This window comes from Flavobacterium sp., assembly GCF_036405015.1.
Classification (GTDB): domain Bacteria; phylum Bacteroidota; class Bacteroidia; order Flavobacteriales; family Flavobacteriaceae; genus Flavobacterium.
In genome coordinates this window covers 1-87,588 of record NZ_DASWYK010000235.1, presented here as the reverse complement: position 1 = coordinate 87,588, position 87,588 = coordinate 1, and the positions used below count along the sequence as shown (strand labels likewise).

At 34.9% G+C, this 87,588-nt stretch carries 83 protein-coding genes; 54 read left to right on the top strand and 29 right to left on the bottom strand.

Features of this window, described 5'->3' with window-relative positions; translation table 11 throughout:
• A partial coding sequence (locus VGE71_RS20640) for an FAD-dependent oxidoreductase (protein ID WP_331139996.1) occupies positions 1 to 460 on the top strand: 460 nt, incomplete at its 5' end.
• Positions 461 to 626: 166 nt separating this feature from the next.
• On the opposite strand, the gene VGE71_RS20635 is transcribed toward VGE71_RS20640, so the two are convergent.
• A complete protein-coding gene (locus tag VGE71_RS20635; RefSeq protein ID WP_331139995.1) occupies positions 627 to 1,094 on the bottom strand; it encodes a GNAT family N-acetyltransferase in 468 nt (155 codons plus the stop codon).
• Positions 1,095 to 1,108: 14 nt separating this feature from the next.
• Positions 1,109 to 1,747, bottom strand: a complete 639-nt coding sequence (locus VGE71_RS20630) for an HAD-IA family hydrolase (RefSeq protein ID WP_331139994.1) — start codon at positions 1,745 to 1,747, stop codon at positions 1,109 to 1,111.
• 331 nt (positions 1,748 to 2,078) lie between these two features.
• Between VGE71_RS20630 and VGE71_RS20625 the strand changes: the two genes are divergently transcribed.
• Positions 2,079 to 3,503, top strand: a complete 1,425-nt coding sequence (locus VGE71_RS20625) for an amino acid permease (protein WP_331139993.1) — start codon at positions 2,079 to 2,081, stop codon at positions 3,501 to 3,503.
• Positions 3,504 to 3,515: 12 nt separating this feature from the next.
• Complete coding sequence (locus tag VGE71_RS20620; protein WP_331139992.1) at positions 3,516 to 4,046, top strand: contact-dependent growth inhibition system immunity protein; 531 nt, start codon at positions 3,516 to 3,518, stop codon at positions 4,044 to 4,046.
• Positions 4,047 to 4,348: 302 nt separating this feature from the next.
• Here the strand turns inward: VGE71_RS20620 and VGE71_RS20615 are convergent, their stop codons facing one another.
• Positions 4,349 to 5,467 carry a DUF4238 domain-containing protein gene (locus tag VGE71_RS20615; RefSeq protein ID WP_331139991.1) on the bottom strand — a complete coding sequence of 373 codons (1,119 nt, stop codon included), beginning with the start codon at positions 5,465 to 5,467 and terminating at the stop codon, positions 4,349 to 4,351.
• Between the two features lie 184 nt (positions 5,468 to 5,651).
• On the opposite strand from VGE71_RS20615, the gene VGE71_RS20610 reads away from it, so the two are divergent.
• Positions 5,652 to 6,368: a hypothetical protein gene (locus VGE71_RS20610; RefSeq protein WP_331139990.1), complete on the top strand. Its 717-nt coding sequence runs from the start codon at positions 5,652 to 5,654 to the stop codon at positions 6,366 to 6,368.
• Positions 6,369 to 6,445: 77 nt separating this feature from the next.
• On the opposite strand, the gene VGE71_RS20605 is transcribed toward VGE71_RS20610, so the two are convergent.
• On the bottom strand, positions 6,446 to 6,850 hold the full coding sequence (locus VGE71_RS20605; protein ID WP_331139989.1) for a helix-turn-helix transcriptional regulator: 405 nt from the start codon (positions 6,848 to 6,850) through the stop codon (positions 6,446 to 6,448).
• 184 nt (positions 6,851 to 7,034) lie between these two features.
• Here VGE71_RS20605 and VGE71_RS20600 point away from each other — a divergent pair, with 184 nt between their 5' ends.
• From VGE71_RS20600 to VGE71_RS20585, 4 genes are all read left to right on the top strand, one after another.
• Positions 7,035 to 7,595 carry a hypothetical protein gene (locus tag VGE71_RS20600; protein ID WP_331139988.1) on the top strand — a complete coding sequence of 187 codons (561 nt, stop codon included), beginning with the start codon at positions 7,035 to 7,037 and terminating at the stop codon, positions 7,593 to 7,595.
• 135 nt (positions 7,596 to 7,730) lie between these two features.
• A complete protein-coding gene (locus VGE71_RS20595; RefSeq protein ID WP_331139987.1) occupies positions 7,731 to 8,111 on the top strand; it encodes an antibiotic biosynthesis monooxygenase family protein in 381 nt (126 codons plus the stop codon).
• Positions 8,112 to 8,456: 345 nt separating this feature from the next.
• Positions 8,457 to 9,977 (top strand): carbohydrate-binding domain-containing protein, encoded by a 1,521-nt coding sequence (locus VGE71_RS20590; RefSeq protein ID WP_331139986.1) that lies wholly within the window; start codon positions 8,457 to 8,459, stop codon positions 9,975 to 9,977.
• 184 nt (positions 9,978 to 10,161) lie between these two features.
• Complete coding sequence (locus tag VGE71_RS20585) at positions 10,162 to 10,596, top strand: hypothetical protein (protein WP_331139985.1); 435 nt, start codon at positions 10,162 to 10,164, stop codon at positions 10,594 to 10,596.
• 741 nt (positions 10,597 to 11,337) lie between these two features.
• On the opposite strand, the gene VGE71_RS20580 is transcribed toward VGE71_RS20585, so the two are convergent.
• Positions 11,338 to 12,840 carry a S41 family peptidase gene (locus VGE71_RS20580; protein ID WP_331139984.1) on the bottom strand — a complete coding sequence of 501 codons (1,503 nt, stop codon included), beginning with the start codon at positions 12,838 to 12,840 and terminating at the stop codon, positions 11,338 to 11,340.
• A 57-nt stretch (positions 12,841 to 12,897) separates the two neighbouring features.
• Between VGE71_RS20580 and VGE71_RS20575 the strand changes: the two genes are divergently transcribed.
• Complete coding sequence (locus tag VGE71_RS20575; RefSeq protein WP_331139983.1) at positions 12,898 to 13,272, top strand: hypothetical protein; 375 nt, start codon at positions 12,898 to 12,900, stop codon at positions 13,270 to 13,272.
• Between the two features lie 326 nt (positions 13,273 to 13,598).
• Here the strand turns inward: VGE71_RS20575 and VGE71_RS20570 are convergent, their stop codons facing one another.
• Both VGE71_RS20570 and VGE71_RS20565 read right to left on the bottom strand, forming a co-directional pair.
• Positions 13,599 to 14,471: an AraC family transcriptional regulator gene (locus tag VGE71_RS20570; RefSeq protein WP_331139982.1), complete on the bottom strand. Its 873-nt coding sequence runs from the start codon at positions 14,469 to 14,471 to the stop codon at positions 13,599 to 13,601.
• A 117-nt stretch (positions 14,472 to 14,588) separates the two neighbouring features.
• Positions 14,589 to 15,134 (bottom strand): cysteine hydrolase family protein, encoded by a 546-nt coding sequence (locus VGE71_RS20565; RefSeq protein WP_331139981.1) that lies wholly within the window; start codon positions 15,132 to 15,134, stop codon positions 14,589 to 14,591.
• A 280-nt stretch (positions 15,135 to 15,414) separates the two neighbouring features.
• On the opposite strand from VGE71_RS20565, the gene VGE71_RS20560 reads away from it, so the two are divergent.
• On the top strand, positions 15,415 to 16,257 hold the full coding sequence (locus tag VGE71_RS20560; RefSeq protein ID WP_331139980.1) for an MBL fold metallo-hydrolase: 843 nt from the start codon (positions 15,415 to 15,417) through the stop codon (positions 16,255 to 16,257).
• 150 nt (positions 16,258 to 16,407) lie between these two features.
• On the opposite strand, the gene VGE71_RS20555 is transcribed toward VGE71_RS20560, so the two are convergent.
• From VGE71_RS20555 to VGE71_RS20545, 3 genes are read right to left on the bottom strand one after another with little or no spacing between them, the layout of a single operon-like run.
• Positions 16,408 to 16,554: a hypothetical protein gene (locus VGE71_RS20555; protein WP_331139979.1), complete on the bottom strand. Its 147-nt coding sequence runs from the start codon at positions 16,552 to 16,554 to the stop codon at positions 16,408 to 16,410.
• A gap of 24 nt (positions 16,555 to 16,578) precedes the next feature.
• A complete protein-coding gene (locus VGE71_RS20550; protein ID WP_331139978.1) occupies positions 16,579 to 16,731 on the bottom strand; it encodes a hypothetical protein in 153 nt (50 codons plus the stop codon).
• A gap of 22 nt (positions 16,732 to 16,753) precedes the next feature.
• Positions 16,754 to 17,536: an SDR family oxidoreductase gene (locus tag VGE71_RS20545; protein ID WP_331139977.1), complete on the bottom strand. Its 783-nt coding sequence runs from the start codon at positions 17,534 to 17,536 to the stop codon at positions 16,754 to 16,756.
• A 135-nt stretch (positions 17,537 to 17,671) separates the two neighbouring features.
• Between VGE71_RS20545 and VGE71_RS20540 the strand changes: the two genes are divergently transcribed.
• Positions 17,672 to 18,043 (top strand): winged helix-turn-helix transcriptional regulator, encoded by a 372-nt coding sequence (locus VGE71_RS20540; protein ID WP_331139976.1) that lies wholly within the window; start codon positions 17,672 to 17,674, stop codon positions 18,041 to 18,043.
• Positions 18,044 to 18,292: 249 nt separating this feature from the next.
• Here VGE71_RS20540 and VGE71_RS20535 read toward each other — a convergent pair whose 3' ends face one another.
• Entirely contained in the window at positions 18,293 to 19,015 is a 723-nt protein-coding gene (locus tag VGE71_RS20535; protein ID WP_331139975.1) for a nitroreductase family protein, read from the bottom strand.
• A 175-nt stretch (positions 19,016 to 19,190) separates the two neighbouring features.
• Here VGE71_RS20535 and VGE71_RS20530 point away from each other — a divergent pair, with 175 nt between their 5' ends.
• The 4 genes from VGE71_RS20530 (at position 19,191) to VGE71_RS20515 (ending at position 23,032) form a co-directional block, all read left to right on the top strand.
• Positions 19,191 to 20,243 carry a DUF1852 domain-containing protein gene (locus tag VGE71_RS20530; RefSeq protein ID WP_331139974.1) on the top strand — a complete coding sequence of 351 codons (1,053 nt, stop codon included), beginning with the start codon at positions 19,191 to 19,193 and terminating at the stop codon, positions 20,241 to 20,243.
• A 30-nt stretch (positions 20,244 to 20,273) separates the two neighbouring features.
• Complete coding sequence (locus VGE71_RS20525) at positions 20,274 to 21,305, top strand: methionine synthase (RefSeq protein WP_331139973.1); 1,032 nt, start codon at positions 20,274 to 20,276, stop codon at positions 21,303 to 21,305.
• 57 nt (positions 21,306 to 21,362) lie between these two features.
• A complete protein-coding gene (locus VGE71_RS20520) occupies positions 21,363 to 22,361 on the top strand; it encodes a bile acid:sodium symporter family protein (RefSeq protein ID WP_331139972.1) in 999 nt (332 codons plus the stop codon).
• A gap of 218 nt (positions 22,362 to 22,579) precedes the next feature.
• On the top strand, positions 22,580 to 23,032 hold the full coding sequence (locus VGE71_RS20515; protein WP_331139971.1) for an Lrp/AsnC family transcriptional regulator: 453 nt from the start codon (positions 22,580 to 22,582) through the stop codon (positions 23,030 to 23,032).
• A gap of 427 nt (positions 23,033 to 23,459) precedes the next feature.
• Here the strand turns inward: VGE71_RS20515 and VGE71_RS20510 are convergent, their stop codons facing one another.
• Positions 23,460 to 24,365 carry a helix-turn-helix transcriptional regulator gene (locus VGE71_RS20510; protein ID WP_331139970.1) on the bottom strand — a complete coding sequence of 302 codons (906 nt, stop codon included), beginning with the start codon at positions 24,363 to 24,365 and terminating at the stop codon, positions 23,460 to 23,462.
• A 209-nt stretch (positions 24,366 to 24,574) separates the two neighbouring features.
• On the opposite strand from VGE71_RS20510, the gene VGE71_RS20505 reads away from it, so the two are divergent.
• The 12 genes from VGE71_RS20505 (at position 24,575) to VGE71_RS20450 (ending at position 35,872) form a co-directional block, all read left to right on the top strand.
• The gene (locus tag VGE71_RS20505; RefSeq protein ID WP_331139969.1) at positions 24,575 to 25,768 is read left to right on the top strand and encodes an NAD(P)-dependent alcohol dehydrogenase; all 1,194 of its coding nucleotides are present in this window, start codon (positions 24,575 to 24,577) and stop codon (positions 25,766 to 25,768) included.
• A gap of 11 nt (positions 25,769 to 25,779) precedes the next feature.
• Positions 25,780 to 26,535 carry a glucose 1-dehydrogenase gene (locus VGE71_RS20500; protein ID WP_331139968.1) on the top strand — a complete coding sequence of 252 codons (756 nt, stop codon included), beginning with the start codon at positions 25,780 to 25,782 and terminating at the stop codon, positions 26,533 to 26,535.
• Between the two features lie 65 nt (positions 26,536 to 26,600).
• Positions 26,601 to 26,948, top strand: a complete 348-nt coding sequence (locus tag VGE71_RS20495) for a cyclophilin-like fold protein (protein ID WP_331139967.1) — start codon at positions 26,601 to 26,603, stop codon at positions 26,946 to 26,948.
• A gap of 8 nt (positions 26,949 to 26,956) precedes the next feature.
• Positions 26,957 to 27,451, top strand: coding sequence for a (R)-mandelonitrile lyase (locus VGE71_RS20490; RefSeq protein ID WP_331139966.1), 495 nt, complete (start codon positions 26,957 to 26,959; stop codon positions 27,449 to 27,451).
• 72 nt (positions 27,452 to 27,523) lie between these two features.
• Positions 27,524 to 28,192, top strand: a complete 669-nt coding sequence (locus VGE71_RS20485; protein WP_331139965.1) for a carboxymuconolactone decarboxylase family protein — start codon at positions 27,524 to 27,526, stop codon at positions 28,190 to 28,192.
• A 7-nt stretch (positions 28,193 to 28,199) separates the two neighbouring features.
• On the top strand, positions 28,200 to 28,616 hold the full coding sequence (locus VGE71_RS20480) for an antibiotic biosynthesis monooxygenase family protein (RefSeq protein WP_331139964.1): 417 nt from the start codon (positions 28,200 to 28,202) through the stop codon (positions 28,614 to 28,616).
• A gap of 721 nt (positions 28,617 to 29,337) precedes the next feature.
• On the top strand, positions 29,338 to 30,240 hold the full coding sequence (locus tag VGE71_RS20475; protein WP_331139963.1) for a phage exclusion protein Lit family protein: 903 nt from the start codon (positions 29,338 to 29,340) through the stop codon (positions 30,238 to 30,240).
• Between the two features lie 88 nt (positions 30,241 to 30,328).
• Positions 30,329 to 31,390, top strand: a complete 1,062-nt coding sequence (locus VGE71_RS20470) for a PIN domain-containing protein (protein ID WP_331139962.1) — start codon at positions 30,329 to 30,331, stop codon at positions 31,388 to 31,390.
• 23 nt (positions 31,391 to 31,413) lie between these two features.
• Positions 31,414 to 32,109, top strand: coding sequence for a hypothetical protein (locus VGE71_RS20465; protein ID WP_331139961.1), 696 nt, complete (start codon positions 31,414 to 31,416; stop codon positions 32,107 to 32,109).
• Positions 32,110 to 32,151: 42 nt separating this feature from the next.
• Positions 32,152 to 33,222, top strand: coding sequence for a PD-(D/E)XK nuclease family protein (locus VGE71_RS20460; protein ID WP_331139960.1), 1,071 nt, complete (start codon positions 32,152 to 32,154; stop codon positions 33,220 to 33,222).
• Between the two features lie 139 nt (positions 33,223 to 33,361).
• On the top strand, positions 33,362 to 34,558 hold the full coding sequence (locus VGE71_RS20455; RefSeq protein ID WP_331139959.1) for a hypothetical protein: 1,197 nt from the start codon (positions 33,362 to 33,364) through the stop codon (positions 34,556 to 34,558).
• Between the two features lie 27 nt (positions 34,559 to 34,585).
• Positions 34,586 to 35,872: a DUF6602 domain-containing protein gene (locus VGE71_RS20450; protein WP_331139958.1), complete on the top strand. Its 1,287-nt coding sequence runs from the start codon at positions 34,586 to 34,588 to the stop codon at positions 35,870 to 35,872.
• Positions 35,873 to 36,180: 308 nt separating this feature from the next.
• Here VGE71_RS20450 and VGE71_RS20445 read toward each other — a convergent pair whose 3' ends face one another.
• The 7 genes from VGE71_RS20445 to VGE71_RS20415 all read right to left on the bottom strand — a co-directional run bounded on the left by VGE71_RS20445 (position 36,181) and on the right by VGE71_RS20415 (position 41,694).
• Entirely contained in the window at positions 36,181 to 37,029 is an 849-nt protein-coding gene (locus tag VGE71_RS20445) for an AraC family transcriptional regulator (protein ID WP_331139957.1), read from the bottom strand.
• A gap of 86 nt (positions 37,030 to 37,115) precedes the next feature.
• Positions 37,116 to 37,526 carry a putative quinol monooxygenase gene (locus tag VGE71_RS20440; protein WP_331139956.1) on the bottom strand — a complete coding sequence of 137 codons (411 nt, stop codon included), beginning with the start codon at positions 37,524 to 37,526 and terminating at the stop codon, positions 37,116 to 37,118.
• 62 nt (positions 37,527 to 37,588) lie between these two features.
• Positions 37,589 to 38,611: a sugar phosphate isomerase/epimerase family protein gene (locus VGE71_RS20435; RefSeq protein ID WP_331139955.1), complete on the bottom strand. Its 1,023-nt coding sequence runs from the start codon at positions 38,609 to 38,611 to the stop codon at positions 37,589 to 37,591.
• 207 nt (positions 38,612 to 38,818) lie between these two features.
• Positions 38,819 to 39,217, bottom strand: coding sequence for an ACT domain-containing protein (locus tag VGE71_RS20430; RefSeq protein WP_331139954.1), 399 nt, complete (start codon positions 39,215 to 39,217; stop codon positions 38,819 to 38,821).
• A 79-nt stretch (positions 39,218 to 39,296) separates the two neighbouring features.
• Positions 39,297 to 40,244, bottom strand: coding sequence for an aldo/keto reductase (locus VGE71_RS20425; RefSeq protein ID WP_331139953.1), 948 nt, complete (start codon positions 40,242 to 40,244; stop codon positions 39,297 to 39,299).
• Positions 40,245 to 40,288: 44 nt separating this feature from the next.
• On the bottom strand, positions 40,289 to 40,693 hold the full coding sequence (locus tag VGE71_RS20420) for a DoxX family protein (RefSeq protein ID WP_331139952.1): 405 nt from the start codon (positions 40,691 to 40,693) through the stop codon (positions 40,289 to 40,291).
• Positions 40,694 to 40,839: 146 nt separating this feature from the next.
• Positions 40,840 to 41,694: a SphA family protein gene (locus VGE71_RS20415; protein WP_331139951.1), complete on the bottom strand. Its 855-nt coding sequence runs from the start codon at positions 41,692 to 41,694 to the stop codon at positions 40,840 to 40,842.
• Between the two features lie 673 nt (positions 41,695 to 42,367).
• Between VGE71_RS20415 and VGE71_RS20410 the strand changes: the two genes are divergently transcribed.
• From VGE71_RS20410 to VGE71_RS20345, 14 genes are all read left to right on the top strand, one after another.
• The gene (locus VGE71_RS20410; protein WP_331139950.1) at positions 42,368 to 44,728 is read left to right on the top strand and encodes an arylsulfatase; all 2,361 of its coding nucleotides are present in this window, start codon (positions 42,368 to 42,370) and stop codon (positions 44,726 to 44,728) included.
• 919 nt (positions 44,729 to 45,647) lie between these two features.
• Positions 45,648 to 47,225 carry a T9SS type A sorting domain-containing protein gene (locus tag VGE71_RS20405; protein ID WP_331139949.1) on the top strand — a complete coding sequence of 526 codons (1,578 nt, stop codon included), beginning with the start codon at positions 45,648 to 45,650 and terminating at the stop codon, positions 47,223 to 47,225.
• Between the two features lie 289 nt (positions 47,226 to 47,514).
• The gene (locus tag VGE71_RS20400; RefSeq protein WP_331139948.1) at positions 47,515 to 50,523 is read left to right on the top strand and encodes a hypothetical protein; all 3,009 of its coding nucleotides are present in this window, start codon (positions 47,515 to 47,517) and stop codon (positions 50,521 to 50,523) included.
• A gap of 15 nt (positions 50,524 to 50,538) precedes the next feature.
• The gene (locus tag VGE71_RS20395; RefSeq protein WP_331139947.1) at positions 50,539 to 53,055 is read left to right on the top strand and encodes a DUF5977 domain-containing protein; all 2,517 of its coding nucleotides are present in this window, start codon (positions 50,539 to 50,541) and stop codon (positions 53,053 to 53,055) included.
• Positions 53,056 to 53,081: 26 nt separating this feature from the next.
• A complete protein-coding gene (locus VGE71_RS20390; RefSeq protein WP_331139946.1) occupies positions 53,082 to 56,588 on the top strand; it encodes a DUF6443 domain-containing protein in 3,507 nt (1,168 codons plus the stop codon).
• Positions 56,589 to 56,591: 3 nt separating this feature from the next.
• Positions 56,592 to 57,056, top strand: a complete 465-nt coding sequence (locus tag VGE71_RS20385; RefSeq protein WP_331139945.1) for a hypothetical protein — start codon at positions 56,592 to 56,594, stop codon at positions 57,054 to 57,056.
• Between the two features lie 69 nt (positions 57,057 to 57,125).
• A complete protein-coding gene (locus tag VGE71_RS20380) occupies positions 57,126 to 57,665 on the top strand; it encodes a hypothetical protein (protein WP_331139944.1) in 540 nt (179 codons plus the stop codon).
• 97 nt (positions 57,666 to 57,762) lie between these two features.
• Positions 57,763 to 58,200, top strand: coding sequence for a DUF4265 domain-containing protein (locus VGE71_RS20375; protein ID WP_331139943.1), 438 nt, complete (start codon positions 57,763 to 57,765; stop codon positions 58,198 to 58,200).
• A gap of 41 nt (positions 58,201 to 58,241) precedes the next feature.
• On the top strand, positions 58,242 to 58,949 hold the full coding sequence (locus VGE71_RS20370; protein ID WP_331139942.1) for a DUF4262 domain-containing protein: 708 nt from the start codon (positions 58,242 to 58,244) through the stop codon (positions 58,947 to 58,949).
• A gap of 516 nt (positions 58,950 to 59,465) precedes the next feature.
• Complete coding sequence (locus tag VGE71_RS20365; RefSeq protein ID WP_331139941.1) at positions 59,466 to 60,017, top strand: hypothetical protein; 552 nt, start codon at positions 59,466 to 59,468, stop codon at positions 60,015 to 60,017.
• Between the two features lie 289 nt (positions 60,018 to 60,306).
• On the top strand, positions 60,307 to 62,016 hold the full coding sequence (gene rmuC / locus VGE71_RS20360) for a DNA recombination protein RmuC (RefSeq protein WP_331139940.1): 1,710 nt from the start codon (positions 60,307 to 60,309) through the stop codon (positions 62,014 to 62,016).
• Positions 62,017 to 62,131: 115 nt separating this feature from the next.
• Positions 62,132 to 64,177 (top strand): ATP-dependent endonuclease, encoded by a 2,046-nt coding sequence (locus VGE71_RS20355; protein ID WP_331139939.1) that lies wholly within the window; start codon positions 62,132 to 62,134, stop codon positions 64,175 to 64,177.
• A gap of 4 nt (positions 64,178 to 64,181) precedes the next feature.
• A complete protein-coding gene (locus VGE71_RS20350) occupies positions 64,182 to 65,948 on the top strand; it encodes a UvrD-helicase domain-containing protein (protein ID WP_331139938.1) in 1,767 nt (588 codons plus the stop codon).
• A 46-nt stretch (positions 65,949 to 65,994) separates the two neighbouring features.
• Positions 65,995 to 66,324, top strand: coding sequence for a DUF3892 domain-containing protein (locus VGE71_RS20345; protein WP_331139937.1), 330 nt, complete (start codon positions 65,995 to 65,997; stop codon positions 66,322 to 66,324).
• 66 nt (positions 66,325 to 66,390) lie between these two features.
• On the opposite strand, the gene VGE71_RS20340 is transcribed toward VGE71_RS20345, so the two are convergent.
• Positions 66,391 to 66,810, bottom strand: a complete 420-nt coding sequence (locus tag VGE71_RS20340) for a hypothetical protein (protein ID WP_331139936.1) — start codon at positions 66,808 to 66,810, stop codon at positions 66,391 to 66,393.
• Between the two features lie 355 nt (positions 66,811 to 67,165).
• Positions 67,166 to 67,438 (bottom strand): helix-turn-helix transcriptional regulator, encoded by a 273-nt coding sequence (locus tag VGE71_RS20335; protein WP_331139935.1) that lies wholly within the window; start codon positions 67,436 to 67,438, stop codon positions 67,166 to 67,168.
• A 160-nt stretch (positions 67,439 to 67,598) separates the two neighbouring features.
• On the opposite strand from VGE71_RS20335, the gene VGE71_RS20330 reads away from it, so the two are divergent.
• Both VGE71_RS20330 and VGE71_RS20325 read left to right on the top strand, forming a co-directional pair.
• Complete coding sequence (locus tag VGE71_RS20330; RefSeq protein ID WP_331139934.1) at positions 67,599 to 68,285, top strand: hypothetical protein; 687 nt, start codon at positions 67,599 to 67,601, stop codon at positions 68,283 to 68,285.
• An 11-nt stretch (positions 68,286 to 68,296) separates the two neighbouring features.
• Entirely contained in the window at positions 68,297 to 68,962 is a 666-nt protein-coding gene (locus VGE71_RS20325; protein ID WP_331139933.1) for a hypothetical protein, read from the top strand.
• Between the two features lie 50 nt (positions 68,963 to 69,012).
• Here VGE71_RS20325 and VGE71_RS20320 read toward each other — a convergent pair whose 3' ends face one another.
• Both VGE71_RS20320 and VGE71_RS20315 read right to left on the bottom strand, forming a co-directional pair.
• Positions 69,013 to 69,540: a tyrosine-type recombinase/integrase gene (locus tag VGE71_RS20320; protein ID WP_331139932.1), complete on the bottom strand. Its 528-nt coding sequence runs from the start codon at positions 69,538 to 69,540 to the stop codon at positions 69,013 to 69,015.
• A 161-nt stretch (positions 69,541 to 69,701) separates the two neighbouring features.
• Positions 69,702 to 71,045, bottom strand: coding sequence for a BT4734/BF3469 family protein (locus tag VGE71_RS20315; protein WP_331139931.1), 1,344 nt, complete (start codon positions 71,043 to 71,045; stop codon positions 69,702 to 69,704).
• A gap of 420 nt (positions 71,046 to 71,465) precedes the next feature.
• Between VGE71_RS20315 and VGE71_RS20310 the strand changes: the two genes are divergently transcribed.
• The 9 genes from VGE71_RS20310 to VGE71_RS20270 all read left to right on the top strand — a co-directional run bounded on the left by VGE71_RS20310 (position 71,466) and on the right by VGE71_RS20270 (position 79,721).
• Positions 71,466 to 72,278, top strand: coding sequence for a hypothetical protein (locus tag VGE71_RS20310; RefSeq protein ID WP_331139930.1), 813 nt, complete (start codon positions 71,466 to 71,468; stop codon positions 72,276 to 72,278).
• A gap of 11 nt (positions 72,279 to 72,289) precedes the next feature.
• Positions 72,290 to 72,859, top strand: coding sequence for a hypothetical protein (locus VGE71_RS20305; protein ID WP_331139929.1), 570 nt, complete (start codon positions 72,290 to 72,292; stop codon positions 72,857 to 72,859).
• A 527-nt stretch (positions 72,860 to 73,386) separates the two neighbouring features.
• On the top strand, positions 73,387 to 73,950 hold the full coding sequence (locus VGE71_RS20300; protein WP_331139928.1) for a hypothetical protein: 564 nt from the start codon (positions 73,387 to 73,389) through the stop codon (positions 73,948 to 73,950).
• A gap of 3 nt (positions 73,951 to 73,953) precedes the next feature.
• Complete coding sequence (locus VGE71_RS20295) at positions 73,954 to 74,406, top strand: hypothetical protein (protein WP_331139927.1); 453 nt, start codon at positions 73,954 to 73,956, stop codon at positions 74,404 to 74,406.
• Between the two features lie 98 nt (positions 74,407 to 74,504).
• Positions 74,505 to 75,626: a hypothetical protein gene (locus tag VGE71_RS20290; RefSeq protein WP_331139926.1), complete on the top strand. Its 1,122-nt coding sequence runs from the start codon at positions 74,505 to 74,507 to the stop codon at positions 75,624 to 75,626.
• 108 nt (positions 75,627 to 75,734) lie between these two features.
• A complete protein-coding gene (locus VGE71_RS20285; protein ID WP_331139925.1) occupies positions 75,735 to 76,655 on the top strand; it encodes a tyrosine-type recombinase/integrase in 921 nt (306 codons plus the stop codon).
• A gap of 6 nt (positions 76,656 to 76,661) precedes the next feature.
• Positions 76,662 to 77,528 (top strand): tyrosine-type recombinase/integrase, encoded by an 867-nt coding sequence (locus tag VGE71_RS20280; protein WP_331139924.1) that lies wholly within the window; start codon positions 76,662 to 76,664, stop codon positions 77,526 to 77,528.
• Between the two features lie 718 nt (positions 77,529 to 78,246).
• Complete coding sequence (locus VGE71_RS20275; RefSeq protein WP_331139997.1) at positions 78,247 to 79,080, top strand: RHS repeat-associated core domain-containing protein; 834 nt, start codon at positions 78,247 to 78,249, stop codon at positions 79,078 to 79,080.
• A 2-nt stretch (positions 79,081 to 79,082) separates the two neighbouring features.
• Positions 79,083 to 79,721: a hypothetical protein gene (locus VGE71_RS20270; protein WP_331139923.1), complete on the top strand. Its 639-nt coding sequence runs from the start codon at positions 79,083 to 79,085 to the stop codon at positions 79,719 to 79,721.
• A gap of 114 nt (positions 79,722 to 79,835) precedes the next feature.
• On the opposite strand, the gene VGE71_RS20265 is transcribed toward VGE71_RS20270, so the two are convergent.
• The gene (locus VGE71_RS20265) at positions 79,836 to 80,048 is read right to left on the bottom strand and encodes a hypothetical protein (protein WP_331139922.1); all 213 of its coding nucleotides are present in this window, start codon (positions 80,046 to 80,048) and stop codon (positions 79,836 to 79,838) included.
• A 1,261-nt stretch (positions 80,049 to 81,309) separates the two neighbouring features.
• Here VGE71_RS20265 and VGE71_RS20260 point away from each other — a divergent pair.
• Both VGE71_RS20260 and VGE71_RS20255 read left to right on the top strand, forming a co-directional pair.
• Entirely contained in the window at positions 81,310 to 82,878 is a 1,569-nt protein-coding gene (locus VGE71_RS20260) for a recombinase family protein (RefSeq protein WP_331139921.1), read from the top strand.
• Between the two features lie 327 nt (positions 82,879 to 83,205).
• Positions 83,206 to 83,658 (top strand): response regulator, encoded by a 453-nt coding sequence (locus tag VGE71_RS20255; protein WP_331139920.1) that lies wholly within the window; start codon positions 83,206 to 83,208, stop codon positions 83,656 to 83,658.
• A 354-nt stretch (positions 83,659 to 84,012) separates the two neighbouring features.
• On the opposite strand, the gene VGE71_RS20250 is transcribed toward VGE71_RS20255, so the two are convergent.
• The 5 genes from VGE71_RS20250 to VGE71_RS20235 form a co-directional block, all read right to left on the bottom strand.
• On the bottom strand, positions 84,013 to 84,462 hold the full coding sequence (locus VGE71_RS20250; protein WP_331139919.1) for a response regulator: 450 nt from the start codon (positions 84,460 to 84,462) through the stop codon (positions 84,013 to 84,015).
• Positions 84,463 to 84,882: 420 nt separating this feature from the next.
• On the bottom strand, positions 84,883 to 85,107 hold the full coding sequence (locus tag VGE71_RS23310) for a DUF1214 domain-containing protein (RefSeq protein WP_414656184.1): 225 nt from the start codon (positions 85,105 to 85,107) through the stop codon (positions 84,883 to 84,885).
• A 50-nt stretch (positions 85,108 to 85,157) separates the two neighbouring features.
• A complete protein-coding gene (locus VGE71_RS20245) occupies positions 85,158 to 85,406 on the bottom strand; it encodes a hypothetical protein (RefSeq protein WP_331139918.1) in 249 nt (82 codons plus the stop codon).
• A 19-nt stretch (positions 85,407 to 85,425) separates the two neighbouring features.
• A complete protein-coding gene (lpxD, locus tag VGE71_RS20240; protein WP_331139917.1) occupies positions 85,426 to 86,424 on the bottom strand; it encodes a UDP-3-O-(3-hydroxymyristoyl)glucosamine N-acyltransferase in 999 nt (332 codons plus the stop codon).
• A gap of 453 nt (positions 86,425 to 86,877) precedes the next feature.
• On the bottom strand, positions 86,878 to 87,183 hold the full coding sequence (locus VGE71_RS20235) for an RNA-binding protein (RefSeq protein WP_331139916.1): 306 nt from the start codon (positions 87,181 to 87,183) through the stop codon (positions 86,878 to 86,880).
• Positions 87,184 to 87,588 lie beyond the last annotated feature (405 nt).

Below are 87,588 nucleotides of genomic sequence, written 5' to 3'. Positions count from 1 at the left end.
TTGTGAAGAAGCACATTACTTGTCTAAACTTTGTAAAAAAGTAACGATGTTGGTAAGAAGCGAAAAATTCAGAGCTTCTAAAATTATGGAAGAAAGAGTTCGTAAAACAGAAAATATCGAGATTTTAATGAACCACGATACTGTTGAAGTTCTTGGAGATAATAATGTAGTACATGCTATTAAAGCCTTAAACAAAACTAGTGGAGAAGTTATCGAAATTCCAGCAACAGGTTTCTTCGTAGCAATTGGTCATAAACCAAATACCGATATTTTTAAAGATTACATCAAATTGGATGAAACTGGATATATTGTAAACACTCCTGGAACATCTAGAACAAATGTTGAAGGTGTATTCGTAGCGGGTGATGCTGCTGATAATGTATACCGTCAGGCCATTACTGCTGCAGGTACAGGATGTATGGCTGCATTGGATGCTGAAAGATACTTGGCTTCTAAATAATTCTGGAATAGAATTTTTTTGGTAAAAAGATGCTACACAAAACTTGGAACGGTAAATTCTGTTCCAAGTTTTTCATTTTCTTATAGAATTTAATTTAATAAGTTAGCTAGTGATAATAATCTTTTTTTGATCTGTTAAAGTGAAAAAAAGACGAAGATGGTTTTTGTTATCTTTTATTTTTTAATTCCATATCGATTCTATGCATTCCAGGTGCATAATAATTCTCAGTCTCTTTTTTTGTGACAAATCCATATTTTTCAAAAAAACCAGCAGAATGTTGAGTAGTATCAATGATCACTGAAGATTGAGAATCAAATTGCCTGATCTTCTCTAATCGATATGATAAAAGTTGCTCTCCAAATCCTTTATTATGAAAATCCTTGTGAATGAGTCCCCACGCCAAGGCATAAATCTTATTGCTTTTGTCTTTTTCATATCCTCCGCAACCAATTATCTTTTGATTATAAGCAAGCACAAAATATGGTATATCATCTATACCATTCTCAATTCTTTCTAAAAAAAATGTAAAGTCATGAACCTCTTGTTCTGAAAAATAAATAGGTACGTTACTTTTAAATGCTTCTATGCATTCAAGCTTATCTTCATTTGCATATTCTCTGATTTTGATTTCCATTTTTTAACACGTGTTTACCAGTAATTGTTGGTAGAATAACGATGAAGTATATGATCTGCTATATCAAAAGTTAAGTTTTCATCGCCATTTGTGAATGCAACAACGGTCATTCCTGCATTTTTTCCAGCTTGCATTCCATGATAAGAATCTTCTATAACGATACACTTTTCGGGTGAAACCTCTAGTTTTTTTGCTGTTGTCAGGTACACAGCTGGATTAGGTTTTCCTTCTTTTTCGTGTTCGGATGATGAAATTGCATCAAACAAATCAATAATTCCAGCTCTTTCCAAACTGATAGAAATAAAGGACTCAGGTGCGTTTGTTGCAAGGCCTATTTTTAATCCGAGTTTTTTTAAATGTTCAATAAAAGGTCTAACGTTTTCTATAAAACAATCTTCAGTACGTATTAAGTCAACAACTCTTTTGATGACCATTTGTTCAACTTCTTCTAAAGAAAAACTATTCCAAGGATATTTTGTAAACCAGAATTTTGTTACCTCTTTAGTTGTCATGGCCTTGGTCAAAAGGCAATCCGAATGGGAAAGTTTTACTCCTAACGAACTGAATATCTCATTTTCTGCCTGCAACCAGAAATGTTCGCTATTTATGACTACGCCATCCATATCGAATATTACAGCTTCTTTATTTTTCATATTATAAGAGATTATCTTTTGTCTTTTTGGTGGAGATCAAATAAATGAATTTTAATGAAATTTCAAATATACAAAAGCTCTCGCAAAGCCAGATTTTATTAGTATTAAGAATTCAATCTGATAGTAATTTGTAAAAAAAGATAAAAATTGACTTTCAAGTAACTCGATAAGACAAACTGGCTGTAGAATTGGCAGATTTACTTTTAAGGTTAAATTTTTATATTTGATTTTGATTGATGAGAACGAACGAAGCTTTGTATGATTCCTTTTTTAACTTATCTTCGCTGTTTATACATTTTTGAAAACATTTAATTCCTTTAAAATCTAATCTGTGAAAAATAATCATGATGCTGCAGAAGAGACTCAGCTTAAGCGTGGACTCACTAACCGACACATTCAGTTAATTGCCTTAGGCGGATCTATAGGAACTGGTCTTTTTCTTGGTATTGGTCCCGCGGCCGTATTAGCAGGACCATCTGTTATTTTAGGATATGCTATTGCCGGAATTATCGCTTTTTTTATAATGAGACAACTGGGCGAAATGGTCGTTGAAGAACCTGTATCAGGAAGTTTTAGTTATTTTGCTTATAAATATTGCGGTTCGTTTGCAGGATTTGCATCAGGTTGGAATTATTGGATTTTGTATATTCTGGTAAGTATGGCCGAACTTACAGCTATTGGAGTTTATGTTCAGTTTTGGTGGCCTGAAATTCCGCTTTGGGCATCGAGTTTGTTTTTCTTTCTGGTTATTAATGCTTTGAATTTTGCTTCTGTAAAAGTATATGGAGAAACCGAATTTTGGTTTTCTATCATAAAAGTAGTTGCTATTATCGCCATGATTCTTTTTGGAACTTATTTGCTAATAAGCGGAACAGGAGGAGAACACGCTACAATTCATAATTTATATAATGATGGAGGTTTCTTTCCAAAAGGTCTCTTTGAGAAAACTTCAAGTGGAGATTTTCAAGGATTATTGTCTGCAATGGCTTTGATTATGTTCTCTTTTGGCGGTTTAGAATTAATTGGAATTACCGCTGCCGAAGCAGAAAATCCAGAAAAAAACATTCCGAAAGCAACCAATCAGGTTATTTATAGAATTCTTATATTTTATGTGGGTGCATTGGTCATTTTATTTGCTTTGTCACCTTGGAGGCAAATTACAACAGACAGTAGTCCGTTTGTGATGGTTTTTCAAAACTTAAACGGAATGGAATTTACGTTGTTTGGTCAGAAAATCTTTTTTACAAAACTTATTGCTAATGCGCTAAATTTAATTGTGTTAACTGCTGCTTTATCCGTTTATAATAGTAGTGTTTACAGTAACTCACGAATGTTATTTGGTTTAGCAGATCAAGGCAGCGCGCCTAGTTTTTTAAAGAAATTAAACAAACACTCTGTACCAGTAAATGCCATTTTAATTTCTTCATGTTTTGCCGCTATTTGTATTTTAATCAATAAAATAATGCCAGAAGAAGCTTTTAGTATTTTAATGTCTTTAGTAGTGTCTTGTTTGGTTATTAACTGGGTTATGATTTCATATACGCATTTAAAATTTAGACAAACTAAAGACAAGGAAAATACTAAAACAAAGTTTGCTTCTATATTTTATCCTGTGAGCAATTACATTTGTTTTGCCTTTTTATTAGGTATTTTGGCCATCATGTGGATGACAAATATGAAGTTGTCTGTAGAATTAATTCCGGTTTGGTTGGGTATTCTTTTTGTGTTTTATAAGGTTTTTAAGAAGAAAGGATAGATAAGTTTTTCTATGGTTGTTCATTTGTATAAATTTATAGACCAGCTTTGGACAAGGATTATCAATCGTCGAAAACAGAATAAGCTGCCATTTACTCAAGGAATTAGTGTAATACAATATCCTGATAGAATTTTCTTTGAAACCTATGATAGAATAATTAACTCATATTCGATACGATCAAAAGAAATTACAATATTAGAAATCAATTCATCAGATTTTGAAATTGGTAAAGCAATTATCAAACATCTTGATTTATCTAAAACTATAAGGAAATTTACTGATAAGGAAAGAAAAGAGAATTACGAATATTACAAAAAAATCACCGGATTAAAATCTATAAAAGCTCAGATGAAAGATTCACTTTATGTATCTATTAAGCGTCAGAATAATCAAATTACATTCTCACCAACAATTAATGGAGGAACTGCCGGTGATCGAAAAGGATATCAATTTTTAAACGGACAAGAAATTGTAATTGAAGATAATGAAGATTTCGAACCAATTGGAAAAGTATTGAAAGCTGCTCTGAAAAAATGCAGTTAAGTGTGCTGAAATTTATGCTTCGCTTCCATAAAGTTTAACTGAAAAGCTGCGCAAATGTCTTTAGACTTTGCGCATTTTTTTTATTTTGTTTTGAATAAAAAACTTCTCAAAAGTCTCTGACTTTTAATGTGATAGGGTTACGGTATTAATGTCTTATAAATCATTAAAAGGTTTAGTTAAAAGTCAGAGACTTTTAGAAGTACTCGTTTTTAGAATATTCTTGTTTGAAAAGCGCAAAGTCGGAGACATTTGCGTAGTTTTTCATAAGAACACTTCGTAGAGCGGGGAGATTAGAATTATTATCATTTCTCAATAATTGGTACCAATTTATAAACTACATGGACGTGACCTTTGTATTTGACATTCTTTCTATATTGATTATCAATCGACTTTAGTTTGACAGCCGATGATTTAGATATGAAATTTAATTTTTGAATCTTTAACTTGATATTTAAATCTGAAACTCCCATTTCAATCATCTGGGCAGTGTGGTTATCATATCCTTTAGGGAAATTCATTTTGTGTACGTTAATAGATGTATCGTTTGCTTTTTTAAATTTTTTAGATTTTTGATAAAGTGTTTCTATATAATATTGAGATGCCTTATGGTTGAAATTAATCGTAGTTTCAGAATTAAGAAATTGCAAAAGATTAAGCTGATCAATACTGTTTTTATCATCGATGGCTACGATTTTCTGTTTTTTAGTTCCAAGTTTATAAATATTAGAATCATATACAGCTAGCATATATGAATCGTTTAGAGGTAAGAACATCTGAAATCCTTTTAATCCAAAATCTCTTTGACTACAGAACTTCCAATTTCTTTTTTCGAAAAATTGATTGTAAAGGATTATTGGATTATCAGAAATAATGAAAGGATTTGAAGTTGTATTTTTAATGAGTTTATACTCCAAGTTTAAAAGATCAGAAACAATTTGTTCAGCAGATTTTAGTGAGTTAAGTTTTCCTTGATCAGTTTGATGTTCCTTTAATCCGGAAACCATATTGCCGGAAACATTGCCTTCACTGATTTTGGATTTCGTTTTGGGAAGTTTTTTTTCAAAATTATTTAGAATTTTAAAGTGAATAGGATTTCGTAGATCTAAAACTACCATGAAATGTAGCATTTTAAAATGATCTGGACTTTGATTAATTGGCAGTTTTTCTTTTTCCCACATTTCTCTAAATATTGGGGCAGAATCTGATTCGTGTTTTGAAAGCCAGTTTTCCAGATTTCCATCTCTTCCATAAAAGTAATCACTGCTGAGCTGTGAGGAGATAGGTACCTGGTTTATGAAACGATCTAGTTGGGTATTAAACATACCAATTGTTTTTCCGTCGTTTTCATAAGAGAAGAAACGTTGGAAAAATTGTGGTACAAAATGCTGATTTTTTGGAATATGTTTTTTCTTCTCCGCCATTTTCTATTCTTAAAGGGTTTCCCCGCTCGTATAGCGTTTAATGAAAATTATTGATTTAATTTCATACATTAAAGATAAAGTTTTTTCCTATTTCACAATTATAATTATTCAGTAATCAAGTATTTTTACTTTATCAATATTTTTTGTTGTTTAGTATTTTCGCGATTTAAATTTAACCATAACAATGAAAAGTAAAATTATTCTCTTTAGAAGTTTCCTAGAACGAAACAAAATATTTCTAGAAGTTTTAACAGCTGTTGTATTAACTTGTACAAGTATTTTTGTTTCTTTCCAAGCAAACAATATTGCTAATCAAGCAAATAATATTGCTAACCAAGCAAACATTATATCTAATACTCAAACTGGTATTATGAAAATGGAAAATACGCCAAGTTTAGAGATTAGAAAAACACAAACATCAAATGAATCGTCGGGACAAGATAATGTTAGTAAATGGACTGTACTAAATAATAACAGTACTATATCAAATTTTGAAATTGAAAAACAGTATGCATATTTGAATATTGTTAGAAGAGAAAATAGTACTGAAATTAATATTCCATTAATGGAATATATTGATATTGAAGGAAGATCAACAGGACGAAATGAAGGTTTAATATATGAGTTTGATAATAAGAATTGTAGTAAAAATGAATTATTGACGAGACAAGCAATTTGGGATTATGGTTATACACAAATAAAAAGTTATATTGAAATAACATATACAAATGTGTTGACAAAAAAGGAGACAAAATATTATCAAATTACGCCTTTAATTCAAGAAATTTCAGAAAAAGAATGGGCTTCGATCAAGAACGATTGGAGTGGCAAAAGTAAAAATGTAATGCATTTGCAGGACGTAGAAGCAAATGTCAAAAAAATAAAAAATTATATTGAGTAGAAAAAATGAGTTTGATTCCAATAAAAAAAGAGACGCTAGAGTCTCTTTTTTTTGTTTTAATATATCTTTATGAATAACTACTTCCCAATCAACTTCTCAAGCCTAACCATCATTTCCTCTTTCTCCTTCAACATTCTTTCATACAAAGCAATCTTTTCTTCATGAAGTTTAATGAATTGATCAATTTGATTAATTGTTGAATTGTAAAATACAGATGCAGGTTGTTGGCAATTATCAAAAGTATTAGAAATAATATTTATCGCTTGTTCTTCATCAAAATTCTGAAAAGCTTCTACAGGAATTTTCAATACAGCTGAGATTTGTTTCAGTAGATTTTCTTCAATCACGTCTTTTTGTTCTAGCATCGAAATTTTCTTTTGGTTCCAGTCTTCGCCCAGATCATAAGCCAATGCTTCCTGTTTTATGTTAAGCATTTCTCTAAAACGTTTTACGTTTCTTCCCTGATGTATTTTCTGTTCCATAATGAATATCAATTTTCTAAAAGCTCAAAGATAAAGCCGTGTAGTTAAAAATCCTGAGTTTCAAAGATAGAAAAATATACTATAAAAACGCATCTTTTTTTGTAGGATAATATATCTATTTTATCGAATAGATTATCTTTTAGAAAGCATGCAATTTCGCTTGAATATTTTAAATCCATGTAGTATGAAAAAGAATAAAATATCTTTCGAAATGAGCTTTTGGGCAGGATATAAGGCAGGAAATCCGTTTAAAGCCATTCAAGCCTTTTTTGCTTTTGCAAATCTTGATTATTATAAACAGCATTTAAGCGAAGTTGTAATGCACTGCTATAAAACAAAAGTCTATAAACAAGACAATCCTTCAGATGTTTTTGTTTTATATACTATTTTGAGTTCTTTTCTCAAAGTGTGTTATTGCCTGAAAAAGAAAAGCAAAAAATGTAAAGTGGCTGCGTCTTTGAGGTCTGAAACGGTTTTTCTTCTTTCTTCTTTAACAAAAGAAGAATGTGAGAATCCTTTTATGGTATTTCAAAAAGCTTTCGAAGAAAAAACGCTCGAAGAATTTGAGTTATTTCTCTATCAAATCGTTGAGTTTTCCTTGTCTCCACATACCGCAGATCCTGATCCAGATTTAACGACGCCTTATGTTCATTTAATTAGAATGCTCGACGCGGTAGAACTCATAAGAGAACGAGGCGTTGAGAAAATAAAGAAAACGGTTCTTGTTAATGTTGTAACGGAATAAAATATTCTTTAGCCAAACGATTATGCTTTTTTCAAACTCTTGATCTATATCAAGTTTTTACTTATTCCGAATCAATTTACAGTTTAGGCATTAAGCGGAAATTTGTAAAATAATTTAATCATTAAAAATAACAAAATGGAAAATAGTATAAAAAAGGGCACTTCGAATAGCCATGACAAAACCGAAAAAACAGAAATTACAGTAAGCGCTTATTATAAAGTTCATCCAGAAGACAGACAGCTTTTTATAGACGCAGTTATTCCAGAAATGATTGCAGCTAATAAATTGGAAGGATGTATTTACTATGCTTTTTCGCAAGATTTGACAGATGAAAACACTTTTCATCTTTTGGAAGGTTGGAGAGATCAGGAAGCCTATGAACGCCATGAAAATTCAGAAACATTTTTAACTGCTTTAAGCACTGTCGTAAAAAATGTTAGAATAGTAGATAGAGAAGGAATGCGCTACGATGTTTCAAAAATGCATATTGACGACCCGCGAGAGAAAGTTTCATAATTAAAGTCACCACTAAAAGCCCATTCAAATGAATGGGCTTTTTACATAATGAAAGATGGTGTGATTGTAACTTTTGAAATTATTGGGAATAAAAAGTAACAGTTTCAAAACTTTAAATTGATTTAAAGTCGACACAAATCTAAAATCCGTCTAGGAAATAAGACCATCGATATATTTTATTTCGTCCTGCTTGTAATTTGATCTAATTTAGATTTTTGCTGCTGATAACTAAGAAAGCAGATTAGATTTTATTATTGATTCAGTTTCTAAAATACATGAAAGTATTGGCGATAATTCGCGTCTAGAATTTCATTTCACCATTATTAATTTAAAATACCCAATAACATGAAAGCTAAAACCTATTTCTATTGTTGTCTATTTTTAGGCGTTTTTACAATATCCTGTTCAAAAGATAACGATGCAGATGAAGATGATAATACTGTTACAACAGATAATCCTGTAACAATTAGTGCGACTGCTGCAAAAGGAACATCTGAGGGATCTTCTGAGACTGGCGCAAATGCCGATGATCTTTTGGCTAATTCAACCTTTAGTTCTACAGTTAAAATCACATACAATGGTACAACTGCCACTGTAGAAAATGCAGTAACAGGAGTAACAGTTGCCAGTTCTGGCGCAGATGTTACAATTACTTCTACCGTAGCCGAAGTTGCTTATGAAGTAACCGGAACTACGACTGATGGAATGCTGAAAATCTATAGTGATAAAAAATATAAACTGACATTAAATGGTGTTTCTATCAAAAATAATGATGGACCAGCAATCAATATTCAGTCTGGTAAACGCGCTTTTATTGTATTAAGCGGAACCAATACTTTGGAAGATGGAACGACTTATGCTACCTCAACCGAAGATCAAAAAGGAACTTTTTTTAGCGAGGGTCAGCTTATTTTTTCAGGCAGCGGAATTCTTAATGTTGCAGGAAATAATAAACATGGTATTGTATCCGATGACTACGTTCGTGTACAAAGCGGAACGATTAATATAACGAAAGCTTCTTCAGATGGTATTCATACAAATGATGCGGTTTATATTGACGGAGGTACTTTAAATATTAAAGCGTCTAGTGATGGAATAGAAGCTGAAGAAGGACATATTATCATCAATAGTGGAAACATAACGATCAATGTTGCCGATGATGGAATAGTAGCTTCGTATGATACTGATAATACAATTGATCCTTATGTGGTAATTAATGGCGGAACTATAAATATCACAACAACAGGCACAGGAGGCGAAGGAATAGAAAGTAAAAGTATCTTGACAATCAATGATGGAGAAATCTATATCAAAGCTGTAGATGATGGAATAAATGCTGGAGATGCTATTTACATCAATGGAGGAACTATTGTAGCCTACAGTACAACAAATGATGGTATTGATTCTAATGGGACGCTTACTGTAACGGGCGGAAAAATCTTTGCGATTGGAGCCAAAAGTCCAGAAGAAGGTTTTGATTGTGATAATAATACATTCAAGATTACAGGAGGTTTGTTGATTGGTGCGGGAGGAGCAACGAGTTCGCCAACTGCAAGTGTATCTACACAGGCATCTGCTATTCTGGGAAGTGGAAATTCTGGGACTGTATATAGCGTATTAGATAGTGATAATGCAGAAGTTATGACTTTTAAATCACCTGCGAGTTTTACGACTTTATTATTGTCTGGTAGTAAATTCAGTTCGGGTAAAACCTACAGAGTGGTTACGGTTTCTAGTGTTAGTAACGCATCTGAATTTAACGGATTGTATTTAGGAGGAACTTTTAGTAATCCGACATTATCTTCGAGTTTTACTCTGACTTCTATGGTAACTAAAATAGGAGGTAGTACAGGGCCTGGGAGATAAACAAAATATCTTATTTGGTTTATTTTTTAAGTTTAATAAATTTCTAAAAAGGTCCATTCGTTCGCGGATGGACTTTTTGTTTGAAAATTCTAATTATAAAATATTTGCATTTGAATAATCCAATTAAATTACGGGTTTATGATTTTATAATTAAATTAGCAGACTTCACTACTATTGAAAATATATGTGCAAATCTGGAAAAGAAATTAAATTGTGTACTTGTGTTCCGAACGGAATAAATACTGTTATTCACCATAAAAATTCTCGTAAGAATAGAAAAAAAAGACGTACCGAATTTACCTGGACTTTAGAAAAATGCATGGGTTTCAGTAAAACTACTATGGATGGAATGGGGTATATGCCTGAAAAAATGCTAACGGTAGATTTAACAAATGAAAAAATGGTTGCTGATCTGAATAGTAAAAATTGTTTTGATTTTGATTACGAACCTAATGAAGGGGATAGTCTTAGAATTTTTACTCCTGGAGGTTCTTATGAAAAACATTTGTCTTTTATTTATAAAAATAAACAGTGGATAGCCGGTTCTCACATGCCTTTTATGTATGAAATGCAGAAAATAAATTTTGGGAACGTAACTTTTGATGGTAAAACGGAGTAAGGAGTCCGTGTAAAAAAATAACAAACTATAAAAATATTATCTTCGAGTTTTACTCTGACTTCTTTGGTAACTAAAATAGGAGGGAGCACAGGGCCGGGGAGATAAACAAAATATCTTATTTGGTTTAGTTTTTAGAAATAATTAGTTTAACTTATTAATTTGAAAATCCGTTTTCTTTTTAAAAAGATTATTAAACGACTTAGAATATTTAAATCCTAAAATAAAGCCCGTCAGCAGCTGTTAAGCAGAGACGGGCTGTCCATAAACATAATCTTCCAAAAAATGTTTATTTTACTGTTTGGGATAAATAGTTGCCGCGCTAAAATACACTAAATAAACGCAGTAATACTGTAAATTCATTTTTTATTTGATTCAGCATCACGCTTTAATGCTTATGGATAGGAATATACTCCAAAAAGTTCTAGCTTTTCATTGTAAAATACTGAAGAATTTGAATAACAGTAGCTGGAAATTGTTTGAGTTTAATAATTCGCAGATTCGCTTGCGAAACGTTGGCAATACAACAGATTATCTTTATCTTATGAAAAAGTAAGTTCGACTATTAATAAAATAGTGTAAATAAAAAAATGGCGCCAATTGGCGCCATTTGTCTGTAGTGACCCTTTCTGGACATTTTTACAAACTGTTTCTTTGATAACATAAAATTAAACCATTATCATTAAACTATTCAAATCAAAATTTAGCGATGATTTTAGTTTTTAGATTTAATTTCGTTGTTATTTATTGTTTTCCCAAACTTTTAAAATCCTGTATATATAAACCTTTTGCAGTATTTGTAGGGTTGAATGCAGCAAGATTGTCAAATTTTAATGAAAAAGAAGAATCAACGTTTTTTGCTGTAGTTCGCATACTTTGACCTGTAATTAATTCAAGAGCTTTATTCAAATAAGGATCTTTTACGTTTCCAAATTCAACCAGATTTAAGAAAGTGCTATATGGATTAATTTCGTGATCAGGTGTAATTTTAGTTGGATTTGGGTCTTTGTCTTTGTTATAATATGAAAATGTAATGGGTTGTAATTGCCATTTGTGTTTAGTGTTTCGATTGGCATAGGAGATATAATTAGAAGCGGGAGAATCGTATAGTGTGTTCGATCCTACAAATTTGCCAACCGTTTCTTCGCCTATTGTGACTACGTTAATATATTTTTTTAGACATTGTATGGTGAGTTCGCTGGCAGAAGCGGTTTGAAAACTCACCAGCACATATATATTGGTCAAAGTAAGGCTGTTTATAGTTTCTTCTCTCTGAAAAGTTGGCTCGTTATCAACCAGATTAAAAATTTTTACTTTTTCGGAAAGATTTTCATAGCCGTCTTCATTATTGTGTTTATTATTGAAGTCTAAGTAAGCATATGGTTTGTTGGTAAAACTTCCGTTAATCATTTGTGCCAGAGCAACTGCAGTTTCTAATGAACCTCCTCCATTGTATCTTAAATCTAAAACCAATTCGTTAATTCCATCTGATTTCATTTTAGCGAAAGATGCATTTAGCTCGTCATTATAATCTGATTTGAAACCATTAAACACCAGATAACCAATGTTCTTTGATCCATATACTTTCTTTTCGTAATAAGCAACCGGATTTTCATCAATATCAGCTTTTGTTACAGTTACAGTTCCTGCTTTGTCTGTGGTTACCATACTACTGCTTGTAAATTGCACGCTTGCTGCCAAAGTAACGGTGATTTGTGTATTTTCTAGTTGGCCATAATTACTTGAAGTAAGCTGGCTTCCATTTATTTTTGTAATAACGTCTCCTCTTTTCAATCCCGCTAAAGCTGCTGGCGAGCCAGGTACAATGTAGTTAATTAAGGCTACCATATTTGTATTGGATGCATCTTTCGGATAAATTGCATAACTAAAACCGCCTTTTTTTTCAACTTCTGCAACTTTTGAAGCCTGTACTACCTCATTACTGTTTTCAATCCAAGAGAATCTATCAACAGTTCCTCTTTGATATAGAAGTGAATAGAAAAGCGCATCGGGAGTTTTTCCGTTGATAAAATTGTTATATGCAGTGGTAGAATTGATTTTGCTGTCAGACAGATCAGCAACGTCGGATTGCCAGTAATACCAAGAATTCATAGCTTTCCAAACAAAGTTGTTGATCTCGTCAGGCGTGGTAGTTGTGGCTTCTTTAGAGTCAGAATCAGAATCCTTGCTGCAAGCTGTAAAAACCAATCCTACAAGTAATGTTTTAACAATATATTTTAGTTTCATTATTTTTTGAATCGTTTAATTTAAGTTAAATTTGTTGCGTATAAAAACGCTAAAAGTATGAAAAATAGTATTCCTAAAGCCGTCTTTTTATTATTTTCTTTTGGACTTTTTTTTCTTTTTTCCTGTTCCAGACAACTTTTAAAAAATCAAACGTATAAAAGCTATAACAGTAATAGTGAAAGAGGATATATTGTTAGTTTTAAATTAAATGACACTGCTGCTGTTCCTAAATCGGTTGTCATTAATGGTATTATTCAGGATATATCTGAGGCAAATAAAACTGGAGATGCTTACCAAGTAAATGTTATTGCACAAACTACCTTAATTCATAATTACAAAGTAAAATTAGATAAAAAAGAAAACGGAATTTATTTTGAGAAAAATTCAAATGTGTTTTTTCAACCTGTAAAATTCAAATTAATTACAGATTAAAACTTAGTACTATTGTTCAGTGCTGGTTAAATCTGCAATGACACTACTTTAAGATTTTTTATTTTAAACAGACTAAAAGTTTCTTCTTAAAAAAATCGAACCTTAAAATATCAGTTTTTAAGGCTTGAAAAATTTACATCTTAGTGTATAAAAAAAGAGACAACTATTTGCTAGTTATCTCTTTTAGTGACCTTATTGCACAATTTACAAACCATCTTATGAATGACTATAATTTAGTTTTGATAAACTCAAAATCTTTTATATCGGCAAATGGCCGAAGAAATTTCTCTGCATCGAACTCCTCAAATTTTTTGTTATTTTATAAATTAACCAAATGTATCATTTTGATAATAAGCTAAAAATTCGGTAGTCGTCATTCCGGTCTGCATTTTAAAAAAACGCATTAAATGGCTGGGTTCAGAAAAGTGCAGTTCATCTGCGATTTCTGAAACATTTTTTCCTGAATGGATAAGGTAATTTTTTATCTCAAAGAGAAGTCTTTGCTTTAGAAGATGTGTTGCGGTAACGTTAAACTGCTTTTTAACAGCCGAATTAATAGTTATACGGCTTATGCCTAATAAAGAGACATAGTCATCGATTCGCTGTTTTTGTGTAATATGGAGTTCGAGCAATTGTTTAAACTGATAGGCGTAATTATTTTCTGCTTTCTCTAGAGAAAGATTAAATCTATTAGCATATTCACGGTTGAATTTCTGCAATAAATAGTATAAAAGCGAACGTATAATGTGCACGCTGTCAGGTTTTGGGTCCAAAAGTTCTCCTTTTATTTCGGTAAGGATATTGCATGCTTTTTCAAGATCAGATTTATCAATATTGATACTCAGCGGATAGTTTAACTGATAAAAGTACAATAGGCGATAGGTGAAAAATTTATCTGAGAAAAAATCATTAAGAAAATCTTCCTGAAAAACAAGAATGGTAAAATCTAAACCGTCAGGTTCTAAATTCCATTGTCTCTTCTGAAAAGGAGAAATAAATACAATGGTATCGTCGCTTATAGTTATTTTTCGCTGATTTAAAATAAGAGTGCCTTTTGCTTTTTTAAAAAGAAGAATCTCAAAAAAATCAGCATTATAGATTTCTGTTTTCAGGTAGTTGACTTTTACATCACTACCTCTCAAAACATTTAGTAGAATATCAACGCCGCATTCCGACTTATGAAATTTAATTGTTCTCAACCGTTTTTATTTATTGTATTAATAAAACAGAGAAGCACCTGCCTTCTATAAACAGATGCATTTCAAATTTAGTGAAAATTTAAATAATTTATGTTACTGCTTTTACTATTGATCGTTTTAAACTGCCAGATAATCACTTGTGTTTATTACAGAAGCATAGAAAAAACTTAATCCTGCCAGAAACGCTGTCTGCACATCTGCAGCATTTACCTTTTGGCCGTTAACTTCCAAATCCCTTGTAGCGCAGGCATCGCCTATCACAGTGCATTCAAATTCAAAATCTTTTGCCGCTCTTACAGTAGCATCCACACACATATGAGTCATCATTCCTGTAAAAATAAGTTTTGTGATGTTATTTGATTTTAGATATTCCAACAGATCAGTATCCCTAAAACTGTTAGGATAATATTTAGTTATTACCTTTTCAGATTCCAGCGGTTTTACATTCTGGTGGATTTTGACGCCTTCTGTTTCAGGCAGAAAGAAAAATGATCCTGGAGCTACGGACAAATGCTGGACATGTACAACTGGCTGTCCTTCAGACCTGAATTTTTCAATAATTTTAGCCGCGTTCTCACTTGCCTTTAGAGCGCCTGAAAGTTCCATTGCTCCATTTTCAAAGTAATCATTCTGTATGTCTATAACAATTAATGCCTTGCTCATAATTCACTGTTTTAAGTTTATCAAATACAAAGTTATATGGCAGCAGTAGCCCGATTGCTACCAAATCGGATGGTAAAACTGCCATTTTGATAAATCAACCAAGAAGAGTGATGAAAATTATTTTGACATAATTTCAATTAGCTTATCAGAATGGCATTTATTGATTATTATTTGGTAGCCTGTTCTGTAAATCACCAATTTACCTTTGCATCAAAATTTATTTCTGCCTGTATCTTTATTTATAATGCTGGCGTATGATGATAATCTAATAATAAAAAACATGAAAAAATTAGTTTCGGCAATTGCTTTAATTGCATTTATGACTTTGTCTTATGGGCAGAAGCAGACAAGTATCCAATTAATCAGAAATGCTACTGTGGTGTTTCATTATGCAGGCAGTGAATTTCTTATTGATCCTATGCTAGCGAAAAAAGGAGCTTATCCAGGTTTTCCGGGAACGGCAAATTCAAATCTGCGTAATCCTCTGGTTGAACTTCCAGTTGAAGCCGAAAGTCTTCTTGCACCAGATGCAGTGCTTCTAACTCATCTGCATCCTGACCATTGGGATGAAGCAGCTATAAAAATGCTTCCAAAAGACAAGCCTGTTTTGACCCAGAACAAGGAGGATGCTGAAATTGTACGAAATGAAGGATTCAAAGATGTGCGAATTTTATCGGATAAATCGAAATTTAAGAATATCCAAATTCAGAAAATTCATGCCCAACATGGATCGGACGAGGCATATGCGAATCCTCAATTGGCAGAAAGATTAGGTGAAGTCTCAGGTTATTTCTTTAATGAAGCAGGCCAAAAGTCAGTATATTTTGTTGGCGATGCGATTTGGACAGATTCTTTTGAAGCTGTTTTGAAAAGTTTGAAACCCGATGTTATTGTTTTAAATACAGGTTTCGCTCAGGTGGATGGTTTTGGAGCCATTATTATGGGGAAAGAAGATGTTTTAAAAGTACACAAAGTTTTACCGAATGCCACAATTGTTGCAATACATATGGAAGCTATCAATCATTGTGTTCTGAGCAGAAAAGAACTTGCAGATTATGTAAAAAGCAATGGCATTTCTAATAAAGTAATCATTGCTGCGGATGGTGAGAGAATTAAACTTTAAATTGAAGTTTTCAAATAGTACGAGTAAATATTTTATTCAGTAAAGTTAAATCTGCATTTTTATTAAATTTGGCAAAAAAAGAACTGCATTGCTCCAAAAAAGTTTCTAACTTTTTTGGAGCAATGCAGAAAATCAATCATTCTCTTTTCTTTATCCCGTCACTTTTAAATGCTGAATTTGCCCATCAGCAATATCAAAATGAAATTGTAGTGTAATGGGACTTCCCGGAAACGTTCCAGAGCATTCTGCAGTTAAGACACTTGCTGTGCCATTCTCAGCATATTCAAGAGGTTTCATTACTGATTTGTATTTTTTATTTGATTAGTCTATCCACTGCTGGATATCCAGTCTTCCGTTATGCGTTCTGCCTTCGTCGAATACCACGGCATTTTCTGAAAAACAATCGGCATAAGCACTGCTGTCGAAGCTGTTCTGTGCATTGACTAAATCTGTTAGTACTTTAGGTAAGTTCATATTTTTAATTTTTTAAAGATTATTAAATAGTTGGCACTGTACCGCCGTCTATTACGAATTCAGTTCCTGTTAAATATTTAGCTCTAGGTGAAACAAGAAAACCAATCAGTTCTGCGACTTCTTCTGGCTCGGCTGGCCTGCCAAAAGGTATTCCGCCCAATGCATCCATAACACCTTGCTGTGCTTCTTCTACGGTACTGTTTGCGTTTCTTGCAATTTCTCCCAGAAAGGCTTTCGATGCTCCTGTATTAATCCATCCTGGAGAAACAGTCAGCACACGTACTCCCTTTGGAGATACTTCTTTAGACAAACCTTTGCTGTAATTGATAAGTCCCGCTTTTGCTGCAGCATAGGGTAGAGTAGAATCATACAAAGGTAATTTGCCCTGAATTGAGGCTATGTGAATGATAACACCGTTTTTCTTGTCTATCATTTGTGGCAAAAAGCCTCTGTCAAGCCGAACAGGAGCAAGCAGATTAGCCTGTAGGGTAGATACCCAGTCTTCATCAGTCAGTGCGTTGAAGCCGCCTGCAGGTGTAGTTGAAGAACCTAGATTATTCACAAGGATATCCAGTCTTCCGTAAGTCGACAGTATTTCGCTGACAACTTTTTGTGTTCCTTCTGCCTTACTTAAATCTGAAGCAATGAAATGTAGTTTGGTGTTTTCTTCTTCTGGTGCATTTCGCGCAGTAATAATAACTGTTGCGCCAGCTTGTAGCAGTCTTTCTGCAATTGCTTTTCCAGTTCCTTTTGTGCCTCCTGTTACAAGGGCAATTTTACCTGATAATTCATTTTGATAATCCATCTTATATTCGATTTAAATTTCTTTTGTACAAATTTCAGAAGTATGCAACTTTCTCACAAGTACGGAGTTACGATTCATATAGGGATAAATTTTTCCCCTATTGTATAAATCGGAACATAGGTTTACTTTTGTTATATGTATGAAAGAAAAATAATCCCGAACCTGAACTGCGGACTTGACCTGATAGGGGAAGTGTTGTATGGCAAATGGAAAATACGCCTGCTTTGGTTTATTGATCAAGGTCATAAAAGGCCAAGTGAGTTGCAGCGTAAAATCCCTGATGCTTCGCGTAGAGTTTTAAATATACAGCTGAAAGAATTAGAGGATCATGAATTGGTATCAAAGGTCATTTATCCTGTTGTACCTCCTAAAGTCGAATACAGCCTGACCGATTTTGGAAAAACATTAATTCCAGTAATTGCTACAATCGGAAATTGGGGAGATGAACATCAGACACGTTTACGAAGCTTGATTTTGAAACGTTTAGATTTAGACTCAAATCCATAATATGCGAGAAATTACCACTATTTTTTAACATAATTTTTGTGGTCAATTTTTTTACCTGTATTGGGTACTAACTTTTGTAGTCTATTTGTTTGAATAATAGATAATTGTACTAAAAAAAAAGGAACAAAAGATTGTTTTTTATCTTTTGTTCCCTTGTTGTGACCTTACTGCACAATTTACAAACCAATTTATGTATGATTTAAAGAAATTGGCTTATTTTCAGGTGAATTTATAAGATAAGTGATAATATTAGTAAATTTTAGTTATCATTTCATCTATAGGTAAACGAACTTTTTTGGTAGCTGCCATATAGTCTTTTTCCGAATCCCGATATCCTAAAGCGAGGATAACAGTAGAATGCAACCCTTTTTCTTTCAAACCCAAAACCTCATCAATAGTGGCAGCATTGAATCCTTCAATAGGAGTGGCGTCCACTTTTAATTCTGCCGCAGCAATAAGTGCAGTTCCTAGCGCAATATATGCCTGTTTGGCCGCCCAAAGAGCTTTTTGTTCTACGTTAATAGCGCTGAAATAGGAATGAAGTCCATTTTTAAATCTGGATAAGGCACCAGTATCAAGACCTCTTTGTTTTTCTGTCATTGCTATGTAATCGTCAATGTAACTCGAAGTCATATCAGTGAATGCAGCAAAAACTAACAAATGAGAGCAAGAGCTAATCTGTCCATTATACGAATCAGCACCTAATTTCTTTTGGATTTCTGGATTGCTAACAACAAAAACTCGGTAAGATTGCAGACCACAAGAAGATGCTGAAAGATTTATAGCTTCTAAGATCTGATCGACCTTTTCTTCTGTTACTTTAATGTTATTATAAGCTTTTGTGGCGTAACGCCATTTTAAATTTTCTATCAAATTCATTGCTATGTCTATCTTAAATTTTGACAAATATAAATTATATTGTTTTCTTTTTCGAGTTTTTGGATTGCTCCAAGGAACCCCCAAACCAATCATCTTAGCTCACTACAGAATAATTATCTGTTTTTCTTCATTATCATATTTGTTTAAAGATTAATAATCTTTATAAATGCATGTAAAAAGAATAATTATCTGATTTTAAGTGTTTGTAAAAATATTTAATCTTTTATTTTCAAATTTGCAGGGTAAAAAAACTAAATATTGTCATCAGATGAAAGCGAACATACAAGAAGATAGGGGAATAAACGAAAAGCAGGATATTGAAAACATCCAGATTACAAGCAAGAATGATTTTCAATTCACACTAAAGAGTACTTGTTTAGATGAAAACTATAATCCCTCAAGTCAAACGCGTCTGACAACCAATTTTGCAAACTTGGCTAGAGGAGCTAATCGTCAACAAAACTTAAGTAATGCCTTAAATATGATTAACAATCGATTTAATGCATTGGCTCATTTAGATAATCCAAAAGCTGATCGTTACCTTGTAGAACTTGAAATCATCACAGTGACAATGAGTATTGATGATAAAAATGGTATTAACAATCTGCCGTTGATTGAAGTTTTAAAAACGAATATTTTTGACCGTAAAACAAGTCAGCGTATCGAAGGTATTGCTGGGAATAATTTTTCTTCTTATGTACGTGATTATGATTTCAGTATTTTATTGATCGAGCACAATAAAAATAAATCTGATTTTTGTATTCCTGAAAATTTTGGTGATTTGCACGGAAAACTTTATAAGTGTTTTGTAAATTCAGCTACTTATAAAGAACACTTTAAGATGTCACCGATCATTTGTCTAAGTGTATCGAGCAACAAAACGTATACTCGCACTGAGTATCAGCATCCGGTTCTGGGCTTTGAGTATCTGCAGGATCAGTATTCTATCACTGATGAATATTTCTCTAAAATGGGCTTAAAAGTTCGTTTTTTCATGCCTCCGAACAGTGTAGCACCGATGGCTTTTTATCATTCTGGAGATTTACTTGCGGATTATACTGATCTTGGACTAATCAGCTCAATCAGTACGATGGAGACTTTCCAGAAGATTTATCGCCCTGAAATTTACAATGCAAATTCAGTGGCTGGGAAAATCTATCAACCTAGTCTTAAACACGAAGATTATTCACTGACTCGCGTAGTTTATGACCGCGAAGAGCGCAGCCGACTGGCGGTAGAACAAGGTAAATATGCAGAAAAGCATTTCATTAAGCCTTACAAAAGTCTTCTAGAAGAATGGTCTGCTAATTTTATCCTTTAATTGATTACAACGCATTAAAATTATACTATTATGAAGAAATTATTATTACCCACCTCTATTGTTGGAAGTTTACCTAAACCTGCTTGGCTTGCACCACCCGAAAAACTTTGGTCACCATGGAAATTAGAAGGTGATCAGCTACTTGAAGGGAAACAAGATGCATTGCGTATTTCTCTGCAGGAACAACAATTGGCAGATTTAGATATTATATGTGACGGCGAACAGACACGCCAGCATTTTGTAACGACTTTTATCGAGCATTTAAGCGGTGTAGATTTTGAAAATCGTAAAACAGTAAAAATTCGTAACCGTTATGATGCGAGTGTTCCAGTGGTTGTAGGTGAGGTTGCACGTCAAAAAGCAGTTTTTGTTGAAGATGCTAAATTTTTACGTAAACAGACTAATAAACCTATAAAATGGGCATTGCCAGGCCCGCTGACAATGGTAGATACCTTGTACGACGACCATTATAAAAGCAGAGAAAAATTGGCGTGGGAGTTTGCGAAAGCACTCAATGAAGAAGCAAGAGAACTTCAAGACGCAGGGGTAGATATTATCCAGTTTGATGAACCTGCATTTAATGTATTCTTTGATGAAGTAAACGATTGGGGAATGGAAGCATTAGAAAGAGCCATTGAAGGTTTACACTGTCAAACTGCAGTTCATATTTGCTATGGTTATGGAATACAGGCGAATACTGATTGGAAAAAGACATTAGGTTCTGAGTGGCGACAATACGAAGAAATTTTTCCGAAAATTCAAAAATCTAAAATTGATGTGGTGTCTTTAGAATGTCACAATTCCAATGTGCCTTTAAATTTAATGGAACTTGTTCGCGGTAAAAAAGTAATGGTCGGTGCTATCGATGTGGCAACGAACACTATCGAAACACCAGAAGAAGTCGCTGATACGCTGCGTAAAGCTCTTGAGTTTGTAGATGCCGAAAATCTTTACCCTTCTACAAACTGCGGTATGGCTCCGCTATCTCGTAACGTAGCTAGAGGCAAGTTAAGTGCTTTAAGTGCAGGAGCAGAAATTATACGCAAAGAACTAGGGATTTAGTCTCAATATATTAAAATGAAGTTCGTGACTCTACGGAGAAATAATATTTAAAACACTTTGAAGAAATTATTAGAATTATTGAAAAAAGCAGGTTTCGACGGTTTCCTGTTAATGATAGCCACCATGATTATGATGGCTTATTTTTTACCAAAGCCAGGCATGGTCAAAGAACCGGTTTCGCTAGAGGAAATTGCCAATGCTGGCGTTTCCTTGATTTTCTTGTTTTATGGCATGCGATTAAGTGTTGAGAAACTAAAAGCTGGACTTTCCAACTGGAAAATGCACATTGTCGTCCAGTTGACAACCTTTTTGTTTTTTCCGCTCATTGTTTTAGCGTTTCGCCCGTTATTTGTCAATAACGGCTTCGAGCTGCTTTGGCTAGGTGTATTTTTTCTGGCAGCTTTACCGTCTACAGTATCCTCTTCCGTGGTCATGGTTTCCATCGCCAAGGGAAATATACCCGCAGCTATTTTCAATGCGAGTATTTCCAGTTTGATTGGAGTAGTGGTTACGCCGCTCTGGGTTGGGCTGTTCATAGCTTCTGCGACAGGTGATTTTGATGTCACTCAAATCGGCTTAAAGTTGATTTTGCAAGTCTTGCTGCCTGTTATCATTGGCATAAGCCTCAATCCGCGTTTCGGCGCCATTGCCGAAAAATACAAGAAACAGCTCAAATATTTCGATCAAGCAGTTATTCTAACGATTATTTACACGTCGTTTTGCAAGTCATTTTCTGAACATCTTTTCGAAGGTTTCACAGCCCTTGAACTTGCTGGACTCGCTGCGGGGATGATGGCACTGTTTTTTGCCGTATTTTTTTGTGTGGGAGTTCTCAGCCGCCTACTTGGTTTTTCAGATGAAGACCGTATTACGGTCTTATTCTGCGGGTCTAAAAAGTCATTGGTACACGGAACCGTTATGTCAAAAGTACTTTTTCAGTACAGTACTATCACTGGCATCGTATTGCTGCCGCTCATGCTTTATCATGCCTTGCAATTGATTGCCGCAAGCATCATTGCTCAGGGTATGGCTCGACGTAAAGAAGTACAGTTTTAAAAGTCAATTTGGCGGATAATCGAAGTTTGCTTGTAATTTATTATGTGTCATTCTATAAAACATGGTCTTTAGAATTTTTATACTGTAAAAGAAAATTTTACAGATGATTATATTTCTGATTTGTTTGAAATAAGTTTTTTGTGTTGTTTTTAATTGTGTTTGAAGAATTTTATTCTAATTTAGAAATAAATTAAACTAACATTCTAAGTAAAAAAAATATGGAGCAGATAGATGATATTGATCTTCAGTTACTAAATATACTGCATGATAATTCTAAGTATACAGTAAAAGAGCTTGCAAAGATGGTAAATCTTTCGCCATCGCCAGTTTTTGAGCGAATTAAAAGATTAGAAAACAATGGTTATATTAAGAAGTATATAGCACTACTTGATGCAGAAAAATTAAACAGGGGATTTATTGTTTTCTGTAATATCAAACTTAAACAGCACGATCGTAATATTGGGAATCAGTTTGTTAGTGATATTATGAAAATAGACGAAGTTGTAGAATGTTATAATATCTCAGGTGATTACGATTTTTTAATGAAAGTTTCTGCCAAAGACATGAAGCATTATCAAGATTTTGTGTTTAATAAATTGGGATCAGTTGAAAGTATAGGGAGTACCCAAAGCACCTTTGTTATGTCGGAGATAAAAAATTTGTATGGATAGTTCTGCGATAGCTTATTTATTTGAAATTCGCCTTAGCTTTTGCGAAAGAATATGTTTAAGTCCATTTTGGAATTATTTTATATTTAGTATCAAAAAATTACGATAAACCAAGAAGAGAAAAAAAAGTATCCTTAACGGGATTTCGAACCATTGGACAGCCCCTTATGGAAAAATTCGAACCACAAATATTAGGCTGTGAAGGCTTGAAAAAATCTATATGGTTATATGAAAAAAGAGACAAATATTTACTATTTGTCTCCTTAAGTGACTCTACGAAACAATTTACAAACCATTTTATAAATGATTTAAAGAAATTAGCCTATTTTTAAGTGAATTTGTAAGATAATTATTTTTGTTTTTCAATAGAAAGGGGTTTGTATGTATCGTAGGGGTTAAATGTTAAAAGGAGAAAAGAGTGATACTTTTTTTAATTCAATTTATTTAAGCCTTTAAATTCAACAGGCGCCATTCCAACTTTTTGTTTAAACAGTCTTGTAAAGTGCTGCTGATATTTAAAACCAAGTTCGTCAGACACTTCTGTGATGGTCTTATTCTGTTCTAATATTTTTTCTTTAGCAAGTTCAATTAATTTTGACTGGATATAGTCCAGTGCAGTGCTTCCTGTTTCCTTCTTAATCAAATCGCCGAAGTAATTAGCAGACAAGTTTAACTGATCGGCAAAATACCCCACAGACGGCAGACCGATTAAAGCAGGTTTGTCTGATAAGAAATATTCATTCAGCTGATTTTCAAAACGGGTTAAAATATCGTTGTTGGCATGTGTTCGGGTAATAAACTGGCGGTCATAAAAACGCATGCAGTATTTAAGAAAAAGTTCGATATTCGATACTATCAAGCTTTTACTGTGCTTGTCAATATTCAATTCAATTTCCGTTGCAATTTTATCAAAACAGTCATTAATAACCGCATTTTCTTTTTTAGAAAGATGCAGCGCTTCATTAACCTGATAAGAAAAGAAAGAGTACTCTTTAATTGTTTTTCCAAGATTGGTTCCCGCAATTAAATCAGGATGAAAAACCAGTGCTTTCCCTTTTGGAGTAATCTTTTCTCCTTTTGTATCTATGCCGTAAACCTGTCCCGGCGCAATAAAAACTAATGTTCCGTCTTCGTAATCGTAAGGTTGGCAACCGTATCTTATATCACCGCACTTAACCTCTTTTAAAAATACGGCATAAACCCCCATGTAACGACGGAAATAGCTAAATGGCGGAATGTTCTCGAAATCTACCACAGTTACAAGCGGATGAAGTGTATCTGCACCCACCGAATCATTGTATTGTTTTACGGTGTCAAATCTTTCTACAGAACTCATAATAGTAATTTTTACACAAAGGTATTGAATCTAAAGTCCTTTTGTATGTCGGTTTTAGCGAATCAGTAAAAGTGGTAGGTATAACAGTAGAATATATAAATGCCATCTTTCCGCTTATGCTGAATTTTGTAAAAGTTAAATGAACATTGAATTACAGCTGTCTTCTTTAGAAAAAGATAGATATGCATAACAGAAATATAAAAAAGTATATGGAAAAATCAAGAAGAAAGTTTCTGCAGCAGGCAGCATTGGCCGGAACGGGTTTAGCACTGGCGGATGTTTCAGGTCTGCTTGCCAGCGAAAGAAATAATAAAAATAACGAAATTAAAAATGTAACTATGGACAAATTGATAAAATCAAAAGGGTATGCAGGAACAGATAAAAAATCACCTCTTAAATTTTGGGAGTTCGAACGCAGAGCAATAGGCGATTATGATATTCTTATAGATATCAAATTCTCAGGGATTTGCCATTCGGATATTCATGTTATCAGGGAACATTGGGGAGCACAGAAATATCCGCAGGTTCCTGGGCATGAAATTGCGGGAGTTGTTTCTGCAGTGGGTAAAAAAGTAACCAAATTTAAAGTAGGCGATAAGGCAGGTGTAGGTTGTATGGTAGACAGCTGTATGGAATGTACAAGCTGTAAAAATGGGGAAGAGCATCATTGTGAAACTACAGGTATGGTAGGAACTTACGGCGCGCCAGATGCTACATCTCCAAGCGGCATTACGCAAGGAGGATATTCAAATAATATTGTGGTTACGGAACATTTTGCTATAAAGATTCCTCAAAACATAGACTTGCAGTATGCTGCACCATTATTATGCGCAGGTATCACTACGTATTCGCCTATGATGAAAACAGGAATAAAAAAAGGAGATAAAGTTGGTGTTATCGGCATTGGAGGACTTGGACATCTTGCTGTGAAAATAGCAGCAGCAAAAGGTGCTGATGTATATGCTTTTACAACTTCAGCAGATAAGGTAAACGATATCAAATCATTCGGAGCTAAAGAAGTCATTATTGTAGATGAAAAGCAGGAACAGCTTAAACCGCTTTTTGGAAAATTGGATTATATGATTTCGACAGTGCCTTACGCTTATGAGATGTCAAACTATATTTCTTGCGTTAAACCAAACGGATTTTTTACACAGGTTGGCCAACCTATAAATGGCGAACTGACAATCAATAATTTCAATATGATATTCAATCGCGTCAATTTCAACGGTTCACTTATTGGAGGAATTCCAGAAACTCAAGAAGTAATGGACTATTGTGCGCTTAATAAAATCTATCCGCAGATCGAGATTATCAAGGCAGATGAAATTAATGAAGCTTGGGACAAAGTAGTAAATAAAAAAGCACGTTACCGTTATGTAATTGATGCTTCAACGTTTTAAAAATAAAAGTAATGAAAGAAGATTTTAAAGATAGAGTAGCGGTTATTACGGGAGCTTCTATGGGTATGGGACTTGCTGCAGCTAAAGCATTTGCGGAAGCAGGAGCATGCGTGGCTTTGGTGGATATATTGGATGCCAGCGCACAAGCAGAAGAACTTAAAGTCGCAGGATATAAAGCTCAAGCATTCATCTGTGATGTTGCAGACGAAGAACAGGTTAAAAGCACAATTGAAAAAATAGTAAATCAGTTTGGAAGCATAGATTTTGCATTTAACAACGCAGGGATACAGGCACCGCCTCAAGAACTTGCGGATGTCAGCAATGAAATATACGACCGTACACTGAATGTAAATCTAAAAGGAGTGTGGAATTTTATGAAATATGAATTGCAGCAGATGCGCAAACAGGGAAGCGGAGCTATTGTAAACAATTCTTCATTAGGAGGATTGGTTGGGGTTCCAGGACGTGCAGCTTATCATGCCTCTAAACATGGTATTTTAGGGATGACAAAAAGCGCGGCTTTAGAGTATGCACCTCAGAATATCAGAATTAATGCAGTTTGTCCAGGAATTATCATTACGCCAATGGTAGAGGATATGCTGGTTAATCAAGCAGATGAAATGGATATATTAGTACAGCAACTTCCTATTAAACGTCTCGGCAGAGCCGAGGAAATTGCCGATGTAGTGCTTTGGCTTTGCAGCAGTAAATCTACTTATGTAATCGGACAGGCTATTTCTGTTGATGGAGGTTATACAGTGCAGTAATTTGAAACTATTGATTGTTCATTTTATTGGCTGTCAAATATTTAGTAAATTTAATCAATTAAGTAATGAAATTAAGAATACAGGTAGGAGATAAACTGGCAGAAGCAGTTTTGTATAATAATCCCACGAGTCAGGACTTTGCAGCTTTATTGCCTTTAACATTGACTTTGAGAGATTATAATAATACAGAAAAAGTAAGTGATTTAAATAAAAGGCTAACCATTCAGAGTGCGCCAAACGGCTATGCCGCATTTGTTGGGGATCTTACTTACTATGCACCTTGGGGAAACCTTGCATTGTTTTATAAAAATTTCACTTATGCAACGGGTTTAATTTCTTTAGGCAAGATTACAAGCGGCATGGAATCTTTTAATACGAAAGAAACTGTAATAGTAAAAATAGAATTGGAATAGAATCAACGATGAAAAAAACAATTTTCGCATGCCTGATTATAAGCGGAACTTTACTATCATCAGGCTGCAGTATTAATAAAAATAAAAAAGAGATGACAGAGCAAAACAACAATTCGATTTTTCCAAAAGGAGATAAATTATCAAATGACTGGTTTACAGGAAATGCTTTCTTAACGCCATTATTGGCAAAAGATAAAAACAACGAGTTTGCAATGGGAAGCGTAACATTTGAGGAAGGAGCAAGAACCAACTGGCACACGCATCCGAAAGGACAGGTCTTAATTGTGACAGAAGGAGAAGGTTTTTATCAGGAAAAAGGAAAAACAGCCAGAAATATTAAAAAAGGAGATGTAGTAAACATTCCAGAAAACGTGGAGCACTGGCACGGTGCATCGGCTAAAAGCAAATTGGTTCATATTGCCATTACGAATTATTCGGGAGACATCAATGTGGTCTGGCTTGAAGCAGTTTCGGAAGAGGATTATAAAAATGTAAATAAATAACAGTAAACCATGACAAACAAAAGAAAATTTCTGCTGATACTATTTTTTGTTTTCATGTTAATTGCAAATACAATGAGCGCACAAATCTCTATAAATAAAACCTTAAATACTCAGGAACAAAGTATCATAACAATTTCAGCACTTACCTCAATTGGCGATATTGATCATTTAAAAGTTGAACTAAACAACGGACTGGATTCTGGTCTTACCACAAATGAAATCAAAGAGATATTGGTTCAGCTTTATGCGTATTGCGGTTTTCCGAGAAGTTTAAATGGCATCAATGCTTTTATGGCTGTTGTTGAAGAAAGAAAAGCAAAAGGCATTCAGGATAAAGAAGGTAAAGAAGCTTCTAAAATTGATAATACATTAGACAAGTATCAATCGGGAAAACAAAACCTACAGAAACTTACAGGAATTGAAGAGAAGGAATTGAAAGGTGCGAACGCATTTGCACCAGCAATTGATACTTTTTTAAAGGAACACTTGTTTGCCGACATTTTCAATCGTGATGTTCTAACTTTTAAGCAGCGTGAATTGATAACCATTTCTGCTCTTGCCTCAATGTCTGGTGTAGCTCCTCAATTGCAGGCTCATATCGGCATGGGAATGAACACCGGAATTACTGAAACGCAATTATTAGAAGCTTTCGATTTAATCGAAAAAAATATTGGAAAACAGCAGGCCGATACAGCTAAAAAAGTTTTGACAAAAGTGATTGCGGCAAAACAAAACAAATAATTTATTTATGAAAAACTCATTGATAACTCCAACTGGATTATTTCTTCTTATATTTTTTTCATTGTTAAACAGCAATATCGTTTCTGCACAAAAAAAAGATCAAATGGTTCGCATGTCTGAAATTGAAATAGTGCCAGAATATCTGGAACAGTACAAAGCAATTCTTAAAGAAGAAGCAGAAACATATGTTCGATTGGAGCCTGGAGTAATTGCAATTTTTCCGATGTTTCAAAAGGAAAATCCAAATCAGGTTAGAGTTTTAGAGATTTATGCTGATAAAGAATCGTATCAATCTCATTTGAAAACACCCCATTTTCTGGTTTATAAGACATCTACGCTTAAAATGGTTAAAGCATTAAAACTTGTAGATATGGATGTTTTGGATGTTGAGACAATGTTAGAGATGTTTAAAAAATATGATTAAGAATTGATTACAGAATTTTAGTATTTGCTTATGGATTGTTAATAATCAAGCATTTAAATATAAGTAATTCCCAAAGCTATTTAGGTTTTGGGATTTTTTTATTATACATATTTATGCATAAAAAAAGAGACAACTATTTGCTTGTTGTCTCTTTTTGTGACCTTAATGAACAATTTACAAACCATTTTATGAATGATTTAAAGAAATTAGCCTATTTTCAAGTGAATTTGTAAGATAATTATTTTAAATGTTTATTCAAGAGTGGTTTGTATGTATCGTGGGGGTTAAATGTTAAAAAACGTTAAAACTTATTTTTTTATTAATCAAAGTATCACTCAAAGGTATCTTAATGAGTTTACTTTGATGAATTAAAATTAAACTATTATCATTGAAATATTCAGATCATAATTTGATGATGATTTTTGATTTTTTTTGGTTCTTAATAGTGTTCTTTTTTTTGTAAAACGGGTATTTTTACTGTAAACATTCCATCTGAAAAACGATTAATTTACGACTTTTTAAATGAGATTATGGAAAACCGCAAAATGATGAAAAATTAGTTTTGTAGGTTTGCCAGTAACGGATTGTTTTATGGTTAGTGTAAATTTTAGAATTTGATATGGATTGGATATTTAAAAGTAAAGGAGTGATAAACTTATATCGACCTGACATGCATGCTGGAACTCAGCCTGTACGGCCGCACCATCCAATGTTAATTTACATGTTCCAACAAACCAATCCTCAGTTTTTTGAAGAATTATCGGCTGATATCAAAGGGAGAAAAGTCAATCAGATTGTGGATCTGATATATGGTGAAGTACCTTTGAGAAAAGAGGATGGCAGTTTCTGGACTCCGAGAATTATTGGCTCGTCCAAACAAATTGAAGTACATGAAACATTTCTGTCATTTGTATGGTGTGCAATCTACTCAACATTTGTTAAGTACCTTGAGACTGTTGATTTTCCACAAACCAATAACCGTCAAGGTAAAGCAGCATATACGGCTAATCAGGACCACCTCGAAACAGCCACTCAAATGTTTGATTATGCTAGGTCATTAATTGTAGATTTCCAAAAGTGGAATATTGATGTATCACCTAATCCGGAAAAATATCTGGCGGAAAATAGGGACTTTATAGAGCAAACAACCTTATATTACAATTCAGCGGTTAAGTTTATTCTGTGCCACGAATATGCACATCTTAAATTTGAGCATCTCAAAAATATTGATAAAAATACGGACAAATCGAGGTTCTGTGAAATGGAATATGAAGCTGACAATTTTGCCATAGACTCCATAATGAAAGGTTATTTCGAACCGGCGCATTTTGCGGCAGAAGCCCAAAGACTAGCTAATGAAATCGGAGTTATATTTGGCATCGTTGTAATGTTTTATTTTAAGGCTTCCACCGAAGGAGCAAAGCATCCTAATGCAGAAGATAGATTGACAAATGCATTGGAAAGACTTAAGCTTGAAGATAATCATCCTGGATGGGGGATTGCATGCACGGGTTTTAAATTCTGGGATTCACAATTTGGAAAAAACCTAGTGTGGGATATTGAAAATAAGTCCTTCAAAGAACTTTATTATCAGCTTTTGGATCAAATTAAAAAAGAAAATTAACTGAATTTTGGTAGAAAATTCACATTCTAAGATATAAAATCAATAACAGATGTACTGTTAGAAGATAAAATTGATAAACTCATAAAGCATGGAACACATAATTCTGGATACCAATATTTTTATAAAGGAAAATTTTCTCGATGGAAAAAGAATACGAGAGCTCCTTAAATTATCAGAAGAAGAAAAGATAAAGATTGTTATGACAGTGATCACTATAGGGGAGGTCAAAAACAGGTTTAGGATTTTTAGCAGAATAGCTGTTCAGAACCTAAATGAATATAAAAATCAATTTGAATCACGTGTTTTGAGACACAGCTCCGTCGGAAAAAAAAATTACGATAGAATTGTAAATAAGGATATTGAAAAAGAATTCAATGACGAGTTTGATGACATTCTTTTAAAATCAAAAGTTATAATTATTGACTATCGGGATTTAAATATTGGAAATGTATTTGGAAAATACTTTAAAAACGAATTTCCGTTTGGCGGCGGAGATAAAAAATATGAATTTCCGGATGCTTTTGCTTTGGACCTAATTGAAAAGTGGAGTGCTGAACAGAACATAAAATGTAGAATCTTCTCTTCTGACAAAGATTTTTTAAACTATAAAAGCGATCATCTTGAAATTGCAAAAAATTATGAATCGTATCTAGACCAGAAACTTCAATTTTATCTAACGGAGGAAGATCGTATTTCCGTGCTCAGCAAAGTTTTTGAAAACAGTTCTGAGAAAATTGATGACGAAATTGAAACCTGGTACAGATATATATTAGACGACAACAGCCTCTATTATTCCTTTGTCTGGGTTGAGATACATCATGTAGATGTAACGGAAGTAAAAGTAAATGATAAAAAATACAAAATTGTAGCCACTAATGAGCACTCAATAGAAATCGAAATAGAAGCGGATCTAACTTTTACTGTTGATCTGACAATCGATGATGAAAATTATTCCTACTATGATAGTGAGGATAAGGAAACCTACTATTACGAAACTACTACTGAGGAAGTAAAAAGAAATGTAACCGCAAAAGTGTCCGCGATAGCTTATATAACCAGCAAGGAGGAATATGAGGACGAGTTAGAAATTATTGACGTTAATAAAGACAAGGTGCTTGTAATAAAGGAAGAGTATGAGGATTACCGTTAGTATCTATTTGGAAACTCACTGAAATGTTATACGCTTGGATTGACGGTGTTAAGAGAGCCCCTTTGGTGAAAGGGGAGAAAACAATATGCCCTGATTGCGGAGGGATCTTAACTTCCGTATTTCCCTCCCAAAATATTAAGCATTGGCGCCATAAAGCCGGCGACTGCGATAGCTGGAGTGAACCTGAGGGTGAATGGCATTTATCGTGGAAAGAACATTTTCCAATCGAAACGAGGGAAATCTCTATGATTGATGAGTTATCAGGCGAAAGACACAGGGCAGATATCTTCTGCAGTTCGACAACAGCGAGAGGAAAAATCCTTGAGCTTCAGCATTCAAATATATCCGATCAGGAAAGAATATCAAGGGAATTGTTCTATGGCAGAAATCATGAAATGTTCTGGCTGGTCCATATTCACAGTGACACATCGTTCAATGAGTTTGCATTTGAATCTGCACTAAGTACCTCAAAAGAACAAGAGTATGCAGGAAGAAAGTTTATGATTGCCACTTGGGTAGGACGTAGCAATCAATTCATTGAAAAGTGGAAGAATTCCGATGCCAATGTTTTCTTCGACTGGAAGGGATATGTCTTTTATCTCGCCGGCAGTAAAGTGGCACAGCACTTATATGACTGCACGGGAAGAGGCAGATTTGCGGTCTGTGCATTAACCAAAAGAGAATTTATTGATGCAGTAAGTGGCAAAAACCAAAAATAAAAAAAATACGCTGTTCAGCAATATTTTAAGATTTAACCAGAAATGAAACAATTACCAATGAATAAAACTTTTTTTGAATATATAGGGATTGCAGATATGGAGCGCATCCATTCGCAGATTCTGGCATGGATTTTTTCTACGGACTGCAATGCCCTGGATGAAATTCAGAAACGAGAACTGCTGATGACGATTTTTACGCTGGAAGATGTATCTGAAATTAAGAGCATCCTCACGGAAAGCCAGCGAATTGATATACTAATAGAAACGGACAGCAATCTAATAGTCATTGAAAACAAACTGAAATCATCACTGCATTCAAATCAGCTTGAACGCTACGTTGCCCTCTTTAAGAAGACACACAAAATAAAGCCAAAGTTTTACTTCCTAAGTCTTATAGATGAAACAGTTAAAGATCCCAATTGGACAAGAATTTCCTATTCCAAAATATATGAAAAATTACTTGAACTAAAATTAGGTGCAAGTCCCCATTCGGTAATACTTACAGAATACATTACATATCTGGGTAAATTGTCGGGACTACTTAGAGACTTTCAGAGCGACAGTAAAAAGTACGATATGGTCTTTCTGGATGGTAAGAAAAAGAAAGCTGACAAGGCAAATTTTCTGTACAAAACGGAGTATGAAAAATTTATCGCAGAAAACCAGCTTGAAACTATACTGCAGAAAAGCTTCTTAAATTCACTATCGCAACGCATATACAAGGTAAGCACTTCTGTTACCGATACAAGAGGTGATGCTTTGATAGATTTTCATTTGAAACATAATATCCTATTTGGAGGCAAAAGATACATGACAATGATTCAGCTGCAGAACGATGTTATAAAGTTTGCTTTTGTGATAGCTGAAAAATATGGGACTTCAAGGAAGGACTGGATTCAGGGCGTCATACCAAAAATGATTGAATTAGGTTCGGAAAATAGATTTGGCTATGTAAAATGCAACCGTCCCAAGACGAAGGCTTACATCTCAATATCAAAAAAACTGACCCAAAACTACTGGCATATGAGTATGGAAGACCTGGTAGCCTTTATTGATAGTGAGATTGAAAATGGAATTCAATTAACGGAATTGCTGGAATCAAAACTGAATTAGTGGAAGAGTTTTAACTCTTGGAAAATACTGGTTACGTCCTTTCATTCCCGTAAATAGTGTAGCTAAACAACTTTAACAATTTAACCAAACCCAAGGTTTTAAAGCGAACGTGAGCTTTCGGACCTGCCAATCATATAGAATGGAAAAAGCCCAAAAAACATTTGATTATCTGCTGAGAGATTTTCAACCAAATATGGATTATCAGGATACTTGGCTTACAAACGAAGATACCGGAACAAAAACATTGGAGAGATATGATGTAGAGCTGCCGAATGAGCTGAAGATCGGCTATCCTTTTATAGTTTTTTTTATGTTCCAGACTATAAAAGGGTATGCGAATCTTGGAATGTTTGAAAAAGTCTTATGGGAAATTCCTATATTTTATAAAGGAACGCAATTCGTCCTGGCGCATAAAAAGTTTGGCTTCAGCATATCAGCGAATGAAAAGAACGATAATTTTCAGAGCTTGGGGTTGGAAGCGATGGCATTGATCCATAAGGCAATACCTCACGCCGAAAGCTTGGTGGATCCCATTATGCATGAAAAGGTAAATCAAGGTAATGTGACAATTGATAGCAAGTATACCAAAATGCGCAACCGTTATCTTTTTTTCAGGGAAAAAGCACTTAACGGAGATATAGGGGACGAAAAAACTTTTATTGAACTTAGACAAAATTCTGGTATTTCCAATTTCGCTGATGGAGATTCATTTGCCGCCCATATCAATTTAATGTCCCGTTACCGCTCGTCCAAGACCTATTATTTATTAGCGATGATAGATGCCTATTTTAGCCTGCTGGAACACATTTCCATCTTATTGCTGTTTGTAAAGGAAGTAAACTTAAAAGAAGTAAAACTTGAGAACTTTATGGGTATGACATGGAAAGCAAAGCTTAGGATTATCCTTCAATATAAAACAAACAGATCTGCATCTAGGTATTTAGAGGTTCTTGATGAAATAAAAGAGCAGATACGAAATCCAGCAGCCCACGGAGATTATTTCAAAAACGGTGGATCATTGTATGTGCACATCGAGGGTATTGGTGCAATTCCATTTACATTAACAAAAGCTAAGCAAAATTTCAAGTTCAGCGATACTAGCAGCAGTTTTATGACGGGGGAAAATATAGTCAAGCATTTTGATGATTTTGATTCCTATCTAGAAACCTCAAATACCGGTTTTGGAATGATGTACATAAAAAGAGATCTGCCGGTCGCATTTGACAAAGAGTCTGTAGCTGCATGCAGAAGAAGAACAAAGACAGAAAAATCTACAAAAAAATATATTGACGATACACTGCAGGAAATAAACAGGTCAATGGATATGGATTGGTAGTATAGCATTAGATCAAGTGAGAATAATATGATACAAAATATAGCTGAATTTTTAGAAGAACTGAAAAAGAATGGAATTGAAATTATTAAAGCCTCAGAGTATGTAAAGCATCCGGGACTAATCGGGGAAATGTATGAAGGGCTGACAACTGAGTTATTGAATAAATCAATATTTAAAGGTTTTGATTTGCGAGTTTGCTCGGGCAAAGTAAAAAATAATACAGGTGGAATAAGTGCTCAAATCGACTGCATGCTTGTTGTGGGCGAAGGAGAAGATATTCCTTTCACAGATAAGAAAGTCTATCACTACAGCAAGGTAATTGCGGTGTTTGAAGTCAAAAAGACGCTGAATAAAACTGAAATCATTGATTCGTTCGCCAAGATGAGAACTATAACGGAGGTCAGCAGCAATCCCGACTTTGATGGCGAAAAATCTACGATGCAGATGCTGCGAACAGCGTGGCAAATACTTACCAATACTGAACTTCCTGCAAGGAATGTAGTTGATGCGCTTCCCGAGCACTTACAGTACATCTACCATGTTCTTTTTATGGAGGCATTTCTTCCTTTGCGGATTTCAATCGGCTATTATGGTTACAAGACCGAATATGCCTTGAGAAACGCATTTTGGAAACTTTTGGAAGAAAAAACTAATCTAGGAGAACGAAAGGGATTGGGAATCGGCAGTTTTCCGTCCATGATAATATGCGGCAACAATTCCCTTATAAAAGGCAATGGAATGCCCAATGCAATACCATTTCATGACAGCCATTGCTATTGGAGCATCTACATATCATCAGATAAAAATCCACTATTGAACCTTTTGGACCTGATTTGGACAAGACTCTCTTTTAAATTTGGAATATCTTCCACCAGTATTTTTGATGACGGTCTGACTTATGAAATGTTTCATCGATTTATTGACTGCAGATTTGATAAAACAGAAAATATGATGGGATGGAGCTACAATTACATAGAAATGTCCGATTCGGATTTAAATTTAGAGGCTCATGAGCAAAAATGGGTACCTGTAGAATTAGATAAATTTGAATTTATTTTAATCAATACTCTGATCAAAAAGGAAAAAATTGACAGGACAGAATGGGACTTTAACGAGTTTGTTAAAGAAAAAGGCGTAGAATTAGATAAGATTTTGGAAAGACTGCATAAGGAAAGGCTTATTTTTTACAATGATACAGAAATAAAATTATCAACCCAGCAATGCCATGTCACTCGCATGAAAGGAAAATTTTATGCGGGTGAGGACGGAAATGGACTAATGTCTAAGTGGATTGAACAAGTTAGAGGCAGTTAAAAGCCTCTTTCTTCCTTCCTTAATTCCTCGATAAAATATTTAGGAGTTATGCCCGTAAAGTTTACAAAAGCTTTCACGAAGCGTCGGATAGTGGAGTATCTGGTTTCCAAGGCAAACGATTCATGGTTTGCAGTAGAATTATGCTTGGAGCCTACAAGGATTATACGGGATTTGTAATCCTTGCAAAACTCAGTGAGGCCTTTGGTGCGGTTCTTTATCTGATTCTGGAGAAATAATTGGTTCAATTTTTCCGAAAATTTCACATTTCAAAATAATAAAATCCAAATCGCTAGGACTAATTTTGCTTACTATGATTTTGTACCTAATGAATCACGGAATTCAGTAGGAGAGATACCAGTCTGCTTCTTAAACGATTTTGCCATATGGCTTACGTCCGTAAATCCGAACTCATCTGCAATCTGTTTGAATTTAAGGCCGCCTGTCTCTATTCTTTTTTCCACCAGTTTTATTCTGTAGCTGTCCAGATAATTCTGGTAGGAGATGCCGAAGATTCTTTTAAAGAAATTGCTGAAATAAGTTGGAGATATATTAAAATGTTCTGCTATAGTCTTTATTGTTACCTTTTCTCTTTCGTAGATATGCTCATGTATATAAGAACTGATCTGCTCAGTGTTCGGATCATTGTCATTCAGACGGATTGTTCGTGTTTGCATGGCTTCTTTTATCATACCGAAAATGGTTAGGATCAGATAAAAGACAGTCTGCGAATTATCAGCTTTTTTAAGGCTTCCGTAATAGACAATATTAGTGATTGTTGAGCGGATTATTGATCTATAGGGTTCTTCGAATTCAATTTTAATTTCTTTCAGAGATCTCAGCTTCATAATCGATTCGGGAGTGCTGGAATAAAACTCGTCTGGGGAAAGATGCTGTTTTGAATTGAAATACGCTTCTGTGAATTTTATATAGGTAAAATGCGTGGGGTTTTCTATAGTGAAATCGTGATGGTCTCCGGGAGAAACAAGAAACAGGTCTCCTGCAATGTACGGTATGTGGCTTTCGTTAAAATAGTGCATTCCCTCGCCGCTGTGTATGTATACAATCTCATAGTACGTATGGGAGTGGTGCGCACAGCTGAATGCAACTTCCTTTACATCTTCAATAAGCAGGGAATCGAATTGGTTTAAAAGTTTCATAGTACGAATTTACTAAAAATTAGCCGTTATATAAAATATAGATATCCTGGCCTTTACCTTTAAAGCCAGGATAAATCAATTTGCAATTACAAGGGTTTGTATAGATGCGCTTCACGCGAAATGCCTAAATCCTCCAATGCCTTTACAAATGGCTCGAAATATGGTTTTCCGGAAGGCCCTTTACCAAATGTTTTCAGATCTGTATTCCAGTTCTCGTATAAGAGAATAGTTCCTGGATTCTGGAGATCTTCGCTAATCTGATAGCTTCCAAATGCCTTTTCCTCTTTTTTTATGATATTGAAGAGTCTGGTAAGCTCTGCTTTGAATCGTTGTATATTTTCCTGAGGCACTTTAAATGTGACGGCGATTATAAGTTTTTTCTCTTTCGGAGTGTCGGCTTTAGAAGACTGTGCAGATGCACTTGTGATGCTTATCAAAAGTCCACATAATAGCAGGATTTGAAATAGGTTTCCAAATGTTTTATATATATGTTTCATCGTTTATTAAATATTGATTTAAAGACCTGCCGCGGGATAAGACAGCAGGTCATATAACTTAATTATGAAAATTGCTCAATAGTGGCATTGAATGTTTTTTGCGCCATGTCTTCAAGCGACATTTTTCTCAGTTTAGATGAAAGTACTTCAACTCCCCAATGTCCTTTATATCCTGTAGCTTTAACTGCTTTGATAAATCCTTTCACATCAAATACACCCTCTCCTGGAAGCGTTCTTCGGTGGATTGTGTCCTGCCATAAAGGGCTGACTGCATATTTTTCAGCATCATTAAGCTCAATTGATTTTATATATTTTAGCGGTATTCTTGAAATCTCGCTGAAATCTATATTTCCTCTTGTCAAGTGCCAGATGTCTAATAGCAGTCCTCCGTTTGGATGGTCGGCTCCCTGTACAATCGCCAAGGCAGTATCAATTGTTTGGACATTGCTGAATGGCATTATTTCCAGAACGATGTTTGTGCCATGGTCTGCGGCTTCCTGCGCAAGCTTTTTAAATTCGCTAACCATAAGAGGAATGTCGTTATTGCTTTCATCTACGTGGAGCTGGGGCGCAATCTTGATATTTACCGGTTTTAAAACGTCAGCAGCTCTTAGAAGGTCTTTTTTGTACTGATCCGAAAATTTTCTTTCTTTTCCTTTAGAGAACCAGCCTCCCAAGAATTCAAATTCAACCTTAGTAATGCCATGAGCGTCTAAAATTCTTTTCATTTCTTTAAGCCCGATTGTCTTTTCATAATGCAAGATGTCATCTCGGATAAGGCCAAAACCTTTGTATCCAGCTTTAGCTGCGGCCTGCACTCTGTCTTTGAAGTCGAAAGGGCTCACTTCAGTAGGTCCAAATGGGTGAATGTCCCCGGAAATTGTAAAATAGGCTGGAAGCAGCTCAATGCCCTCAGATTCTATTGCTGATGCGTTTTTTAAATCTGATGGTTTTGTCCCGCCCTCAGCAGATAATTTAGCACCTTTCACCGCTAATTTGTTTCCGGCAGCATTTAATGCTGTAACTGTTCCAACTGCTGCTACTGTACCTAGCAGCCCTGTTTTAAGAAATTCTTTTCTATCCATGATTTCTAAATCTAAAAGTTATGATTAATACTTAAATATGCATCTCTGCAATAAATTGAATGTTCAGTTAAATGTATTTCTCGTCCATCGGTTTTAAAGTGTGAGAAGATACCTTTGAAATTCTTTAGCAAATTTAGAGTGTCTGCAACGGAATGTTGAGTATTATTGTTTTAGATTTAGGTATAATTGTTTTCTGTAGATTTTTTATCAGGATTGGAAGCTTTTAAGAACCCTTAGTGCTTGCTTGGCATCTTTCAAATCGACAAATATATGGTCATGGTAGTAGGCGGCAACCACATTACAGCTTATGCCATCATTTCCTAATGCGTTTGAAAATGCCGCGGTCATTCCAACTGCGTCAAGAGAGGACTGGACTTCAAAAGTAATCCATGCGGCAGTGTATTGAAAATTTAGGCTGTGTCTTTCGGCATCTTCCTTTTTCATGACTATTGTAAATGCTTCATTCTCTCTGAAAAAAAATAATACATCAGATAAAGGGATACTATTTAACTGACCAGTCTGACAGTAAACATATTCTCCTTCGTTTAGAACGGGATTTAGGTTTTTCAGAATCTTTTTCAGATTTTTTTCGCCTTCTGGATGCATATTATGCTGTTTTTTTTAAGATAAAGCAGTATAAAAAGAAAAATGCCTCTTCATACTGCTTGTTTTGATTCTTGTATGGCTAAAGTGATGATTCATCCAAAAGTGAAATGTCATCATTATCCAGCTTAAGGTTGGCGGCTGCAAATAATGTATCCAGCTGGCTGATGCTTGTAGCGCTAGCTATTGGAGCGTCAATATGAGGTTTTGACAGAAGCCACGCCAAAGCTACGGAAGCTTGAGCTGTTCCATGCTTTTGAGAAATTTCATCAAGAGCAGAGAGCACAGAAAGCCCTTTATTATCAAGATATTTTTGAAGCGATCCGCCTCGAACGCTTTTGCCAAGGTCAGCTTCCGAGCGGTATTTGCCTGTCAGAAAGCCGGCCGCAAGCGACCAGTATGGAAATACTGAAAGATTGTACTGGTCCACCAATGAGCTATACTGTTTTTCGTAGTCAGCTCTTTCAATTAAGTTATAGTGAGGCTGGAGAGCCTGATACAGGGGATAAGCGCCGCTTAATCCCAATTCAAGTGATTTTCTAAGGCGTTCCTGCGGAACATTGGATGCTGCGATGTGGCGTATTTTCCCCTCTGCAATCAGATCGGCATAAGTGCCCAAATAGTCTTCTATCGGGATAGTGGGATCATCAATGTGGGTATAATATAGGTCTATGCTGTCGACCTGCAACCTTTTTAGAGAGTCCTCGGCAGCTTTTCGGATATACTCAGGACGTAGACCTTTTCGTCCGTCTCCAAAATCCCATCCGACCTTTGTTGCAACAACGATATTGTCGGCATTACTTCGTTCCTTTAGCCATTTGCCAATAATAATTTCGGATTCTCCTCCTTTGTTTCCTTCCGCCCAGGAAGAATAAACATCAGCAGTGTCAATGAAATTTCCTCCTCTATCGGCGAAATTATCCAAAATATGAAAAGAATCTTTTTCATTCAATGTCCATCCAAAAACGTTTCCTCCAAGATTAATGCGGCTGACATTGAAATCTGTATTTCCAATTTTTATTTTGTCCATAATAGTAAGTTTTATTTATACGATAATCCAATAATTTTTATGCTTCAGCTTCTGTTTTTTTTAAGCATCGAGTCGATGCTAAAGGGACCAGAGCCAAAATACGAAATTATCATCGCGCCTCCAATTGCATTTATATTTTTATAGAATGATATTGACTGCTGGATTCTCATTGCAGGCTCGTCAATGTTCCAGTAGGCATGCATTGAAAATGTGACGGGAATAAGAAACGCAGCAATTAGAAGACCGCCGATTTTCGCCTTATAGCCAAGTATTATGCTTACAGACCCAGACAAAGCTGTAAGGGCGGCAATTTTTGCAGTAAGTTCCGGGAATGGAAATCCGGAGGCAGCTGCGCCCTGTACTGCTTTGTTTCCAAACAAAGTATCCATTGCTGTTAAGAATTGTAACGCAAATAAAATGCGTGCCGGTAAAATGATAATTTTCTTCAATGCTATTTATTTAAGATTATGAATATTGTTATTTTTAAGATCTATTCTATGCCGGGAGTTGTCAGTCTAGTTTAAAATTTATTAAGAGTGTAGCCCGCAGGCCTTCTGTCCTATTTTTTGCCATACTTTCCTGAACGCCTTTTATTTCAAGGAATGTTCCCATTTGGTGTTACATAACCCAGGCCGGCTCCAATTGCGAAAATCTGTTCTCTGGTGTCTGAAATCCCATAGTTACCTTTGTAATAATTATGATCTCCTTTGAAAGTGTCCTGTTCCAACTGCTTTAGGTAATATCCCGCTACTTCTACACGAAATGACCTGCTTACGGCATATTCAAAAGAATAATTGTTATGGTAAAACATCCCTGCTCTAACTGCGGTGCCGATCTCGCTTGAATTGTAATGAATATGGTTCCTCATGCTGATTGAAAAGCGATGGGCGGGAAATAGGGTAAAGGCGTGATGAAGCGAAAAGGTATAGAAATGGGAGCTTGGATTAATCTGGTAAGCTGGGCTGTAGGAACCTGTCGGGAGAGTCATATCTGCTTCAAGCCTATGGGAGAGCTTCATTCCGGCCAAATGCCTGTCAGACCATTGGATCATCGGTCCTGCTGTGATATCTCCGACGGGATTTGGATTGAAGGCCAAATCCACATTATCGGCTGTGCCATTTATTTTTACAAGGGGCATAATTACCGTGTAGCCAAAATTGCCGTTCAGAATTTTTAACTGCGTCAGGTGTATGATCTGTGAAAGCGCCACAAGGGAATTTATTCCGCCGGAACCTGATACTGCATTTCCATTGGAATCAAATTGATCTTGTGAAGAATAGGACTGGATCGCCTGCTGAAAATAAATGCCGGGGCCGGGAGGATTGCCGTCCTGCATGTTGACCAATCCCAGATTGACGGCAGGGAGTTTGGGATCTTGGGCCCGAAGAGCGTAAGGCGATAATAGGAGTGCCTTCAGAAATAGAAGCACCAGATACTTGAATGGTTTCATGTCAGGAGTTTTATTGTTTTATGGAATTGTTTTGAATGCATCTGTGGTTTTAAATCCATATGGATGCAGGCAAAAGTACCATCAATAAAAATCGTTGACGGGTATTATGTTTTCATTTCTGGGTATGAAAATTCTATAGATAGGATCGCTCTTTAATTCGAACCTTAATGCGGCAGGATAAGATTTTAGAGGCTTAATATTTTTCCAAAATTGGAAGTGCCACGATTCTGCCACAAAACTCAGATTAATGATTTTTATAACATTTTTGATGTAGTAATGTTTCGAACTTATACCTCAGAATAGTTTTATAACAGTGTTTTAAGTTAATGCTAATTTTTAGTGCACCGATTCTGCACCCATATTTATATTAATGATATTTAAAATTTTATAGCTATCTAAATCTTTCTTTACTTAGTTCTTAACTTTTGATTTTTCTAGATTTTTATCCTTCGAAATATCTTGGCCACAATTCTGCCATAAAATTTTTGATGGTCGATTATCGGCAAATTTGCCTTAGCTTTTTGTGGTAAAAATAGACATAACTCTCCAACTTTGTTTCATATTGTAATATGCAACATTGTTTTTTAATTTGCTTTAAACTAAATAGTTAATTTTGGTTTTGGACTCAAGATTAAATAAAATGATTAATTTTTTTAATTCAATTGCTAAGATTATGAAAAGTAAATATGGATTCTTTTTAAGTGTATTTCTGCTGAATATTTTGCCTGTCTTCTCTCAGGAAATACTGCCATTTCCGCCTGCACCTTCTGCTAGTGAGGCTGGAAGAACAATTAGTGAATCTGTTTATAAGAACAGAGAAGTGAAGCCTCGTCTTTCCAAAGATGCGCCCAATATTTTAATTGTTTTAATAGATGATGCCGGTCCAGGACTTCCTGATACATATGGAGGAGAGGTTCATACGCCTACGCTTTCGAAAGTTGCAGGTACAGGTATTTCATACAATCGATTTCATTCTACTGCCATGTGTTCGCCAACCAGAGCTTCATTGCTTACAGGAAGAAATCATACGAGGGTTGGCAATGGACAGATAACGGAGCTGGCAAACGACTGGGATGGTTTCAGCGGTTTAATACCAAAAACTTCAGCAACGGCGGCCGAAGTTTTAAAACAATATGGCTACAGTACTGCTGCTTTTGGCAAATGGCATAATACACCCAATAGAGAAACCAGTCAGGCAGGTCCTTATGACAATTGGCCTACAGGCTATGGCTTTGAATATTTTTATGGGTTTCTTGCAGGAGAGGCTTCTCAATATGAACCGACTTTAGTTAAGAATACTACTTATGTCAAAACTCCAAAGACAGCTGAAGAGGGCTATAGTCTGTCAGACGATTTAGCGGATAATGCCATTGAGTGGCTTGAAACGCATCAGGCCGTCCATCCAGACAAGCCTTTTTTTATTTATTGGGCTCCAGGAGCAGCTCATGGTCCGCATCAGGTGCCGAAGCAATGGATTGATAAATATAAAGGAAAATTTGATGACGGCTGGGACAAATATCGAGAACGTGTTTTTGAAAAACAGAAAAAGCTGGGATGGATTCCAACCAATACAAAGCTGACGGCACGACCTGATAAATTAACGGCTTGGAATGATATTCCAGAATCTGAAAAGCCTTTTCAGAGAAAATTAATGGAAGTGTATGCTGGTTTTGCAGAACAGGCAGATTATGATGTAGGGAGGGTTATTGATATGCTTGATAAATTGGGACTTAAAGACAATACATTAATTTTTTACATCTGGGGAGATAACGGTTCAAGTTCTGAGGGAATCAATGGATCTATAAGCGAGCTTCTGACCCAGAATCAGATACCTTCAACAATAGAGGAGCATATCAAAACATTAAATGAACTGGGAGGATTAGATGTGCTTGGTTCGCCCAAAACAGATAACATGTATCATGCAGGCTGGGCATGGGCGGGTTCAACGCCTTATAAAGGAACGAAATTACTAGGGGCTTATTTTGGAGGAACACGACAGCCGCTAGCGGTATCATGGCCAAAGAAAATTAAAATAGATAAAACGCCACATTCCCAGTTTCATCATGTTAATGATATCGTGCCGACAATTTATGAGGCGGCCGGCATTAAAAAACCTGAAATTGTTAATGGATTTGCGCAAGATCCATTTGATGGTATAAGTATGTTATATTCATTTAATGATGCTAAAGCACCAGATCAGAAGCGTACCCAGTTTTTTGATATTATGGGAAGCCGCTCTATCTATCATGATGGATGGATTGCGTCGGCTTTTGGTCCGCGAATTCCTTGGGCAACTATTACGCCTGGAATTGATAAATGGACACCGGATAAAGACACATGGGAGCTTTATAATCTAAATGAAGATTTTTCTCAAGCCGTTGATCTGTCATCAAAAAATCCTGAGAAACTGGCAAGTCTAAAAGAGCTTTTTTTAATAGAATCTACTAAAAACAATAATCTTCCAATTGGCGGAGGTTTGTATTTGGTTTTGCATCCTGAAGACATGCCGCTCAATCCCGCAACAGAATTTAACTTTTCAGGTACAATGACAAGACTTCCTGAATCTATCGCTCCAAAAATCGGAACAATAAGCAATAGTATTGTAATCGAAGCTGATTTTCCAAAAAATGCAAATGGCGTACTATTGGCTTTAGGAAGCTTTTCTGGTGGAATAAGCTGTTATGTAAAAGATGGTATTCTTTATTATGAATATAATATGATGGAAATTAAAAGAACGATTATTAGCGGAACTTTAAAACTTGAGGAAGGAAAAAACAAAATAGTAATAGATCTAAAAACCGCAAAGCATAATCAATATCCTCATTTGAAATCGGGAAGTGTAAATATTTCTGTAAATGGAAAAAAATACGCATCAGGAAATGTGCCTATATTGATTAATCTGGGCTTTACGGCAAATGACTGTATGGATGTTGGAACAGATTTAGGATCTCCAGTATCAGAATCTTATTTTGATAAAGCACCTTTTAATTTTAATGGAAAGATTGAAGATGTAAGTATTAAATATACTAAATAGAAAAATAGAATTCATAGATTATTTATATTTGGACAAACCAATAGAAAAAATCCTATATCCTTAACGGGATTTCGAACCATCGTTCAGCTTCGATTAAATCTCTAATAGCACCACTTTAAGACTGTTTATTCCAAACAGACTAAGAATTTCTTGTGAAAAAATCGAACCACAAATATTAGGCTGTGAAGGCTTGAAAAATCTACACATTAGGGCATAAAAAAAGAGACAACTATTTGCTAGTTGTCTCCTTAAGTGATCAACGGTACAAAATCCCACACAATTTATGGAAGATTTAAAGAAATTGGCATACTATATTTAGTAGCTGTCTTTCATTGGCTTAGTTAATTTGGTTTAGATGTCCTGTTGGGGATTGATGCAAAAAAATATAAAAACTCGATTCAGTTATCGCATTAAGCTAATATATAAATTCACAAATTTTATGGAGAATCTTAAAAGAATGTTTTAAGAGGATTGACAATATGATAAGGCGAAAAAATGTTGACTTGGTTATTTAACGCTTTAAAAAACTATTAGGAGTAATTTGTAAGTCCTAAAGATGGTTGTAATCTGGCTGGCTAACCCGACAAGTTTTGAATCATTTTCGTGAGATTCGAATAAATAAGCCTAATACCACATGATTATTTTTTTGTTTTGCAGTCAAAGCGGTATGATTAATTCTTGCTGACTAGTCAGCTGTATAATGTCTAATTTGAAAAAATTAAGATTTAATTCTGATCTATAAATAAAAGTCGCCGCATTACGGAATCCCGTAAAAAACTTACAAACTCTTAAGTTATATTAGCCGCATTGTTATAATTACCAAAATTTATAAAGATGCTTATGCGGAAACTCTACCTACTGCTTTCTTTTTTTGTACCGTTTTTAAATTATTCTCAGGATATTCTTTGGGAGAAATCCTATGGAGGTACACATGCAGACTACCTTTTTGATGCCCAACCCACGGCTGATTACGGTTTTCATATTGGCCGGAAGCTCACTTTCCAATAAAACGGGAAACAAAAGTGATGATAATCACGGTGATCTGGATTACTGGATTTGGAAGATGACTGAAAAAGGGGAACTGGACTGGCAGAAAAGTTTCGGTGGTTCTGGTTTTGATCTTCTGCAGAGCATTAAAAATACCAGTGACGGGGGATTTATTCTTGCCGGCACCTCCAATTCGGCAAAAAGTTTTGAGAAGAAGGAAGAGTGCAAGGGACTTTCCGATTTTTGGATCATAAAGCTTAATGCAGCCGGTGATGAGCAATGGCAGCGAACTATAGGGGGCAATGGCCAGGAGGAACTGCTTTGTGCTTTTCAAACTCGCGATGGCGGATATGTTTTGGGAGGTTCTTCAAGTTCCAGCCCGCATACCATTTCCAGTGCAAAATTGGACGGAAAATCCATGGTGTCCGATCCCTATGCCAAGTCTGAAAAAAGCAGGGGCAATATGGATTATTGGGTGGTGAAATTAGACAAACAGGGTGTTGTAGAGTGGCAGAAAACCTACGGAGGCCAATATTCCGATTTATTGAGAAGCATGGAACAGACTTCGGATAACGGATATATCCTGGCGGGTTATTCCAATTCTCCGGTATCGGGAGATAAAACGGAAGCAAACAAAGGTGTTGGCGACTATTGGGTTTTAAAAATAAGTGATACAGGAGAGATCCAGTGGCAGAAAACCTATGGAGGAGACGGTGACGACCAGCCTTATGTGATTCATCAGACAAAAGATGGCGGTTATATCGTAGGTGGAAATTCAAACAGTTCCAACGCATTGACCACCCAGGGCGGAATTGTTGGCAATGGGACCGATTTCTGGATTTTAAGATTGGATCAGGACGGCGAGGTGATATGGAGCAAGACATTCGATTTTGGGAAAGTGGACATTCTGACCTCATTGGTTGAAAATAACGACAATACTTATTTGATTGGAGGACATGCCCGTAATTCCGGTCCAAGATCGGGAGGGGGACTGGCCTCCAAAGCCGTTGGGTTAATCGCCAAGGAAAAGGACGGCATAAACGACTATATGGTTTTGAAAATTAATGAACAAGGGGAAGAGATCTGGAGTAAAACAGTTGGAAGCGGCGGAGAGGACATTCTTCGAAAGCTTGTGGAAACCAGGGATGGAGGATATCTTATGGCCGGAACCTCCAACGGGACTTCGAAAGATAAGAATTCCAATATTGGATCCAATGATTTCTGGGTGGTGAAACTTAAGGATAAAGCCAAGGTAGAAAAAGTAAAGGCCAGTATAGAGGCCATTCCCAACCCTGTGTCGACTTATACCAATGTGATTATCGGTTATGATTTTACTAAAGGAACCGCGACGGTTGTGGATATTTCAGGCCGCAGACTGCAGAATTTTGAGATTTCAAGCCGCACTGTTCCAGTTGACTTGAGCCGATATGCCGAAGGTGTTTACATCATCATTATCAAAACAGATGTGAAAACCGAATCGGTCAAAGTGATTAAAAAAATAAACAGGTAAAATGAAGCATTCCATACTTACAAAAAGAACGGTATTTTTAATGCTGTTTTTAACACTATTTACAAGTTTACAGGCACAAACAGAAAATACGACTTCCACACCTGATTTCGCTCCAAAATCTCCAGAGGCTGCGGCTTTTTTGAAATATGGAGAGTATCCGGTTGATCTCTCTACAGGTGTACCTGGTATCTCAATACCCTTGTATACGGTGGATATAAAAGGATTTAAACTTCCAATTTCTTTGGATTATCATGCCTCAGGAATCAAGGTCAACCAGGAAGCGACCTGGGTGGGTCTGGGGTGGAACCTAAACGCCGGTGCTCAGGTTGTTTTGAGTTCCAGAGATGATATTGACGAGAATAATGCTTATGTAGATTATATTCCCGATGATGACAATATTATTAATTATTTTAAACTCCATCCCTACAAGCATGAAGCTATTGCTTCAATTTCTGCTGATCTTGATAAGTCAAGAGTTAAGGATATGTACGTTTTTTCGTCCCCAACTGTAAATGGAAGTTTTTATATTAAAAATTTTGCAGCCAATGAGGTGGTAACAGTTCCGCCAGATGCTTTTAAAGTTGAGCTTATTGGGGGAGACAGATCTAATCTAAAGTTTAAAATAACTGATAAGCAGGGTAATATTTACAAGCTTAATACTACTGAAACTTCTGTTAGGGCGATGACACATAGCGATTACTACCTTAGTGCCTGGTATGTTGATGAAATTGTGACTCCGTCCAATGCTAAAATAAGTTTTGTTTATACGGATGATGGTGTTTTATCTGATAAAAGTTTTTCGCAAAAAGTTGACATAACACAAAAAACTACATATGGCTCTACATGTACCAGTCCAGTTATTACAAATTCCGTAGGGTCGGTAGTTGACGAGAAGAGCAATACGGAAACATTTTTAAAAAAAATAAAACAGATTAATTTTAATGATGGCAAATCAAGAATTTTGTTTACAAAGAATGTCGGCAGACAAGATTTGTTTAACGGAGCCACAAATGGATATTTAAGTAAAATTGAAATTCAGCAAATGACAATTGATGGATTTGAAAGTATAAAAGGATATACTTTTGAATATTCTTATTTCAGTACAGGCAGTACTTACAATGATAAAAGATTAAAACTAGATCGTATCTTAAACTTGTTTGGAGAGAATGAAGATGAATTTGTATATTCCACTATTTCCTTACCCAACAAGACATCTAAAGGTCAGGATTATTATGGCTATAATAATGGATTGACAAATAATCTGGACCTTATTCCTAAACACTATCTTTCCGGTCCTTATCCAACCGAAGTAGGTAAAGCGGATCGTTCTGTTAGTACATCATTTATTCAGGCGGGAATTTTAAAAGAGATACACTATCGAACAAAAGGATGGACAAGATTTAATTATGAAAATAATCAATTTTATGGTGTTGATGTTTTAAACCAATATGTCCCTGTAATTGTAAATAGTAGCGTAATACAGGGGACAGGAGGCACAGTACCTGTAAAAGAGGGGCCAGGACCTAATGATGGCAACATTTGTCTGAACACAAATCCAGCAGATTGTGTTAATTATGTTTCCATTCCTTATACGGCCGTTAATGCTGTGGGAATTCTGACATTTAAACTGGCGAAACTAGAAGGAGATCATCCTACTTTACTCAAATATCATTACGCAAGAGTGAGAGTAATTTCGGGATCTAATGTAATTTATGATTCAGGAAGACTGGTTACACTGGATGTTAATGAGTCGCTTACCTTACCAAAGTCTGGTACAATTGAAGTTGAAGTGTATGGACAGTACTATAGCATTAACAATTTACAGCTTAAATATGTAAACAAAGATCTTACTCCTAAAAATGTACTAGGTTCAGGGTTAAGAATTCAAAGTATTGAAAATTATGATCATGATAATACTCTAATTTTAAAGAAAGAATATGATTATTCTAATATAACAGATATCACTCATAATAGTGGGAAATTAATAAACGAAATGGCTACTACATTTTCTACAAAGAGTTTTACTAATTATAATTACTATACCTGTGATGTTGAAGGATCGCTTTGTACACCTGGACTAAATTCCCAGAGAACTTATAGTATTTGTTCAAATTCAAGGTTTGGCATAGAAGGCAATTCTGTTATTTATCAATATGTGAGAGAAAAACAGATAGATACTAAAAACCAGATAAATAATTTTTATACGCAATATGAGTTTACTACAGGAGGGGATGAAATTCCTCTCGGAAGTCCCGCGGTGCAAATTTCTACAACATGGAAAAGAGGAAAAGTACTTTCAAAAAAAGTATATAAAACAAGAGGAACTGCTGATTATATAGTCGAAGAGGAAAAAAACACATATTTTGAAGATGCTTCTAATACTTCTTCTTATGTAGGTTTTAAGATGTTTCGCAATTCCACTACTAATATTCGAGAAAATCCCTCTGATCCCTTTACACCGATGTGTCCTTACTTTCTTGATGGTGGTATAGAGGTGCTTCAAAGTATTGAACCAGTAGGGTTCAGTGTGCCTCTACTATGGTATTATCAAAAATCATCGGAGAAGACAAGTTATTTTTATGATTCGTCAAATACTTTGACCGGTAAGGTAATTACCAGTACGACGTTCAATTATAATAATCCATTACATCTTCAGTTGTCGTCCCAGACCACAACAAATTCATTAGGAGAGACATTGGAGACCAAGTATTTTTATGCACAGGATGCACAAGTCTCGGACAAGCCTTTTATAAATGAATTGAAAACAGCCAACATGATCGGGATTCCTTTGAGCACGCAAAGCTTTAAGGGAGGAGCCAAAATATCGGAGCAGTTGACCCATTATGACAAAAGTGCGTCTACAAGCAATCTATTGCTTCCAAAATCTGTCTACGCCAACAAAGGTTCGTCGGGAATTGATCTGAATGTGGACAAAAAGATCACCTACGATTTATATGATGATCATGGGAATATTCTGCAATATACACCCGAAAACGGAATTCCGGTTTCTGTTATTTGGGGGTATGATAAAACACAGCCCATTGCAAAAATAGAGAATCTGCCTTATTCAGCGATTGCTCCTGAAACAATAACCAATTTACAGACTCTTTCCAACAATGATTCCGATAATTGCATGTCTGGTGATTGTTCGGAGCAGGTTTTGAGAAATGCACTGAACTCTTTTAGGAATTCGTTTCCCAATGCATTTGTTTCAACCTACACCTATAATAGATTGATTGGTGTCACCAGTATGACCGATGCCAAAGGATTTTCTTCCTACTATGAATATGACAGGTAGGGAAGATTGAGATTTGTGAAGGATAAGGATCTAAATGTACTCCAAAAGTACTGTTATAATTACAAAGGCCAGACCATAGATTGTGATGATAACTCGTCGAGCAGTGTTGTGTTGTACAAAAGTGCGGCTCAAAGCGGTTCATTTACTAAAAACAATTGTGCCGAGGGAGGATCCGGTTCTACGGTATCCTACAGTCTTGGAGCAGGAGCGGTAACATCTACAGTTTCTCAGGCAGATGCCGATGCCCTAGGACTGGCTAAATTCAATACGGATGGTCAGAATTATGCCAACAGCAATGGTTCCTGTACTTTTTACAGTGTGGCGCAGAGCGGTTCGTTTACCAAGAATGATTGTGCTGCTGGTGGCTCCGGCTCAAACGTGTCCTACAGTCAGGGAGCTGGTGTTGTTTCATCAACAGTTTCTCAAGCAGACGCCGATGCTTTGGGCTATTCCAAATTTATAACTGATGGTCAGGCTTATGCCAATGCCAATGGCTATTGTACTTTTTACAGTGTTGCACAGAGCGGTTCGTTTACCAAGAATGATTGTGCTGCAGGCGGGGTCGGCTCAAACGTGTCCTACAGTCAGGCAGCAGGTATTGTTTCATCAACAGTTTCTCAGGCCGACGCCGATGCTTTGGGCTATTCCAAATTTATTGCTGATGGTCAGGTTTATGCGAATGCCAATGGTTATTGTACTTTTTACAGTGCAGCACAGAGTGGCTCCTTTACCAAGAATGATTGTGCTGCAGGAGGCTCTGGCTCAAATGTCTCTTATAGTCAGGGAGCAGGTGCTGTCACATCGATAGTTTCGCAGGCCGAAGCCGATGCTTTGGGCTATTCCAGATTTATTGCTGATGGTCAGGTTTATGCGAATGCCAATGGCTATTGTACTTTTTACAGTGCAGCACAGAGCGGTTCGTTTACCAAGAATGATTGTGCTGCTGGTGGCTCTGGTTCAAACGTGTCCTACAGTCAGGCAGCAGGAGTGCAGACCTCGACAACTTCCCAGGCAGACGCCGATGCTTTGGGCTATTCCAAATTTATAACTGATGGCCAGGCTTATGCCAATGCCAATGGCTATTGTACTTTTTACAGTGCAGCACAGAGCGGTTCGTTTACCAAGAATGATTGCGCCGTTGGTGGGGCTGGTTCAAATGTCTCTTACAGTCAGGGAGCAGGTGCTGTCACATCAACAGTTTCCCAGGCCGACGCCGATGCTTTGGGCTATTCCAGATTTATAGCTGATGGTCAGGTTTATGCGAATGTCAATGGTTATTGTACTTTTTACAGTGCAGCACAGAGCGGTTCGTTTACCAAGAATGATTGTGCTGCAGGCGGCTCCGGTTCAAGTGTGTCCTACAGTCAGGGAATAGGAGCAGTAACATCAACAATCTCTCAGGCAGATGCAGATGCTTATGGTTATTCCAAATTTATAGCTGATGGTCAGGTTTATGCCAATTCTAATGCTAACTGTACATTTTGGAATAGTGCGAAAAGCAGATTGTTCAGTCGAAACAACTGTGCGGAAGGAGGTGCCCCTGGCAGTGTTTGGTATACCGTTGCAGCAGGTTTGTACAGTTCTACAGATTCTCAGGTGGCTGCCGATGCGCAGGCTGATTATGATGTGAATAATAACGGTCAGGCCTATGCCAATGCGAATGCTACCTGTACTTTTTGGAATACGGCGCAGAGCGGATTGTTTACCAGAAACAATTGTGCAGTTGGAGGAAGTCCTTCAAGTGTCTGGTACTCCGTTGCCGCAGGTATATACAGTTCTACCGATTCACAGGTTGCAGCTGATTCTCAAGCCCTCTCTTATGTGAATAATAATGGTCAGGCCTATGCCAATGCGAATGGTAGTTGTACTTTCTATAATGCACCTGTAAGTAGAGTTTTTTTTAGAAATAACTGCCCTGCAAATACAGATCCTGGAACTTATACATATTCGGTCCCTTATGGGGAATTTGTTAGCAATTTTTCGCAATCACATGCAGATAATCAGGCACAGGATGCCATAAATACTTTTGGGCAGCAATGGGCAAATATGCAAGCGACCTGTACATTTTTCAGTGCTGCTCAATCCGCCACTTTTACCAGAAACAATTGTGGTGTTAATTATATAGGAGGTTCTGTTGTGTATTCTGTACCTTATGGAGCGCGATTATCAACAATTTCGCAGGCAGATGCCGATAATTTGGCCCTTATGGTTCTACTCAATAATGGGCAGGCGAATGCGAATGCAATCGGATCATGCACATTTATTCCTCCACCCGTTAGATTTGATTATGAATATTACTTTAATACGTCAACTAGAAAGTTGTCGATTTCGACTTCTGCTTCTACAACAGCCCATAATGGTGCAACATTAACTTTTGAAATAACTTTTGTACGTACCAGCGGTGCGACAGCTACAAGAAGCGAAACCGTGGTCTATGCAAGAGGTGAAGCTGATAAAGTTACAGAGATATCATTAGTAGGGAGTATAGTAAACGTAACAAGTGTCACGCTGACAAACATGGTCAGATATTAATAGTAAAAAAGTAAAATAGAAATTCAATGAAAAAAAATATATTAATAATATTCTTATTGTTTTTTACTAAGACAATTATAGGCCAAACCTTTTCTGACGATAATTTCATTTACACCATAGCGCCCAAAAAAGCAGTTCAGTCGGCCAATCTGAATTCCCTGACGAAAGAAGAGATGACCCAGAACGTGACTTATTTTGACGGACTGGGGCGTTCCTTGCAGGGCAGAGGGATCGGCCAGGGCGGCAATGGGGAGGATCTTGTTACTGCTGTTGAATATGATGGATTTGGCAGGCAGATAAAGGAATACCTACCTTATGCGGCAGCAAATGGAGGTACCAATTATTCCAGAATCGAGACCAGTACCGCAATTGGTGCCTCCGCTTCATTTTACAGCAGTTTGTATGACAACGGCTCAAATCCGTATTCAGAAAAAGAACTGGAAAACTCGCCACTGGGCAGGATCTTAAAACAGGCAGCTCCGGGAGGTTCCTGGTTAATGGGGAGCGGCCATGAAATCAAACTGGAATACCAGACCAACAAGCAGAAGGATGAAGTAAGGCTCTTGAAGGCATCAACATCGTGGAGTGCGGGTTCGGGCTTGTACGATATTTCATTTTCAGACGGTGGGAGCTATGCGGAAAACGTACTTTACAAAACGGTGACCTATGATGAAAACACTTCTGCCAGTCCCGCGGAAGGTTCCGGCTCCACAGTTGAATTCAAAAACAAGGAAGGACAGGTCATCCTGAAAAGAACCTATGACGCAGGAGACAAACATGATACCTATTATGTTTACGACATCTATGGCAACCTAACCTATGTGATCCCTCCAAAAGCGGATGGGAATATAGATTATGAGGTTTTGAATGGTTTGTGCTACCAATATAAATACGACGAGAAAAACCGTTTGGTGGAGAAAAAGCTTCCAGGAAAACAATGGGAGTTCATAGTCTATGACAAACTGGATCGTCCCGTGGCTACGGGCCCTGTACTATCCCCTTTCCAAAACGATGGGGCGACAGGCTGGATGATTACCAAATACGATGCTTACAGCAGGCCTGTTTATACCGGATGGAAGAACCAGGCCTCAAATTCTGCTGTCCGCAAATCATTGCAGGACGCCCAGAACAATGCCACCGTTTTGTTTGAAAGCAAACAGGATTCGGGTACCATCGACGAAATTGCGGTTTATTACAGCAATGTTGTCGAGCCTGTAAATTTCAAACTGCTGACGGTCAACTATTATGATAACTACGCGTTTCCAAATGCACAGCCCCTTGCATCGACTATTGAGGATCAGGCGGTTTTGGGTAATGTAAAAGGCTTGAGTTCGGGCAGCTGGACAAGGGCCGTAACTACTACGGCTTCCACTGTGGGTGAAACCATCACGATATTTTATGATGACAAGGCCAGACCGGTAAAAAACTATCTTGAGAATTATTTGGGAGGTTATACGTCGAGTGAAAGCAAACTTGATTTTATGGGCAAAACGCTGCACAGCATTACAAAACATAGACGCACCTCGGGTAGTCCTGAAATAGTGGTCCGTGAAGAATTTACCTATTCTCCGCAAGACCGCATCCTTACCCATACGCATCAGATCAATGGAGGGGCAGTGGAGCTTTTGGCCGATAATGATTATGATGCTGTTGGGCAACTGGTACGCAAAAATGTAGGCAACAATACAGCAAACCCGCTTCAGAAGGTACACTACAAGTACAATATAAGGGGCTGGTTGACTGAAATCAATAAAACAAGCGATCTTGGGCAGGATGTGGATCCGGTTGATCTGTTTGCTTTTAGAATTAACTATGATGCCGTACAGACCGATATATCGGATGTATCCCCTTTATTCAACGGAAACATATCAGAAACATTCTGGAAAACCGCTTCAGATTTAAACGAAAGGGCCTACGGTTATAAATACGACAAACTCAACCGACTAAAGAATGCGATCTATGAGAAGAACGGCATCACGACAAGCGCCTATGATGAAAACCTTGTCTACGACAAGAACGGAAACATCAAAAAACTGAGCAGGAAAGGGGATTATGATCCTCAGGTGGGGAATATAGACATCGATGATCTGGACTACATCTATCCTGTCAACTCCAACCAGTTGTCCAAGGTAACCGATAACTCAAACAACAGTAGTGGATTTAACGACATCAATAAAACTGGCGATGATTACAGTTATGATGATAACGGCAATATGATTACTGATAAGAATAAAAACATCACCGAGATAAGTTACAACCACCTTAATCTTCCCAAGAAAATAACGTTTGGAACAACAGGCAGTATTGAGTACATTTACACTGCAGCGGGACAGAAGATTGAGAAGATCGTTACCGAGGGAACGGTAAGTACAACAACCAATTATCTGGGAGGTTACCAGTACAAGGACAATATATTGGAGTTTTTTCCAACAGCCGAAGGATATGTGAAGAATGATAATGGAGCTTATTCATATGTTTTTCAGTATAAGGATCATTTGGGGAATGTACGCCTGAGTTACGCCAGAAACCCAACGACACAGGTTACTGAAATTATTGAAGAGAATAATTATTATCCTTTCGGGTTGAAACACAAAGGATATAATGATTATGTGGCTGGTGTGAATAAGTATAAGTACAATGGAAAAGAACTGCAAGACGAGTTAGGGCTTGGGTTTTACGACTTTGGGGCACGCAATTATGATCCGGCTTTAGGGCGTTGGATGAATATTGATCCTAAGGCAGAAACTTCCCGTAGATGGACACCTTATAATTATGCTTACAATAATCCGATCTATTTTGTTGATCCAGATGGAATGCAAGCCGATGATTGGGTTAACACTAGTCAAGGAATGATATATGATAGCAGGGTTACTGATCAGGCATCTGCGGATGCTTTATATCAGAATGCTACTTTTTATCAAAATGGTACAAGTTATACTTCGTCTCTCGGGAACAAAATTGTGCTAGGTGATTATGGTTTTTTTACAAACAACGGTGAAATGAATATCTCACCAGATGCGGCTGAAGCGGCAGAAAATGCTACTCGAGATACATCTGGCGAAGTAATGAAAGGTGGTTTGGCACTTGCAGGTGCAACAGTAATAAGTGGTGCAGGTAATCCTGTAAATGATGCAGGTGCAGGCGTAGAAGTAACTGGTGCCGCATTACTAGCCATAACTTTAAAAGCAGGATACGAAATTTCCGAGATTATGAAAAAAGATCCTGGACCACCCGCAGTTCAGTATTCTTTAAGAGCATCGGTCAGTGGTGAATATCCTGTAATGACAGCAGGTTCTTCTGTACCAACAGGGACAATGTCTCTTAATGCAGGTGATGTTTGGAAATATGGGGAAACTAGTTCACCTGATGGTAGATATACGCAAACTCAATTAGATGGAATTGGACCAGGTGTAAAGCAGGTCAATGAATTTGAGGGAACAAAAACACAAGCTAGAATAGCAGAAAAGTCAAAAATAGTTAATTATTATATTCAAAATGGTCAGTTACCACCAGGAAATAAAATTTTTAGATAAGATATGAGATTTAAAATAACATTAGAAATTGATAGAGATGCAGATCATAAATCCCAATTAATCAATCAGCTATCAGATGAAATAAATATATTTTTAAATAAAAATAATTATGGGGAAGATATTCAAAATTATCTTTTAGGATGTATTTGTATAAAAACAAAAGAGGGATATGAAGGTTGGTATAAAGTAAGAAAACCCAAATATACAGACTATAAGAAAGTTGTAAATCGACTTACAGGTGAAGAAATGGAAATATCCAAGACTTTTGAAAATGATTTTAAAATTGATAATGAACTTTACGAAGATTTTATAGATTCCTATGATGAATTAAGTAAAAAGATTTTAGCGAAAGAAATTTTAAATTCTTTATCAAACCTTGATTCACTTCCAAAAAAGGTTAAAAATTTTGATAAAGAAAAATTTAGATATGATTTAAGGTTATTTTTTGAAGATCTTGGATTAATTTAAATAAGAAGGATGAGCATGTTGCTCATCCTTTTTAATTATGCACAAAATATTCATTTAAAAATCTAAAATATGTGGCAATTTGATCCAGAAGTATGGGGAACAGTTTCTGACTGGCTTATGGTTGCAGTTACAACTTTGACTGCGTATTATCTTTACAAAACACTAAAATCTCAAAAAGAAGTGCAAATTACTCAAAACAAACTTTTTGAAATTGAAAGTGTGAGATTCCGGGAAAGTATAAAACCTGATTTAAAATATAAAATATCTGAAAATATAATTACACCTCAAGAAAGGGAAAACAGCAGGATTTACAGTATTGAAGTTACTAATGAGTCTTTTAATACGGCACTTGAAATTTCTGTTGATCATAGTGAAATGGAAGGTGTTAACCGAGTTGCATGGGCACCACAGAAGCAAAATCATTTGAAAAAGGATGATGGAATCTATCTTCTTCACTTTCTAATAGAAAATTTCGGAAGTCATCATTATATAATTTTTAGTATGTCATATAAAGATGTTTCTGGAACAAAGTATAAACAGGGTGTATTATTAAGAATAGACAGCTATGGCGATGAAATAAATCCATACCTGCCAGAAGTTCTAAATTAACAAAAAGAAGCTATTGGTTCAAGGTATAAATCATCACTTTTGCCGTACCCAGCTAATGGTCAAATATTATGTAGAGGTTGTAATTTAAAAAAGGGTAATGAAAGAAGAAGTAAATGATAAAGTAACGTTTGTTTACTACAATCTCGAAGGGGAAATAGCTATGGAAACTGTTTGGGCTGCTAAGGAAGAAAACGGTTATAGAATTAAAAATATTCCTTTTTTCGCACCCAATATTGCTTATGATGACTTAATAAGTGTAGAAGATGATGATGGCGAATTATTTTTTGATGATATAATTATTGAATCAGGAAATAGTACTATTCAATTAATCATATATAATGAAAACGATATTGAAGGTATCACAAAAAAAATTGAAAGTTTTGATTGTGGTTGGGAAGGAAATCATTTAAAAGGATATATTTCTGTAAACGTTCCTAAAGAAGTTAGTTTTTTGCCAATTAAGAGTCTTTTAAATAATGAATTAGAAAACAAAAAACTTGACTATAAAGAGGCATGTTTGTCTCACTCTATTTAATAAGTTGTTTTTATTTTTGTTAAAATTAATGTATAAAATAAATGACTAGGTGTGAATTTTTAGAGATTATAAAAACTGGCATTAGTAAAAATAACTACCATCTTACATTAGTAAATGCTGGTCAAAATCCAGATTATTCTTATTCTATTGGATTAACTGAAAAATTTGGTTTTGAATTAGTAGTTGCAGGCGGATTTATTTCTATTGAGGACAACGAATCATTATTCCGACATGTATATAATGAATTGCAATCTGGATCAAAAATAGATTCAAAGTTTACACTATCTGGTAATAAATATTATTTAGATAAAGTTGACCCATCTTGGTGCAAAAAACTAATGCTTGGCGTTTACGATTATTATAACGTTGATGAAATTTTAGCCTATCAAATTGTTCTAGAGAATAGAACATTGGATACACCTTTAATGTTGCACCCTACTATTAAAGATGACCCAATTTGGAAGTGGCTTGACATGGATTGGAATATTAAAGTTCCTAAAAAATCTTATGTTATAACTGATATTGATTCATTAAAAGGTAAAACAATAGTAGAACTTATGAGATGGGAAGATCATGTTTGGGAAATGTTTTCAGGTCCAGGCCCAGATTTTAAAGAAGAAGAAATAAGAATTGTGCCATTAGGTACAATCTTAGGAATTGATGATACGCTTCAAAGAACTGTTAACTTAGAAATTGGAAAGGGCTTATGGCGAGAAAGTAAAGATTCAGATTGGAATGATTGGGAATAAACAAAAAAGTCTTTTAATATAAAAAAGGAGGATGGGCAATTAGCTCATCCTTTTTGTTTAAAGAACTTAAATAAGATTTAATCTGATTCTGGATTGATCCTAAAATATAGTTTTCCAATCAAAAAATCACTTGTTCAGAAAAAATTTTGATGTAAAATGTCACTTTTATCATATTCGCATTTCCGCTTGAAATAATATATAAAATTTTATATAATTAGATACAAAATTAGATACATCTACTTTTGGTTTTTAAAGTATTGATAATAAATAACGCTATTTATTGATTTATAAAGTCTAAAATCACTTTTGTATTGCGTTAAATCCGATGGTTTTGTCATTGTGTGGCTTACTGAAATTTGGAAGGTATTCTATGATTGCACTACATTTGCCCTACAAACAAACCTCAAAATACCATTATCTAATGGTTGCAGCTTTACATCATTCGCCTGCTGCGTAAAACTCTCAATGTATCTTTTTGATACATCACAGTCTTCCAAATGGAAAGACTTGTTAATAATGCGTTATGCCATTGCGTGTAATGCAAATGAGAAAATATTACCCATACTAAAAAGCTGGCGGCAACAGTTTAATCTCGGCAGAATAATTATGAATGCACTACAAAAAAAGACCGGAGAAAAAACGATTATGGATCTTTGTGAAACATATCATATAGATGACTACACTTTCAATGAAGATGGCTCTATAGATGTTGATGGTGATGTGATTCTGATGGAAATGGATCTTCAAAAAATACCTATAAAATTCAACAATGTCACAGGAACTTTCAACTGTTCTTATAATCGATTAACATCATTAGAAAATGCACCGAAATATGTTGGTGAAGTTTTTACATGCCAGTCTAATTGTTTGACCTCATTTGAGGGATTTCCTATATCTGTTGGTGAAGTTGTGGTTGCTTTTGATAACGAGTTTACTTCCATCGATTATTTACCTGAAACAAAAAGGAAATATAAAATTTATGTTGAGCCAAAGGTTGAAGATATGATTAGGAGATATAAGGTAAAAGCGAAAAGGCAGAAAACAATTAAGACAATTATCAATTCGTAACAGATCAAATCAATCAGGTTAATGTTGTCAATGGGGCTCCATGAATATGATTAATAAATTACTTTAATATAATTCTTTTTCTTGAGATACTAATGCTTTATGTGGTCAGTACTTGGTCCTCTGCAGCCTATTTGAATAAACTTCGGAAGTCAAAAACCAGTATAAATACGTATTGTGTATCAATTTGAAAATGATTTATTTGTTACGGATTTCCGTAATAGAATAATAAATTTATTCATTCTATTTGTTGCTGAATAAAATTTAAAGTATAAAAATTAAAAGAATGAATATGATAATTACACTATTAATATTAATTATAATCTTGCTTATTATTAATCTTTTTTTAATAATATTTAAGAAATCAGATCAAAATAATGCCTTCAAGGATGAACTCGCAAAACATAATTTAGAATTTACGAAAATAGATCAACTAATCCGTTCTGAATTTTCTACTAATAGAGATGAAGCACAGAAAAGTTCCAGAGAAACTAGGGAAGAGTTGGCGAAATCGTTTAAAACGTTTGGAGATACTTTAACCAAAAACATAACAGATCTCTCCACATTACAGAAGGATCAGTTTGGTAACTTTTCTGAACAACTTCAAATTTTAACAAAAAATAATGAAGATAGAATTGAGAAGCTAATTTTATCAAATGAGAAAAAACAGTCTGAATTTACAGAGCAGTTTATAAAATCTTCAAAGCTAACAAAAGATGAGTTAGCTACTTCATTAAAAAGCAACGAAGAAAAAACCGATAAATTGCTTATTTCTTTTGACCAAAAAACTAAAGATTTAAATGATCAACTTACTACTTCAGCTAAGGAAAATAGAGAAGAACAAGTGAAATCATTAAAATCCTTCGAAGACAAGTTTTCTCAAAATGTGAAAGATTTTAACGAATTACAAAAACAAAAATTTACCGAATTAATCACAAAGCAAGAGCAATTAAAATCAGATACCGAAACAAAGTTAGAAAAGATTAGAGAAACTGTAGAATTAAAACTTCAAACACTTCAAGATGAAAACGGAAAAAAACTTGAAGAGATGCGTAATACTGTTGATGAAAAATTACAAGCTACTGTTGAAAAAAGATTTGATGCATCTTTCAAAATTATTAGCGATAGGCTTGAATTAGTACATAAAGGATTAGGAGAAATGCAAACACTTGCAGTTGGTGTTGGGGACTTGAAAAAAGTACTAACCAATGTTAAAACAAGAGGGAATTTCGGTGAAATTCAACTGGGTGCAATATTAGAACAGATTTTATCCCCAGAGCAATTTGAACATAATAAAATTGTCAAAAATGGCACCCAAGAAAGAGTTGAGTATGTTGTTAAATTACCTGGCCAAACTGATGATAATACTCCTTTATATCTACCGATAGATTCAAAATTTCCAAATGAAGATTATCAAAGATTATTAGAGGCTTATGATAATATTGGAGCGATAGATGCTAAGGATATTGAAATTGTCAATCGACAATTTGAAAATGCTATTAAGAAAAGTGCAAAAGATATTAGTGATAAATATATTAATCCACCTATCACAACTGATTTTGCAATTATGTTTGTTCCGACAGAAGGGCTGTATGCGGAAGTACTAAGACGAACAGGTTTATTCGAAAAACTACAAAGAGAGTTGAAAATTATTGTTGTTGGCCCAACAAATCTTGTTGCTTTTTTAAGCAGTCTAAATATGGGATTCAGAACGCTAGCAATTCAAAAAAGGTCTAGCGAAGTTTGGCAGATTTTAGGTGCAGTAAAAACTGAGTTTGGAAAATTCGGAAATATCTTGGATAAGACGAAAAAGAAATTACAAGAGGCAACAAATACAATTGACTCAGCCGGAACTAGATCAAGAGCAATAGAAAGGCATTTAAGAAAAGTAGAATTATTACCTCAATCCGAAGCAGTTGAATTAATCGGTGACGCTCTTAAAGTTGATATTGAGGATATTTTAGAAGAAGCTAAAGATAATTCATTCAGAGAAGATGATTAAAATGTTATAAAGAAATATTATTGTTTAAAAAGAAATTTCCATACACTGGCTGAATAATTTTAGTTGATTCAGTCATTAAAATAATTTTTCACCATTGCTATTAAAATAAACTGAAATGAAAATTAAAACTCTTGAAATAATCAATTTTCGATTATTAAAACACGTGATTCTTTCTTTGGAAGATCACACAACAGTTATCGTCGGAAGAAACAATTCAGGAAAAACATCATTAACGGAAATTTTCCGTCGACTAATTGGAGATAAAAATCCGTCCTTCTCAATTTACGATTTTAGTCTTTCTGCAATGGATGGTTTTCTTAAAGGATTACATGCGAAGTTGATTGGGAAAGATGATGCTGAGATACGAGATCACCTTCCATTTATTGAAATTCGAATTACGATACAATACCCAGTTGATATAGATGATTTAGGATTATTAGGAGATTTTATAATTGATCTTGATCCTGCAAGTAATATCGTTATAATAGCTGTTAGATACTCTCTTAAAAATGGTAAAATAGATTCGCTTTTTGATGGTATAGTAGATGAAAGTGAAGATAGCATAAAATTTTTCATGAAGTCACTTAAAGAGAGAATCCCTAGCCTTTTTGAAACTCATATTACAGCTGTAGATCCTACCGATACAGAAAATACAGCTACAATTGATTACTCGAAATTTAGATCAGTATTAGGGGCTAGCTTTATAAATGCGCAAAGAGGACTTGATGATGTTACACATTCTGAAAAAGACGTGCTGGGAAAAGTTTTAGCGCAACTTTTTAAAACATCTCAATCGAATTCAGCACCTGAAGATATGCAGGATAGTTCAGCGGCGTTGCAAGTGGTTATTGATGATATCCAAGAAAAGGTAGACACTGATTTTAATACTCAATTAAATAAGCTTTTGCCCGCTCTTGGTTTGTTTGGCTATCCGGGTCTTTCGGATCCTAACTTGAGTACTGAGACGACTATTGATGTGTCAAATATTTTAGAGAGCCACACAAAAATTCGATATGGTCAAGGAAATAATCTCTTCCTGCCAGAAACATATAATGGATTAGGTTCGAGAAATTTGATTTACATTTTATTTCAGCTTTTTGAATTTTTTCGTAGATACCAAAGCAGGCAGATTTCAAACAGTTTAGATATTATTTTTATAGAAGAACCAGAAGCGCATTTGCATCCCCAAATGCAACAGATTTTTATTAGAAAGCTGTATGAAATTGCAAATGAATTTTCAAATACATTAAATGATGGTAAACCTTGGCCTGTTCAGTTTGTCGTTACTACACATTCTACACACATGGCAAATGAAGCCGATTTTGAAGCAATCAGATATTTTTTAACTACAAAAGATCCAGTACGAGAAACTATAGTGAAAGATTTGAGGAAAGAATTCACTACTGATGATCTGAAAGAAGATAAAGAGTTTCTTCACAAATACTTAACTTTAACTAAGTGTGATTTATATTTTGCAGATAAAGCTATTCTTATTGAAGGGCCGGCAGAAAGATTAATGATGCCACTACTTATAGCAAAAAGTGATGCAACAGATTTGAGTAAGCCACAGCTTGGTCTGCAGTATGTAACAACTATAGAGGTAGGCGGTGCATATGCTCATCATTTTTATAAATTTTTAGATTTTCTTGAATTGCAATGTTTGGTTATTACAGATCTAGATTCAGTGTTGATGACTCCTGGCGATAAAATTACTTATCACGGTTCATTTGTAAAAGATGGTACCCATACTTCAAATGCAGGTATAAAAAACTGGTTTGCAAAAGGCTCTCAAGGTTATTATTCGCTTGCTGACTGTATCGCTTTTACGAAAGAGAATAAAGTTTCAGGTTCAAGAAGAATAGCGTTTCAAATTGCAGAAGAGGGAAAAGTTGCGATCGGCAGAAGTTTTGAAGAAGCATTTATATTGGCTAATAGAGAACATTTTGGAATTTTAGAAATTGGAGAAGATGATGTAGAAGCAAGCGCCGAAGCACTAGCACCAGACAACAAGAAAAAAACTGAATTTGCTTTGAAATATGCACTTGAAGAAACCAAATGGACTGTGCCAAAATATATCCATGAAGGTCTAGTGTGGCTTGCAAGTAAACCTATAGCCCCAGCTATAGATGCAGTTGAAGTTATTAATGAAGTAGTAGAATAAAATCATGGCAGAAAAAGTAGATTTAAGTCCTGCAGAGAAGGCATCAATTGAGTGTTTAGCTAATGTATTTAAAGCAATTGATGATAAAAAGCACTTTCTTGTTGAAGCTGGTGCGGGTGCAGGGAAGACTTACACTTTAATTAAAGCTTTAAAGTACCTGATAGAAAAAAATAATGCAGAATATTTAAAAACAAGTAAAAAAATTGCATGTATTACGTATACAAACGTTGCAAAAGATGAGATTCGTTCTAGAACAGATAATCATCCTATTGTATTAGCTGATACGATACATGCTTTCGCATGGGAAGCCATACAAAACTTTCAAAAGGGACTTCGCGACCGGATGGTAGAATTAGGGGATAGATGGCAAGAAAGGATTGAAGATGCAGGTGGAATAAAAACACAAAAAGTTATATATAATTTAGGATATCCAAAAATAACAGAAGAAGAAATATTTTTACATCATAATGATGTTATAAAGCTATTTACCTCACTTTTGTCGGATAATAAGTTTAAAAAGATTTTTACAAGTAAGTTTCCCATTATTCTAATTGATGAGTATCAGGATACAAATAAAGCTTTAGCAGACGCATTAGTAGCTAATTTTATTGAGGTTGAATCCAATATAATTTTAGGCTTTTTTGGTGATCACTGGCAGAAAATTTACGGCACAGAATCTTGTGGTTTTATTGAAACAAGTAAAGGTAAAATGGAAATTATAGGTAAACAAGCTAATTTCCGTTCGGATAAAAATATTGTTACCATTTTAAACAGGATGCGTCCTGAGCTTAAACAGTTTGAGTACAATCCTGAATCTGAAGGGGAAATAGTTGTTTTTCATAGTAATAATTGGAGAGGAGAAAGAAGAACAGGCCCACATTGGAATGGTGATCTTCCAGAAGGTATTGCCCACGATTATTTAGAATGGACAAAACATGAATTAGATAAAAATGATTGGAATATTAGTTCAGACACAACTAAAATCTTAATGCTTACTAATAATGTCTTAGCTTCCGAGCAAGGATATCAAAATGTTGCTAGAGCATTTTCAGATAATGATGATTATCTAAAAAAAAATAATGAATATATCTCTTTTCTAATAGATGTAGTAGAAATAGGAGCAGATGCATTTCAAAATAAAAAGTATGGTGAAATGATTCATTCATTTAATATAAGTACACCAAGGATTCGGAAACACGCAGATAAAAAAGTATGGTTTGACGATATGACAAATCTTCTTGCACTTCGTCATGCCGGAACCATTGGTAATGTATTAGATTTATTAAAAACTACAAAGAAACCAAGATTGCCAAGAAAAATCGAAGAGAAAGAGTATCGTTTTGCTCAAATTAAAGCTGTAGATGAAAAAGAAAGAGAAAGAGAAGAAGATGATAAAGACTTTGCTTCTAAAATCGAATCAATAAGGTCAATTCCATATGTTGAAATTTCAAATGTTTCCAAATATATTGATGATAAAACTTTATATTCAACAAAGCATGGAGTAAAAGGCGCTCAATTTGAAAATGTGATTGTTGTTTTAGGTCGAGGATGGAATCAATACAATTGGAACCAATTTTTAGAGTGGATTAACTCAGGAAATGTACCTGCTGATAAACAAGACACCTTTGAAAGAAACCGAAATCTGTTTTATGTTGCATGTTCAAGACCCCAAAAAAGGTTGTGTTTGCTTTTTACTCAACAGTTGTCAGATAATGCTTTAGAAGGTTTGAAAAAAATATTTGGAGATGTCATTTATGAAGCAAATAACTAAACGGAGTATTTTATAAAATAGTAAAAATATTTAAAAGGAATAAAAAATGGCAAATTACGCAATTTCAGGAGTTTGGAAGGATAGTAACAATGTTATCACACATTATGCAATCCATCAATTTAGTGATAGGGAAAACACGATTGGCTTAGCTACAAAAACAACAAAATCAAATGCAATTAGCTTATTGGATAATAGCCAAAATTCTGCGATAACAATTTTATGGAATTACAGTACAGAAGGATGGAATAGAGGTGCCACTATTTCAGTTGTGGGAAGCTATCCAAATAAGTATTTAAGAACCAATCAAGATGGCACGGTTGTAGACAATTTAAGTAATTTGATAAATTATGGTTTGGTGACTAATAATTTATCATAAACCTAAGATTATTGTTAATAGTTTTAAACTACATTGCTGCTTCTGAGTCCATAATAACTAAATCACTTAAATAGATAACTGATGCTTAATCAACGCTAGTGCAATTGTAGGGATTTGTTTAATACTTTCTACACCAATTGTACCTAGTTGGGATTTGGTAAAATTCCAAATTTTAGATTGCAGCATTATTTCCAGCGTTTTATGGCCTTCGTTAGTCAGTCTAAATTGTCGGCTAACCAATATAACCCTTCCACTGTGGCTAAACGAAAACCCAAGGGTTTGTTTATCTTCAGCTTTTGTGCTTTCTATATCAATGAGATCCTGATCGTAAAGGATCTTTAGATAGTGGTAAAGCATTTTGATGTCATCATTTTTTTGATAATCCAAGCCTAACAGCTTAAATAATTCATAAGTTGAAATTACTGGGGAATCGTACTCTTGGAACACAGTTAGATAATTTTTAACTACTTCAATATCAATCTTCATTTTTTTTTAATTTGGATAATATTTCTGATTTCATTTGTTGAACTTGCTGTTCATGTTCCAATGCTTCCTTTTCAAATTTCTTTACTCTGTTTTCATGGATAACCTGTTTTAAGTAGACTTCATGGTTTATTCGAGCAAGTTCCCTTTCTAATTTTACGGTTTTGTTGTGACGCTCAAATAGTAGAATGCTAAACACTGTGATAATTGCCAGATGTATAATAATTAAAAATCTAAAATTTTTTGGATTGTCGATAGAATAAAACATAATAAACTTGTATTTATATGATTTACAGTTTTTTGTAAATTTAATTAAAAACTATTTTATTACGGATCTGTGGAATTGTTAAAATTTATGTTACTTCTCTCTATGCGAATGCAACTCAAAATTAAATATTTCGCTAAGCGAAACTTCCAGTGTTCTTGCAATTTTAAATATAGTACTTACTGTTGGATTAATTCTAACAGTTTCAATTCTAGCAATTTGTGACAATGTTATCTCAGAACGATATGCTAGTTCTTCTTGAGATAATCCCTTTTCTGCGCGTATTTCCTTTAGTCGCTTGGCCAGCAATTCTAAACCTTCCTGATCGAAGATCAGTTTTCTTTGTTTTAAATTTTTCTTTTCCACATATCAAAGGGACTACATATAAAACAAAATCATTATAGCACTTGTGCTATAATTTGTATATTTGTATTAATTCCATATCGGAATCAGACAAATAATTATTCATTTATAAAATTCAATTATGAAAAACTTTGTAAGAAGTAAATGCATCATACTTTTGGTTATGATATTTTTTAGCTGTTCTAGCGAGGAATCAGCAGACAATCCACAAACAGATGACACTAAAGAAATCTTGAGCCTTAAAACTTATGAAGCAACTGATATTATGCCGACAGCAGTTTTGGTTTCGTCACTAATTAAGTCAGATACTGAAAAATCTTTAAAATCTAGAGGGGTATGCTATAATACCACTGGAAACCCGACAATAAATGATTTTAAAGTGGAAGATGGTGAGGTTATACTTGGACCGGCGAGTACCTTACTAATAGGCTTACAGCAAAGCACTATTTATTATGCCAAACCATTCGTTATAACTAATTCAGGAAATGTATATTACAGTAATGAAATAAAATTTCAAACTTCTAAATTAATAATTATGCCAACGCAGTTTATAACTTATGACCCTTCTAGTATAACTTCCAATTCAGCAATTCTTAGCGCCGTAATTTTTAAAAATGGCAACTTAAGGTGGGATAACATCAGAATAGGAATATGTATTTCTGCGACCAATACAAACCCAAATGTAAATGACACCGCTATATATGCTAAAACAGAAGTGACTGAGCCGTTCAAAATATCGGTAAAAAATCTTAATTCAAAAACCACCTATTACTTTCGTCCTTTCGCTTCAAGTTTGAATGGAAGCGAGATATACTACGGCGACATTAAATCATTTACAACAACAAATTAAAATTATATAAAATGAAAAACATTACTATTAGAGTTCTATCATCCGTAATCGCAATTACTTTATTTACTAACTGTGACAATAAAAGAAAAATTTCAGAAAAGACAGAGACAGCCAGGATTGCTGATACTGCAAATGTTCAAGTAGAAAAAGCAGAAAAAGAAACACAAAGCAGCTTAAATTATGAATCTTATTTATTTGCCGAAAACTTAAAAAATGATTCATTTTTCGAATCCGACAACACTAATAAAGAAGTTGAGCTAAAGAATGTTGGAATAAGTGGTTATATCGTAAATGGAAACGAAGTTATATTAAATGGTATTTTTTATGACAAAGAGCATAATAAAGCCATTCCACGTCTCAACAATAATCCTCCTGGTAGAAATTTTGTATCCGAATATTTTGATAAAAAGGAAATAGATTATGATGAAAAATATAAATCAACTTATTCAGCTGTCTTGTATATAACGCTGAAAAACGCGAGAGATGTCAAGAAATTAAAAATGTATAACTCTTCGGAACCAGTTTTAAATTATGAATATAAAGTCGAGGAAACAATTGATGAATTTAGGTCAGGCTTCATTGATTTAGTGAATATTAAGGGAAAATTCGTTGGATTAAGCCCCACCAGCAATTATCCTAATAAAATATATGAAATTAAAGACGCTGAATTATATTAAAAAAAATCCCGAATTTATGATTCGGGATTTTTTGTTTGAATTTATTAGGACTAGAGATTTATATAAATATTATCTAATTCTTCCTGTCTGATACCTAAATATATACGAGTTATGCTGATACTCGAGTGCTGAAATAATTCCGAAAGATAAATAAGACTCCTTTCACTTTGATTATCATTGTTCCAAACCCTTCTTCCAAAAGACTTCCTGAGGCTATGGGTACTGATTTTGCCTCTAAAATATTTTTTCAAAAGCCTATTAACATGCTGGGGTGAGTATACGGTACCTTTCTGACTTTTAAATGCATAACCATCATAATTAATATTAAAAAAAGAAATAGCCTTATGGATGTTATTATTAATAGCTAAAATACGTTTTTTGCTTGTCTTTCCTTCAATGATTGTCACTGAATCCTTGCGTAAATCCTGAAAGGTGAATTTCAATAAATCTTGAATTCTAACACCAAGATTAATTCCTGTTACGATCAATAATCCTAAATTTGGGTTTTCTCCCGTTTTAATAAGTTTCATTCCCAAATTTAATGCTTTGTCAAAATCGATAAACTCGCTGCCGGTCATACTTTTGTTTTTTTAGATTGCAAATATAATGTTCTTTAGTATATTTTTAACTCATAAACGAACATTATTTTGACCGATAATTTAAATATACCTTAATAACACTCGGAATGTTCATTTAACCTTCATTAAAGAACATTTTATAAATCGTTATATTTTAACAATTAATCAGCCCAGAAATCAAAATCATCATCAATGAAATTTTCCTGAATATCTTCTGTAATATAATCTTCATAATAATCAACCTCTGTTAAATTATTGTTCATCATTTTTGTCTGTTTGCAACTTGTGAAATCAAGTGTCGAAATATCTGTCAATTCTTTTTTCCAGTTTCTCTGGACCGTTTTTTGACTTATTCCTAATATTTCGGCGATATTTTTTCTAGTTGGCTTTATATTGTCTGCCTCCATTTCGGCAATAGCCTGTTGAATCGCTTCCTTCGTTTTATTTGATTTTAAGGCACCATTTATTTTTCCTGCCATGCTCTGCTTTTGAGTTTTGGTTAGATTTGAATCTTTGTTAAAATGTATTTTTTTGAGTCTGATTTTAATGAGGATATCTTTTGTTTGTTCGATTCGACCGCAAATATTTTTAACTAATAACTTCAATTTGGACATTGGCATTTTGGCTTCAGCTGTCGTATTGATGTAAAAAAGGTATGAAAGAATCTGCTGTTGGGTAATGGTGGGATTCAAGTAGTATAATGCATTAATTATCCTAATATATGTCCTATGCTTATTGCCGTCCTTAATAATGGCGGGATAGATGATTTTATAATATTCCATCTCTTCAATTGTAAAATCACCTTCTATTTCTTTATCGAATTCAGATTCTGTTTTAATCAATTTACAAAGAGCACTAAAAGGAATTATTTCATCCAGATCACTATTTAATTCTGAGTCTGCATTTCTTTTTCCAGCTTTTTTTCCAGTTGTTTTCCTTCCCTCGATAAACTTGTCATATGCGGTTTGGTCAATAATATATTCATTATCATAATTACATATCACCTCTGGATCATAAGTAATGATCCATTTTCTAACCAGCCCGCCTGCCGCATCATCAATCTTATATCCATTGTTTTTGAAATCGTGACGTATAAATGCATGGATGCTGTCGAAATTCTCAATTGTTACTCCGCTGACCTTTAAAAGGAATGCCAAGCCTCTGCCGCCAACGCTTCTGCATATTAATGAAACGGGAAATGAATCACTTAGCTTTTTAATTGTTTGATTGACATCTTGGGAATTTTTAAAACCGTCGATGTCAAAATACATATAACCCGAAAGTGTGCTAATGCCATCTTTTTTAGAATTGACGAACGTTCCATGAGGTGTAACAACAGGTAGTAGCAATTTAATTTTATCGTATTCTGTTGACTTATAGGCTATGTTTCTTAATCTAGTAATTTCCAATTTATGTGGATTTTGTTTAATTGTGGTAATAAGTTCTTCAAGGTTTATTTTCTCATTTGAGAACTGCCTGCAGTTGTTATACTTGTTGAAAATCATTTTATATATATTCTTTTTTATTCAATCTCATGAAGGATTGACTCAATCGGCAGTCAGATTGTTTTAAGATCCAGGCTGCTGATTATTGTATATATAAAATACTGATGTCCCCCTTTCGGGATTTATATGTTTTTTTAGTATTTCTTTTAAGAAAAGAGAGAAACATAAGGGGGACATATACTTTAATATATCTCTTCTTCTTTCTTTTCTGATTTAAACTTTAAGTATTTAAGTATTTAACTATTTTAATACTTAGAGTCAATATCTACTGAGCATAAGTGGATTGGTGTTTTATATTTTGACATTAAAGGAAGAGAATAGTCCTAAAAAAAAGATATCCACAAAAAAGAGAAAAATATCGGTGATGAGACTGGCATATGATTGCTAAGCAGTATATATTAGCTTGAGAATTAGATTTATATGGGTAAGAAAAAAGAGATAGCCAGAAAAGAGGTGGATTGTATAGTAAAAAAGTACAATATAAGAATTGCGGGAAGTTATTCAATCAAAAATGGATTGGTTGATATCGATGGTGACTTTTACCTAACTCATTCTTCACTTCGCAAACTTCCTTTAAGATTTGGCAAGGTAAGCGGGGATTTTATTTGCAGTTCCAATAGGCTGCAGACTCTATCAGGTGCACCATTTTATGTCGCCGGGAATTTCAATTGTTATGGGAATCAATTGAAATCCTTAAAATATGCACCACTCGAAGTTGGTGGTGATTTCTCTTCCCATGAAAATGAGCTTACTTCATTATTGGGATCGCCAAAATGCCTAAACGGAAGTTTCAATGTATTTTTAAATCAGTTAGAAAATTTGAATGGCGGTCCAGAAAAAGTAGCAGGAAGTTACTATGCTTTTAAAAATAGATTAACCACTTTAAGCGGTGCCCCATCTTATATAGGACGGTCATTCCATATTTCAGGAAATAAACTCAAAAATCTGATAGGCTGTCCTGAATATATAGGTGACATATTATCTTTCGATGACGGAATTGGTTCTTTATTTATGGGCAGTCAGAACTGTGAGGTTAATAAAATTGTGATCGAAACGCAAGAAAAAAAACATAATTCAAATCGAATTGTTTCAGCAATCCTGAAGTCAAATTTACCAGCACTCCCAATCTTGTTTAAATATATGAATTATACAGACATATTCTCGCCAGATGGTACCTTTAATAGACAAAATTTTGAAGATATGATTTTTGAAATAGATAATGGATTAAGGTAGATTAAAATAACATGAATTTAAAAGCCGTTTTTCCAGATAACATTTTTACACAAGAAAATGATATAGATATTATCTTCAGAACATATTGGATTATACTCAAAGGGCGTTATGTGATTAATAATGATCAAAGTATAGATGTATATGGGAATATTGAATTTCCTAATATTTCAGGTTATTTAACGGAACTGCTACTCAAATTCAATAAAGTAAGCGGTGATTTCAACTGCTCGGGTTTGAGTTTAACTACATTAAAAGGCGCACCTGCAGAAGTGGGTGGTATTTTCGACTGTTCATACAACAGGTTGACATCTCTGGAATTTGCGCCCATATATGCAGCTGAGTTCATTTTTGACAACACCGTAGCTTGTTTGTGTACTGGAAATACTAACTATTTCGATAAGGTTTCGGTAATATTTCGGAATAGCTTATCGTCAATTCCGGAAAAGATAGTCCAGTGTAAAGAGATGCTGCCAATAATCTTTAAATATCAAGATTTTTACCAGATATGGGACGATCAGAGGTCACTTAACATGGCAGGTTTGGATGAATTGGTACTGGAAATTAACGAAGGGTTGGAATAGATAAAACATGTAACAACATCAGTTATACGAAAAAAAAATACCTAATCCACTTTTTTAGAGCATTAGTCTAGAAATTTATTTTGTAAGTTAATGATTACGCAAAAAGCCTGCTATCATTGAGACAGTAAAAAAAAAATAAAAATATTTTTCCTATTTGAAAATGATCAAAAATATGTAAAAATATACAAAAATGTCCAATGTTTTCAGGGGTTCGCAAAACGTTTCAATTTGATAAGATTTTTGTTTTTCATAATTTTTTTTCACTTCTGAAGCATTTTGTCCTAAACTTTTTATTTTTTTTTCAATATAAGAAACATCCAGTGAGAGTAAAAAGCAGTTAAACGAGAAGATTCGAATATGAGAAAAGAGAAACAGTGAAGGGTACAATTCCATAATGCCAGAATGTATTCCAATTTAAGATACAATTAATCAGGTTAATACAATAAAAACAATTATTCGGTCAAATACCCGAAGCGGATGCCTGCATCCAAAAAACAACGTCAAATACATATAAATAATCAATATATATGCAAAACTTAGAAGATCTGTTTCACTCTTTTGAAACAGGCATCAGAAGTATAAAAGCAACCAAGCCTAAAGAGTACCTGAACAGCTTGGGACTGGATTACGCAGAACTGCGAATAGGCTTTAATTCAGGACAGTTTCATCATAATAAAGACCAACAGTTTAAGGACAGATTTGAGGCCTTAGGCGTGCTTAAAAAGAGCGATGCAGGCGTGCAGAAAAGCACTATGACAGCCTATACCGTATTCGGACGGTATGGTGTTGTTTTTCCACTGTTTGATAAAGAAAATACTATTGTGAATTATTTCACAGTGCGGTTTGGTTTGAACAGTCCAGTAGAAGATTATCTAAACGCAGATGGTGTTTATCCTGCTTATCCACATGCTTTGACCAAAAGACTTTATGTTGTTCCAACAGTGATCGATGCAGCCAGCCTGATCCAGTCTAAGGCTCTTGAAAACAAAGATGCAGTTTTGGCATTACACAATGGACAGCTTCTTCCACAGCATATGGAAGCCATAGAACAATTACAAGAACTAGAAGAAATCATAATTATAAAAAGATAACACATGCACAATATACAGACACAAATACAAAATATAAAACCAGAATTACTAATAACAACGATCCAGCTTCCAGACGGACATAGTATGAACGACATGTGGGTTAATTATGGATCAGAAGGAATCACAGAATTTCTCAAAAATGTTCCGGAAAAAGAATATTCCTGTACAGCCTTGACTGTGAATGATAACGATCAAATCGAATTTAATGGGAAAGCCGGAACATATAAAATTATGGGAAACCTGCCGAATCATAGAGCAAGCATGAAGATTGCTTTACAGATTACAGCACATGGTGACGTAAAGAGGCATAGGATTCAAATTGATTTGTTTGAGAGCAGAAATGTCGAGAACCAATGCCAGGAACTTTCAGATAAATACAGTTTTGATGCTGATCTTTTGGAATCAGATCTGTCAAAATTGGCAGATTTATTAGATGTTACAGAGATAAGCTTTTAAATGAGGAAGCAAATTCAGGATTTGGGCAAAATTCAAAAAATGAGCTGACACCAAGTGCTTACGAAAAAGCAGTTGAATTTCTTAAAAAACGAAACTTAATGGCAAATATTGATAAGCTGTTAGAGCAGAGTGGCATTATTGGGGAAGAGAACAATAGGAAGATCCTATTTGTTGCGGCTTCATCTTATAAAATGTCAAATCCGCTGCATGTTATGGTACAGGCAAGTTCTGGAAGCGGCAAAAGCCATCTTATAAATTCAATTGCTGGATGTATGCCGCAGAATGAAGTATTCAATACTACCAGTCTTACCAGTAAGTCTTTATATTACTGCACCGATAAACAGCTGAATAATAAGTTGCTGGTAATTCAGGATTTTGACGGTTTAGACGAGGACGCAGAATTGGCGCTGAGAGAAATTCAAAGTTTTAAACAGTTAAAAAGAACAACGGTTGAAAAAACAGCGTCAAAAAATAGAAAGACAGTGAATAAAACTGTTAAGGCAAGTCTGGCAAGCCTTATTGCTACAACTAAAACAGAAATTTATCACGATAATGAAAGTAGATCTATAGTCTTGGGTATAGATGAAAGCGAAGAGCAGACACTAAAGATCATCAGACAGCAAAATCAGAGAAAGGCAGGAAATATCAATTCAGACCAAGAACTAGAAGCTCAACAGATACTGCGCAACTGCATGAAGGTTTTAAAAAATTATGATGTTGTAAATCCATATGCCGACAAAATAGATCTTCCTCTTGACGCTAGAATGTTAAGACGTCTCAATGGGCAGTTTCAGGATTTTATCTGCCAGATTACCCTACTTCATCAGTACCAAAGGAAAACAGATTCAAAGAAAAGGCTTGTTTCCACAAAAGAAGATGTCCAGCTTGCCGTTGAAATCTTTTTTGATGCTATCATCATGAAAGTGGATGACCTTAGCGGGAACATCCGTCAGTTTTTTGAAAAGTTGAAAGATTATATTAAAAGACAGCCAGCTGGAACAACATATAAGTTTACCCAGCGGGAAATCCGCGAGGAAATGAAAATTTCAGCCACACCAATCAATACTTATTTCAAGGCGCTGCAGGAAATGGAATATATCCAGATTGCAGAGGGATCGCCTAATAGAGGTTATAAATATATAATCAGCTATTGGGACACAATGGAAAAGAAAAAATCTGAAATCAAGGATAACTTAAACCATCAGTTAAAACAGCTGTAAAAATGCTAAAAAGGGCACACAAGCCCAATAAGAACAAGCAATAAAGCGCTGGCTCACTAAGAATGAGAAAAAGAACATAAGAAAACTAAAAAATTTAAAATAAAGTTTATGAATAAAACAATACATACAGAGTCATTTCAAATTCTAATTGAAAATTACGATCGCTTTATAACAGTTAGAAATTACAAAGTAGGCAAAAGCAAAAATCTCTATTATAATCCAATAAAAGAATTCCTGATTTGGATAGAAGACGCCGGAATAAGAGACATAAAGAAAGTAACCAGCAAAGAGTCTGTCAAATATTATGAATATTTAATTTCAAGGCCAAAGCATACAGGCTCTGGAACACTTTCAGAAAAAACGATAAAATTCCATCTGTTCACCTTGGGGTTGTTTCTCACTAGTTTATTGGAAAATAAGGAAATCAATGAAAGTTTTTATATTCCCGGGTACGCTGATCATGGCACTAAGAAACATCGAAATGCATTGAGTGTTGATGAGATAAAGATGCTGTATAAATATTGTGAAAATCATCAAGAGAGTGCCCTTTTATCCGTTGGTTACGGATGTGGACTAAGAAATGCAGAGATTGAAGCTTTGGATGTAAAAGATGTTCAATTTGCTACAGGAATGTTGGTAGTTCGAAAAGGCAAAAACGGTAAAAGGCGTGATGTTCCAATGAGTGATGCTGTTGTAGGGCACTTGAAGAAATACATAGAAGAACGTTATAAAATACTGCCGTCGAGTAAGGCATTACAGGAAGCACTTTTTGTAACTTCTTCAGGAAAACGTATGGACGGTGAACAGATGAACGATATGCTTAAGAAAATGAGCGTGCAGACCAATAGATTTGAACTGATTCAAAAGCAAATTACTCTTCACTGTCTGCGTCATACCATCGCACATCACTTGGCTCAAAACAATGCCGGGATTGAGTTTATAAGAGGGTTTCTTGGCCATGCCCAAATAAATACAACCTATATCTATGCAATAAAGAACAAGAGATCAAAACCAGTAACCACTTTTTAAAGGATCATGGCAAAAATATTATTAGAGACGTACTTAAAAGAAAATTTAGCAGAAAAAACAGCATCAAGCTACCTGTATACAATCAATCATTTTTTAAAAGTTAATCCAAAAGCCAAAAGGTTTAAGTATCAGGATATTTTAGATTATATGACTGAGGTCGGAAAAACGCAGACAAATACCGATTATCAGGTACGAATATTATCCGCAATTAAAAAATATTATGATTATTTAGTAATGTGCGACGATAGAAACGATCATCCATGCAGACATCTAACAATCAAAAAGATCAATAACCGGATGATTCAGGTACAGGATTTGTTCAGCACTGAAGAATTACAAATGCTGTTGGGAAGAGAAAACCGCTATCAGCACTTGGATTCCAGAAACCAAGTTTTGATATCATTATTGATCTATCAAGGTCTCAGCAGTCAGGAATTGGTTAATTTAAGAGTGCAGGATATTGATTTGGATGCAGCTACGATTTATATCAAGGGAACGACAAATCAAAAGAAAAGAACTATGGAATTAATGAATAAACAGATGATCATATTTTCAGAATATATTAATGAAGTGCGTCCGAAGTTACTTAAGGGAACTTCTTTTGCATTATTGTTAGGCAAACTTGGCAGGCCTATTTCGGTTGATGGAATCCATGCTGTTTTAGAGCCACTTAAAATGTTATTTCCTGATCGTAACCTTAATCCCAAGACTATTCGTATGAGTGTAATATGCAACTGGCTTAATGAAAAGAAAATATCACTTGAAAAAACGCAAGAACTCGCAGGACATAAATGGCCTGGAACTACTGAGAAGTATATTAAAGTTAATAATTTGCAGCAACGTGAAATGATCAATAAATTTTATCCTATTTGATAATTGATTATATTTGAGATATATAACCAATAAAAATTATAAAAGATGGGACTTAAAACCGGACCAAAAAGAATAGCTACATCAACAGGTAAGCCTGACCAGCGTCAGCGTGATAACAAGGGCACTCCCGGAAACACACCATCATTAAAACCGTCTAAAAGTTCAAGTAAAAAGTAATATTAATTTTTTCTGAACAGACTTTAGAAAGCGGTTAAATTGTAAACCTATCATTAATTTGATAGGTTTTTTTTATGCTCTATAATTAGATCTTGATTCTGATTTTTATTTTGAGAATGTTACCAATGATAACAACTATTTGTAAAAATGATTCTTCAATTTGTAAATAAATGACTTGATTTTTTTATTGTTTGAGCATGTAAAATTATGTGTCCTATTTTTTTTCATGTCACAAAATTACTTTCGCAAGCAAAGTTACATGTTGTAACCATCAATCAAGAAATCATTATTTCAATTTGTAAACGAAAATATAAAATCAAGACCTATGGAAGAACTAATAATTGTTTTGGCATTTTTTCTCATAAGACATGCAATGAATATGACTTTCCCCAAAAGAGGCAGAAAAGCTACTAAATGTGATACTCTGTTATTAGGTTCTCTACCAATGAGTAAAGCTTTTAACGCAATAACAGCTTATTTCAATCAAAAAAAGAATCTTTTAAAATGAAAAATATTACATTTGAACCGGTAGGATTAAAAGATATGGACGTTCTTATCACTTAATAGCAGATTTGCAAAACCTTATAAGTATAAGTACAATGGCAAGGAGCTCCAAGACGAACTTGGGCTTAACTTCTACGACTATGGCGCACGTAATTATGACCCAGCACTTGGTCGATGGATGAACATTGACCCGCTGGCAGAGAAATCTCGTAGATTTAATCCATATGTTTACGCTCTTGATAATCCAGTATACTTTATTGACCCCGATGGTATGATGGCTCGTCCTCCTGATTGGTTTGTTAATAGAGAAACTGGAGCTGTAGTTCATGTGGAAGGTCAATCAAAGCTTACTCAAACAACAGCAAATAAAATTGGAGCTGGAGATGCTAAAAAATATGATAGATTTGGAGCTGACAATATGTTTGGAAATAATAATGAAAAAGCTAATAAGATTAGGGAGTTAGGGGCTAGTAGAGTTGAAAATCCAGAAAAATTTATAGAAAAGCAAGGCTATAAAATGGCTGACCAAGTTGAAATGGTGGAGAGAACGTATGAATCAAAAGGAGCTTTTGACAGGAGTGAAAATATAACAAATAATTTTAGTGATGGTGGAAAACCATTAGGTGATTCGAGAATTACATATGTTAAACCTGATGAATTGAACAAGAAGACAGATGTGTCTACAACCATTTTTAAAGGGAATTTCAATAGTATTGAAAAGAGTACGTATACCCTTACAACACCGCATGGGCAAAAATCACCTTCGGAAGGTTCCACAAATTCTATGGCTGTAGAAGCATTCAAAATTTTGTACAGTCTTTTTACAGACCATATGGATTATACTATTAGAAGTTTAAATAACTTAAATTAATTATGAAGAAATCAATATTTTTAAGATTGTTATTTATTACGATTATGTTCGTGAGCTGTAATGGTCAAGTAATAAGTAAAGAAGATATTAATGCATACGTTAAAAGCAAAAGTGAATTTGACAAAATTTTAACTTCTCATTTTCCAGATAAACTTCTTGCATATCCGTATACAATTATCAACAATAAAAATAAAGCGAAAAACGATATTTGTTTCATGCTATACGAATATGAGGTAGATTCCTTAAAAATTGATTCAATATTAAATAAATATCATTTTGTTGCTAAATATACATCCCAAGATTCGTGTCTTTTTTTAATTAATAGATTCGAAACAAAAGATACTTATGAAAACAGAAAAAAGGTTGAAGTATTAGATTCACTTCAGGTAAATAAAGATTGCTATAAAATGAAGTATCCTGTACCAAATTTTGAGGTTTATAACCCTACAGATGAAAATAACATGAAACTAGATAAAAGTTTTAATATTTTTGTATTAGATGCTAAATCAGGAAATCATTTTGTAAATTTCGATTTACTACCTAATCTACAAATGCCTCATAAATGGCAAAATGGATACTCAAAAGGAATAGCAATTAGCAAAAAGAGTAAGACTTTAATATATTGGGGCGTTATTTGGTAAGAAATGAATAATGTGTTAATGTATCAAATGTGTTGATAAAAAAGAAATATTAAATTCCATTTATAACAAATAAGCGTCGATCCTGCGGAGCAGGATTAACGCTTATTTTCTTTATTAAGGTTTTATCAGACTTTTTAATTTTGAAATCATTGAAGCTGTTATCAGTACTCCATCATAATCATTATACTTCTGTTGAGCAGTCTGCTTACTGAAAAAATCCAGAAGTTCTGCCATTTCTACGTTTGAACGGTCAATGCCACAAATGATTTTAAAAACATCTTCAACGTCAAATGATAATTGGGGCAGAATATCGTAAAGATTTATCATTTCATCCAGAGCATATTTTGGCAATAGTTCAAGCGGGAATAGACCATTTTTTTGCTTTAGTCTAGCAACAATTATAATTGAAAAAATGAGAGTGAGAAATTCAAATAATTTTGAAATATTGGATCATTTTAGAATGAGATTTCATTTTCTGAAATTGAATACATCTAGAAAAAAATAAGATATTATAAAGTCATATTTTTTAGGTGTTCGAATCCTGTTAAGTTATCGAATGATAAATTAACTATTTGTATTGTTTTTTATTCAAATATATACCCTGATGCAGCTAGCTCTTAGTTTTAAAGAAAAAAAATAAAAACAAAAATTACTAGAAGTTATCGTATTTACTAGTATAAATAAAAAAAGGCGCCAATTGTCTTCAATTGGCGCCATTTGGCTTTTTGTGACCTCGACAGGACAAATTACAACATCATTTTTAGATGATTTGAAGAGATTGGCTTTCTATATGTAATGGTCTGTCTTCCATTGGCTTTGTAAATTTGGTTTAGATGTCCTGTTGGGGATTGATGCAAAAATTATAAAAACTAAAGTGGTTTATAGCAATAAACTAATATACAATTCTACAACTATCATCGAGGATTTGAAAAGAATGTTTTAAGTTAAGACGGAATTGTCTTTCTTTGGCTCTATGAATTAATTGATTTGTTGTTCTATTGGAGTTAAAAATTGGTTTATTTCTTTCTCGAATTATGGTTTTCCGTAGTATGGAATGAAAGTTATTAAGAATATTTGTGATGAGTACAAACAAATTATTTAATAATCTAAAACAGTTTGCTATGGAAATTCAAGCCATTAAGCCGGGACCGAAACCTAAAAAAGAGGACGGTACTCCCGATAGAAGACCGCGTGTTAATCCACCCAATAAGGAAAAGCATCCGGAGCTTAAGCCACATAAGCATAAGCCAGGGGCTTAAAAGGGGTGACTGTAGCCCTCCAAACCGTGTAGTCGGTTTAGAGGGTTGTATTTATGACAAATCTGAGGTATAAGTACCGATCCTCTGCAAGGATGTTTCCTGTATTGTACGAAGCAATGCTACGTAGTATATTTAGCAGTTTTTCAAGAATCACAGATTAAAATATAAGATTATTTTAATGCTGGCTGGTAGATTTTTATTGTTCAAAATACAATTTACTGATAAACTTGTAAGTATATGTAGTTTACATTTAGCATGTTGCGTATCTAATAATTTCCTAAATTTTACGTTTTAAATAATAATGATTTCCCCGTAAAATCTACCTGCTTATGCCTGTGGTTTATCTGTACATACGAGTTAGTACCGATGAGCAGGCTGTAAAAGGATATTCCCAGCGCAGCCAGTTAGAACGGCTTGTGCATTACTGTAAATATAACAGTCTGGTTATTGCTGAAACGATATTTGAGGATTTTTCGGCTAAAACATTTAACCGTCCGGCGTGGAATAAATTAATGACAAAGATCAAATATCTTGAAAATTCTCCCACAACTATTCTTTTTACATACTGGGACAGATTCAGCCGTAATATCACAGATGCCTACATAATGCTTGAGAAACTTCAAAAATTAGGAGTATCGCTCCAAGCCATAGATCAGCCGATTGATTTTTCCATACCCGAAAGCAAGATCATACTTGCCGTATATCTGGCCACATCTGAAGTTGAAAATGATAAGAAAAGCCGGAACGTAAGTTTAGGTCTTCAGAAAGCGAGACTGGAGGGACGCTGGATAAATAAGGCTCCTTTAGGATATAGGAATAAAATAACAGCAGATGGGAAAAAGTATATTGCTGCTTATGCCCCTGAAGCTTTTATAATTAGGGAAGTGTTTGAAGAAATAATTAAGGCAAAAAGAGTTACGCTGTCAGAGATATATAAAGAGGCTTTGGCTAAAGGCTTAAAATGCAGCAGAAGTGCCTTTTATATATTAGTGCGAAATCCTATTTATTGCGGACAGATCAAAATTCCTGAAACAGGAAATGAAAAGAGCAGGATTATTGACGGACTGCATTCAGGAATTGTATCAGTGGCACTTTTTGAACAAGTACAAAAAAATTTAAGAAATCTAAGAAACTCTAGACTTGTTAAAAAGAAAAGAGTTCTTAATGAAAACTATTTATTAAGAGGAATTCTGCTGTGCCCAGATTGCGGAAAAACACTGACAGGAAGTTCTTCACAGGGAAGGAGCAGGAAATACTATTACTATCATTGTACCGGAAAATGCAAATATAGAATCAGGGCTGACTATATTAATGCGGGTTTTCAGATGTTTCTTCAGGATATCAAGATTGATGTTTCTTTCTGCAAAAGAGCCAATGATTTATTGAAAGAGATTGATAAGGGAAGACAGCAGGACTATCAAATAAAAAAGCGTGAGATTGGAAAAGCAATGGACGGATCAATTGATAGAAGCTTAAATGCACATAGGCTTTTTTCAGAAGGAAAAATTGATTATGATGATTATTTTCTGATAAAAGAAAACTGTAAAGCTTATTTGAAAAAATATGCTTCGGAATTGCGTGAGCTGGCCTTAAATGCAGGGTCAGGGATTTATGCAAAGAATGCAGGTGATAGTATATTCCATCGCTTAGCAGAGGTTTACGAGCTGTCAGATGTATTAATGAAACAAAGAATTGCGAGGCTGTTTTTTCCTGAAAAAGTAATTGCTGACGCAAATATTCTCAATATGCTTCCAGAATTTATAAAGAAAATATTCGGGTTAGAATTAGCTAAAAATCGCTCAATGAAAGAGCAAGATTTTAATAATGATGAGATGATAAAAAATTTTCTAAATGAGATTGCATTGTTAGCCTTTGAGCAGCAGTTGAAAACAAATTAAGAGAATGTATATAATAAGGAGAACAAAATATTTGATTTAAATTGGAACCCGTAAAATTTGACGGCAGAAATGGTGTCAAATCAGTATTTGATTCTTTTCAACGTAAATTCTTACTAGTAAATTACATAATTCCCATTTTTAGCATGGAAATTGTCAAACTATTTTACTTTTAATTGTTTCATAATAGTGGTAGAACTATCTTTAAACATTATTAACCGGATAACGGATATAATTCCATTTTTTAAAAATTTACAAAGGATTATAGAAATATAAGCGGCTGCAGATTCTTAGATTATAGTTTTATGTTTGCCTGACAAACTAAATATAATGCCCGAGCCTGAAAATTCCAAAAAGATTATATGTATTGCTGACCATGATGAGGACGACCGAATGCTGCTCCATGAGGCATTACTGACCCTAAATCAGCCATTTGAGATTCTAGAGATCAGCACAAGAGACCAGCTTACAGACCAGTTATCTAAATTGTCTGATATTTTTCCTGATTTTATTTTTATCAATACTAGTATGCCTGGCATAGAGATGGTTCATTGCATTGAAACGATCAGAAAGGAAACCAGATCAGGCATGAAAGTGAATATAATTATTTATTCCACTGACAGCGAGAGATCTAGCGTCGAAAAAGCATTTGAACAAGGAGCAGATTTTTATGCTGTCAAGCCGAGTAATTATAAAGATCTTAAAAAGCTGGCAGGAACTGTAATAGAAATGGAATGGGAGACTTCTGAAGATGGCGGCAGGATATTTCACATTGGATTTTAATATTTAGGCATGCTGTCTTATTTCTATTGCAGCCACGCTTCTTTGGTCTTTTAATGTTATATTGTGCTTGGCTTTGCAGACGATTTTGAATATCTGCAGAAAATTTGCAGGCAGATAGATGCACGGAAGAAAATTATGAGGCAACATTCTTTCATACTTTCATAAAATTTTGACTGGCAGATTTTGTGTAAACCTGTCTTGGCTTTTGTGGCGGAAATGTTTAAAATCCATTATTTTTTTATGATGAATGGATTCGACTTTTCTTGGATTAACGTGAAAATTGAATAGCACACAGTATGATATTTGCAGTGCCTAATTAATTTTCCGCCATTTTTTAGTGACCCAAAGGAGTCTTTATATCTTGACGTGGAAGTTTTCAAAAGCTGGCTGGAGATTATCGGGCTGCGACACTAAAGATAATGCTTTTTTTATAAGAATAGGAAGATGGCTGTATACAACTGGTTTTGTGATAAAATAATTTGCCCCAAGGGAATACATTTTTTCGATATCCGCAGCATTGCTGCTGGTGCTGAAAACAATAATGATATGCTTTTTTAAGGCATCCGAATTTCTGATTTTTATAAGACATTCCTCTCCAGACATAATAGGCATATTAAGATCTAGGAAGACCAGTTCTGATTTAGGAGTTTGGGGATTTTCAAGAAGACTGATCAATTTGGCTCCATCATGCAAAATGGAGAGTTTCAGATCAGGAAAGTGGTCCCTGACTGCTTCGGCAAAAAAGTCGCAGTCATCGATATCGTCGTCTGCCAGCAAAATGTGATTAAATAACCTTTTGGTCATATTTTTTGCGTTAATTCAACATAAATCAAATTTACAGCTTTTCAATTTCAATTCCAAATTAAGGGTTTGCTGATGCCGTGCATGTTTCTAACTGCAATATACCCTAAGGAGCGGAAATGCAGGATTTGTAACAAAATAAAATTTAATTTTTTACATAATTCCCATGTCAAACATGGGAATTATGTAAGTTTTTGTTAAATTATATATTTTTAAGAGTAGTCTGCTATAAAAAGAGGCTAATGATAAAAATACTTGCCATGATGCCATGAAAAATTAAGTAATGAAAATTTGTTGGGTGAATTAAGCTATTGGGTGACATGTGTTTTTTTATTATGCATGGAATCTTTATTATCTGCATTTCATATTCGCCTTTTTTGCATCCTCATTTTTTGTCTTAGATAAAGTTTTATTACGAGCTAATTATCCTGCTGGTTGAGGCAGGGGCATTTTCCAGATATCGTTAATGACATCAGGCTTTGGACCATAACTTGGAGTAACAAACATGAATTTTTCATTTTTTGGAGAGAGAAGCCAATTGCTTTCTTTATCCTTTCCCGGTGAGGTGCTTTGCAGGTAGATAATCAAATCCCCGTTGGCTTCATATTTCAGCGCTTTGGTTTTATTGATGATAGAGTATCTGTCAATTTTTAGAGCTCAGTGCTCAGTACATCAACCATGCCGGCAGTATAACGCATCTAGTTCTTTCCCGTAGCAGATGGTGTTTTTGGTTCTTTGGACAGCATTCTCTTGTGGCTTTCTTTGACCGTGCGGCTTTCAGCAGCCATAGATGTGAAATGTCCATGTTCATCCACGTAGATAATCATGCTCTGAAAGCCTTTGCCCTTGAGGTTGTTAGTTTTTCTTTCAAGCTTCCTGAGTGCTTTCTGCTTTTTAAGAACAGCTTTTTTCTTGTTATTTTCTTTTTTGAAAAATGAGTCGGCCATATTTCCCTTCAGTATTAAATTAAACTATTGGATTACTTTTTTTTTCTTTGATCGATGCCCAGTGTTTCAAAGTAACAGCAGCTTTAAGAGCAGGATATCCTAATACGGTATCACCTGGACTGACATCGGAGATTACTCCCGATCCGCCGCCGACGGTAGCTCCGTCTCCAAGTGTGACATGATCCTTAATGCTGCTTCCCCCTCCGATGACCACGCCTCTGCCAAGTTTCACAGAACCCGCCAGTCCGCTGTTTCCTGCTATGATACAGTGCTCGCCTACAATGCAGTTATGCCCAATCTGTACCAGATTATCGATTTTACAGCCATTTCCAATAACAGTTGAGGCGAATTTTGCGCGGTCTATGCAGACTCCCGCACCGATTTCTACATCATCACCGATAACAACATTTCCGATATGGGGGACCTTTACGAGTCCTTCAACAGGACACTTCACAAAACCAAACCCGTCGGCACCGATAACAGCATTGGAATGTATGATTGTCCTTAGGCCGATGCGACAGTTTTCACGTATGACAGTCCCAGGCCATATAACAGTTCCAGAACCGATAAAACAGCCGTCAAGCACGGTAACGTTAGGGTAAATAGTGACATTATGTTCCAGTTTGCATCCTGCGCCTACGTAGACGCCGGCTCCTATTTTTGTTTGATCGCCTATTTCAGCGGACTTATGGATTACTGCAGAGTGATGGATGTTGTTTTCAAACCTGACAGCCGCAGGTCTGAAAAGTTCAAGCACTCGGCACATAGCCAGCTCAACACTGTCTACTTTGATCAGTGCCCTGCCGGGGCCGGGATCTAGGACGCTATTCTTATCCACAACAGCAACAAGAGCTTTGGATTTCGGCCAAAGCCTTTCAAATTTTTTGTTTCCGATAAAAGTAATCTGATGTGGTTGGGCAGTTTCAGGGCTCCCAGCAGAGGATACCCTTGCCGACGTTTTGCCGTCAGTTATGCCATGAAGATGTGTGCAGATCTCATGTACTGAAAATTTTTTCATGTAAATATGATTATTATGTATGGCAGTATGTTAAATTTATAATTTAGCTGGCAACCGCCATACAATTGATGATTATAAAAAAGTAGCGGCAGTTGTACCTGATGCCTTTCGCAGGTAGGTTTTCAGCTCTGATTTTAAAAAAAAAGATAATTCCTGTTATAAAAAAAAGGTAAAGTCTAATTCCATGCCTGCTAGAAGCATTATGATTTATTGGTTTCAGATTAGTGTCTGAAACAAGGCAATTTATTATAGTAATAACGTGAAAAAATTAAATCTCACTTTTTAATGTTTATAAGCTCCTATTAATATAAAAGAGCTTTGAGTCTCTTACCAACAGACCTATACGCTTTTACTCCAGAGTGTTTTAGCTTTTTAAAGCAGTATCAGCCATTATGCATCAGCTCTATGTATATTTGACCGCTGGTCTGATCAGAGCATTGCCAGAGATTGCAGCTATCTTCTTTTGTCCTTTGAGTAATTTGATGCACCTCTGTTGGAGCTGTAGTTCAAAACATCAGGCTTAGGTCTGGCTTCGTTTACCACTAAAGTCTGGCTGTCCAGTTTGGAGTTGTTCAGCCCTTTTATTGCTTTTTCAGCGTCAGATTGGTCAGGCATTTCAACAAAACCGAAGCATTTTGAGCGGCCTGTAAACGGATCTATAATTATTTTTACAGAGGTTACTGTTCCATAAGCTGCGAAAGCGTCGCGCACCTGATCCTCTGAGGTTCCAAACCCCAGTTTTGCTACAAAGATATTCATAATGTAAAATGTTTTAAAAATTAAGGCGGCTGTATGCCTAAACTGAAGAGTAAGGGAGGACAAATTTTACAAGATGGACAGATCTGCTTATCAGAGTGAGCATTGGCAGAATACCAATTACAGCAAAGATAGCATTATATATTTATCGCAGGCATGTTATTAAAAAAAAGTTTTAAAAAAAAAATGAAAATCAGTGATTTAATGCTGTGTTCCTAAGTTTTAGGATGTGTTTATTTTAATCTTTACAGCTGCAATACGTTATTATCAGCTTTAAGAATAAAACAATTTTTTGCTTCGGTAGAACTGGAATAAATCGATTTTCATCTTTAGTTATGTAACAACTAATATTTGGATGTGATACGAAAAATGTAGAAAAAGTTAAAGGGGGCTTTGCCTTATTTTTCA

Coding starts and splice junctions, on each gene's coding strand:
- VGE71_RS20635 (WP_331139995.1), bottom strand. CDS start 1,094: ATGGAAATCAAAATCAGAGAATATGCAAATGAAGATAAGCTTGAATGC.
- VGE71_RS20630 (WP_331139994.1), bottom strand. CDS start 1,747: ATGAAAAATAAAGAAGCTGTAATATTCGATATGGATGGCGTAGTCATA.
- VGE71_RS20620 (WP_331139992.1), top strand. CDS start 3,516: ATGGTTGTTCATTTGTATAAATTTATAGACCAGCTTTGGACAAGGATT.
- VGE71_RS20615 (WP_331139991.1), bottom strand. CDS start 5,467: ATGGCGGAGAAGAAAAAACATATTCCAAAAAATCAGCATTTTGTACCA.
- VGE71_RS20610 (WP_331139990.1), top strand. CDS start 5,652: ATGAAAAGTAAAATTATTCTCTTTAGAAGTTTCCTAGAACGAAACAAA.
- VGE71_RS20605 (WP_331139989.1), bottom strand. CDS start 6,850: ATGGAACAGAAAATACATCAGGGAAGAAACGTAAAACGTTTTAGAGAA.
- VGE71_RS20600 (WP_331139988.1), top strand. CDS start 7,035: ATGAAAAAGAATAAAATATCTTTCGAAATGAGCTTTTGGGCAGGATAT.
- VGE71_RS20595 (WP_331139987.1), top strand. CDS start 7,731: ATGGAAAATAGTATAAAAAAGGGCACTTCGAATAGCCATGACAAAACC.
- VGE71_RS20590 (WP_331139986.1), top strand. CDS start 8,457: ATGAAAGCTAAAACCTATTTCTATTGTTGTCTATTTTTAGGCGTTTTT.
- VGE71_RS20585 (WP_331139985.1), top strand. CDS start 10,162: ATGTGCAAATCTGGAAAAGAAATTAAATTGTGTACTTGTGTTCCGAAC.
- VGE71_RS20580 (WP_331139984.1), bottom strand. CDS start 12,840: ATGAAACTAAAATATATTGTTAAAACATTACTTGTAGGATTGGTTTTT.
- VGE71_RS20575 (WP_331139983.1), top strand. CDS start 12,898: ATGAAAAATAGTATTCCTAAAGCCGTCTTTTTATTATTTTCTTTTGGA.
- VGE71_RS20565 (WP_331139981.1), bottom strand. CDS start 15,134: ATGAGCAAGGCATTAATTGTTATAGACATACAGAATGATTACTTTGAA.
- VGE71_RS20560 (WP_331139980.1), top strand. CDS start 15,415: ATGAAAAAATTAGTTTCGGCAATTGCTTTAATTGCATTTATGACTTTG.
- VGE71_RS20555 (WP_331139979.1), bottom strand. CDS start 16,554: ATGAAACCTCTTGAATATGCTGAGAATGGCACAGCAAGTGTCTTAACT.
- VGE71_RS20550 (WP_331139978.1), bottom strand. CDS start 16,731: ATGAACTTACCTAAAGTACTAACAGATTTAGTCAATGCACAGAACAGC.
- VGE71_RS20545 (WP_331139977.1), bottom strand. CDS start 17,536: ATGGATTATCAAAATGAATTATCAGGTAAAATTGCCCTTGTAACAGGA.
- VGE71_RS20540 (WP_331139976.1), top strand. CDS start 17,672: ATGTATGAAAGAAAAATAATCCCGAACCTGAACTGCGGACTTGACCTG.
- VGE71_RS20535 (WP_331139975.1), bottom strand. CDS start 19,015: ATGATTGGTTTGGGGGTTCCTTGGAGCAATCCAAAAACTCGAAAAAGA.
- VGE71_RS20530 (WP_331139974.1), top strand. CDS start 19,191: ATGAAAGCGAACATACAAGAAGATAGGGGAATAAACGAAAAGCAGGAT.
- VGE71_RS20525 (WP_331139973.1), top strand. CDS start 20,274: ATGAAGAAATTATTATTACCCACCTCTATTGTTGGAAGTTTACCTAAA.
- VGE71_RS20515 (WP_331139971.1), top strand. CDS start 22,580: ATGGAGCAGATAGATGATATTGATCTTCAGTTACTAAATATACTGCAT.
- VGE71_RS20510 (WP_331139970.1), bottom strand. CDS start 24,365: ATGAGTTCTGTAGAAAGATTTGACACCGTAAAACAATACAATGATTCG.
- VGE71_RS20505 (WP_331139969.1), top strand. CDS start 24,575: ATGGAAAAATCAAGAAGAAAGTTTCTGCAGCAGGCAGCATTGGCCGGA.
- VGE71_RS20500 (WP_331139968.1), top strand. CDS start 25,780: ATGAAAGAAGATTTTAAAGATAGAGTAGCGGTTATTACGGGAGCTTCT.
- VGE71_RS20495 (WP_331139967.1), top strand. CDS start 26,601: ATGAAATTAAGAATACAGGTAGGAGATAAACTGGCAGAAGCAGTTTTG.
- VGE71_RS20490 (WP_331139966.1), top strand. CDS start 26,957: ATGAAAAAAACAATTTTCGCATGCCTGATTATAAGCGGAACTTTACTA.
- VGE71_RS20485 (WP_331139965.1), top strand. CDS start 27,524: ATGAGCGCACAAATCTCTATAAATAAAACCTTAAATACTCAGGAACAA.
- VGE71_RS20480 (WP_331139964.1), top strand. CDS start 28,200: ATGAAAAACTCATTGATAACTCCAACTGGATTATTTCTTCTTATATTT.
- VGE71_RS20475 (WP_331139963.1), top strand. CDS start 29,338: ATGTTCCAACAAACCAATCCTCAGTTTTTTGAAGAATTATCGGCTGAT.
- VGE71_RS20470 (WP_331139962.1), top strand. CDS start 30,329: ATGGAACACATAATTCTGGATACCAATATTTTTATAAAGGAAAATTTT.
- VGE71_RS20465 (WP_331139961.1), top strand. CDS start 31,414: ATGTTATACGCTTGGATTGACGGTGTTAAGAGAGCCCCTTTGGTGAAA.
- VGE71_RS20460 (WP_331139960.1), top strand. CDS start 32,152: ATGAAACAATTACCAATGAATAAAACTTTTTTTGAATATATAGGGATT.
- VGE71_RS20455 (WP_331139959.1), top strand. CDS start 33,362: ATGGAAAAAGCCCAAAAAACATTTGATTATCTGCTGAGAGATTTTCAA.
- VGE71_RS20450 (WP_331139958.1), top strand. CDS start 34,586: ATGATACAAAATATAGCTGAATTTTTAGAAGAACTGAAAAAGAATGGA.
- VGE71_RS20445 (WP_331139957.1), bottom strand. CDS start 37,029: ATGAAACTTTTAAACCAATTCGATTCCCTGCTTATTGAAGATGTAAAG.
- VGE71_RS20440 (WP_331139956.1), bottom strand. CDS start 37,526: ATGAAACATATATATAAAACATTTGGAAACCTATTTCAAATCCTGCTA.
- VGE71_RS20435 (WP_331139955.1), bottom strand. CDS start 38,611: ATGGATAGAAAAGAATTTCTTAAAACAGGGCTGCTAGGTACAGTAGCA.
- VGE71_RS20430 (WP_331139954.1), bottom strand. CDS start 39,217: ATGCATCCAGAAGGCGAAAAAAATCTGAAAAAGATTCTGAAAAACCTA.
- VGE71_RS20425 (WP_331139953.1), bottom strand. CDS start 40,244: ATGGACAAAATAAAAATTGGAAATACAGATTTCAATGTCAGCCGCATT.
- VGE71_RS20415 (WP_331139951.1), bottom strand. CDS start 41,694: ATGAAACCATTCAAGTATCTGGTGCTTCTATTTCTGAAGGCACTCCTA.
- VGE71_RS20410 (WP_331139950.1), top strand. CDS start 42,368: ATGAAAAGTAAATATGGATTCTTTTTAAGTGTATTTCTGCTGAATATT.
- VGE71_RS20405 (WP_331139949.1), top strand. CDS start 45,648: ATGGAGGTACACATGCAGACTACCTTTTTGATGCCCAACCCACGGCTG.
- VGE71_RS20390 (WP_331139946.1), top strand. CDS start 53,082: ATGAAAAAAAATATATTAATAATATTCTTATTGTTTTTTACTAAGACA.
- VGE71_RS20385 (WP_331139945.1), top strand. CDS start 56,592: ATGAGATTTAAAATAACATTAGAAATTGATAGAGATGCAGATCATAAA.
- VGE71_RS20380 (WP_331139944.1), top strand. CDS start 57,126: ATGTGGCAATTTGATCCAGAAGTATGGGGAACAGTTTCTGACTGGCTT.
- VGE71_RS20375 (WP_331139943.1), top strand. CDS start 57,763: ATGAAAGAAGAAGTAAATGATAAAGTAACGTTTGTTTACTACAATCTC.
- VGE71_RS20370 (WP_331139942.1), top strand. CDS start 58,242: ATGACTAGGTGTGAATTTTTAGAGATTATAAAAACTGGCATTAGTAAA.
- VGE71_RS20365 (WP_331139941.1), top strand. CDS start 59,466: ATGCGTTATGCCATTGCGTGTAATGCAAATGAGAAAATATTACCCATA.
- rmuC (WP_331139940.1), top strand. CDS start 60,307: ATGATAATTACACTATTAATATTAATTATAATCTTGCTTATTATTAAT.
- VGE71_RS20355 (WP_331139939.1), top strand. CDS start 62,132: ATGAAAATTAAAACTCTTGAAATAATCAATTTTCGATTATTAAAACAC.
- VGE71_RS20350 (WP_331139938.1), top strand. CDS start 64,182: ATGGCAGAAAAAGTAGATTTAAGTCCTGCAGAGAAGGCATCAATTGAG.
- VGE71_RS20345 (WP_331139937.1), top strand. CDS start 65,995: ATGGCAAATTACGCAATTTCAGGAGTTTGGAAGGATAGTAACAATGTT.
- VGE71_RS20340 (WP_331139936.1), bottom strand. CDS start 66,810: ATGAAGATTGATATTGAAGTAGTTAAAAATTATCTAACTGTGTTCCAA.
- VGE71_RS20330 (WP_331139934.1), top strand. CDS start 67,599: ATGATATTTTTTAGCTGTTCTAGCGAGGAATCAGCAGACAATCCACAA.
- VGE71_RS20325 (WP_331139933.1), top strand. CDS start 68,297: ATGAAAAACATTACTATTAGAGTTCTATCATCCGTAATCGCAATTACT.
- VGE71_RS20320 (WP_331139932.1), bottom strand. CDS start 69,540: ATGACCGGCAGCGAGTTTATCGATTTTGACAAAGCATTAAATTTGGGA.
- VGE71_RS20315 (WP_331139931.1), bottom strand. CDS start 71,045: ATGATTTTCAACAAGTATAACAACTGCAGGCAGTTCTCAAATGAGAAA.
- VGE71_RS20310 (WP_331139930.1), top strand. CDS start 71,466: ATGGGTAAGAAAAAAGAGATAGCCAGAAAAGAGGTGGATTGTATAGTA.
- VGE71_RS20305 (WP_331139929.1), top strand. CDS start 72,290: ATGAATTTAAAAGCCGTTTTTCCAGATAACATTTTTACACAAGAAAAT.
- VGE71_RS20300 (WP_331139928.1), top strand. CDS start 73,387: ATGCAAAACTTAGAAGATCTGTTTCACTCTTTTGAAACAGGCATCAGA.
- VGE71_RS20295 (WP_331139927.1), top strand. CDS start 73,954: ATGCACAATATACAGACACAAATACAAAATATAAAACCAGAATTACTA.
- VGE71_RS20290 (WP_331139926.1), top strand. CDS start 74,505: ATGGCAAATATTGATAAGCTGTTAGAGCAGAGTGGCATTATTGGGGAA.
- VGE71_RS20285 (WP_331139925.1), top strand. CDS start 75,735: ATGAATAAAACAATACATACAGAGTCATTTCAAATTCTAATTGAAAAT.
- VGE71_RS20280 (WP_331139924.1), top strand. CDS start 76,662: ATGGCAAAAATATTATTAGAGACGTACTTAAAAGAAAATTTAGCAGAA.
- VGE71_RS20270 (WP_331139923.1), top strand. CDS start 79,083: ATGAAGAAATCAATATTTTTAAGATTGTTATTTATTACGATTATGTTC.
- VGE71_RS20265 (WP_331139922.1), bottom strand. CDS start 80,048: ATGATAAATCTTTACGATATTCTGCCCCAATTATCATTTGACGTTGAA.
- VGE71_RS20260 (WP_331139921.1), top strand. CDS start 81,310: ATGCCTGTGGTTTATCTGTACATACGAGTTAGTACCGATGAGCAGGCT.
- VGE71_RS20255 (WP_331139920.1), top strand. CDS start 83,206: ATGCCCGAGCCTGAAAATTCCAAAAAGATTATATGTATTGCTGACCAT.
- VGE71_RS20250 (WP_331139919.1), bottom strand. CDS start 84,462: ATGACCAAAAGGTTATTTAATCACATTTTGCTGGCAGACGACGATATC.
- VGE71_RS20245 (WP_331139918.1), bottom strand. CDS start 85,406: ATGGCCGACTCATTTTTCAAAAAAGAAAATAACAAGAAAAAAGCTGTT.
- lpxD (WP_331139917.1), bottom strand. CDS start 86,424: ATGAAAAAATTTTCAGTACATGAGATCTGCACACATCTTCATGGCATA.
- VGE71_RS20235 (WP_331139916.1), bottom strand. CDS start 87,183: ATGAATATCTTTGTAGCAAAACTGGGGTTTGGAACCTCAGAGGATCAG.